At 63.5% G+C, this 107,454-nt stretch carries 72 protein-coding genes; 30 read left to right on the top strand and 42 right to left on the bottom strand.

Features of this window, described 5'->3' with window-relative positions; all coding sequences use genetic code 11:
• Positions 1–461 (top strand): alpha/beta hydrolase-fold protein (locus ACKAMS_RS25965; protein WP_408989773.1); only part of this gene is annotated, 461 nt, incomplete at its 5' end.
• Between the two features lie 30 nt (positions 462–491).
• Here ACKAMS_RS25965 and ACKAMS_RS25960 read toward each other — a convergent pair.
• Together ACKAMS_RS25960 and ACKAMS_RS25955 are read right to left on the bottom strand one after the other, a co-directional pair.
• Positions 492–1,622, bottom strand: a complete 1,131-nt coding sequence (locus ACKAMS_RS25960) for a lycopene cyclase family protein (protein WP_408989772.1) — start codon at positions 1,620–1,622, stop codon at positions 492–494.
• A 10-nt stretch (positions 1,623–1,632) separates the two neighbouring features.
• Complete coding sequence (locus ACKAMS_RS25955) at positions 1,633–2,418, bottom strand: SDR family oxidoreductase (protein WP_408989771.1); 786 nt, start codon at positions 2,416–2,418, stop codon at positions 1,633–1,635.
• 129 nt (positions 2,419–2,547) lie between these two features.
• Between ACKAMS_RS25955 and ACKAMS_RS25950 the strand changes: the two genes are divergently transcribed.
• Positions 2,548–4,179, top strand: a complete 1,632-nt coding sequence (locus ACKAMS_RS25950) for an ABC-F family ATP-binding cassette domain-containing protein (RefSeq protein ID WP_020907739.1) — start codon at positions 2,548–2,550, stop codon at positions 4,177–4,179.
• Between the two features lie 60 nt (positions 4,180–4,239).
• Here the strand turns inward: ACKAMS_RS25950 and ACKAMS_RS25945 are convergent, their stop codons facing one another.
• Both ACKAMS_RS25945 and acnA read right to left on the bottom strand, forming a co-directional pair.
• A complete protein-coding gene (locus tag ACKAMS_RS25945) occupies positions 4,240–4,806 on the bottom strand; it encodes a TetR/AcrR family transcriptional regulator (RefSeq protein ID WP_003944970.1) in 567 nt (188 codons plus the stop codon).
• A 101-nt stretch (positions 4,807–4,907) separates the two neighbouring features.
• Positions 4,908–7,709: an aconitate hydratase AcnA gene (acnA, locus tag ACKAMS_RS25940; protein WP_019748421.1), complete on the bottom strand. Its 2,802-nt coding sequence runs from the start codon at positions 7,707–7,709 to the stop codon at positions 4,908–4,910.
• 456 nt (positions 7,710–8,165) lie between these two features.
• Between acnA and ACKAMS_RS25935 the strand changes: the two genes are divergently transcribed.
• The 8 genes from ACKAMS_RS25935 (at position 8,166) to ACKAMS_RS25900 (ending at position 16,877) form a co-directional block, all read left to right on the top strand.
• Positions 8,166–8,756: a DUF6676 family protein gene (locus ACKAMS_RS25935; protein ID WP_020969605.1), complete on the top strand. Its 591-nt coding sequence runs from the start codon at positions 8,166–8,168 to the stop codon at positions 8,754–8,756.
• Between the two features lie 451 nt (positions 8,757–9,207).
• Positions 9,208–10,755, top strand: a complete 1,548-nt coding sequence (locus tag ACKAMS_RS25930; RefSeq protein ID WP_030245593.1) for an NlpC/P60 family protein — start codon at positions 9,208–9,210, stop codon at positions 10,753–10,755.
• 150 nt (positions 10,756–10,905) lie between these two features.
• Positions 10,906–12,102 (top strand): MoxR family ATPase, encoded by a 1,197-nt coding sequence (locus tag ACKAMS_RS25925; RefSeq protein WP_019748425.1) that lies wholly within the window; start codon positions 10,906–10,908, stop codon positions 12,100–12,102.
• Positions 12,099–13,091 (top strand): DUF58 domain-containing protein, encoded by a 993-nt coding sequence (locus ACKAMS_RS25920; RefSeq protein WP_003944991.1) that lies wholly within the window; start codon positions 12,099–12,101, stop codon positions 13,089–13,091. The genes ACKAMS_RS25925 and ACKAMS_RS25920 overlap by 4 nt, the downstream gene beginning before the upstream one ends.
• Entirely contained in the window at positions 13,088–14,068 is a 981-nt protein-coding gene (locus ACKAMS_RS25915) for a VWA domain-containing protein (RefSeq protein WP_003944878.1), read from the top strand. The genes ACKAMS_RS25920 and ACKAMS_RS25915 overlap by 4 nt, the downstream gene beginning before the upstream one ends.
• Before the next feature lie 70 nt (positions 14,069–14,138).
• Entirely contained in the window at positions 14,139–14,888 is a 750-nt protein-coding gene (gene fabG1 / locus ACKAMS_RS25910; protein WP_007727875.1) for a 3-oxoacyl-ACP reductase FabG1, read from the top strand.
• Between the two features lie 54 nt (positions 14,889–14,942).
• Positions 14,943–15,740 (top strand): NADH-dependent enoyl-ACP reductase InhA, encoded by a 798-nt coding sequence (gene inhA, locus ACKAMS_RS25905; RefSeq protein WP_003944803.1) that lies wholly within the window; start codon positions 14,943–14,945, stop codon positions 15,738–15,740.
• 84 nt (positions 15,741–15,824) lie between these two features.
• Positions 15,825–16,877 (top strand): ferrochelatase, encoded by a 1,053-nt coding sequence (locus ACKAMS_RS25900; RefSeq protein WP_021344248.1) that lies wholly within the window; start codon positions 15,825–15,827, stop codon positions 16,875–16,877.
• 17 nt (positions 16,878–16,894) lie between these two features.
• Here ACKAMS_RS25900 and ACKAMS_RS25895 read toward each other — a convergent pair whose 3' ends face one another.
• Both ACKAMS_RS25895 and ACKAMS_RS25890 read right to left on the bottom strand, forming a co-directional pair.
• Entirely contained in the window at positions 16,895–17,503 is a 609-nt protein-coding gene (locus ACKAMS_RS25895) for a hypothetical protein (protein ID WP_020907744.1), read from the bottom strand.
• A 106-nt stretch (positions 17,504–17,609) separates the two neighbouring features.
• Positions 17,610–17,951 (bottom strand): metallopeptidase family protein, encoded by a 342-nt coding sequence (locus tag ACKAMS_RS25890; RefSeq protein WP_003944783.1) that lies wholly within the window; start codon positions 17,949–17,951, stop codon positions 17,610–17,612.
• Positions 17,952–18,028: 77 nt separating this feature from the next.
• Between ACKAMS_RS25890 and ACKAMS_RS25885 the strand changes: the two genes are divergently transcribed.
• Together ACKAMS_RS25885 and ACKAMS_RS25880 are read left to right on the top strand one after the other, a co-directional pair.
• A complete protein-coding gene (locus ACKAMS_RS25885) occupies positions 18,029–18,520 on the top strand; it encodes a hypothetical protein (protein WP_020907745.1) in 492 nt (163 codons plus the stop codon).
• 181 nt (positions 18,521–18,701) lie between these two features.
• On the top strand, positions 18,702–20,468 hold the full coding sequence (locus tag ACKAMS_RS25880) for an enoyl-CoA hydratase-related protein (RefSeq protein WP_258955533.1): 1,767 nt from the start codon (positions 18,702–18,704) through the stop codon (positions 20,466–20,468).
• Here the strand turns inward: ACKAMS_RS25880 and ACKAMS_RS25875 are convergent.
• Positions 20,458–21,249: a hypothetical protein gene (locus tag ACKAMS_RS25875; protein ID WP_092764016.1), complete on the bottom strand. Its 792-nt coding sequence runs from the start codon at positions 21,247–21,249 to the stop codon at positions 20,458–20,460. The two genes, ACKAMS_RS25880 and ACKAMS_RS25875, sit on opposite strands and share 11 nt — an antisense overlap.
• Before the next feature lie 67 nt (positions 21,250–21,316).
• Here ACKAMS_RS25875 and ACKAMS_RS25870 point away from each other — a divergent pair, with 67 nt between their 5' ends.
• From ACKAMS_RS25870 to ACKAMS_RS25860, 3 genes are read left to right on the top strand one after another with little or no spacing between them, the layout of a single operon-like run.
• A complete protein-coding gene (locus tag ACKAMS_RS25870; RefSeq protein WP_003944813.1) occupies positions 21,317–22,144 on the top strand; it encodes a DUF3097 domain-containing protein in 828 nt (275 codons plus the stop codon).
• Between the two features lie 42 nt (positions 22,145–22,186).
• A complete protein-coding gene (locus ACKAMS_RS25865; RefSeq protein WP_003944877.1) occupies positions 22,187–22,618 on the top strand; it encodes an NfeD family protein in 432 nt (143 codons plus the stop codon).
• Complete coding sequence (locus ACKAMS_RS25860; protein WP_003944935.1) at positions 22,618–23,901, top strand: SPFH domain-containing protein; 1,284 nt, start codon at positions 22,618–22,620, stop codon at positions 23,899–23,901. The genes ACKAMS_RS25865 and ACKAMS_RS25860 overlap by 1 nt, the downstream gene beginning before the upstream one ends.
• Before the next feature lie 36 nt (positions 23,902–23,937).
• On the opposite strand, the gene ACKAMS_RS25855 is transcribed toward ACKAMS_RS25860, so the two are convergent.
• Genes ACKAMS_RS25855 through ACKAMS_RS25845 form a run of 3 tightly spaced genes read right to left on the bottom strand, consistent with a single transcriptional unit; the run spans position 23,938 to position 25,862 of the window.
• Positions 23,938–24,471 carry a hypothetical protein gene (locus tag ACKAMS_RS25855; RefSeq protein ID WP_408989770.1) on the bottom strand — a complete coding sequence of 178 codons (534 nt, stop codon included), beginning with the start codon at positions 24,469–24,471 and terminating at the stop codon, positions 23,938–23,940.
• A gap of 55 nt (positions 24,472–24,526) precedes the next feature.
• The gene (locus ACKAMS_RS25850) at positions 24,527–25,123 is read right to left on the bottom strand and encodes a hypothetical protein (RefSeq protein WP_003944858.1); all 597 of its coding nucleotides are present in this window, start codon (positions 25,121–25,123) and stop codon (positions 24,527–24,529) included.
• A 31-nt stretch (positions 25,124–25,154) separates the two neighbouring features.
• Entirely contained in the window at positions 25,155–25,862 is a 708-nt protein-coding gene (locus ACKAMS_RS25845) for a TVP38/TMEM64 family protein (RefSeq protein ID WP_007727829.1), read from the bottom strand.
• Between the two features lie 423 nt (positions 25,863–26,285).
• Between ACKAMS_RS25845 and mutA the strand changes: the two genes are divergently transcribed.
• The 3 genes from mutA to meaB are packed head-to-tail and all read left to right on the top strand — an operon-like array spanning position 26,286 to position 31,440.
• On the top strand, positions 26,286–28,181 hold the full coding sequence (mutA, locus tag ACKAMS_RS25840; RefSeq protein ID WP_020969616.1) for a methylmalonyl-CoA mutase small subunit: 1,896 nt from the start codon (positions 26,286–26,288) through the stop codon (positions 28,179–28,181).
• Positions 28,178–30,430, top strand: coding sequence for a methylmalonyl-CoA mutase (gene scpA, locus ACKAMS_RS25835; RefSeq protein WP_019748436.1), 2,253 nt, complete (start codon positions 28,178–28,180; stop codon positions 30,428–30,430). Before mutA ends, scpA begins: the two co-directional genes overlap by 4 nt.
• A gap of 17 nt (positions 30,431–30,447) precedes the next feature.
• The gene (gene meaB / locus ACKAMS_RS25830) at positions 30,448–31,440 is read left to right on the top strand and encodes a methylmalonyl Co-A mutase-associated GTPase MeaB (protein ID WP_003945003.1); all 993 of its coding nucleotides are present in this window, start codon (positions 30,448–30,450) and stop codon (positions 31,438–31,440) included.
• A 61-nt stretch (positions 31,441–31,501) separates the two neighbouring features.
• Here meaB and ACKAMS_RS25825 read toward each other — a convergent pair whose 3' ends face one another.
• The 14 genes from ACKAMS_RS25825 to ACKAMS_RS25760 all read right to left on the bottom strand — a co-directional run bounded on the left by ACKAMS_RS25825 (position 31,502) and on the right by ACKAMS_RS25760 (position 48,392).
• Positions 31,502–32,449 carry a sulfite exporter TauE/SafE family protein gene (locus ACKAMS_RS25825; RefSeq protein ID WP_019748438.1) on the bottom strand — a complete coding sequence of 316 codons (948 nt, stop codon included), beginning with the start codon at positions 32,447–32,449 and terminating at the stop codon, positions 31,502–31,504.
• Positions 32,450–32,679: 230 nt separating this feature from the next.
• A complete protein-coding gene (locus ACKAMS_RS25820; protein WP_020907752.1) occupies positions 32,680–33,714 on the bottom strand; it encodes a nucleoside hydrolase in 1,035 nt (344 codons plus the stop codon).
• Complete coding sequence (locus tag ACKAMS_RS25815) at positions 33,707–34,183, bottom strand: OsmC family protein (protein ID WP_019748441.1); 477 nt, start codon at positions 34,181–34,183, stop codon at positions 33,707–33,709. The genes ACKAMS_RS25820 and ACKAMS_RS25815 overlap by 8 nt, the downstream gene beginning before the upstream one ends.
• Before the next feature lie 31 nt (positions 34,184–34,214).
• Positions 34,215–35,528: a CoA transferase gene (locus ACKAMS_RS25810; protein WP_256064529.1), complete on the bottom strand. Its 1,314-nt coding sequence runs from the start codon at positions 35,526–35,528 to the stop codon at positions 34,215–34,217.
• Between the two features lie 18 nt (positions 35,529–35,546).
• Positions 35,547–36,425 (bottom strand): hypothetical protein, encoded by an 879-nt coding sequence (locus ACKAMS_RS25805; RefSeq protein ID WP_019748443.1) that lies wholly within the window; start codon positions 36,423–36,425, stop codon positions 35,547–35,549.
• A gap of 3 nt (positions 36,426–36,428) precedes the next feature.
• Positions 36,429–37,517 carry a hemolysin family protein gene (locus ACKAMS_RS25800; protein WP_003944826.1) on the bottom strand — a complete coding sequence of 363 codons (1,089 nt, stop codon included), beginning with the start codon at positions 37,515–37,517 and terminating at the stop codon, positions 36,429–36,431.
• Complete coding sequence (locus ACKAMS_RS25795) at positions 37,510–38,892, bottom strand: hemolysin family protein (protein WP_019748444.1); 1,383 nt, start codon at positions 38,890–38,892, stop codon at positions 37,510–37,512. Before ACKAMS_RS25795 ends, ACKAMS_RS25800 begins: the two co-directional genes overlap by 8 nt.
• A gap of 311 nt (positions 38,893–39,203) precedes the next feature.
• The gene (locus tag ACKAMS_RS25790) at positions 39,204–40,640 is read right to left on the bottom strand and encodes a GuaB1 family IMP dehydrogenase-related protein (protein ID WP_020907756.1); all 1,437 of its coding nucleotides are present in this window, start codon (positions 40,638–40,640) and stop codon (positions 39,204–39,206) included.
• Between the two features lie 3 nt (positions 40,641–40,643).
• Positions 40,644–41,525 (bottom strand): DMT family transporter, encoded by an 882-nt coding sequence (locus ACKAMS_RS25785; RefSeq protein ID WP_020907757.1) that lies wholly within the window; start codon positions 41,523–41,525, stop codon positions 40,644–40,646.
• Positions 41,526–41,529: 4 nt separating this feature from the next.
• Complete coding sequence (locus ACKAMS_RS25780) at positions 41,530–43,032, bottom strand: DEAD/DEAH box helicase (protein ID WP_020969621.1); 1,503 nt, start codon at positions 43,030–43,032, stop codon at positions 41,530–41,532.
• A gap of 62 nt (positions 43,033–43,094) precedes the next feature.
• Entirely contained in the window at positions 43,095–44,552 is a 1,458-nt protein-coding gene (gndA, locus tag ACKAMS_RS25775) for an NADP-dependent phosphogluconate dehydrogenase (RefSeq protein WP_007730904.1), read from the bottom strand.
• Between the two features lie 218 nt (positions 44,553–44,770).
• Positions 44,771–46,738 (bottom strand): DEAD/DEAH box helicase, encoded by a 1,968-nt coding sequence (locus tag ACKAMS_RS25770; RefSeq protein ID WP_408989769.1) that lies wholly within the window; start codon positions 46,736–46,738, stop codon positions 44,771–44,773.
• Positions 46,739–46,999: 261 nt separating this feature from the next.
• Positions 47,000–47,953, bottom strand: a complete 954-nt coding sequence (locus ACKAMS_RS25765) for a M56 family metallopeptidase (protein ID WP_003944922.1) — start codon at positions 47,951–47,953, stop codon at positions 47,000–47,002.
• Positions 47,954–47,978: 25 nt separating this feature from the next.
• The gene (locus tag ACKAMS_RS25760; protein ID WP_003944876.1) at positions 47,979–48,392 is read right to left on the bottom strand and encodes a BlaI/MecI/CopY family transcriptional regulator; all 414 of its coding nucleotides are present in this window, start codon (positions 48,390–48,392) and stop codon (positions 47,979–47,981) included.
• 191 nt (positions 48,393–48,583) lie between these two features.
• Between ACKAMS_RS25760 and ACKAMS_RS25755 the strand changes: the two genes are divergently transcribed.
• Entirely contained in the window at positions 48,584–51,157 is a 2,574-nt protein-coding gene (locus ACKAMS_RS25755; RefSeq protein WP_408989768.1) for a bifunctional lysylphosphatidylglycerol flippase/synthetase MprF, read from the top strand.
• A gap of 10 nt (positions 51,158–51,167) precedes the next feature.
• Here ACKAMS_RS25755 and ACKAMS_RS25750 read toward each other — a convergent pair whose 3' ends face one another.
• Genes ACKAMS_RS25750 through ACKAMS_RS25740 form a run of 3 tightly spaced genes read right to left on the bottom strand, consistent with a single transcriptional unit; the run spans position 51,168 to position 54,564 of the window.
• Complete coding sequence (locus ACKAMS_RS25750; protein ID WP_020907760.1) at positions 51,168–52,019, bottom strand: ABC transporter ATP-binding protein; 852 nt, start codon at positions 52,017–52,019, stop codon at positions 51,168–51,170.
• Positions 52,016–53,107: a FecCD family ABC transporter permease gene (locus ACKAMS_RS25745; RefSeq protein WP_408989767.1), complete on the bottom strand. Its 1,092-nt coding sequence runs from the start codon at positions 53,105–53,107 to the stop codon at positions 52,016–52,018. Before ACKAMS_RS25745 ends, ACKAMS_RS25750 begins: the two co-directional genes overlap by 4 nt.
• The gene (locus ACKAMS_RS25740; protein ID WP_019748453.1) at positions 53,104–54,564 is read right to left on the bottom strand and encodes an iron ABC transporter permease; all 1,461 of its coding nucleotides are present in this window, start codon (positions 54,562–54,564) and stop codon (positions 53,104–53,106) included. The genes ACKAMS_RS25745 and ACKAMS_RS25740 overlap by 4 nt, the downstream gene beginning before the upstream one ends.
• A 202-nt stretch (positions 54,565–54,766) precedes the next feature.
• On the opposite strand from ACKAMS_RS25740, the gene ACKAMS_RS25735 reads away from it, so the two are divergent.
• Both ACKAMS_RS25735 and ACKAMS_RS25730 read left to right on the top strand, forming a co-directional pair.
• The gene (locus tag ACKAMS_RS25735) at positions 54,767–55,549 is read left to right on the top strand and encodes a hypothetical protein (protein WP_020907762.1); all 783 of its coding nucleotides are present in this window, start codon (positions 54,767–54,769) and stop codon (positions 55,547–55,549) included.
• Between the two features lie 236 nt (positions 55,550–55,785).
• The gene (locus tag ACKAMS_RS25730) at positions 55,786–56,214 is read left to right on the top strand and encodes a PaaI family thioesterase (protein WP_020969625.1); all 429 of its coding nucleotides are present in this window, start codon (positions 55,786–55,788) and stop codon (positions 56,212–56,214) included.
• An 87-nt stretch (positions 56,215–56,301) separates the two neighbouring features.
• Here the strand turns inward: ACKAMS_RS25730 and ACKAMS_RS25725 are convergent, their stop codons facing one another.
• Positions 56,302–57,717 (bottom strand): NAD(P)/FAD-dependent oxidoreductase, encoded by a 1,416-nt coding sequence (locus ACKAMS_RS25725; protein WP_378666573.1) that lies wholly within the window; start codon positions 57,715–57,717, stop codon positions 56,302–56,304.
• Positions 57,718–58,318: 601 nt separating this feature from the next.
• Between ACKAMS_RS25725 and ACKAMS_RS25720 the strand changes: the two genes are divergently transcribed.
• Positions 58,319–59,083: a metalloregulator ArsR/SmtB family transcription factor gene (locus tag ACKAMS_RS25720; RefSeq protein ID WP_041815970.1), complete on the top strand. Its 765-nt coding sequence runs from the start codon at positions 58,319–58,321 to the stop codon at positions 59,081–59,083.
• Between the two features lie 421 nt (positions 59,084–59,504).
• Here ACKAMS_RS25720 and ACKAMS_RS25715 read toward each other — a convergent pair whose 3' ends face one another.
• Complete coding sequence (locus tag ACKAMS_RS25715) at positions 59,505–59,807, bottom strand: hypothetical protein (protein WP_029255360.1); 303 nt, start codon at positions 59,805–59,807, stop codon at positions 59,505–59,507.
• 58 nt (positions 59,808–59,865) lie between these two features.
• On the opposite strand from ACKAMS_RS25715, the gene ACKAMS_RS25710 reads away from it, so the two are divergent.
• The 5 genes from ACKAMS_RS25710 to galE all read left to right on the top strand — a co-directional run bounded on the left by ACKAMS_RS25710 (position 59,866) and on the right by galE (position 65,313).
• On the top strand, positions 59,866–61,953 hold the full coding sequence (locus ACKAMS_RS25710; RefSeq protein ID WP_408989766.1) for a glycosyltransferase: 2,088 nt from the start codon (positions 59,866–59,868) through the stop codon (positions 61,951–61,953).
• Positions 61,954–62,014: 61 nt separating this feature from the next.
• Positions 62,015–62,287: a PqqD family protein gene (locus ACKAMS_RS25705; protein ID WP_133728061.1), complete on the top strand. Its 273-nt coding sequence runs from the start codon at positions 62,015–62,017 to the stop codon at positions 62,285–62,287.
• Between the two features lie 64 nt (positions 62,288–62,351).
• Positions 62,352–63,173, top strand: a complete 822-nt coding sequence (locus tag ACKAMS_RS25700) for a hypothetical protein (protein WP_408989765.1) — start codon at positions 62,352–62,354, stop codon at positions 63,171–63,173.
• Complete coding sequence (locus tag ACKAMS_RS25695) at positions 63,152–64,282, top strand: nucleotidyltransferase family protein (protein WP_317832010.1); 1,131 nt, start codon at positions 63,152–63,154, stop codon at positions 64,280–64,282. Before ACKAMS_RS25700 ends, ACKAMS_RS25695 begins: the two co-directional genes overlap by 22 nt.
• Complete coding sequence (galE, locus tag ACKAMS_RS25690; protein WP_019748465.1) at positions 64,279–65,313, top strand: UDP-glucose 4-epimerase GalE; 1,035 nt, start codon at positions 64,279–64,281, stop codon at positions 65,311–65,313. The genes ACKAMS_RS25695 and galE overlap by 4 nt, the downstream gene beginning before the upstream one ends.
• Here galE and ACKAMS_RS25685 read toward each other — a convergent pair.
• Positions 65,285–66,268 carry a hypothetical protein gene (locus ACKAMS_RS25685; RefSeq protein WP_019748466.1) on the bottom strand — a complete coding sequence of 328 codons (984 nt, stop codon included), beginning with the start codon at positions 66,266–66,268 and terminating at the stop codon, positions 65,285–65,287. The two genes, galE and ACKAMS_RS25685, sit on opposite strands and share 29 nt — an antisense overlap.
• A gap of 487 nt (positions 66,269–66,755) precedes the next feature.
• On the opposite strand from ACKAMS_RS25685, the gene ACKAMS_RS25680 reads away from it, so the two are divergent.
• Positions 66,756–67,889 (top strand): diguanylate cyclase, encoded by a 1,134-nt coding sequence (locus ACKAMS_RS25680; RefSeq protein ID WP_269577204.1) that lies wholly within the window; start codon positions 66,756–66,758, stop codon positions 67,887–67,889.
• On the opposite strand, the gene ACKAMS_RS25675 is transcribed toward ACKAMS_RS25680, so the two are convergent.
• The 4 genes from ACKAMS_RS25675 to ACKAMS_RS25660 form a co-directional block, all read right to left on the bottom strand.
• Complete coding sequence (locus tag ACKAMS_RS25675) at positions 67,878–68,351, bottom strand: DUF5709 domain-containing protein (RefSeq protein WP_019748468.1); 474 nt, start codon at positions 68,349–68,351, stop codon at positions 67,878–67,880. The two genes, ACKAMS_RS25680 and ACKAMS_RS25675, sit on opposite strands and share 12 nt — an antisense overlap.
• Positions 68,352–68,424: 73 nt before the next feature.
• On the bottom strand, positions 68,425–69,600 hold the full coding sequence (locus ACKAMS_RS25670; RefSeq protein WP_021344275.1) for a lipase: 1,176 nt from the start codon (positions 69,598–69,600) through the stop codon (positions 68,425–68,427).
• A 110-nt stretch (positions 69,601–69,710) separates the two neighbouring features.
• A complete protein-coding gene (locus tag ACKAMS_RS25665) occupies positions 69,711–96,287 on the bottom strand; it encodes a non-ribosomal peptide synthase/polyketide synthase (protein WP_408989764.1) in 26,577 nt (8,858 codons plus the stop codon).
• Positions 96,288–96,566: 279 nt separating this feature from the next.
• Positions 96,567–96,923 (bottom strand): hypothetical protein, encoded by a 357-nt coding sequence (locus tag ACKAMS_RS25660; RefSeq protein ID WP_020907776.1) that lies wholly within the window; start codon positions 96,921–96,923, stop codon positions 96,567–96,569.
• Between the two features lie 189 nt (positions 96,924–97,112).
• Between ACKAMS_RS25660 and ACKAMS_RS25655 the strand changes: the two genes are divergently transcribed.
• Complete coding sequence (locus tag ACKAMS_RS25655) at positions 97,113–97,451, top strand: RNA polymerase-binding protein RbpA (protein ID WP_019748472.1); 339 nt, start codon at positions 97,113–97,115, stop codon at positions 97,449–97,451.
• A 427-nt stretch (positions 97,452–97,878) separates the two neighbouring features.
• Here the strand turns inward: ACKAMS_RS25655 and ACKAMS_RS25650 are convergent, their stop codons facing one another.
• The 6 genes from ACKAMS_RS25650 to ACKAMS_RS25625 form a co-directional block, all read right to left on the bottom strand.
• Positions 97,879–99,057 carry a PrsW family intramembrane metalloprotease gene (locus ACKAMS_RS25650; RefSeq protein ID WP_172932863.1) on the bottom strand — a complete coding sequence of 393 codons (1,179 nt, stop codon included), beginning with the start codon at positions 99,055–99,057 and terminating at the stop codon, positions 97,879–97,881.
• The gene (locus tag ACKAMS_RS25645; protein ID WP_228118220.1) at positions 99,054–99,707 is read right to left on the bottom strand and encodes a hypothetical protein; all 654 of its coding nucleotides are present in this window, start codon (positions 99,705–99,707) and stop codon (positions 99,054–99,056) included. Before ACKAMS_RS25645 ends, ACKAMS_RS25650 begins: the two co-directional genes overlap by 4 nt.
• A gap of 136 nt (positions 99,708–99,843) precedes the next feature.
• Entirely contained in the window at positions 99,844–100,674 is an 831-nt protein-coding gene (locus ACKAMS_RS25640) for a hypothetical protein (protein ID WP_408989763.1), read from the bottom strand.
• Between the two features lie 92 nt (positions 100,675–100,766).
• A complete protein-coding gene (lnt, locus tag ACKAMS_RS25635) occupies positions 100,767–102,335 on the bottom strand; it encodes an apolipoprotein N-acyltransferase (protein WP_408989774.1) in 1,569 nt (522 codons plus the stop codon).
• A gap of 37 nt (positions 102,336–102,372) precedes the next feature.
• Entirely contained in the window at positions 102,373–104,007 is a 1,635-nt protein-coding gene (locus ACKAMS_RS25630; protein ID WP_408989762.1) for an amidohydrolase, read from the bottom strand.
• Between the two features lie 12 nt (positions 104,008–104,019).
• Positions 104,020–104,580, bottom strand: coding sequence for an FxsA family protein (locus ACKAMS_RS25625; RefSeq protein WP_003944915.1), 561 nt, complete (start codon positions 104,578–104,580; stop codon positions 104,020–104,022).
• A 250-nt stretch (positions 104,581–104,830) separates the two neighbouring features.
• Here ACKAMS_RS25625 and ACKAMS_RS25620 point away from each other — a divergent pair, with 250 nt between their 5' ends.
• The gene (locus ACKAMS_RS25620) at positions 104,831–105,490 is read left to right on the top strand and encodes a hypothetical protein (RefSeq protein ID WP_020969642.1); all 660 of its coding nucleotides are present in this window, start codon (positions 104,831–104,833) and stop codon (positions 105,488–105,490) included.
• A gap of 37 nt (positions 105,491–105,527) precedes the next feature.
• Here the strand turns inward: ACKAMS_RS25620 and ACKAMS_RS25615 are convergent, their stop codons facing one another.
• Positions 105,528–106,187, bottom strand: coding sequence for a response regulator transcription factor (locus tag ACKAMS_RS25615; RefSeq protein WP_003945024.1), 660 nt, complete (start codon positions 106,185–106,187; stop codon positions 105,528–105,530).
• A gap of 57 nt (positions 106,188–106,244) precedes the next feature.
• Positions 106,245–107,408 carry a sensor histidine kinase gene (locus ACKAMS_RS25610; protein ID WP_408989761.1) on the bottom strand — a complete coding sequence of 388 codons (1,164 nt, stop codon included), beginning with the start codon at positions 107,406–107,408 and terminating at the stop codon, positions 106,245–106,247.
• Between the last annotated feature and the right edge of the window lie 46 nt (positions 107,409–107,454).

The raw sequence follows: 107,454 nt of genomic DNA, 5'->3' as shown, positions 1-107,454 counted from the left end.
GTGTCGGGGCCTACAGCGGGTGCGCGGAGACTTCCACCCAGCCGGGTCAGGACTACGTGCGACTGGTGGTCGGTGCGCGGGGTGGCGCTGATCCGACAAACATGTGGGGACCGTTCGACGGTCCGGGATGGCGCGAGAACGATCCCGTCGTGAACGCGGAGAAGTTGCGGGGGACCGAACTGTACGTCTCCACCGGATCCGGGCTGCCAGGTCCGCACGACAACCTTCAGGCGCCCGATGTGAACGGAAATCCCGGAGCACTCCTGAATCAGATCATCGTCGGCGGCATCATCGAATCCGCGGTCAACGGGTGCACACACGGATTGGCGGACCGACTGAACGCACTGGGCATCCCCGCGACCTTCGACTTCAAGCCAACCGGAACCCACTCGTGGGGTTACTGGCAGGACGACCTCCACAATTCGTGGCCGATGATCGCCAGCTCGATGGCAGCGCAGTAGTCGGTGCGGATCTAGTCGGTGCGGATCTAGTCACCGGAGAAACGGCGCGCGCATCAACGTCTTTCTCACGTGCCACGGTGACGATCGGAACAGTGTTGCCATCACCTTCGCCGTCGCGGCCGCGTCCCGCCGATCGGAAAGGTATGACCGCTGAGCCTCGACCGGTAGATCGAAGAACTTGTCGAAGAATGTGGTGACTTCGCCCGAGTCGAGGGTGAGAAGTGCGTTCAGACCAACGCGGCGGAGAGCGGATACCGCCTTGGCCGAGCGAGGCCAGAGTGCCACGTTCGGATCGTCACCGTCGGCGATTGCTTTCGCGACAGTGTCGGCCTCGGCGAGTGAGGAGGCAACGCTGTATCCGGTTCCCGGATGCATCAGACCGCCTCGCCCGCCGAACCGGAGGACAGCGTCCGGGGACGAGTCCCTCGGGCCTTCGACCGCAAAACGGACTCGCTCGACCGGCGCGTCGTCGGGGACTTCGCAGCCCCGATTGTGAAGTCGGGTGCGCAGACGTGTTTCGAGTTCGCGCAACCCCAACGCCGGCCGGCCGACGAGGCAGGTCTCCTCGAGGAGGACTCGCTCGTTGTCGAGCGGGACCGCGTAGAGAAACGACGGAGTGTCGGCGTCGGAGGTGCCGTTGTCTGTTCGCCAGTCCATGAACCAGGCCTCGCTGCCGCCCAGAATCGGATCGGCCAGAGCTCGGTCCACGATCATTCCGAAGGCCGTCTGCTGCGCGGTTGTCACTGCCAGATCGGTGCCTCGGGCGTCGACGACGACGGATCCCGTCAGCTGCGATCCGTCCACGCACACGACGGTGGTGGTGGACAGTGTTTGAGCGCGTAAGCCTCTGACCTTTGTGGATGTGTCGGAGAGAAATGATTGCAGTAAAGGTGTATTCAATACGCAATAGATGCGATCAAGCGTTTTCTGCCCGCTGGTCCACACGCTCGGGCGTTCGATTCGGCTCGCGATCACCTCGTCCGGCAGCCACGACGGCAGCTCGTCTGCCCACGCCGAGTACGTCGGCGTCCACACCCGATGAGGATTCGGATCGACAACGACAACGGTGAGTTGCCGGGCGATACAGCGCGTCGCGAGTGCCCGCCCCGCCGGCCCTCCGCCCACGATCACCACGTCGGCGGAGGAGTCGAGTGTGCTCATGATCGGCGCACTACATCGATCCCGTTGCGAGCAGACCGCCGTCGACCCGGACCGTTTCGCCGGTGATCCATGCCGCCGCGTCGGAGACGAGGAAGCCGACCAAGCCGGCAACGTCCTCGGGGGTGCCGAGCCGCTTCATCGGGTAGCCCGCCGACGCCTTGTCCTCGCCGGCAGCGACCAGGGCTGCCGCGAACTGCGTCTTGACGATCCCGGGTGCTACGGCATTCACACGAATCTTCGGTCCCAGTTGCCAGGCCAGTTCTTCCGTCAACCGGATGAGCGCAGCCTTCGACGCGCCGTACGCCGCGATGACGCCCGTCGACCGGATCCCGGCCACACTTGCCAGGTTGACGACGGCTCCACCGTGTTCGCCCATCCACGCCCGATGTGCTTGTTGGACGTAACCGAGGGCGGCAACCACGTTCACGTCGAAGATCTTGCGCACGGCGTCGAGGTCCGCCTCCATGAGCGAACCGAAGACGGGATTGATTCCGGTGTTGTTGACCAGAATGTCGAGCGAACCGAACTCGGCGACGGCGCGGTCGACGGCACCGGATCGGGCCTCGGCATCGGCTGCGTTGCCCGCGAATGCGACGACCTTGCCGCCGTGCCCCAGATTGGACAGTTCGGATGCAGCAGCCTCGAGGGGCTCCGGCTTGCGGGCTGTGATCAAGACGTCGGCGCCGCGAGCGAGGAGTTCGGCGGCGACAGCTTTGCCGATTCCGCGACTTGCGCCGGTGACGATGGCGGCGCGGCCTTCGAGGTCGCGAGGACGAGTGCTGTTTTCGCTAGTCATGTCCCGAACGTTAGCGGACTCACACGCTCCTGGTCGGAACGACCGTCAGGTCACGGTAAAATCGATAGTTCTTGTGTCTGTAGTCAGGCATTGTTTACCCGTATTCGTCGTTTTTCCTGAGGAGTTTGCTTGATTACCGCCACTGACCTCGAAGTTCGTGCCGGTGTCCGCACCCTTCTCACAGCTCCCGGGCCTTCGCTGCGCATCCAGCCGGGCGACCGGATCGGACTCGTCGGACGTAACGGTGCCGGAAAGACGACCACTCTGCGCATCCTCGCCGGTGAAGGTGAGGCATATGCGGGAAGCGTCGTACGCACCGGTGAACTCGGATACCTCCCGCAGGACCCCAAAGAGGGCGACCTGAGCATCCTCGCCAAGGACCGGGTTCTCTCTGCCCGCGGCCTCGACACGATGCTCCGCGAGATGGAGAAGCAGCAGATCCTGATGGGCGAGGTGCTCGATCAGGAATCTCAGGACCGCGCGGTCAAGAAGTACGGCCAGCTCGAGGATCGATTCTCGGCCCTCGGCGGCTACGAAGCCGAGAGCGAAGCTGCACGTATCACCAGCAGCCTCGGCCTCGAAGACCGCATTCTCGGGCAGCCGCTCAGCACGCTGTCCGGCGGTCAGCGTCGTCGTGTCGAATTGGCGCGAATCCTCTTTGCCGCCTCCGACGGCAGCGGTGCTCGCTCGGACACGACTCTGCTGCTCGACGAGCCCACCAACCACCTCGACGCCGACTCCATCACTTGGCTGCGTGGATTCCTCCAGAATCACGAGGGCGGACTGGTGGTCATCAGTCACGACGTCGACCTGCTCAACGACGTCGTCAACCGTGTGTGGTTCCTCGATGCCGTCCGCGGTGAGGCCGACGTCTACAACATGAACTGGAAGAAGTACCTCGACGCTCGTGCCACGGACGAGCAGCGTCGTCGCCGCGAGCGCGCGAACGCCGAGAAGAAGGCCGGTGCGCTGCGGATTCAGGCAGCGAAGATGGGTGCAAAGGCAACCAAGGCCGTCGCGGCTCAGAACATGGCCAAGCGAGCCGACAAGTTGATGGCGAACCTCGATGCCGAACGTGTCTCGGACAAGGTTGCGCGGATTCGTTTCCCCGAGCCCGCCGCTTGTGGCAAGACTCCGCTGATGGGCAAGAACCTCACCAAGGTGTACGGCTCGCTCGAGATCTTCACCGGTGTCGATCTCGCGATCGATCGTGGGTCTCGTGTGGTTATCCTCGGACTCAACGGTGCAGGTAAGACCACACTGCTCCGCATCCTCGCGGGCGCGGAGAAGGCGGACGCGGGTGAGCTGATCGCCGGTCACGGACTCAAGGTCGGCTACTTCGCTCAGGAGCACGACACCCTCGACGACGACGCGTCCGTGTGGGAGAACATCCGCCACGCTGCGCCGGATACAGGGGAGCAGGAGCTGCGTTCTCTGCTCGGTGCCTTCATGTTCACCGGCCCACAGCTCGAACAGCCGGCCGGAACGCTCTCGGGTGGTGAAAAGACGCGTCTGGCTCTGGCCGGTCTGGTGTCGTCCGCTGCCAATGTTCTGCTTCTCGACGAGCCCACCAACAACCTGGACCCGATCTCACGCGAGCAGGTGCTCGACGCGCTCCGCAGCTACACCGGTGCCGTCGTCCTGGTCACCCACGATCCGGGCGCTGCCGAGGCACTCAACCCCGAGCGGGTCATCCTCCTGCCCGACGGCAACGAGGACCACTGGTCGCAGGAATACCTCGAGCTGATCCAGCTCGCCTAGTCCCCTGTGCGCCTTTTTGGTAGTGGGAACTACCAAAAAGGCGCACAGGGGCGAAGCCCCTCAATCTCGCCGCCGCACCGATTCCTCGACCAGATCGAGAACCGCTGACAGGTTGTCGACGCCGTGGCCGGAGGCGATTCTCGCGACCAGGCCGTCCATCACCAGATCCAGATACCCGATCAGAATCTCGGTGGGAACGTCGTCACGGAGCCGCCCGGCCGATTTCTGTCTGGCGAGGCGCGCACTGGTCGCTTCCGTCAGTTCTACGGAGCGCTGTGACCACTTCTCGCGGAAGTCGGCGTCATTGCGCAGTCGACGCGCTATCTCCAGTCGCGTTCCCAGCCAATCGAATTGATCGGGCTGCGCGAGCATGTCCCGCATGACCTGGACGAGTCCCTCTTCGGCGACGACATCTGCCATCCGGCTCGCATCCTCGCTTGCGAGAGCGAGGAACAGGCCGTCCTTGTCCTTGAAGTGATGAAAGATCGCTCCTCGGGACAAACCGGTGACTTCTTCGAGACGGCGAACTGTGGCGCCGTCGTAGCCGTATTCCGCAAAGCAGCGGCGGGCGCCGTCAAGGATCTGACTGCGCCGTGCCGCGAGATGGTCTTCACTGACCTTGGGCACGTTGTTGTCCTCGTCTCGCGCTTTCTTTGTGCTCTGAACGCACGTGGCGGACTCAGCACCTCGCTGAGTCCGCCACGTGGGTTAGAGCAGGGCTCGGTTGACTAGCCCCGGATCATGTTGCGAAGCACGTACTGCAGGATGCCACCGTTGCGGTAGTAATCCGCTTCGCCGGGGGTATCGATGCGTACGACTGCGTCGAACACGACCTTCTCGCCGTTCTCGCGCGTCGCCGTGACCTTCATGGTCTTCGGGGTGACGCCCTCGTTGAGCTTCTCGACGCCTTCGATGTCGAAGGTCTCGGTGCCGTCGAGCTTGAGCGAACCTGCGGACTCGCCGACCGGGAACTGCAGCGGGACAACGCCCATGCCGATGAGGTTGGAGCGGTGGATGCGCTCGAACGACTCGGTGATGACGGCCTTGACGCCGAGCAGGCTGGTGCCCTTGGCTGCCCAGTCACGCGAGGATCCGGAGCCGTACTCCTTGCCGCCCAGGACGACCAGCGGGATGCCGGCTGCCTGGTAATTCTGCGACGCGTCGTAGATGAATGCCTGCGGTGCGCCTTCCTGCGTGAAGTCGCGGGTGTAACCACCGGAGACGTCGTCGAGGAGCTGGTTACGCAGACGGATGTTCGCGAACGTTCCGCGAATCATGACCTCGTGGTTACCGCGACGCGAGCCGAGGGAGTTGTAATCCGCACGCTCGACGCCGTGGGAGTCGAGGTACTGCGCAGCGGGGGTACCGACCTTGATCGGACCTGCCGGGCTGATGTGGTCGGTGGTGACCGAGTCGCCGAGCAGTGCGAGGACGCGAGCGCCCTTGATGTCCTTGACCGGAGCCGGATCCATCGTCATGCCGTCGAAGTAAGGTGGCTTCCGCACGTAGGTGGAGTTCACGTCCCACTCGAAGGTGTCACCCTTCGGGGTTTCGAGGTTCTGCCAGCGGCTGTCGCCCGCAAAGATGGTTGCGTACGACTTGCGGAACATGTCCTGGTCGATCGAGGACTTGATCGTCTCTTCGATTTCCTGCGTGGACGGCCAGATGTCCTTGAGGTAGACGGGGTTTCCGTCGGTGTCGTTACCGAGCGAATCGGTCTCGAAGTCGAAGTCCATGGTTCCGGCGAGGCCGTATGCAATCACGAGCGGCGGGGAAGCCAGGTAGTTCATCTTGACGTCGGGGGAGATACGTCCCTCGAAGTTACGGTTACCCGAGAGCACCGCGGTGACCGAGAGGTCGTTGTCGTTGATGGCCTTCGAGACTGCCTCGGGCAGGGGTCCGGTGTTACCGATGCACGTGGTGCAGCCGTAACCGCCGAGGTAGTAACCGAGCTTCTCGAGGTACGGCCACAGGCCGGCCTTCTCGTAGTAATCGGTGACGACCTGCGAACCGGGAGCCATGTTGGTCTTGACCCACGGCTTGGTGGCGAGGCCCTTTTCGACGGCGTTGCGTGCGAGCAGTGCAGCACCGAGCATGACCGACGGGTTGGACGTGTTGGTGCAGGAGGTGATACCTGCAACAACGACGGCGCCGTGGTCGAGAACGAACTCACCGGCGTCGGACTTGACGACGACCGGCTTGCTCGGACGGCCTTCTGCACCGTTGGCAGCAGAGAGAACGTCGACCGCTCCGTCGTCGGCAAACGACAGAACCGCGGGATCGGAAGCCGGGAAGGACTCCTCGACGGCCTCGTCGAGCTGGGTGTGCTCGGTCGGGTAGTTCTCTTCCACGTAGTTGTGGATGTCCTTGCGGAACGCAGTCTTGGACTCCGACAACAGGATTCGGTCCTGCGGGCGCTTCGGGCCGGCGATCGAGGGAACAACGGTTCCCAGATCCAGCTCGATGTACTCCGAGAAGACGGGTTCCTTGTCAGGGTTGTGCCACAGGCCCTGTTCCTTGGCGTACGCCTCGACGAGAGCGAGCTGCTCGTCGCTGCGGCCGGTGAGGCGCAGGTACTCGATGGTCTCGGCGTCGATCGGGAAGATCGCTGCGGTGGAACCGAATTCGGGGCTCATGTTGCCCAGCGTTGCGCGGTTCGCGAGCGGAACCTCGGCAACACCGTTGCCGTAGAACTCGACGAACTTGCCGACGACGCCGTGCTTACGGAGCATCTCGGTGGCGGTGAGCACGACGTCGGTTGCGGTGACGCCGGGCTTGATCTCACCGGAGAGCTTGAAGCCGACAACGCGGGGGATCAGCATGGAGACGGGCTGGCCGAGCATTGCTGCCTCGGCCTCGATGCCGCCGACGCCCCAGCCGAGCACGCCGAGGCCGTTGACCATCGTGGTGTGCGAGTCGGTGCCGACACAGGTGTCGGGGTATGCCTGTCCGTTACGGGACATGACGGTGGGCGCCAGGTATTCGATGTTGACCTGGTGAACGATGCCCATTCCCGGGGGGACGACCTTGAAGTCGTCGAATGCGCCCTGGCCCCAACGGAGGAACTGGTAACGCTCGCCGTTGCGCTCGTATTCGAGGTCGACGTTGCGCTCGAGTGCGTCGGCCTGGCCGAAGACGTCGAGGATGACCGAGTGGTCGATGACCATGTCGGCGGGGGAGAGCGGGTTGACCTTGTTCGGGTCGCCGCCGAGGGTGGTGACGGCCTCACGCATGGTGGCGAGGTCGACGATGCAAGGAACACCGGTGAAGTCCTGCATGATCACGCGGGCAGGCGTGAACTGGATTTCGATGCTCGGCTCGGCTGAGGGATCCCAGCTCGCGATTGCGCGGATGTGATCCGCGGTGATGTTGGCACCGTCTTCGGTGCGGAGAAGGTTCTCGGCGAGAACCTTCAAGGAATAGGGCAATTTCTCGGTGCCGGGGACGGCCGAGAGGCGGAAGATCTCGTAAGAGTTCTCACCGACCTCGAGGGTTCCCTTGGCTCCGAATGAATCGATACTGGTGCTCACGTCTGCTCCACTCGTCTATGAGGGTCGCTACCGACGGGGCTGTGTCGGCAGCTGAAGCGAGGTACTTCGGCCGGGAAGACCCTCCGTAGCTCACGCCAATCGCACAGTTCGCGTGAGAACTGTCCGAACATCGGAGCTGCAGTAGAACCTGTCCTGACCGGTGGTACCTCTTGGTCCAAGTCTAACAGTACGCTTGTCCTGTGAGAATTCAGGGCAAGTTGACCGAAACAATCTTCATGCAGACTGCGGGCCTGCGCAACGCAGGCTTGGCTGGGTGACCACACCCACAGTTACCGCTCGGGCGGCACGCGCGGCGGTTGCGTGTGACGCCTGGTGGCAGTCGACCTGAAGTAGGCTGCATGCAGGCCCGTCGCGGGTCGGCCGCCGAAAAACGACCTCGGAAGAACTCCCCGCATCTCAGCGGTGGACGGAATCCGAACAGCACCCGGATGAGAGATGTCTGCTCCTACCAATCACGCTTTTGCGCCTGTGCACGTGAAGTCCCCGTTGCACGTCGCTGTTCCGTCGGATGTCGATCTCGACGACGTGCTCGCGGACCTTTCGACGGACGGCGTCTCCGCCCCGGAGTCCGATGTTGTGGGGCTGACTGCGGTGGTGACCGACGCCCGTGAACGTGGTGTCGACTTGAGCGTCGTAGTGGTCGACGCAAATCCGGGCCGGCCGTCCGATCTTCGCGACCTGGCCACGACGGTCGGCAAAACCGAAGGCGGCACGGTTCTCGTTCTGAGCCCAGACTGGATGGGTAGCTACAGCGACTCGATCAGTCGCGTGCAGCTCGAAACCGCGCAGGACCGATCTTTCGGAGAAAGCGCGAGCGTGACCGCGGACCGCTTCTCGCACGAGATCGTGGCGCCGGGTCCGCCGTGGACGCTTTACACGGTCCTTGTCATCGCACTGGTTGCGGTTATTGCCGGAATTACCTTTGCCGTCAAGTGGCGGCGAGAGCCGGAAAACGCGCAAACCAGACATATCGCTTCGACTTCAGAAACGGCGACATCTTCCGACCACCGGGCCGATTCCGTCTGACCTTGGTCCTTTTGCGAGATTTTCAGTAACTCGTCGAAAACAGGTACTCACCGCTGTTTGCGGTGAGTACCTGCCCTTTTCGGTACCTGCATGCCATTCGACCAGCTCAAATACCGTTTGTGTTATTTGTGGCTAAAGTTTCCAAAGAACGCTTGAGTGTCGTACGGTACAACTGGCACTTTTTGGGGAAGAAGTGTCGCAGACAGGCTGATGTTGTTCGACGCGTACTTGTCGGTTGCCTTGTTCTCGAGGTGTCGACGGTGGCGTTCGTACGGCACGTCCAGGTCGACGAGCAGCTCTCGGGCTGTGGGCGACCGGTGCTTGGTCTGCGCATTCCCTCCCCGCACGGATCGGCGACCCAGCGGGCCGTGGCGTTACACGCGAGGGAGAGTTATTTGTGAGGCAAGTAACACGTGGCGGCGAGTCCCGTCGTGGTCCTTCCCGTAAGTCGATGCGCCTGGCGCAACTGGTCATCGGATTCGGCATTGTCGGGTCCCTGATCGTCGGTACGCCCGCCATGTCCTCGGCCGTACCACCGCCGCCGCCGAATCCGAGTGACTCGGACATCGCTGCGGCCGATTCGCAGGTCTCGTCGAGCGTCGGCACCGTCAGCGCGCTCATCAATCAAGTCGCATCGGCCAACGAACAGTTGTCGGCACTCGACAACGAAGTTGCGATCAAGCGTGAAGACGTCAACAAGACGCTCGTGGATCTGCAGAACGCTCGCGGCGCCGCAGACACCGCAGCGCAGGCCGTCGGCGTCACCAAACAAGCTCTTAAGGACGCGTCGGCGCAGATCGAGGTCGCTCAGACGGACTTCGACAAGTACGCACGCTCGAGCTACGTCAAGGGCACCAACACCGCGTCCATCTCGTCGTTCCTCGACGCCAAGGGCCCGGGCGACGTCCTCGACCGCGCGCAGGTCCTCAAACTGCTCGCCAATACGCAGAGCGCAGTGCTTGACGGTCTCCAACGAGCACGTACCGAGCAGGCGAACAAGGACTCCGCGACCCGCCAGGCAAAGCAGCAGGCCGACGCCGCCGCCGAGGTCGCGGCACAACTGAAGGATCTGGCCGAGCAGGCGATTCAGATCGCGCGCAACGCTCTCGATCAGCAGGTTGCCAAGAAGGCCGCGATCGAAGCCGAGCGGAACTCCGCTCAGGCTCAGCTCGACGCCGCCCGCAATGCAGTCGCAGGTTTGCAGGGCCAACGCCAGGCGTATGCGACGTGGGACGAGCAGCGTCGCGCCGAGGAAGCTCATCAGAAGGCTCTCGAAGCTGCCGCCAAGGAAGCTGCCGCACAGGCTGCTGCCCGCGCAGCTGCCGACCAGGCCGCCAAGGATCGAGCTGCAGCACTGGCAGCGGCTCAGCGTCCGCACACCGCTGTGGAAGACCCGACTCCGACCGTCATCCCGGACGACGACGACACCTGGACTGACGAGGAAACCGGGACCGACGAGGAAACAGGCACGGACGAAGAGACCGGTACCGAAGAGGAAACGGTCACGACGCCCAAGCCCACCACCCCCAAGCCGACGACGCCGAAGCCCAGCACGCCGAAGCCTTCCGTTACCGGAAGCGCTGCAATCGAATCCGTCATCGACCGCGGAATGTCTCAGCTCGGCGTGCAGTACGCCTGGGGCGGAGGCGACGAAAACGGTCCGACGCGAGGCATCCGTGACGGCGGCGTCGCCGACAGTTACGGCGACTTCAACAAAGTCGGGTTCGACTGCTCGGGCTTGATGATTTACGCCTTCGCCGGCATCGGAATCTCGCTGCCGCACTACACCGGCTATCAGTACACCGCGGGCACGCAGGTTCCGTCTTCGGAGATGAAACGCGGCGACATGATCTTCTACGGCCCCAACGCCAGCCAGCACGTGGCGCTCTACCTCGGTAACGGGCAGATGCTCGAGGCACCACAATCCGGTTCGAGTGTCATGGTCTCCCCGGTTCGCTGGGGCGGAATGACGCCGTACGCCGTCCGACTGGTGTCCTGACCGTCAGAGGAAATGCCGCTGACACCCGCATTGTCAGGGAACTATCAAGTTCCCGACGTGGTGTTACGGCATCGAGCGCAACTACCTGGAATAGTTGACGGGGAACACGTTACTGTCGGTACTTTTCTAGGTGAAAGCGATGGATTCTTGGTGACCTCACGTGAAGATTCGGTCGGAACGGTCGACGTAAGCAAGGCGAGCGGAAGTGCGGACGGAGCAGCACCTTCCCTGGCAGCCGACGTTCAGACCTTGGAACGAGCGATCTACGAGGTCAAGCGAGTCATCGTCGGGCAGGACCGGCTTGTCGAGCGCATTCTCGTCGGACTTCTCGCCAAGGGGCACGTCCTCCTCGAAGGCGTACCCGGTGTCGCCAAGACGCTGGCCGTCGAGACTTTCGCGAAGGTCGTCGGCGGTTCGTTCTCCCGCGTCCAGTTCACCCCCGACCTGGTGCCAACCGACCTCATCGGCACGCGCATCTACCGTCAGGGCCGCGAGGAGTTCGACACCGAACTCGGACCCGTCGTCGCCAACTTCGTGTTGGCCGACGAGATCAACCGTGCCCCGGCCAAGGTGCAGTCCGCGCTCCTCGAGGTGATGGCAGAACGCCACGTCTCGATCGGCGGCAAGCGGTACCACATGCCCGATCCGTTCCTGGTGATGGCGACGCAGAACCCCATCGAGAACGAGGGTGTCTATCCGCTCCCCGAGGCGCAGCGCGACCGCTTCCTGTTCAAGATCCTCGTCGACTACCCGACTGTCGAGGAAGAACGCGAAATCGTCTACCGGATGGGTGTGGCAGCCCCGGAGCCGCACCAGATCCTCGGTCCGGAGGAGTTGGTGCGGCTCCAACGCGTCGCCAGCAACGTCTTCGTCCACCACGCGCTCGTCGACTACGTGGTCAGGGTCATCGCCGCTACGCGTACGCCGCGTGAGGTCGGACTCGAGGACGTCGCGGGCTGGATCGCGTACGGCGCCTCACCCCGCGCGACGCTCGGCATCATCGCCGCGTCGCGGGCTCTCGCTCTCGTCCGCGGCCGCGACTACGTCGTGCCGCAAGACGTCATCGAGGTGATCCCGGACGTGTTGCGCCACCGCCTCGTTCTTTCCTACGACGCCATGGCCGACGAGGTGACTCCCGACGCCGTCATCGCCCGGGTGCTGCAGACCGTCGGACTGCCGCAGATCGCCGCGCGGCCGGTTCCCACCGTTCCCGGTCCGCCTCAGCAGGGCGCACCGCAGGCACCTCAGTTCAACGCACAGGGCACCGCGAATCCACAGGGCACAGTCAATCCACAGGGAAACGGCGCGCCGATCGCGACCGCTGAGACGATGAGTCGCCCGCAGTGACCGAAGGCCGCGACGGTGGCCAGGCGACACCCGCCGGATCCACCGGTTCTCCGCCGTCGTTCCGATCCGGCGAGCTCAGCGATCCCAAACTCACCGCTGCGCTGCGCACCCTCGAGCTGACGGTTCGTCGTCGCCTCGACGGTGTGCTGCACGGCGATCACCTCGGCCTGATTCCCGGCCCGGGTTCGGAACCGGGTGACGCCCGCGAGTATCAGCCGGGCGACGACGTGCGGCAGATGGATTGGTCCGTGACCGCGCGGACGACGCACCCACACGTGCGCCAGTCGGTCGCGGATCGTGAGCTCGAGACGTGGCTTGTCATCGACCTGTCTGCGAGTCTCGACTTCGGGACCGCCGGATGCGAGAAGCGCGACCTGGTTGTCGCCGCAGCCGCGGCGATCACTCACCTGACCAGCTCGGGCGGTAACCGCGTCGGCGCCATCATCTCGACGGGCGCCCAGACAACTCGAATTCCGGCCCGTGGTGGGCGCATTCACGCACAGGCGATGCTCCGCAAGATCGCGACGACTCCGCACGCTCCGGACGGGGTACGCGGTGATCTGGTCGGCGCGATCGAAGCGCTCAGACGCCCACAGCGTCGGCGCGGACTCGCGGTCGTCATCAGCGACTTCCTCGGGCCGATCGACTGGGAACGCTCGCTGCGCGCCATTTCGGGACGTCACGACGTGCTCGGCGTCGAGGTGGTAGATCCGCGCGACCTCGAACTTCCGGACGTCGGCGACGTGGTGCTCCACGATCCCGAGTCCGGCCGGACCAGAGAATTCACCACGACGCCGCAACTGCGCGCCGACTTCGCCAGAGTCGCCGCCGAGCACCGCGTCGAGGTCAGGCAAGCTCTACGTCGTTGCGGCGCACCGCTCATGTCCCTGCACACCGATCGGGACTGGATCGCCGACGTCGTGAGATTCATCTCGGCACGCCGACACAGTTATGGTGCCGGCGCCGGAACTGGGGGCGTTCGTTCGTGAGTCTTTCTCAATTCACCGCACCGTGGTGGCTGCTGTTCCTCGCTGTCATCGCCGCGTTGGTGGTCGGTTACGTACTCGTGCAGAAGCAGCGGGCCAAGCACACACTTCGGTTCACGAACTTCGCGCTACTGGAGAAGGTCGCGCCTTCGCGGCCCGGGCGGTGGCGTCATATTCCGGCGATTCTGATGGTCATCGCATTGGTGTTCTTCACCGTCGCCCTTGCCGGTCCGACGGCAGACAAGAAGGTCCCGCGAAACCGTGCCACGGTGATCCTCGTGATCGACGTGTCGCTGTCGATGCAGGCCACCGACGTCGAGCCGACGCGATTGGCAGCAGCGCAGGAAGCTGCGAAGTCGTTCGCCGACGGTCTGACTCCCGGCATCAACCTCGGGTTGGTCGCATTTGCCGGAACGGCTTCGGTTCTGGTGTCGCCCACCACGAATCGTGACGCGACGAAGGTCGCCATCGACAACCTCAAGCTCAGTGAGCGGACGGCGACGGGCGAAGCGATCTTCACCTCATTGCAGTCGATCGACACGCTGTCGGCTGTTCTCGGCGGCAGCGATCAGGCGCCACCGGCGCGCATCGTGTTGCTGTCAGACGGTAAGCAGACCGTTCCCGAGAACTCGGACGATCCGCGGGGCGGATTCACCGCTGCCCGTCAGGCCAAGGACAAGGGCGTTCCGATCTCGACCATTTCCTTCGGAACGACATACGGGCGAGTCGAGATCGAAGGAGACCGAATCCCCGTCCCGGTCGACGATGCGTCACTGAAGGAGATCGCCAACCTGTCCGGCGGAAGTTTCTTCACGGCATCGAGCCTCGAAGAACTGCGCCAGGTGTACGACACGCTCGAAGAGCAGATCGGTTTCGAGACGACACGAGGCGATGCGAGTCGACCGTGGTTGGTCCTCGGCGTCGTGTTCGCGACCGCTGGTCTGACGATTGCCCTGGTACGCAGGCAGCGTCTGCCCTGATCGAGAGCAGTTCCGAATTGTCCAAATACCGCTGGTACGCGGCCCGCAGAGAATTGATAGGTTGATCGCCATGTCTACCCCTCCCACGACAGTGGTTTCCGAACGGACCGTCACCACACCGCGCTCGGTGCTCGTCACCGGCGGTAACCGCGGAATCGGCTTGGCCGTCGCTCAGCGGCTCGCCGCAGACGGCCACAAGGTAGCCGTCACGCACCGCGGTTCCGGTGTCCCCGAAGGGTTGTTCGGCGTCGTTTGCGACGTCACCGACACCGAGTCGATCGACCGTGCATTCAAAGAGGTCGAAGCGCACCAGGGGCCGGTCGAGGTCATCGTCGCCAATGCCGGCGTCACCGACGACACACTGATCATGCGAATGAGCGAAGAGCAGTTCACGAGCGTCGTCGACGCGAACCTCACCGGTACGTTCCGCCTCTCGAAGCGTGCGACCCGGTCGATGCTGCGCGCGCGTTTCGGACGCTTCATCTTCCTCGGTTCGGTGGTGGGTCTGGCGGGACAAGCCGGCCAGGTCAACTACGCCGCGTCCAAGGCAGGCATCGTCGGTATCGCTCGTTCCCTGACAAGGGAACTCGGCTCGCGTTCGATCACCGCCAACGTCGTCGCACCGGGTTTCATCGAGACCGACATGACGGCAGCACTGGGCGACGACGTGAAGGACAAGGCCACCGAGTTCATCCCGTTGCAGCGGACCGGAAAGCCGGAAGATGTTGCAGCAGTTGTCAGTTTCCTCGCCTCCGACGATTCGGCATACGTCTCGGGTGCAGTCATCCCCGTCGACGGCGGACTCGGCATGGGGCACTGACCCGCTTTTCGCACACACACCTTTCTCGTACGTCTGAAATCAGGAGGACATCTCATGGGCGGTTTGCTCGAGGGTAAGACCATTCTTGTCACCGGCATCATCACCGATTCGTCGATCGCGTTCCACGTGGCCAAGGTCGCGCAGGAGCAGGGTGCGAAGGTGCTGATCACCGGATTCGATCGTCTGCGCCTCATCGATCGCATCGCCCAGCGACTGCCGCAGCCCGTGCCGCCGGCAATCTCGCTCAACGTCCAGAGCTCGGAGGATCTCGCATCTCTCGCCGAGCGTGTGCGCGAGCTGGCTCCCGAGGGTATCGACGGCGTGGTCCACTCGATCGGCTTCGCTCCCCGCTCCTGCCTGGGAAGCCCGTTCATGGACGCGCCGTGGGAAGACGTGGCGGTCGCACTCGAGGTGTCCGCATACTCGTACAGCGCACTGGCCAAGGCCTTGCTGCCGGTGCTCAACGACAACGCGTCCATCGTCGGAATGGACTTCGATCCGGCACGCGCAATGCCCTTCTACAACTGGATGGGTGTCTCCAAGGCAACCCTCGAGGCCGTCAACCGTTACGTGGCCAAAGAGGTGGGCGTCCGCGGCATCCGCTCGAACCTGGTGTCCTCCGGCCCGATCAAGACCCTGGCCGCCAAGGCCATTGCCGGCGACAGCACCGGTCCGGGCGCGGAGTTGGACAAGCTGAACACCGCATGGGACGGTGCTGCGCCCATCGGCTGGGACGTCGACGATCGCGAGCCGGTCGCCAAAACGGTCTGCACCGTTCTCTCGGATTGGTTGCCCGGCACGACCGCGTCGATCATCTACGTCGACGGCGGCTTCCACGCGATGGTCGGCTAGTAGCACCCCTTCTACTACACAGGTGAGTACCCGGGTGACCCCCGCCGAACGGCATCACGCAAGATTGAACTCATGACCGCAAGTATGGACATGCAGTTCGATGCTCTTCTCGTTTTGTCGTTCGGCGGTCCCGAAAAACCCGAAGACGTACGACCGTTCCTCGAAAACGTCACGCGCGGTAGGGGAGTGCCACCGGAGCGGCTCGACGCCGTTGTCGAGCACTACATGCATTTCGGTGGAGTTTCGCCCATCAACGCGCTCAACCGAGACCTGATCGAACGGGTCGAAGGTGAGTTGGCAGCAGCCGGCGTGGACCTGCCCGTGTACTTCGGCAACCGCAACTGGCACCCGATGGTCGAAGACACCGTCGCCAAGATGCGCGAGGACGGTGTCCGCAATGCCGCCGTGTTCGCCACGTCGGCGTGGGGCGGTTACTCGGGGTGTCGGCAGTACCACGAGGACATCGTCCGTGCCCGTGAAGCCGTCGGTGACGGCGCACCGACGCTGACAAAACTTCGCCAGTACTACGACCATCCGCTCGTCGTCGGCGCGTTCGCCGACGGTGTGCGCGCGGCCCGCGCAGAGTTGCCCGAAGCGACTCGCGATACCGCGCGCCTGGTGTTCACGGCGCATTCGGTCCCGAGTGCCGCAGACCGCAATGCAGGGCCGCCGGCAGAGGGCGGAAACCTCTACAGCCGACAGGTTGCCGAGGCTGCGAAGTTGGTTGCCGAGGCCGTCGGCGTCGAAGATTTTGATCTGGTGTGGCAGTCGCGATCAGGCCCGCCGCAGGTTCCGTGGCTCGACCCCGACATCTGTGATCACCTGGATACGCTGTCCGCCAAGGACGTTCGCGCCGTGATCGTGTGTCCTGTCGGTTTCGTCTCCGATCACCTCGAAGTGGTGTGGGACCTGGACACCGAGGCCAAGGACAAGGCGGCCGAACTCGGTATGGATTTCGTGCGCGCAGCGACACCCGGCCGCGATCAGCGTTTTGCGCAGCTGGTGCCCACGCTCGTTCGGGAGCTGGCCGACGCCGAGCAGCCACTGCGATTGGGGGTCGAGCCGCTGCTCGGCTCGACCACCAACGGTCTCTCGTGTGCGGTGAACTGCTGCGCGGCCGTTCAGCGCCCCCGCTGACGAAAGCTTTCCGACGCTCAGGAGTTCGGCTGCTTCAGCTTTCCGCAGGGTCCCGGAACGGTGGACGTGCTGCGTGAGGTGAGGAGCGTCTCGACGATCTGTCGATCCTCGGGGCTCAGTGACGGGTCGATGTAGTTGAGCTTGGGCGCCCCCAGTTCGCGGACTCGCCCGGCGAGGGTCGCTACAAATGACACTCGTTCTTCGTCATCGTCGTTGACGTCGTGGATCTGCAGCACCGACACCGGAAACTTGCGCAGCGTCACAGGCAGGAAGCGGGCGCCGAGCACATGGTCGACGTTGAATCCCGCCCACTGCCCCTGGTTGGCTTCCACGCATTCGGCGTCGGAGTGAATTGCGCTCTCGCCGATGTACTTACGGGCGGGGAGCATCTTCTTCGGTGCTAGTTCGGATGCACCTTGCTGCAGCACGGGAAAGTCGCCGTCCGAGTACAACCAGGGTTGGTTGGCCATCGAGATCAACCGGCCGGCGTCCAGATCCGGGAGATAGCGAGACTTGAGGAGAAACGCGACGCTGTCGACCGAGATGCCCAGCAGTTCGGCGGCCTTCTGTCGGCTCATCGCAAACGTCGGGGCATTCTTCGGGGCGATCTGGATCAAATTGACCATGCGAACTCCTGTAAGTGTTCAATTTTTGCGGGTTTGGTACAGCTGACATGACAATTCGCCGATTATCAACCTCTAGCTGATTTCCGACTTGTAGATGAGTCGGTTGTCACCATCCGAGTTCACGCAACCGGGGATCTCCGATCCCGAAGTGGTGGCCGATTTCGTGGATCACGGTTCGGCGAACTTGCTCGATCACCTCGTCTTCGGTGCTGCAGATCGCACAGATGGCCCTGCGGTAGATCGTGATGCGGTCGGGGAGGACGCCGGCGTACGTGGTGGTTCTCTTGGTCAGTGGGATGCCCTGATACAACCCGAGCAGCCCCGGTCGTCCACCTTCGAGTTGTACGGTCACCGCGACGTTGGCCATCTCCGCTCCCAACTTCGGGGGCAGACTGTCGAGCGCCCGCTTGACCATGTCCTCGAACTGACTGTCGTCCACGTCGATCATCTGCCCATTGTGCGTGCGAGGGCGGGATCCGGGTGTGTCCATGTGGAAACAGTGCAGCTTACGGCTATGTTCATTGCGTGGCCGAAGACCTCTATCACCGTTACGAATTCACATTCATCGTTCAGATGCTGACAGTCTCGCAAGAGCAGGCGATCGAAGAGAGCTTGGGCGGAAGGGTCGAGGACCGGCGTGGACTGCAGTTGCTGACGCTCACCTCGGAAGGTATGCGAGCGGCGACGACGGCTATCACCGTGGTCGACCAGTTGGTGGCTGCAGGCGTGCGTCCCCAGCGGACGCATCCCGATTTGGTGTCACGTCAGGACATTGCCGACCGTGCGGGGGTGACGAGGCAGGCTGTCGGACAATGGGTGCGAGGGGTCCGGCAGGCGGCCACTCCCTTCCCGATTCCGTACAACTCGGTCGCCGGGGGGATCTGGTTCTGGGGCGATGTTCTGGATTGGTTGCGCCGTCAGGGGTACAGCCAGGACACCGGTTTGCGCTACCCGACGCTGGACGAACATATTCGCATCGACCGCCATATTGCGATCAATCACAAGACTGCGGGTTGACCGATCAAACGGTTTGCCTGAAAATAGCTATTGAAACAAACCGACGGTAGGTATAAAGTCCCTAAATACCTCAATCAATCTATCGGTGCGTCGGCCCTGCTCTGGGGGGAGTTCGGTCTGCGCTGCAGATACCCGAGCATGCGAGCAGGAATCCATGGTTTCGACCCCCGAAGTTAGACCGATGCCCAAATCGGCCGCACTCACGACTTCTGTGGCTATTTCCAGCGCTGGAGCAACGACGAAGCTACGCGAAGATGCAACGGGCAGGGGCCGTCTGCGAGCGGCGACGGCGGCGCTGTTCCGGCGCTCACGCCCACGCGCGGCTTCCGCGCCACCGTTGAGCGTGCTTCTTCTCGTCACCTCCGACAATGGTCTCTCGCAGCGGGCTGGTCTTGTTCTTCGCGAGGCGGGGCACCAAGTCCGCACCGCCGTCGTCGCCGACGCGGACGCAGTGCTGGTCGCGACGTCTGCGGGAGATTTTGATCTCATCATCTGCCCGTTTCTGAAAGCCTATGTACCGGAATCTATTTGGCAGCGGTGGACAACGATCATCATCCATCCCGGCCCGCCCGGCGATCGCGGACCGTCGTCGCTGGACTGGGCGATAACGGATGGCGAACCGATCTGGGGAGTGACCGCGTTGCAGGCCGCCGAGGAACTCGATGCCGGAGCGGTGTGGGCGTGGCGGACATTCGAACTCCAGAGCGGTGTAACCAAATCTTCGGTATACAACGAGGCAGTCACCGACGCGGCGATGGAGTGCATTACGGAGGTCGTCGAACATTTCCGTACTCCTGACTTCCAGGCGATCCCATCGGACCGAGTTGCGCGGCCCGTGGCATCGGCCCGATCGAGGCCCAGCATGAAACAGGCCGATCGCGTTTTCAGCTGGGAGGAAGACGCGTCGAGCATCGTCCGCGCCGTCAACGCCGCCGACGGGTTTCCCGGCGTCGCCGTTCAGTTGGGGCTCGACCGGGTCTACGTCTACGACGCTCACCCCGATACCCACGTCGATGCAGCGCCCGGCACCATCGTCGAGTACTTCCACCAGGCGATACGTGTCGCCACCGGTGCGGGCTCCGTATGGATCGGACATGCGCGGCTCGTCGGCGCCGGCAATGTCAAACTTCCGTCGACCGCGGTCGTACGTCCGGACGTGTTCGTTCCACAGGTCTGGGAGAGTCGTTACCCCGAGACCGACTATCACCGCGACGGCGAAATCGGATATCTCTCGTTCCGCTTCTACAACGGTGCGATGAGTACGAAGCAATGCGCCCGACTGGCCGCCAGGCTCCGCTGGGCGATCGCGCAGGACACCAAGATCCTTGTCCTGACGGGTGACTACGACAGATTCAGCAACGGTATCCACCTCAACGTCATCGAGGCAGCGTCGGATCAAGCCGGAGAAGCGTGGGCCAACATCAAAGCCATCAACGAGATCGCGAAAGCGATCGTCACCTGTACGGAACAGGTTGTGGTGGCGGCATTCACAGGCAACGCCGGTGCCGGCGGGGTCATGCTCCCGCTTGGAGCCGACGTAGTCGTGGCCAGGGACGGTGTGGTTCTCAATCCTCATTACGCCACGATGGGCCTGTTCGGCTCGGAACTGCACACGTACACACTTCCGGCTCGGGTCGGCGAGGAGCAGGCCCGCAGCCTGCTGGCCGAGTGCAGTGCGATCGGTATCCGTCGAGCCTTGGACATCGGACTTGTCGACGCGATCGGCCCCAGGCGGCCGGATCTGTTCCAGGCGTGGTTGCACGAGGTCGCCACCGACTTGCTCGAAGGAGATCGGATGGAATCGATGCTGGAGCGCAAACGTCTTCGACTGGAACGTGATCCGGTGGAGCCCTACGAGGAGCGTGAGCTCGAAGAGATGAAGATCGACATGTTCGGTGACCGCAACGGGTTTGCCGAGAAACGCCGGAACTTCGTGCTCAAGCTCTGATCGACACGCTGTTCGCCGACGCGACACGGGCAGTGCGAACGACGTCCCACAGTCGTCGCAGCAGGTCGTCACGCCTCTGCGCAGTGGACACGCTCGGGGCCTGATTGGTCGAGACCGACGCAGCGACGGTAAGAATGGCTGCCACGTTGTCGGCGGTGTCGATCACCTGTAGGTGCCGAGGTGACAGTGTCGACGGCCAGCGGTACCCGGACTGGGCCTGCAGCGCTTCGGCGACCAGCGTACGAGCGTCGCCCCCAGGCATTCCGGTGGCTACGGTCGGAAGCCCGCCGAGCACCTCCGCTGCGTCCCGAACAGCTTGGCGCAGTTCGTATTCGGCTTCACGGAGTCCGATCGATTCGGCGCTGCCCGCCACAGTGGGAATGGAGAAAACCGTCCACCGCAAGACGTCCGGACCTTCCTTCGACGGCACGAGGCCGACTCCCGGCTTGCCGACGGCGCCGATCTGTATCCCTTCACCCGTTGCGATCGCAGCGCGTGCGAACTCGGTGCCAGTGGGCAGGCCACGTACATCGCCGGCCGTAGGAAGGACGAGGCGGACTTCAGCGGCCTCCGAGCGTGCGATTCTCAACAGGGTGGACACACCCGAAGCCGTGACTCCCGGCCACTCGAGATCGTGGCGGACCGCGGTTTCCGCATCGGCGGCGCCGATCAGGTGCATCGGCGCCCACGCGGCAAGGGCGTCGATGACGTCGTCCGGCGCTGCGTCGCCGGCGAGCCATGACGCTGCCCACACGGTGAGGGTTGCGCTGGGAGAACTCATGACCGTGAAGTTTAGTTCGGCGTGGCGACATGCGCGGCCCCGGCGTTGTGACCTAGCGTGATCCGGCGTGAGCGGTGGCAACGGATACGGTGACATTTTTGCGGGTCATACCCGCAAACAGAAGCGCGTGACGCCTGAAGTGGCGGCCGAACGTGATCTTGTCGTCGAGGATGCGGCGACAGGATTCTGCGGTGCGGTAGTCGGTTTCGAGCGCACGTACGACGGCGATTTCGTGCGACTCGAGGACGGGCGTTCCCGGACGCGGTTGTTCGCGATGCGCGAGGCGGCCTTCCTCATCGACGGCTCACCGGTCACCCTCGTTCGCCCGGCCCCCAAGCCCGCGTCCACCAAACCCGCACGATCGGCTTCGGGTTCGACCCGAGTCGAAGGCTTACGTGCACGCACGGCACTGCCCAGCCGGATCTGGGTGGAGGGAGTACACGATGCTGCCCTCGTCGAGCGGGTGTGGGGCCATGACCTTCGCGTCGAAGGTGTTGTCGTCGAACATCTCGAAGGGCTCGACAATCTGGGGGAGCGGCTTGCCGAATTCGGGCCGGGCCCCGGCCGCCGTGTCGGTGTCCTCGTCGACCACCTGGTCACCGGTTCCAAGGAAACCCAACTGACTCAGGGCCTCGGCCCGAACGTGTTGGTGACCGGACATCCGTACATCGACGTGTGGGAGGCCGTTCGTCCCAAATCTGTCGGAATCGCCTCCTGGCCGAAGATTCCACGCGGCGAGGATTGGAAGACGGGAATCTGCCGCGAACTGGGCTGGGGGACACCTCAGGAGGGCTGGCGGCGGGTCTACAACTCGGTCGAGAGCTTCCGCGATCTGGAAGCTCCCTTGATCGGTGCCGTCGAACAACTTGTCGATTTCGTTACCGAGCCGAACTGACGTAGCGGCGGCCTGGGTCACACATTCTGGTTAGATGGTGTTGTGGCTGCACTTATTTGGCTGATCGGAGCACTGGTGCTCGCCGGGGCCGAAGCGCTGGTGGGGGATTTCTTCCTGCTGATGCTCGCCGGTGGGGCGCTCGCTACTGCCGGTGTCAGTGCTGTCACCGACTTCCCGGTGTGGGTCGACGCCGTCATGTTCGGAGTGTTCTCCGCCGCCCTCGTCCTGGGTGTGCGACCGATCATGTTGCGTCGCTTCGGTAGTCCGCCACCGACCCCGACCGGAATTCAGGCACTCGAAGGTAAGCACGCTCTGGTTCTGGAAGAAGTGGGCGAGCATTCCGGGCAGGTCAAGTTGGACGGCGAGGTGTGGACTGCCAGGCCGTACGACACCACCGAGGTGTACCCGCCGGGCACCAAGGTGACGGTGATGGAAATCAACGGCGCAACAGCAGTCGTCTGGAGGGGACCTTAATGGCAGCACTCATAGTGCTCGGTGTGTTGGTGCTATTCGTGATCTTGGTGGTCGCGAAGTCGGTAGCACTGGTACCGCAGGCAGAAGCCGCGGTGATCGAGCGGCTCGGTAGGTATTCGAAGACGGTGTCCGGTCAGCTCACATTCTTGATCCCGTTCGCCGATCGTGTGCGCGCCAAGGTGGATCTTCGTGAGCGGGTGGTCTCCTTCCCACCGCAACCGGTGATCACCCAGGACAACCTGACACTGTCCATCGACACGGTGGTGTACTTCCAGGTCACCAATCCGCAAGCTGCGGTGTACGAGATCAGCAACTACATCGCTGCCGTCGAGCAGTTGACAACCACGACGCTGCGAAACGTCGTCGGCGGAATGACCCTCGAAGAGACTCTGACCTCGCGTGATTCCATCAATGGTCAGCTTCGTGGTGTCCTCGACGAGGCGACCGGCCGCTGGGGCCTGCGAGTGGCCCGCGTCGAGCTCAAGAGCATCGATCCTCCGCCCTCCATCCAGGAGTCGATGGAAAAGCAGATGAAGGCGGACCGCGAGAAGCGCGCGATGATTCTGACGGCTGAAGGCCACCGCGAATCCGCTATCAAGACAGCCGAGGGTGCCAAGCAGAGCCAGATTCTTTCCGCCGAGGGCAACAAGCAGGCCTCGATCCTCAACGCCGAGGGTGAGCGTCAGTCCCAGATTCTTCGGGCCCAAGGTGACCGCGCGGCCAAGTACTTGCAGGCCCAAGGCGAGGCCAAGGCCATCGAGAAGGTCTTTGCTGCTATCAAGTCCGGTAAGCCGACTCCGGAATTGCTTGCATACCAGTATCTTCAGACGTTGCCGCAGATGGCGCAAGGCGATGCGAACAAGGTGTGGCTCGTGCCGAGCGACTTCGGTGACGCACTGAAGGGATTTGCGAAAACGCTTGGCGCGCAGGGGCAGGACGGTGTCTTCCGTTACGAGCCGCCGGCCGCCGAAGAGAATCTTCCCAACCCTGAGGACGATTCAGCTGAGGTGGCGGAGTGGTTCGAAACGAAATCCGATCCGGCTATCGCAGAAGCAGTCCGTGCTGCTGAAGTTGCTGCACGTACTCCCGTCGAAGATCCGGCAGCTGCGGTCAGGCACCTCCGTGAAAGTGCGCCCGAGCAGCCCGGATTCGTAGATCCCGCGCTGCCGCAGCAGAGTGAAAATCCTTGGCCCGGTCAGCTACCGCTGCCGTCCGAACGCGAAGAATTCCAGCAGAAGTACCCCTACCAGGATCAGCCGCCGGAGGGCGGCCAGCGCCGGTAGGCTCCTCTCGTAGTAATCGGGACGGGCGCTCGTCACCTACGTGATGAGTGCCCGTCCCGTTCCGCATACTGCGATCGCCCAGAGGACGCTGACGAAGGTTCCCATGATGAACTGCTCGGACGCGTGAGGTTCGCGAAGTTCCGGGTACCGTGCGAGCCCCTTGACTGCCAAGACGATCGCGATCCCCTCCGGCCAGGTTGCGAGAATCGACGCCGCCACCGCGAGCCGTTCGAGGATGCCGATCACACGTCCGCCACGAAGAGGTCCGGCGTCCGGTGCCGGGCTCCCGTCCGGTTGGCGACGAGCGATCTTGAAGGTGGCAAGTACCAACGGTGCACCGGCCGTGGCGGCGGCAAGTACGCACAGGACAAGCGTCGCCCCGAGAGCGAAACCGGTGACCGGGGTCGTTCGGGTCGATGCCAGTGCGGCAACACCCAGTGCCGGAAGAGCCACCACGGACGACGCCCATTCGGGGACTTCCAGTCGACCACGACTGAGCGGTCCCAGTGCCGCTGCAACTGCTGGTGCCGCGGCGGTGACGGCGAGCGCGATCAACGCCAGAACGACCATGTATTCGAGCCCCCTGCTGTGTCGACGAGTTTGTACCGGTGCGAGCGTGAGCAGTCTAGGGCTGGAGTCTGACCAAAAGTCGTTCTGCGAGTCTGCGCCCCGCGAGTTCTGCGTGCCACCCGGCTGTCAGGAGTCGCTTGGACATGGCCTGTTTGGTGATTCCGAGGTGGGCCGCCGCGCTGACCTGAGTGAGTCCGCTGTCCATCAGAGCGATGGCTTCGCGTCCGTCCTTCGTCTGTCTCGTGACAATCGTTCCGAGCAAGGTGAACGCGGCATCGACATCGGCGGCGAGTTCGTCGCGTGAGCTGTCGGCCGGCGCCTGTTCGACGGCAATTCTGGCCGGAGCTCGCTTGGCTCGCTCGACGGCGATCCGAGCAGCTTCGAATGCCGGTCCGCGTCCGGCCCGGGTCTGCCGTGGGAGAGGCTGCTCGACGGGACCGATCCCGATCCCGACACTCCAGTGCTCGCGCCGAATCAGCTCGAGTGCGACGAGGACGAGTAGCGCCGGATCGTCGGTCACCGCTTGAATCTCGTCGCCCGCCGTGCGCTCGAACGGCCGCAGGAGCCTGCGATCGGCCATGTCGTCGATGATGTCCCCGACGCGGTCGACATCGCGTCGGCTACCTCGCTGATCCACTGTCAGTACGAACATTAGTCAATGCTAGATAGTTGACTGTCAATAGTCAATCGTTTTGGGTTGACTCAATCAAATCAACCTCTTGAGGTTGACCGTTGTCAACGATGGTTTCGCCCGGTGAAGGCTGACGGCGAGCGTCGAACACCAGACCGGCGATGCCGATCGCAATGCAGATCCCGGACAGAATCAGGAGACGAGGATCGGCTTCGCCGGAGAGCGCATCGCCCAGAACGACAATCCCAACAGTGCCGGGCAAGATGCCGACGACGGTGGCAAGGATGTAGGGCACGATCCGGATCGACGAAATGCCGCAGCAGTAGTTCACCACCGAGAAGGGGACAAACGCGATCAAGCGCAGAGAGCCGACGGCCAGCCACCCCCGCTTTTCGATCCGCTCGTCCACCCGCCGGATCGTCGGACTCGAAATCCGTTGCCACACGACGTCACGGCCGATGGCGCGGACCAGGTAGAGGGCCAGAACGGCGCTCACGGTCGTTGCCGCCACGGTAAGGGCGATGCCGGTCACCGAGCCGAAAAGAACCCCCGCACTGAGGGTGAAGACGGTGCGCGGGAACGGCGCGACGGTGACTATCGAATGAACCAGGAAGAACACGAGGGGAAACGCCGGGCCAACCGAGTCCGCCCACTCTCGCACCTGGGACACCGTGGGATGTGGGGCGAGGAGGGCTGCGAGGAACAAAGCGAGCACTACCAGGACTATTGCGATCAATCTTCGGTCCAGCAGGCGTCCCATCACAGGTCACAAGGCTACCTGTGAACGGTGAACCGGGCCGACTGCCGACCCGCAATCGTGAGTCGAACATCGCCACGGGGGCGGGAAAGCGACGTGCTCCAGGCGACAATGAAACGGTGCTGTGACGAAAACCACTAGGCTTTCGGAGTGGCCTTCACCTGTAGTCCCGGCCAGTGAAACGAACTCGCGGGTAACCCGTAAACATGCTGAACAATCGCTAGGTAAGGGCCGGTCACACGTGCATGAACGACCGAATCTGCACGTCGTCTGACCGGTCGGAAAGTGGCCGCGAACAGCCCTGTGAAGAACATGACGTGATCCTCACGATATCTGGGCTCAACCGCGGGTTAGCATCACAGAACTAACGAACAAATCCGATTATCGGTAAAGCGCTCACGCAAAAAATGAGAGGGAGCGGACACAGTGTCATTAGCTTCAGAAGCCGAGGCTGTCGAGCAGGCGTACGCGGAGTGGCAGCGCTCCGTAGCCGGTGTGCTCGCCAAGTCCCGCAGAGTCGATGCGGCAGAGCTGGGCCCCGAGCCACAGAAACTGCTCGAAACCGTCACCTACGACGGTGTCACTGTCGCACCGCTCTACAGCCCACGCGACGAGCGTCCCGAGCAGAGCTTGCCGGGCACGTTTCCGTACGTGCGTGGCGTCGACGCTCACCGTGATGTCAATGCCGGTTGGTTGGTTTCCGCTGCATTCGGAACCGCTTCGGCGGCCGAGACTAATCGCGCCATCCTGGACGCCCTCGAAAACGGAGTCAGCGCACTCTGGTTGAAGGTGGGCGCCGACGGCGTTCCGGTCACCGACCTCGCCGCTGCGCTCGAGGGCGTTCTTCTCGACCTCGCACCGCTCACGCTCGACGCAGGCGCCGAGGTAAACGATGCAGCCCGCGCACTCTTCTCTCTCCTCGATGCTCGCGGTGAAGCCGGCGACGGCGTCAGTGATCGCAGCAGTATCCGAGTTCACCTCGGTGCAGCGCCGCTGACCAGTTCGTTCTCCGGCGCAGCCGACGTCGAATTTGCAGGCGCCGTCGAGTTGGCCGCTCTCGCTGCAGCTCGCGCGGAAACCGTGCACGCGATCACCGTCGACGGCACGGCCTTCCACAACGCGGGTGCCGGCGACGCCGAGGAACTCGGAGCCGCGATTGCCGCCGGACTCGAATACCTCCGCGCACTCACCGCAGAGAGCGGTCTGACCATCGGTGCGGCGTTGTCGCAGTTGGCTTTCCGCTACTCGGCAACCGACGATCAGTTCCAGACCATCGCGAAGTTCCGCGCCGCACGTCTCGTGTGGGCCCGCATCGCTCAGGTCTGTGGAGCTTCCGACTTCGGTGGAGCGCCGCAGCACGCAGTCACTTCCGCCGCGATGATGGCTCAGCGTGATCCCTGGGTGAACATGCTGCGCACGACCCTCGCCGCATTCGGCGCCGGCGTCGGCGGAGCAGATGCAGTGACAGTTCTTCCGTTCGACGTCGCCCTGGCCGACGGCACCCTTGGTGTCAGCAAGTCCTTCTCCTCGCGCATCGCGCGCAACACGCAGTTGCTTCTCCTCGAGGAGTCGCACCTGGGCCGCGTGCTCGATCCGTCGGCGGGCTCCTGGTACGTCGAGGACCTGACGCAGCAGATCGCCGCCACCGCGTGGGAGTTCTTCCAGGAAATCGAAGCAGCCGGCGGATATCTGGCGGCACTCGAAGCGGGAATCGTCTCCGGTCGTATCGCTGCCACGAAGGCCAAGCGCGACTCCGACATCGCACACCGTAAGACCACGGTCACCGGTGTCAACGAGTTCCCGAACCTCGGCGAAACGCCGCTGTCCGCCGAAGCCGTCGAGCCCGGCCAGTCCGTCGCCCGCTACGCAGCTGCATTCGAAGCGCTTCGTGACCGTTCGGACGCGTTCCTCGCCGCCGGCGGCGCCCGTCCCACTGCGCTTCTCGCGCCGCTGGGCTCGGTTGCAGAACACAACGTGCGCACCACGTTTGCGTCCAACCTGCTCGCTTCGGGTGGTATCGACGCAGTCAACCCCGGCCCCCTCGAGGTAGGCGCAGAAGCCATCTCCGCAGCCGTCAAGGCTTCCGGTGCCACCGTCGCGGTGCTGTGCGGCACGGACAAGCGCTACGGCGAGAGCGCCGCAGCGGCCGTCGCCGAACTTCGCGCTGCCGGCATCACCAAGGTGCTGCTCGCAGGACCGGAAAAGGCAGTCGCCGACGCGACCGGCGATTCTCGCCCGGACGGATTCCTCACAGCCCGCATCGACGCAGTGTCGGCTCTGACCGAACTGCTCGACTTCATCGAGACGGGAAGCTCCAAGTGACGACACGAGAGGTCAAGCACGTGATCGGCAGTTTCGCCGAGGTCCCACTCGAGGACCCGCAGTCTCCGGCACCCACACCGCCGTCGGTCGAGCAGGCACAGGCGCTCATCGAAGAGGGCGCAAACGCCAACAACTACGCCGCCGAGCAGGTTGTCTGGTCCACCCCGGAAGGCATCGACGTCAAGCCGGTGTACACCGGTGCGGACCGCACGGCCGCCGCCGAGTCCGGTTACCCGCTCGACAGCTTCCCGGGCGCAGCGCCGTTCCTGCGTGGTCCGTACCCGACCATGTACGTGAACCAGCCGTGGACCATTCGCCAGTACGCCGGATTCTCCACTGCCGCGGAGTCGAATGCGTTCTACCGTCGTAACCTCGCGGCCGGTCAGAAGGGCCTCTCGGTTGCCTTCGACCTCGCCACACACCGCGGCTACGACTCCGATCATCCTCGCGTTGCGGGTGACGTCGGAATGGCCGGTGTCGCAATCGATTCCATCCTCGACATGCGTCAGCTCTTCGACGGAATCGACCTCTCGCAGGTGTCGGTCTCGATGACGATGAACGGCGCTGTGCTCCCGATTCTCGCGCTGTACGTCGCCGCGGCAGGCGAGCAAGGCGTCACCCCGGACAAGCTGGCCGGAACGATCCAGAACGACATCCTCAAAGAGTTCATGGTTCGTAACACCTACATCTATCCGCCCAAGCCCTCGATGCGGATCATCTCGGACATCTTCGCGTACTCCAGCGCGGAAATGCCGAAGTACAACTCCATCTCCATCTCGGGCTACCACATCCAGGAAGCCGGAGCGACGGCCGATCTGGAACTGGCGTACACCCTTGCGGACGGCGTCGAGTACATCCGCGCCGGCCTCGACGCCGGTATGGACATCGACAAGTTCGCACCGCGCCTGTCCTTCTTCTGGGCCATCGGCATGAACTTCTTCATGGAGGTCGCCAAGCTCCGCGCCGGACGCCTCCTGTGGGCCGAGCTTGTTGCGAAGTTCGATCCCAAGAGCGCGAAGTCGCTCTCGCTGCGTACCCACTCGCAGACCTCGGGCTGGTCTCTGACCGCGCAGGACGTCTTCAACAACGTTCCGCGTACCTGCGTCGAAGCCATGGCTGCCACCCAGGGCCACACTCAGTCGCTGCACACCAACGCACTCGACGAGGCCATCGCACTGCCGACGGACTTCTCCGCCCGCATCGCCCGTAACACCCAGTTGCTGCTGCAGCAGGAATCCGGCACCGTACGTCCCATCGACCCGTGGGGCGGCTCGTACTACGTCGAGTGGCTCACCAACGAACTCGCCAACCGGGCTCGGAAGCACATCGAAGAGGTCGAGGAAGCCGGCGGAATGGCTCAGGCCATCAACGAAGGCATCCCGAAGCTGCGCATCGAGGAAGCTGCCGCCCGCACCCAGGCACGCATCGACTCCGGTCGGCAGCCGCTCGTCGGCGTCAACAAGTACGTTCCCGACGAGGTCGACACCATCGAAGTTCTCAAGGTCGAGAACTCCAAGGTCCGCAAGGAACAGCTCGAGAAGCTGGTTCGCCTTCGCGCAGAACGTGATCCGGAAGCCGTCGAGGCCGCACTCGCGAACCTCACCCGCGCTGCCGCATCCACCGAAGGCGGCATGGAGAACAACCTCCTCGCCCTCGCTGTTGTCGCCGCCCGTGCGATGGCTACCGTCGGCGAGATTTCCGACGCCCTCGAAAAGGTGTACGGACGCCACCAGGCCGAGATCCGCACCATTAGTGGTGTGTACCGCGACGAGGCAGGAACGGTGAGCAACATCAGCAAGGCGATGGAACTGGTCGAGAAGTTCGCAGAGGACGAGGGACGTCGTCCCCGCATCCTCGTCGCGAAGATGGGCCAGGACGGTCACGACCGTGGCCAGAAGGTCATCTCCACGGCCTTCGCGGACATCGGATTCGACGTCGACGTCGGACCGCTGTTCCAGACCCCCGAAGAGGTCGCCAATCAGGCGGCCGACAACGACGTCCACGTAGTCGGTGTGTCGTCGTTGGCAGCCGGTCACCTCACCTTGGTGCCGGCGCTGCGGGAGGCTCTGGCTGCGGCCGGTCGTCCCGACATCATGATCGTCGTCGGCGGCGTCATTCCGCCCGGTGACTTCGACGAACTCTACGAGGCCGGCGCTGCTGCCATCTTCCCGCCCGGAACCGTCATCGCCGACGCTGCCAGCGGATTGTTGGAGAAGCTCTCCGCCCAACTGGGTCACGACCACAGCTGAGAAGGGGGTCACTGAAGATGGCACGTCAGCCCATCGACATTGATTCCCTCGCCGAGGCGGTGCGCGGAAATCAGCGTGCCGGCCTCGCTCGGGCGATCACCCTCGTCGAGTCCACTCGCGACGACCACCGGGCACTTGCGCAGCAGCTTCTGCTGAAGTTGCTGCCCGAGGCCGGGGGAGCGCACCGGATCGGCATCACCGGCGTTCCCGGCGTCGGCAAGTCGACCTTCATCGACGCGCTCGGAATGTACTTGCTGGGCAAGGGACATCGGGTTGCGGTGTTGGCGGTCGATCCGTCGTCCACCCGCACCGGCGGCTCGATTCTCGGCGACAAGACACGCATGGCTCGGCTCACCGTCGAACCGAATGCGTACATCCGGCCGTCACCGACGTCCGGCACGCTCGGTGGTGTTGCCAAGGCAACCCGCGAGACCATCGTGCTTCTCGAAGCTGCCGGTTTCGACGTCATCCTGGTGGAGACGGTGGGTGTCGGCCAGTCCGAAGTCACTGTTGCCAACATGGTGGACTGCTTTACGTTCCTGACCCTCGCTCGTACCGGTGATCAGCTCCAGGGCATCAAGAAGGGTGTCCTCGAGCTCGCAGATCTGGTGGCGGTCAACAAGGCCGATGGCAAGCATGAGCGCGAGGCAAAGGGTGCTGCCCGCGAATTGGCGGGAGCGCTTCGCCTGATCTACCCGCACGACGCCATCTGGAAGCCGCCCGTCATCACGATGAGCGGCCTCGAGGGTGTCGGGCTGGACGAGTTCTGGGGAACTGTCACCAAACACCGTGAGGTGCTCACCGAAGCAGGACAGTTCGAGGAGAAGCGTCGCAAGCAACAGGTCGATTGGACCTGGACGATGGTCAACGATCAGCTGCTACGCAGGCTCTCGAGCAACGATCGGGTGCGTGCGATCCGGGCCGACGTCGAGCAGAGCGTGCGTGACGGTTCGCTGACAGCAGCGTTGGCGGCGGGGCGAATTCTCGACGCGTTCGACGGAAGCAACTAGGGCGAAAAAACAAAATCCCGGGTATCCGAGCGCGGATACCCGGGATTTCTTCTGTGACGAGCTATCGTTCGCGTTTGACCGCAGGCTCGGTGAGTTCGTTCTCGACAGCGAGTTCGACTCCCGTGAAATCGCCTTCTGCCTCGGCTGGGGTGAGCGTGGACCGCTTCCACGCGTAGAACAGCAGCGCTGCCCACGCGCCGAGAATGGCCAGGTAGCCGGCCACTGTGACCGCCCCGGTGATGTCGAAGGATTTGAACAGCTTCTGTGCGTTGGTCAACACGATGACGCCGCCCACCGCCGTTCCGAGCAAGGTGGCAGGTACGCGGCTGACCAGCCACGCCGCGAACGGGGCAGCGATGACACCGCCGAGCGCGAGACCGGCGACAACGAGGAGGTTTCCAGCTGACTCACGACCCAATCCGACAAGAAATCCCAGCGACGCGGCTGAGGCGACCAGAAACTCCGAGGCGCTGACCGAGCCGATCACGGTGCGCGGCGCGGTCTTGCCCCGCGAGAGCAGCGTGCTGGTGGTGATCGGACCCCAACCACCACCGCCGGATGCATCGATGAAACCACCGAACAGGCCGAGTGGGGACAGGAAACGTGCAGTGTGCGGGGTGGTGCGAGCGTCCGCGACGGCCGGTGGGCGGACCGAAAAGCGAAGTGCCACATAGATACCGATGGCCAGCAGGATCGTCGCCGTGATGGGGACTGCCGCTTCGGTGGACAGACCCGATAGCACGGTTGCGCCGATGAATGCACCGACTGCGCCGGGCACACCGAGCTTGGCGACGAGCTTCCAGTCGATGTTCTTGAACTTCCAATGCGACACACCCGAAGCGAGGGTGGTGCCGACCTCGGCCAGGTGAACAGCGGCGCTGGCCTGAGCCGGACCGAGGCCACCGATCATCAACAGAGTGGTTGCGGTGACACCGAAGGCCATACCGAGGGCGCCGTCGACGAGCTGGGCGCCGACGCCGACAAGGGTGAACAAAAGAAGGTTGAACATGAGAAGACAGACTCCGAGCGAAGAAGCGACAAAGTCAGGGGTGCAGGCAGCGAGAATCGCCGCTCAGCAACACGCCTGATCGAAGCATGCGCTACGACGAGTGGGCCAGAACGCCATCAATCCGAGCGCAAATGCCGGGGAGGCATCGTGGCTGGAAATCTGCACGTCAGGTCCTTTGTTCTCGTTCGTTGGTGTTCTGTCCATGCGAGCATAGCCGGTGCCCGGCTCGGTCAACCCACGACGCGGGCGTAATTTCCCACTCGGTGGACAAGTCGATCGAAGAATTCCGCCGGATCGGTGCTGACCGCGATATCCGCGTTGGGCTCACGCTTCCAGTGCCCGACCCAGTCCGCGACCGTCGTTCCGATCAGCAGTGGACTCTCGGTTTCGACATCTACCGTTGCCGGCTTCAGCGTCGCCAAGCTCGGATCGAGCGCGACGGCAGCAGCAAAGGGATCATGCATGTGAGCAAGAAAGCCCTGGTCGTATTCACGATGGAATTCCATGTAGAACCGGATCGCGTCGGACATATGCCTGATCACGCTGTTGGACGCGGAACTGCGGACGTCGGGACCGTCGTCAGGCGAGATGATCTCTTCCGGCGTGCTCCCGGCAGCTTCGGCGAGCCGACGCACATGTTCGGGGAACATCTCGATGGATTCGGTGACGTTGAGGCCGCAGATGATCGGGCGCCGGTGCGCGGGTACGACGGAGAACGCGTCGAACACCTCCTTGGCGGCGTGCGGATCCACCGAGACGTTCCACTCCGCGGTCGGCGTCGTGTTGCCCGGATAGTTGAACGACCCACCCATCACGACCAGTCGCTTCAGCAGAGACGGCAGATCGGGTTCACGTCTGATCGCCAGCGCAAGGTTGGTGAGCGGCCCCGTCACCAATCCGGTGAGTTGTCCGGGGTACTCCCGGACGAGATCCACCCAGAGGTCGGTGGCCGTTCGGACCGAGCGCTTGCGACCCGAATCGGGGAGGACGGCATGGCCGATCCCTTGCGGACCGTGAGTCTCCTCGGTGGTGCGCAACGGGATGACCAGTGGCTCGCGGGCGCCGAGTGCAACCTCGATGTCCGGGGCGCCGCAGAGCGCAAGCCAGTTCAAGTTGTTGGCCGCGACCTGTTCCACCGGAACGTTGCCGGCGGTGCTCGCAATCCCCAGAATCTCGGCTTCGGGGCTGGCAAGGAGATAGAGAAGCGCCAACGAGTCGTCGATGCCGGTGTCGACGTCGACGATGAGCTTGTGCGTATCACTCATCGGTGGCCACCAGGATCGTCGGTGAATGCAGGACAGGGAAGTTGACCGACCGAGCGATGAAGCACTTCGTGTGTGCGGGGCCGTGAAGCTCCTCGGCCTTCTCGACCATCGACGCCTCCGCGACCAATACCGTCGGATTCAACGTCACTTCGATGAACTGGCCGCCGCCATCGGATTCCTCGATCATGCTGCCGACCGGCTGATCGCTGTAGTCGAGAACGACGACCCCAGCGGCAGCTGCCAGACCGAGGTACCAGAGCATGTGGCATTGGGCGAGGGAGGCAACGAGCAGTTCCTCGGGGTTCCATCGCTGCGCGTCACCGCGGAACGAGGGATCGGAGCTGCCGAGAAGTTCCGGCTTTCCGACCGCGGATATTGCATGATTGCGCGAATATCCCTGCGTGCTGGACGTTCCGGTTCCCAGATCGCCCGTCCACTGAAGGTCGAGTGTGTAGGTATGTGACTTCACAGGTCCATCTTGCCCTGAATGTGCCGGTCCCTCAGTGTGCCCACTCCGCCCGATCCGATCCCCACGGATGGGCTGGTTCGGGGTAGTCCTCGAACTCTGCCAGCGCGGGTCGTGCGGTGGTCACGTCGGCATGGTTGACAACAGCATTCAGGCCGGGAGCGGTCGGTAGACCGGGATGGACGGTTCGGCCGGGTGCGTCGAGAAGACGGGCGCCGGTGCTGGCCAATGACACGTCGACATCGCGGCCACGGCCGTCGTGCGAGCGCAGCGTCAACGCGTCGAGGATCCCAGCTGCCAAGAAGTATCCGGTCGAGTGGTCGAGGGCCTGCGCTGGAAGTGCGCCCGGTTTCTCGCCGCCCTCGAGGAACGAGATACCGGATGCGGCCTGCACGATGCTGTCGAAGCCGCGGCGATTCGCCCACGGACCTTCCCATCCCCATGCGCTGACGCGCCCGTGAATCAGGTGGGCGGGAAGATCCTGCCCGATGAGTGCTTCGAGTGCGCCCGGACGGTAGCCGGTGACCAGTACGTCTGCGGTGTCGAGGAGTTCGCGGAATGCTGCCGCTTCCGCCGAGGACTTCAGGTCGAGAAGCGCCGACCGCTTGCCCTGGCCACTGTCGAGGTGCTGCCATCCGATCTCGGGGATCGCCGGAGGGTCGATCCGCAGAACGTCAGCGCCGACCAGCGCGAGGGCACGGGTCGCGACCGGGCCGGCGATGACGCGGGTCAGGTCGAGAACACGTGGGCGCGTCGGATGCGTGCGGGGTTTTCCCTCGTCGCGTACTCGGATGGATACCAGAGGCTCAGACCTCGCAGCTGCGCACTGCTCACTCAGGCGCCACTCGGTCTCGGTACGAACACGGACCGCGATGGCGCCGATCTCGGCGGCCTGCTGCTCGATCTCGATGGCGCTGAGTTCGGATATCCGTTGCGCCACTGCATCTTTAGGTGATCCATGGTCGAGCTCGAGGATGGCGAGCAGGCGGTCGCGATGGTGTGGATAGTTGCCGTGCGTGCGGACCCAACCGTCGCGGGCGGCAAAGAACCCCGAGTATTCGGAGAATCCGTTGATCGGTTCGCCGCCGATCCGGAACAGTCGATCGCTCGAGAAGGACGCGGCGATGCGCTCGGGATCGAGGGTCCAGTGTCCGTCGCCCGGGCTGGTTGACCGATGAATTGCCGAGGCGAAGGCCGCGACTGAGCCTGCAGCGAGGTCGAACACCGGCAAGTGCGCCGCAAGGAAGCCCGCCGAGTCCGGGCATTCGATGTGGCCGCGTCGGTCGTCGGTGTGCACCCCGACGTCACGTTGGTATTCGTCGAGATAGAACCCGTACCCGTGATCCATGTGGCGCCTTTCGGCAGTTCAGTGGCCGAGAAGCTCCCGGCACTTCTCTGCCAGCGTATCGCGGAGCGGCGCAGCACGATCCGCCAACTGTTGTTGCTGACGCACGTATTCGGCGCGGCCCGCGGGAGTTTCGATACGAATGGGGGAGTACCCGTACTCGGCGAGGTCGTACGGGCTCGCGCGCATGTCGAGTTCACGGGCCAGGAGCGCGTGTTCGAAGCACCGCATCACCAGATCGGAATCCACGAGTGGCAACAACTTGAAGCTCCACTTGTACAGATCCATACCGGCGTGCAGGCAGCCCGGCTGTTCGTGATCGATCTGAGTTTCGCGTGCAAGCGGGAGCGAGTTCTTGGGGGCCGCGTCCGGTGTGAAGAACCGGAACGCGTCGTAGTGCGTGCATTTGAGTGGCAGGGATTCGACTACCGCGTCGGTACCGGCGAACCCGAGCCGCAGCGGCACTGACTGGTGACGGATCGCGTCCTCGCCGCCGCGATAGACCATCGCCCATTCGTGGAGGCCGAAACAGCCCAGCACAGCGGGCCGCGCCGACGTCTGATTCAACAGATTCCACACGAATTCGACTGTGTGACGCCGACGCTCCAGCACGGCGGCCTCGACCGTCGCGGTACCCGATTCGTCGACGCGGTAGCCGGAGAAGGCTGCGTATTCGCCGGCGTTCTCGAGTGCGACTCCGTACCCGGGGTGCCAGCGGCGCAGTTGGGCGGGCTTGAAGTTGTAGTACGTGAAGAGGAAGTCGTGCACCGGGTGAGAGATACCGGCGCTACGACGCGCTCGGTGCGGCTCGACGAGCTTCTCCACCTCCTCGAGGTGAAGTGCCCGCCGAGCCGTCCACTCGCTCTGTGCGAGTGCGAGTGAATGCACCGAACGTGTCATCGATCAGCTGTTTCTTTGTCCGGGAACAGCATCTGTGCCGCGGTGCGTGCCGTCGCGAACCGTTCCGACGTACTCCTCGAGCAGATCCTCGAGCGCGACGATACCGATCACGACTCCGTCGGCGTCCGTGACTGCGCCGAGGTGCGAGCTGGCCCGACGAAGGCCGGCCAACGCTTCGGCCAGCGGCGTGCTGAGCGGAACGATGGGCAACGGGCGGATATCCGATGTCGGAACGACGGTGTCCGGCCCGGCAGCTTCGTCGAGCACCTCGTCGAGCACATCCTTGAGGTGCACGTACCCGGCCAGCGATCCATCGCTCGCTCGGACCGGGTAACGCGAGTATCCGGTCTCGATGACCGCACGCTCGATCTCACCCAGTGTTGTTCCCGACGGCGTGAGGGGAATGGTCCGCACCTTGTCGAGGGTGATCAGGACCTCGGAGACGGTGCGATCTGTCGATTCGAGTGCCTGCTTCAAGCGCCGGTGTTCTTCGGCGTCGATCAGACCCTCGGACCGCGATTCACCGATCATCGCGGACAACTCCACCGCCGAGACAGTGACGTCGAGTTCGTCCTTGGGCTCGACGCGCAGGAGCTTGAGCACTCCGTTGGCGCAGAGGTTGTAGAACGCGATGATCGGGCGAGCGATCTTGATGAACGCCAGATGCACGGGAACGAGCAGCATGGCCGTCTTCTCGGGGCCCGCCAACGCGATGTTCTTGGGCACCATTTCCCCGAGGAGGATATGCAGCACGACGACCAGCGAGAGCGCGATCGCAAACGAAATCGGGTGTAGCAATCCGTCGGGAAGGCCGACGGCTTCCATCGGCACCTCGAGGAGGTGCGCGATGGCGGGCTCGGCGACCTTACCGAGCAGGATCGAGCAGATCGTGATGCCCAGCTGAGCTGCCGCAAGCATCAGCGAGAGGTTCTCACCGGCCTTGATGACCGTGAGTGCCCGCTTCTTACCCTGCGCGACAAGTGCCTCGAGGCGGTCGCGTCGTGCGGAGATCAGCGCGAACTCCGCACCGACGAAGAATGCGTTACCGGCGAGCAGCACGACGGTGAGGAGTACACCGAAGAGGTTATTCATCGTCGGACTCCTTCGTGTCGTCGTCTGCGGATTCGGGTTCGACATGTGCCGGGACCGGCGTGATGGTCACTCGGTCGATACGACGGCCGTCCATACTGGTCACTCGGGCGATCCACTTTCCGCGGGAATCACCGGACGAGTCGACGTCGGGCAATTCCACTTCGTCACCCTCGTCGGGGATTCGGCCCAGTTCGGTGAGTACCAAACCGCCGAGCGTGTCGTAGTCGCCTTCGGGTGCGGTGTACCCGGTTGCCGACGTGACCTCGTCGATGCGCAACAGGCCGGAGCACGACCATCCGTCGCCGACGCGCTGTACGTCGAGTTCGGGTTCGTCGTGTTCGTCGCGCACATCACCGACGATTTCCTCGATGAGGTCTTCCATCGTGACGATGCCGGCTGTTCCGCCGTATTCGTCGACGACAAGAGCGACCTGCATGCCGTCGGAGCGGATCCGCTCCATGACGGTGTCTCCGTCCAGGCTCGACGGCACGACGGGAACACGTTGAGCCAGACTGTCGACGCGCGTCGTGCGCCTGCGCTCGGCCGGAACGGTGAACGCGTGCTTGATGTGTACGACGCCGACCGTGTCGTCGAGATCGCCGCGAACGACGGGGAAGCGCGAGTAGCCAGTTCGCGACGCCGTCACGATCAGGTCTGCGACGGTGTCCGAGAGTTCCAGCGATTCGATCTTCACTCGCGGAGTCATCAGCTCTTCTGCGGTGCGGTCACCGAACTGCAGCGAACGGTCGACGAGCATCGCCGTGCCCTTGTCGATGGACCCGCGCTGCGCGGACGTCCGCACGAGGGACCCGAGTTCCTGCGGTGATCGCGCCGAGCGCAATTCTTCCGCGGGTTCGATGCCCAGGCGTCGCACGATCCAGTTGGCGGTTCCGTTGAGGCCGTTGATGGCCCACCGGAAGATCAGCGAGAAGCCCGCTTGCAGGCCCGCAGTCGCGCGGGCGGTGGGCATCGGTTTGGAGATTGCGAGGTTCTTCGGTACGAGCTCGCCGAAGATCATGGAGAACGAGGTCGCAATCACGAGCGCCAGGATCAAAGACGTTGTCGAGGCAGCGGATTCGCTGAGCCCGACGGCCTTCGTGACCGGTGTGATGAACCGTGCCAGAACGGGCTCGGCCAGGTAACCGGTGATCAGGGTTGTGATCGTGATGCCCAGCTGAGCACCGGAGAGCTGGAACGAGAGAGTCTTGTGCGCGTGTTGAACCTGCCGCGAGCGTCGGTCGCCGCCACGAGCAGCTTCGTCGACGGTGCTGCGTTCGAGCGCGGTCAGTGAGAATTCGGCCGCCACGAAGAGGGCGGTGCCTGCAGTCAGCGCGATGAAGCCGACCAGGCTGAGAATGGTGAAAACGATGTCCATGTGTCATCGCCACCTGAGGTGTGCACGGGGGCCGCCGGGTTTGTCTCCCGGCTCGCTAGAGGAGCCCTCCGAACCAGCGGAATCAGACGATTCCTCGGATAAAACGACGGGTGTAGCGCCGGGTAAGTGTGTGGGTGCCTCGGGCACCGGGTTCCTCTCGTCGGAGCCGAGTATTTCTCGGCTGTAGCGGGCTCGGTCGGGTCGCCGATGGGCACCCGACCGAGTTTTGTTTCCTGTTTACGGATCCAATGATACCGGCGGGTGCCCGGGAGTAGGGACCCGAGCACCCGCCGACTGTCATAAAACGTGGTTCACCAACCAGACGGAAGCGGCCGTCCTTCGGCGAATCCGGCGGCGGACTGCACTCCCAGAACTGCCTTCTCGTGCAGCTCCTCGAGTGAGCGCGCACCCGCGTACGTGCAGGTACTGCGTACGCCGGAACAGATCTGATCGATCAGGTCCTCGACTCCGGGACGCTCGGGATCGAGACGCATCCGCGAACTGGAGATGCCTTCCTCGAACAATCCCTTACGGGCGCGATCGAAAGCCGTTTCGGTGGCGGTGCGAGCGGCAACAGCGCGCTTGGAGGCCATACCGAAGCTCTCCTTGTACGCGTTGCCCGCCTGATCGACTTTGAGATCGCCGGGGGACTCGTACGTGCCGGCGAACCACGAGCCGATCATGACGTTCGACGCGCCCGCCGCGAGGGCGAGTGCAACGTCGCGAGGGTGGCGAACGCCGCCGTCGGCCCAGACGTGCTTGCCGAGCTCACGTGCTGCTGCAGCACATTCCGCGACGGCCGAGAACTGCGGGCGTCCGACGCCGGTCATCATGCGAGTCGTGCACATGGCTCCGGGCCCGACGCCGACCTTGACGATGTCCGCGCCTGCGGCGATCAGATCACGGGTTCCCTGTGCGGACACCACGTTGCCTGCAACCAACGGGACGCCGAGGTCGAGCGCCTTGAGGGTGGTGAGCGCATCGATCATTCTCTGCTGGTGACCGTGAGCCGTGTCCACGACGATCACGTCGGCACCGGCGTCGACGAGTGCCTTGGCCTTGGCGCCCACGTCACCGTTCACACCGACCGCAGCAGCGACTCGGAGTGCGCCGCGATCGTCGACTGCGGGGTCGTAGATGCCGGCACGAATCGCGCCGGTGCGGGTGAGGACGCCGGCGAGGGTTCCGTCCTCGTTGACGATGACGGCCAACGGATCGTGCTTGGTTTCGAGCAGTTCGAAGACCTCACGCGGTGTGGCGGTGACCGGGGCGGTGACGAAGTCGGTGATCGCGACGGTACGTAGGCGTGTGAACCGATCGACATCCGCGCAGGCAGCCTCGGTGACGACACCGAGAGGCTTGCCGTCCTCGACCACCACGACTGCGCCGTGTGCACGCTTGGGTAGCAGCGCCAGCGCATCGGAGACGGCGTCGTCCGGACTCAGCGTGACCGGCGTATCAGCGACGAGGTGGCGGCTCTTGACGAACGCCACGGTCTCGGCGACAGCGTCAGTGGGGACGTCCTGCGGAATGATGACCAGTCCGCCGCGGCGGGCGACAGTCTCGGCCATGCGGCGGCCGGCGACTGCGGTCATATTGGCGACGACGACGGGAATGGTCGTTCCGGATCCGTCGGAAGAATTGAGATCGACGTCGAACCGAGAGGTGACCTCGGTCCGGTTAGGGACGAGGAAGACGTCGTCGTAGGTCAGGTCGTATGGGGGGCGTTGCCCTTCGAGGAACTGCACGTTTCACGAGCCTACCGTCGATTCCGCCGTAGCGCCCTCGGTATCGCGCGCTTGTGAGCGGGAGAGGGCGATCGTGGTCATGATCATGACGGCGACGGCGCACCCGATGAGAGCAATTCCGGGACCGTCGACGCGGAGGCGTTCGTCGAGAACCGTCATCCCCAGGAAGATGGCCGCGATCGGCTCGCCGATCGTCAGGGCGGGTAGCGACGCCGACAGGGGCCCGACCTGGAACGCGCGCTGTTGGAGGTAGACCCCGATTGCGCCCGAGGCGATCAGCGCCCACGTCTGCCATGCCGAAATCACCCCGACGACACCGTGCCCGAGTAGGTCGGTGACGTACTTGGTGAATGCGACGGCCACGCCGTAGAAGATTCCGGCCGCGGAGCCGAGAAGCAGAGCGCGCCAGCCACCGTCGAGTTTGGACAAGCCGCCGATAGTTGCGACCACGGCCACTGCGACCGTGATCGTCAGGGGCACAGCCCAATCCGACCACGGAGCGTTGCTGTCTCCCTCGGTGGGATCGCCGACTACGAGGAAAATCGCCAAGGAAATCGCGAGCATGATCGCCAATGACCACGCAGAACGGGTGATGCGAATTCCAGAGAACCTGGCCGAAAGTGGCAGCGCGAACAGCAGCGAGGTCACGATCAGCGGCTGCACCACCAACACCGAACCCAACGACAGTGCAACGGCCTGCATGACGTAACCGCCGCCGTCACCGATCAGCCCGGCCCACCACCGAGGACTGCGAATCAACGACGCCACCAACGCCTCGCCCTCCGGAACCGCAGACGCGGCGCGCTGCTGAGCGACGGAGGCACACGCGAAGAGAAGCGCGGCGACGAGTGCGCAGAGAACCGAGATCAGTGGAAGATCACCCATTCCCTCAGTGTGCGCGCTTGCCCGCCCGATTTCCGGCAGACGGCTTTCCTGCGCCGGGTGCGCCGCGACGCGGGGTCAAGCCCTTGGACGCCAGTCGCTCCGAACGGGTCGGGACGGGAGTGCCGTCCGCACGGATCTTCTTCACACTCTTCGGATCGGTGACGCGCCGCGAGGAAGCCGCGCGCTTGTCGCCGTCCTTCTTCATCCGTCCTCCGGCAGCGGTCCGGCCTGCAGTGTCGTGTTCCTGACGGCCACGCTTTGCGGTGTGCTTGACGGCGACCGTCGTATCGGGAGCTTCGACCGGTATTCCCGTCGGCTCCATCGCGCCGGTGATGCGCGTGAGCTCCAGATCGTCAGGACGAACCCGCACGCCGTGAACCTTGATACCTGCCTGCTTGGTCAACTTCTCGACCGAATCACGTTCTTCGTCGGTGACGATGGTGACGACGACGCCTGATTCCCCGGCGCGTGCCGTCCGGCCGGCCCGGTGCAGGTAGTCCTTCGCCTCCGCCGGGGGATCGACGTGAACGACGAGCGTCACGTCGTCGACATGGATTCCGCGCGCGGCGACATCGGTGGCGACCAGGACCGGTGTCGTCCCGTCGGAGAACGACGCGAGGGTCTTGGTCCGGTTGTTCTGCGTCTTGCCGCCGTGCAGGGCGCCGGCCGAGACACCGATCAAATGTAGTTGCTGCGCAAGACGATCCACTCCGTGCTTGGTCTTGACGAACATGATGGTCCGCCCCGCCCGTGAACCGATATGTGCGACAACGGATCTCTTGTCGTCGCGGTCGACGAAGAGCAGGTGATGCTCCATGGTCGAGACGGTGGCAACCGGGGGAGCAGTCGAGTGCGACGCCGGATTGCGCAGGTAACCCGCGACCAGATCGTCGACCTTGCCGTCGAGTGTTGCCGAGAAGAGAAGGCGCTGACCGTCTTTCGGTGTCGTGTCGAGAATCTTCGCAACCTCGTCGATGAAACCCATGTCTGCCATGTGGTCGGCTTCGTCGATGGTCGTGATCACGACGTCGTCGAGAATCACCGACTTCTGCTCGAGTAGGTCGAGTAGGCGCCCTGGGGTCGCGATCAGGAGATCGACGCCGCGGGCAAGGATGTCGGCCTGACGCTTGATCGGAACGCCACCGACCGCATTTGCCACACGCAAACCGATCTCGGTAGCAGCGTCGTCGAGTGCCTTGTGGATCTGGATCGCCAGCTCACGGGTGGGAGCGAGCACCAAACCGCGCGGACGATTCCGCTTGCTCGCCCCGCCCTTGAGGCGCACCAGCATCGGAAGCCCGAAGGCCAGAGTCTTTCCGGAACCCGTCGCGCCGCGCCCGAGGACATCGCGGCCGGCAAGGACATCGGGGATGGTTGCCGACTGAATGGGGAAGGGGGCATCGATGCCGCTTCGGCGCAACGCGTGCACCATCACGGCGGGGATTCCGAGGTCGACGAACGAACGCCCTTCGGTCGAGGTGGGCGAGTCGATCGTCGATTCCTGCATTTGTCCAGGCTACCGGGTATCGGTAGACGCAGATGACCGCATCTACCGATACCCGCTGTGAATCAGGCCTCGATTTCGCTGCGGTCACCGCTCCACAGTGTGTGGAACTTGCCCGGCTTGTCGATGCGCTCGTAGGTGTGCGCGCCGAAGAAGTCGCGCTGCCCCTGAGTCAGGGCGGCCGGCAGACGCTCCGCGCGGAGACCGTCGTAGTACGAGAGCGAAGACGCGAACGCCGGTACCGGAATGCCGAGCATCGTCGCGGTGGCGACCACACGGCGCCAGCTGTCGATGCCTGCCTCGATGGCCTCGCGGAAGTACGGCGCCAGAATCAAGCTCGGCAGGCTCGGATCCGCGTCGAACGCGTCCTTGATGCGGTTGAGGAACTGCGCACGGATGATGCAGCCACCGCGCCAGATCGTCGCCAGGTCGGCAGGCTTGAGGTTCCAGTCGTACTCGGCGCTGCCGGCAGCGATCTGATCGAAGCCCTGCGCGTACGCCACGATCTTCGACGCGTACAGCGCGGCCTGGATGTCGGCGGCGAACTGCTCGGCGTCAGCAGGCTTGTCGCCGAGAGAGCCGGCGGCCAGACCCTGCGCCTGAGCTGCGGCGCGCTGATTGCGGCTACCGGACAGTGCGCGAGCGAAAACGGCCTCGGCGATACCGGTGACCGGCACGCCCAGATCCAGAGCGGACTTGACCGTCCAGCGGCCCGTGCCCTTCTGCTCGGCAGCGTCGACGATGACGTCGACCAACGGCTTGCCCGTCTCGGCGTCGACCTGGCGGAGCACCTCGGCGGTGATCTCGATCAGGTAGGACTCGAGCGTGCCCTTGTTCCACTCGGTGAAGACGTCTGCGACCTGACCGGCGTCGTAACCGAGTGCGTCGCGGAAGAGGTTGTACGCCTCGCCGATGAGCTGCATGTCGGCGTACTCGATGCCGTTGTGCACCATCTTGACGAAGTGACCGCTGCCGTCGGGGCCGATGTGCGTGCAGCACGGGGTGCCGTCGACGTGAGCGGAGATGGACTCGAGAAGCGGGCCGAGAGCCTCGTAGGACTCCTTCGGGCCGCCGGGCATGATCGACGGACCGTTGAGTGCGCCTTCTTCGCCACCGGAGATTCCAGCGCCGACGAAGTGCAGACCGCGGGCGCGGATCGCTGCTTCACGACGGATCGTGTCGGTGTAGAGCGAGTTGCCACCGTCGATGATGATGTCGCCGGGCTCCATGGCGTTCGCGAGCTCTTCGATCACGGCGTCGGTCGGGGCGCCGGCCTTGACCATGATCAGGACGCGTCGCGGCTTCTGCAGTGCGGCAACAAACTCCTCGACGGTCTCGGTGCGCACGAAATCGCCCTCGGAACCATGCTCGGCGATCAGGGCATCGGTCTTCGCGATGCTGCGGTTGTGCAGGGCAACGGTGTGACCGTGGCGGGCGAAATTGCGGGCAATATTCGAACCCATGACGGCCAGGCCGGTGACGCCGATCTGAGCTCGGGGTGATTCGGTGCTAGTGGTTGACATACTTACAGCTTTCCCTCTCGGTCCGCGGCTGTGAAATCCTGCGCTGTGCGCAGCCGAAAACGGTGCGGCCGCGACGCGCGTGAACATTCAGACCGTGCATACAAAACACGGATGCAGATCACTTTAATTGCAGTGACCTGCATCCGTCTCGATACAGCTTCCGGCACAGCCGGAAGGTTCTCAGTGTTCAGTTGTCGAGCCGCAGCTCAGCGCAGGTATTACCGCTGTTCGCGCTTCGGGCCGTCGAATCCGTCATAGCTACGACGGTCGGTGCGGCTGCGGAAGCCGCCACCGCTGGTCGAGGCTGCACGGTTGTCGCCGCCGTCGCGGTTGCCCTGGTAGCCACCGGAAGAGCGGTTGCCCTGGTAACCGGTCGAGGGGCGGCTGTCGCGATCGCCGTACGAGCGGTTGTTGTCGCGGTTGCCCTGGTATCCACCACCGGACGAACGGTTGCCCTGGTATCCGCCGCGGCTCTCGCCGTCACGGCTTCCCTGGTATCCGCCCGAAGAGCGGTTGCCCTGGTAACCCGTCGACGGGCGGCTGTCGCGGTCTCCGTAGGACGGACGGCTGTCACGGTTGCCCTGGTAACCACCGCTGGAGCGATCACCCTGGTATCCACCGGAAGAGCGGTTGCCCTGGTAACCGCCGCGGCTCTCGCCGTCGCGGCTTCCCTGGTAGCCACCGGAAGAGCGGTTGCCCTGGTATCCGGTCGAGGGGCGGCTGTCGCGGTTGCCCTGGTAACCACCGCTGGAGCGATCACCCTGGTATCCGCCGCGGCTCTCGCCGTCACGGTTGCCCTGGTATCCACCCGAAGAGCGGTTGCCCTGGTAGCCGCCGGAAGAGCGGTTGCCCTGGTAGCCGCCACGGCTTCCGCCACGATCACCGAAGGAACGCTCGCCACGAGAAGAGCTCTCGCGCAAGGGTTCTCCGGTCGGCTTCTTGGCGCCGGTGATGCGAGCAAGTTCAGCAGAACCCGGGGTGACGGCAACGGCTGCGGCATTGACGCCGGCCATTCCGGTCAGACGCTTGAACTGACGCTTCTGGTTGGGCAGCACGATGGCGACAACGGTGCCCTTCTCGCCGGCGCGAGCGGTACGACCAGCGCGGTGCAGGTAGTCCTTGTGGTCGGCCGGGGGATCGACGTGAACGACGAGGTCGATGCCGTCGACGTGGATACCGCGCGCTGCAACGTCCGTTGCGACGAGGACCGGGGTGCGGCCGTTCTTGAAACGCTCGAGGACGCGGGTGCGCTGGTTCTGTGCCTTGCCGCCGTGAAGCGACTCGGCAGCGATGCCGACTGCGCGGAGGCGATCGGTGATTCCCTCGCAACCGAGCTTGGTGCGGGCGAACATGATGGTGCGTCCGTCACGGGCACCGATCTCGGCGAGGACGGAATCCTTCTGCCCACGATCGACGAGGAGGACGTAGTGCTCCATCGTGTCGACGCTTGCGCGGCCGTCTTCGGTGGAGTGGGTGACGTGGTTGGCCAGGAACTGACGAACCAGCGACTGGACCTCACGGTCGAGGGTTGCCGAGAACAGCAGACGCTGTCCGTCTGCGGGGGTCTCGCCGAGGATCGAGCGAACCTCGGGCAGGAAGCCCATGTCCGCCATCTGATCGGCTTCGTCGAGTGCGGTGATTTCCACCGAGTCGAGGATGCAGGTGCCCTGACGCAGGTGATCGCCCAGGCGACCCGGCGTTGCGACGAGGACGTCTACGCCGCGGCGAAGCTGATCGACCTGCTTGGCGAACGGCGTTCCACCGACAGCGGGACGAACCGTGAGTCCGAGTGCGCCGGCGTAGGAGTTGAGGGAGTCGACCACCTGGAAAGCAAGCTCACGGGTGGGGACGAGCACGAGTGCGCGGGGACGCTTGGCGGCCGGGCGATCTTCGTGGCGTGAGAGGCGGGTCAGCATCGGCAGGCCGAAGGCGAGGGTCTTACCCGATCCGGTCTGTGCGCGGCCGAGAACGTTGGTTCCGGCGAGCGCGTCCGGGATGGACTGCGCCTGGATGGGGGACGGGACGGTGATGGAGTTGCGCGCCAATGCGGCAACAAGCTGCTCGGGCAGGCCGATCTCGGCGAAGGTGATACCCGACTCGGTGGCGACTGCTTCTTCGGCAGCGGGGGTGTTGACGGTGGGGTCTTCGATGTTCTCGGAAGACGACATTTGGACAGCGTTGGTCACGCGGAAACCTCTCCGGACTACGGGCACGTCGCGGAGCGGAAGAAGCCATGCTGAAATACACGACACAGTTCGCAAAGGGACGAGCCAGGGCACATGTCACCTGGCAATCCGAACGCATACTGCGGGGAATTGGGCTGTGTGCCGTTATATGTTGACGGACCACGATGGTGGCCGTGGTCCACTCTACGCCACCGGGGACACCGAAGTCAGGTAGCCCCGCCTGTGACCTGCACTACTACACGGGGTTGCGCAGGTCAAGACTCAGTATGCGTTGAAAAGCAGTCGAAGTTCGGTGAGCCAGGGCACAGCCACCGCAACCGTGGGAACCACGAGAATCGCGACCGCCCCGAGATACGCAAAAACGGCGATGCGGGGATCTGCATCGTCGGCCGAGAGGCGCTGCACTCGGATGAGCGTCGACGGGCCGCCCGCTGCCATCGCTCCGCGGGGTGCCGTCGATCCGGCACACGCGACAAGTGCCCGCGCGAGGGGAGTGGGACCGGTAGCCCGCACAGCTGAATCGTCGGCGAGCAACTCCACCAGGAGTTGTACCGATCCCAGAGCCGACTTGCTACGAACGAAACGGGGGAACGCGTGGTTGACGGCCGTGAAAGCCTCGAGGACCAGATCGTGACGAGCTCGCAGGTGTGAACGCTCGTGCGTCAGAATTGCCTTGACCTCGGCATGATCGAGGTTCTGCAGAGTGCCTTGACTGAGAACCACGCGTTGGCGCAGACCTGGCAGGCAGTATGCGATCGGTTCGTCCACGTCCAGCACCCGCAGATCGGGTGTGCGTTCCACCGACGCGGGCATGGCGCAGTCGTCGAGAAGGTCCACCAACACGCGGTGACGTGCACGGCGACGTCGGGTTCTCACAGCGACCTGGATTATCGAGAAGATCAGCTTCGCGCCGATCAGAAGCGTCAGGGCAAAAACAACCACGTACAGAATCCACAGCGGGAGCCCGAGTGCATCGATTTCGGCGGTCGGGGCCGTCGTCGGCCTACCGTCAGCGCCGGGAACGAGCAGCTGGCTGGCAATGGCCAGGCCCGAGCTGAATGCCGACAGCACCGCAGCAATCGCGACGGCTTGCCACAGAACCAACGCCGCGCGTGGAGCGCGGTAAGGCCACGTGGAGCGGCTCAGGAGTGCGGGAACCGGACCGGCCAGCAACAAGGCAAGCAGTCCGAAAACCAGTGCAGTAGTGGCGTTCATGTCCTACACATCATGCACGACGAAATCAGTTCGGCCTAGAAATTCCGGGCTGCGCAGCCTTTTTCGCGGACTCGCGCACCTCAAGGGCAGCGAGCGCTTCGCGGAGAGCATCGGCTTCGTCAGCATTGACCTGTCCCACGAAGTGGACGAGTGCCGCAGCGCGACCGCCGGACTCCGGGGCCTGGGCCAGTGCGTCGACCATCAGGCTCGCGACCAGTTCTTCGCGCTTGTTGACGGGAAGATAGCGATGGGCGCGATCGTCACGCTGCTGAATCACCAGATGCTTCTTCGCCAGGCGCTGCAGAACGGTCATTACCGTCGTGTACGCCAATTCGCGATGTGTCGCGAGTGCTTCATGCACCTGTCGCACAGTTTGCGGTTCCGATGTGGACCACAAATGATCCATCACCGCGCGTTCGAGTTCACCTAGACCTGCCATTCTTCGATTCTACGGACTTCCACGACGAAATACGTACTACTGGTAGTAGTAACCGCCTCGGTGGGGGTGTGGTATTGGCCATAGTGATCTGCGTGACGGTTACGGTGGTGTGAGACGACCAAAGTCCCGACAATGACGATGCCCGATAATTGCAAGCCAACAGTCGATCCGCAGAAAGTAGCCGCACGTAGATGACGATCGACAGTTCGCCGGGCACCGAAGAATCGACATCACGGGCGCGGGTAGTCACGCAGAAAGCTGCCGGCATCATCCGTTTCGGCATTCGCGACGCACCCTTGACGGTCGTCCTACTTCTCACCATGTGGATACTGGGCGCCGTAACCGGCAGCATCGTTCACGGACCGTCCCGCGATCTCGAGCACACGATCGGTGCGGGAATGGGCTCGATCCAGCACGGACATGTCTGGATTCCACTGAGCTCCGCGCTGTGGGCAGGAAACCTGCTCGGGTACATCGGCGCGAGCGTGCTCCTGATTGCGGTCGCTGCACCTCTCGAACGGCGGATGGGAACGATCAAGCTGGCGATCGCCGGCGCAAGCACTCAAATCTTGGGAGTTCTGCTCGGGCTCGGCTGGGCATCCTTCGTGAAAGTGTTCGACTCCAATTGGGGGTTCCGCCTCCATGTCGGCTCCGCTGTCGGCGCGAGCGCGTGGATCGTCGGCGCCGCGATGGCCGCCAGCTCGAACATGGGGACATTGTGGCGTCGCCGCATCCGCGTCGGAACCCTGGCTTTGACCATCACCTTGGCCTTGTTCAGTGGTCAGCTGCAAGATGTCATCCGATTTTTTGCCGCTGTGGTGGGTTTGGTGATCGGACAGTGGATCGTCGGACGATCGGCTCGCGGTGAACGCATCGCCGGGACACAGCGAGAGGGCCGTGTCCTGGTCGCCATCGTCGTCGCGGCAAGTGCGATCGGCCCGATTATCGCCGCGCTGTCCCCACAGGCGGTTGGCCCACTCGCCGTACTCCGCGATCTCTTCCGTGGTGTTCCCTGGACCGTCGCAGAAGTACGTGAGCTGTGCGCCGAATCCGCGTCGGATCCGGACTGCCGACGCGGCCTCCTCGAGCTGAGACTCTCGGGGATCGGGCCGACTCTGCTCTCGTTGATGCCGTCGATTTTTGTGCTGGTGTTGAGCGATGGGCTCCGTCGTGGCCGCAGATTCGCCTGGATTGCGACTGTCTGTGCTCAGGTCGTCTTACTCGTCCTCTCGATCGGGAACTTCGTCATCAGGTTCGTCGACGCAGTCGACAGCGACAGCTTGTTCTACGGAATCAGCGATCCGAACGTGTATCGAACTCTGGTGCCGTTCCTGACACCGCTCTTCGTGCTGATCCTGCTGATCGCCACACGTCGATACTTCGACGTCGCGGCCCCGGCCAAGACGTATCGACGTCTCGGTGCTGCGATCGTGACCTTGCTCGCGGTCCTCGCCGTGATCTACGTCGGCGGCGGAATGCTCGCCAGGCACGGGTTCGACCGCGAGCCCACGGTCGCGTTGCTGCTCGCGGACTTCCCACAGCGCCTTGTACCGCCGGTGTACCTGCAGTTGATCGACCCGCGCCTGCTTCCCGTGGACATCGAGTCGACGTTGCTCTTCGAGTGGACCGGCGTCGTGTTCTGGGGCGTTGCCGCCGTGTTGGTATTCGTGAGTTTCCTCAAGCCGGTCAAGACCGCCGATCCCAAAGCCGCCGAACGAGCGCGATCCATGTTGATCGCCGGTACCGGCAGCCCGCTGTCGTGGATGACGACGTGGAAGGGGAACACGTACTGGTTCAGCGCGGACGGTTCGAGTTACGTCGCGTATCGCGTCATCGCCGGCGTTGCTCTCACCACAGGTGATCCGGTCGGTCCTCCAGATCGCATGCGCGCGGCGATCGAGGGGTTCGCCGAGTTCGCGTCGTCGAACGGTTGGATTCCCTGCTTCTATTCCGTGACCGACGACGCCCGAACCATCACCGATTCGATGGGCTGGAGCGGTCTACAGGTCGCCGAGGAAACCGTGCTCGACCTGGGACAAGTCGCGTTCACAGGAAAGCGGTTCCAGGACGTGCGCACAGCACTGAACCGGGCGAAGAAGTCCGGTATCACCGCCGAGTGGATTTCCTTCCCTCATGCACCTCTCGCGATCAAGGATCAGATAGTCGCGATCTCGGAGGAGTGGGTAGCGGACAAGGGGATGCCCGAGATGGGATTCACCCTCGGCGGACTCGACGAGGTCGACGACGAACAAGTGCGATGCCTGATCGCGGTCGACGAGGATCGCACCGTGCACGGTGTCACGTCGTGGCTACCGGTGTACCGCGACGGCAAAGTCGTCGGGTGGACACTCGACTTCATGAGGCGACGCTCCGAAGGGTTCCGTCCCGCGATGGAGTTCCTGATCGCTTCCGCTGCACTGAAATTGGAGGAGGAGGGCGTCGAGTTCCTCAGTCTGTCCGGTGCACCGCTGGCAACAATCGCCGGTGACTCCGAGAGGAATGCGAACGAACCGGAGGCCACGACTTTCTCGGCGATGATGGACAGCGTGCTCGACCTACTCGGTCGCACCCTTGAACCGGTGTACGGATTTCGATCGCTGCTGGCCTTCAAATCGAAGTTCCAGCCGCGGTACGTTCCGATGCACATGACATTCGCCGATCCAGCCGCGTTGCCGAGCATCGGCAACGCGGTCGGACGGGCATACCTGCCGACCGTGACGATCGGTCAGGGATTCAAACTCGTTCGGACGATTCTGGGTCGCTGATTCGCGATCGTCACGCAGGCTTTGCCGGCCCGCCGACGGCGCCGAACACGTGCCGGGTTCCGATCGGAACGATCAGCGGCCGATCCGAGACGGGATCGTCGATGACTGCGGCTTCGAGACCGAACACCTCGAGCAGAAGTTCCGCGGAAATGATGTCCTTGGGGACACCAGAAGCGACGACGGCGCCGTCGCGCATCACGATCAGATGATCGCTGTATCTGACCGCGAGATTGAGGTCGTGCAGAACCATCACCACGGTGCGCCCCATTTCCTCGTGGAGTTGATCCACCAGGTCGAGGACTTCCATCGAGTGCGCGAGGTCCAGATAGGTAGTCGGTTCGTCGAGAAGCAGGATGTCGGTTCCCTGGGCGAGAGCCATCGAGATCCAGGCTCGCTGACGCTGACCGCCGGACAATTGATCGACGGGCCGATCGGCGAGATCCGAGACACCGGTCAGCTCTAGCGCTTCGGCGACCTCGCCCTCGTCGTCCGCGGACCACTGCCTGATCCACGACTGGTGCGGGTGGCGCCCACGTGAGACCAAATCGGCGACGGTGAGCCCTTCGGGCGCAACCGGAGTCTGGGGGAGCATTCCGAGCACCCGCGCGACTTCCTTGGTCTTCATCGAACTGATCGCCTTGCCGTCGAGGATGACCGATCCACCCTTTGGCTTGAGCAGACGACCGAGCGCGCGCAAGAGCGTCGACTTGCCGCAACCGTTGGGTCCGATGACCGTCGTGATCACGCCGGTGGGGATCTCGAGATCGAGTCCGTCGACGATGATGCGATCCCCGTACCCGAGCGTCAGATTCTGCGCGACGAGACGCGAAGGAGCATCGGTGGACTGGGCGATGGTGGTCATGCTGTGACCTTCCGATTGTTACGAACCAACAGGTAGAGCAGGAACGGGCCGCCCAGTGCGGAAGTCACGATTCCGACGGGGAGTTCCACAGGCAGAATTGTTCGAGCGATGACGTCGCTGCCTACCACCAGTACAGCACCGGTCAGCGCGGAAGCCACGATGGGCGGGCCGGCGGAGCGCACCAGACGCATGGCGACCTGTGGCGCAGCCAGGGCGACAAAGCCGACCGGACCTGCTGCTGCGGTCGCGATGGCGGCCAATGCCACGGCGGAAAGCAGCAGCTTGGCCTGTGATGATTGCAAGCGAACACCGAGTGAGGTTGCGTTGTCGTCGCCCAACCGCAGTGCTCCCATGGTGAACGATGCGATCACCGCGTAGCCGCCGACTACTGCGACGGCGATTGCGACCGGCCACATCTGATTCCAGGTGGCACCGTTGAGTGAACCGTTGAGCCACACCTGTGCGCGAGAAGCGTCGTTGATGTCCGCCGAGATGAGGAGCCATCCCGTCGCTGCCACCAGCATGGCGTTGATGCCGATACCGATCAGGATGAGGCGGAACCCCTCGACGCCCTTGCGCCACGCCAAGGCGTAGATCACCACTGCTGTCAGTAGGCCGCCGCAGAGTGCAGCCAACGGAATCCCCAGTGTGGCAAGCAGTCCCACGAAGGAGCCACCCCCGCCGAGTACGATGAGTGCCACTGCGGCGGCACTCGATCCAGCCGTGATTCCGAGGATGTCGGGGCTGGCGAGGGCATTGCGCGCAATCGTCTGGGTGACCGCACCGGCAATGCCGAGTGCCATACCGATGGAGAGCGCGGTGAGCGACCGAGGAAGTCGAAGGTCGAAGACGATCAGGTTCTGTGTCTTGCTGCCATTGCCGAGCAGGACCGAAATGACATCGGGGATCGAGATCGGATAGTCGCCCCGCCCGATGTTGATGCAAAGCAGAAGGAACAGCGCAACTGCGAGGGCAATGCTCACCGACACCGCGAGTGGGCGGTAGACGAGCGAGAATCCACCGAGGCGGATCGACTTACGCGAGGGGACGGTCCGGGGGAGTACCCGGAGTTCCTGCTTGAGCGTCACAGACTTGCCAACTTCCTGCGGCGTACGAGAGCGATGAAGAACGGAGCGCCGAACAGGGCCAAGATGATGCCGACCTGCAACTCACCAGGGCGCACGACCACGCGGCCGATGATGTCCGCGGTGATCAACATGACCGCGCCGAGTAAGCCTGCGTACGGGACCAGCCAGCGGTAGTCGGGTCCGGTGATGGCCCGGGCCACGTGAGGGACCACCAAACCGATGAACGCGATCGGACCACATGCCGCGGTGGCGGCGCCGGTCAGCAGGGTGATCGCGACGATGCCGAGTGTGCGACTGAAGGCGATGTTCGTTCCCAAGGCTTTTGCGACGTCTTCACCCAGGCTGAGGACGTTGAGCCCCGGCGTACTTGCCAAGGCGATGACCAATCCGAGTATCAGGAACGGCAGGACCTGCCAGAGGACGTCGAACCCGCGACCGGACACCGACCCGACAACCCAGAAACGGTAGGCGTCCAGGCTGGTCTGGTCGAGGATTATCACGGCGTTGGTCATGGCTTGCAGGAAGAACGCGACGGCCGCGCCCGCCAGAGCCAGACTCAGAGGACTTGCGCCGCCGTTTCCGATGGAGGACAAGCCGAAAACGACGATGCTGGCGACGAAGGATCCTGCGAACGCGAACCAGAGGTACTGACTCGGTGCCGTAAAGCCGAAGAGGTAGATCGCCATGACCACGAAGAACGCCGCGCCCGCGTTGAGGCCGAGTAGACCGGCATCCGCCAACGGGTTGCGTGTGTGTCCCTGAATCAAGGCACCGGCGATACCGAGTGCAATTCCGACAACAAGACCCAAAATCGTTCGTGGGGCGCGCAACGTCCGCACGATGATGTCCGTCTGAGTTCCGTCCGAATTGAAGAGCGCGTGGAAGATCTCGGCGAAGGTCAATGGACGAGCGCCCACCGCGATACTCGCGAGCATCACAAGCGCGAGCAGCACGGTGAGGACCGCGAGTCCGATCAGGCGGCGCCGGCGAGTTGCACCGACGCTGTTGTCGCGTGCGAGTTCTTCGAAGCCCTCGTCGCGGGCCGTGCTTTCTCGGACCACCTCGATGCCGCTTCGGTCGAACGGTCTGCGCAGAGCCCGGCGGACACCGATGGGCTGTTTGGTGGTCGCGTCACGCGTGACCAGGCCAACCCATCCCTTTCCCGAGGTCCGACCGGTGGCCCCCTCACGGAATCCGAGGTTCCACACAAGGAGACCGACGGCGATCGCTATTGCTGTCCCGCCGAAGACTGCTCGATCAGCCTCGCCGCCACCGTTGTCGTCACGGAGCGACTGGACGATGTACCAGCCGACGATCAACGGAAGTAGGAACACCGCCGCGTCGAAAAGTCCAGCCAGGACACGCATTCGGACAGGAGCGGGGCCGCGCGGCACGATGCGCCGTCCGTACGTCTCGCTGGGTCCTCGGGGATGTCCGTTCCCGAGAGATTTGATCATCGTCACTGGCGGTTCGAGCTCCTGGTCTTGGTGCGCAGGGAATTCGCATCTTAGGTTACGGAACCCTATGCGGGTGCGCTTCCTGCGGGGGACGTTCCTGTGAATATGCGGTGCCCAGCGTCACAGTTCTTTACTCTTGAATTATGGTGAGGCTAACCTACATTAAGAACCACAAGACAACTTCGGCCGATTGGAGTGCACGGTGACCATCACCTTGACCACCCAGCATGCGGATGTTCGTGAATTCGAACTCCGGTCGAACGCATTGAGCCGCACCAGCGTTCGCCTACGAGCACTCAACCCTGACTATCCGCGCGTCTACGCGGTTGCCGCCATGGCGGGCGAAGGTAAACGGCGTTGGTGGCAACTGAGCGAGGGCCTGTGCGGGGATCGGGTGCATCAGATGTTCGCCCGTTCACTTCAAGATCTCGACAGCGCCGAAGCTGCGGCGATCCAGGTTGCAACGTCACTTATTCATGCCGTGGTCGGCAGGGTGGCCGCGTCGATCGTCTCCGAGGGGTCCGCATGGGACCCGGGGCTCGAGAACCTGTTCATCCACATGGACAGCGACGGCGGAATCGACTGGGCCGGCGTGGTCGACGAAACGCTGCGCGTTGCGCCCAACGGACGGGAGTCCGGCAGTGACGGTGTCGTCGACATGCCATGTGAAGAAGCGCTCCTTGTCTGGACCGCGCACCGTTGCCTGACTTCACTCCGAGCGATCTATGACGCCGTCGCCAGGTGTGCGCCCGTCGACCAGTTCAGATTCTGGGGCCTGGTAGGGGAGTCGATCCTGGGTGCAGCGGCCTACGTCCCCATCTTGGCCGGTGAGGGCGAATCGGCCGCTCAGCGTCGAGGGCAGGGACTGCTGGACGCCTTTGTCGCCGCCGGGCTGCCGGTTCGTGCGCGCCGCAAGGTCTCGCTACGCCCTCGTTGGAACCAGTTCGACGAAGGGCTTGCTAAATTAGGTCAGCCTTGCCTATGATTGTGGAACACCTCGCAGAGAGCTACACGACGCGAGAGTGACGAAACTGCCGGACCGCGCCGGAGTCCTGAGGGCTGCAGAGACTCCCGGTCCTTCCCACGGCGGGTTTCCCATCGAATGATGGGAAACCCGCCGGTTCTTTTTCCAGACCTGATTCCAAGCTCGAGTTACCTCTCGTGTAATCAGGTAGGGAGTGGCAGCCACACCGGCGCCAGAGAATCACAGATGGAGATGGCATGGTCGACACTGCTGAGACCGCAGAGATGATGAAACGGCTCGGGACGGGCTTCGACGCCACCATCGGCCTGGAATACACCGAACTGAGCCCAGACCGTGTGAGGGCGCAATGGACGGTCAAGCCCACGCTGCACCAGCCCGCCGGGATACAGCACGGGGGTGTGTACTGCTCGGTGGTGGAGTCTCTCGCCAGCGTCGGCGGCACCGTGTGGCTGGGCGAGCGAGGACACGTAGTCGGAGTCAACAACAACACCGACTTCCTGCGCGCAACGCGGGAGGGCACTCTCACCGCTGAAGCCACCCCGATTCATCGCGGACGCACCCAGCAACTCTGGGAAGTTCGCATCACCGACGAGAACGGCCGACTCGTTTCCAAGGGACAGGTTCGCCTCGCGAACATCACCGAGGTGGCGAAGATCGGAAACTGACCACGCGGCAGTCGATCAAATAACGAAGGGCGGCTGTGGAGTTGAACTCCACAGCCGCCCTTCATTATTCGCCCAGGTACTGATCGATCAGCCGGCGGCCTTCTGCTGCTTGCCGGCAGCCTTCTTGGCTTCGCCATTCGAAGTGCTGCCGGACTCCGTCGCTTCCTTGTTCTTCTTCTCCAACTCGCCCATCGCGTTTCGCGCGAAGACCTGCTGCTCGGTGGACGCCATCTGAGCACGGCCGCGCCCGAAGAACGTCACTGCCCACGACAAGAGCGTCGAGGCGCGTGAACGGAATCCGACGAGGTACAGGAGGTGAATTGCCAACCAGGCAACCCACCCGATGAACCCGCTGATCTCGAGCTTGCCCACCTTGGCTACCGCGCTGAAGCGCGAGATCGTCGCCATACTGCCCTTGTCGAAGTACTTGAACGGAACTCGTTCCGACGGGGACTTTCCATCCAGTGACGCTTTGATCTGCTTGGCCGCGTACTTGCCGCCCTGCATGGCAACCTGAGCCAGTCCGGGAAGCTTGTCGAGCGACATCATGTCGCCGATGACGAAGACGTTGGGGTGCCCGGGAAGCGACAGGTCAGGATTGACCATCACTCGGCCGGCGCGGTCGGTTTCTCCGCCGCTTTGCTCTGCAAGCTGCTTGCCGAGGGGGCTGGCCTGCACGCCGGCGGACCAGACCTTGCACTGTGACTCGATGCGGCGAAGCGTGCCGTCCTTTTCCTTGATGATCAGACCGTCGTTGTCGACGTCGGTGACCATTGCGTCGAGCTGGATCTCGACGCCGAGCTTCTCGAGCGTCTCGGCAGCTTTGCGGCTGAGCTTCCCGCCGTACACGGGCAACACGGCAGGGGCGCCGTCGAGGAGCACGACGCGCGCTTCACGAGGATCGATCTTGCGGAAGGCGCCGTCCAGCGTTCGACGGGAAAGCTCGGCGATCTGCCCGGCCAACTCCACCCCGGTGGGGCCGGCGCCGACCACGACGAAGGTGAGCAAGCGCGCGCGCTCGGCGGGATCGTCCGACAGTTCGGCCTGTTCGAAGGCCCCGAGGATTCGTCCGCGCAGTTCGAGGGCGTCGTCGATCGTTTTCATTCCGGGGGCGAACTCCGCGAACTGATCGTTGCCGAAGTACGACTGACCGGCACCTGCTGCCACGATCAGACTGTCGAACGGCGTAACCGTGACGCGTTCGAGCAGACGCGAGGTCACGGTCTGACTCTCGAGATCAATGGTCTCGACCTCACCGAGCAGCACCTGGGCGTTCTTCTGCTTGCGCAGCACCAGTCTCGTGGCGGGAGCGATGTCACCGACCGAGAGGATGCCGGTCGCAACCTGATAGAGGAGCGGCTGAAACAGATGGTGGGTTGTACGCGCGATCATCGTGATGTCGGCATCGGCTTTTTTGAGAGCCTGAGTGCCGAACAATCCTCCGAAGCCGGAACCGATCACCACTACGCGGTGGCGGTGCGGTTCAACCGACTGGATGCTCATTCCGTACTCCTCGAGTTCTAGGGGACAGTCCTACGGTAGTCCCACCGCGGCCGAGCTTCTCTGCGAGCAGTCCGACGCGCGCCGGTGTGTCCGAATCGATCAAGCAGCCTCCGGCGGCGATCACCCCGAGACGCGTGTCTTCCTCGCGCCGGGGGTGTTCACCACTTTGTCGAGGTGTCAGCTACTGGCGGACCGACAAAATGAACAGTGCGATGCACCCGCCGACGAAAACCAGGATCGACAGAGCCACCGAGGCATACCCGACACCCACTCCAATTGCTGCCCAGTCCATGTGCCCAACCTCTCTTACGGTGCGATCCGGGATTCAGATCACATCTGCTACTGGCGGACCGACAAAATGAACAGTGCGATGCACCCGCCGACGAAAACCAGGATCGACAGAGCCACCGAGGCATACCCGACACCCACTCCAATTGCTGCCCAGTCCATGTGCCCAACCTCTCTTACGGTGCGATCCGGGATTCAGATCACATCTGCCTGAAGACATCACACCCTATTTATCGCTACTTCCGAAACCCGGCACGCCCAACCATTGACATGCAAGCAAATACTTGCATATCGTGAAGTTGTGAACGACCGGATGAATGCAGCCTTCAAAGCACTTGCCGATCCCACGCGAAGACTTCTGCTGGACCGCTTGTTCGTAGCCAACGGGCAGTCGCTCGGTGAGCTGTGCGAGAGCCTCGACATGAGTCGCCAAGCTGTCACGCAACACCTCACGGCGCTCGAGGATGCAAATCTGATCAGCACGGTGCGGCAGGGGAGAACGAAACTTCACTATCTCAATCCCGTTGCGCTCGAGGAGATTCGAGAGCGATGGATCAACAAGTTCGAGGTACCGCGCCTGCATGCGCTCAGTGCCGTCAAAAAACTCGCGGAGGAAGCCATGACCGACAAGCCCAGTTTTGTATATGTCACCTACATCGCCAGTACGGCCGAGAACGTCTGGAAAGCACTCACGGACGCGGGGGCCACTGCAGAGTATTGGGGACACAGCAACGTCTCCGACTGGCAGCCGGGATCGACGTGGGAGCACCGCCGGATCGACGGTTCGAACATCGCGGATGTAGTCGGCACCGTAGTCGAAAGCAGCCCACCGTCCAGGTTGGTCACCACCTGGGCTGATCCGAACGGTGAACCGGGCGTCGATATCTCGCGGGTGAGTTTCGACATCGAAGCCTTCGGCGCGATCGTGCGATTGACCGTCAAGCACACCGATTTGGCGGACGAATCGGCTCGCATGGAGGTAGCGGGCGGATGGTCGGCGGTGCTGTCGAATCTGAAGTCCTACCTCGAGACCGGAAATACTCTTCCGGTGGCGCCGTGGGAGATGCCGGTCGGTTGACGGTTGTCGACCGGGACAAACGAGTCCCCTGAACAGGAGGAGATCGCCGTACTTCTGTCCGAACAGTCGGCGCAGTCCGGACTCAAATTCGCATACCCGTCAAATATCGGCGCGTTCAGTCTGTAAAGTTGCCGGAAGGATGCTAGCGTTTTGCCCGACATCGAGTGAGGACGACCTCGTCTCGGACGCATGGGAGAAACGCTATGGGCGGCGACGCTTTTCAGAATGTTCCGGTTGATCGACGCAAGTTCGTCAAGACAGTTCTAGCGGCCTCGGCGGTAACTGTTCCGGTCGTGACGTCGATCAGCCTCGGTGGTGCGGCACCGGCCTTCGCAGCCGGTGATACGCCGAACCTCTCCGGAGCTCCTACTCGTGGCCAGCAGAATCCGAATCAACCAGGCGGCGAGCAACCAGGCGGGAATCAGCCCGGTGGTAATACTCCGGGAGGGAACCAGCCGGGCGGAAACGAGCCGGGCAACCCCGGATCGTCGGGAAGTTCGGGATCGTCGGGAAGTTCGGGTAGTTCCGGGAGTTCGGGATCGTCTGGAAGTTCCACAGGTTCCGGATCAACCGGTAGCTCGTCAGGCTCGGGTGGAACGACGACCGCCAAGCCCACCGGGCCGACGGAGCCGACAGAGCCGACCGTCCCAACTGTCCCAACTGTGCCGACCACTCGCACCGAGCCGACGTTCCCAACCAGCCCGACCAAGCCGACAGATCCCACGGAACCTGCGTAACCGACGTAATCGATACAACGCCACGGGTTCCCAGGGAGCACACCGATGCCCGAGTTCGACGACGCCCTGCACCGCGCTCTGAAGAGGCTTCAGAGCGCGGTGCCAGTACAGGTGAAAGAAACTCCGCCGCACGGAGAATCTGCCGACCTCACCATTGCAATCGCGACCTACGACGATTTCGACGGCGCATACTTCACGATCCACTCGATCCTGGTCCATCATCGCGAGATTCTGGACAGAGTCGAATTCGTCTTGTTGGACAACAACCCCGAGGGGTTGCCGGCGCCGATGCTCGAATCGTTTGCCGGTTACATCGATCGGTTCCGCTACATCCCGTTCACCGACGTTCGATCGACTGCGGTGCGGGACGTCCTGTTCCGCAAGGCCACCGGAAAGTATGTCCTGGTCCTCGACTCCCACGTGATCCTGGCACCGGGATCGTTGTCGGCGTTGCTGGCGTATTTCGATGCAAATCCGGAAACTGACGATCTGATCCAGGGACCGATGCTCTCCCAGGATTCCTCGCACATCGCGGCCACCCACATGGACCCCAAGTGGCGCAACGGAATGTTCGGCTCCTGGGGAGTTGATCCGCGAGCGAAGCAACACCCGGACGTGCCTTTCGAGATCATCATGCAGGGCCTCGGCTCATTTGCCTGCAGGCGTGAGGCATGGCCGGGATTGAACTCGCACTTCACCGGATTCGGCGGTGAGGAGGGATACATCCACGAGAAGTTCCGGATCAACGGCGGAAAGGTCGTCTGCCTTCCGACATTTGGTTGGCACCATCGATTCGAGCGCCCGGCGGGTGTCCCGTATCGAATAAATTGGGAAGATCGCGTTCACAATTACCTGCTCGGTTGGAATGAGGTCGGATGGGATCTCGACTCACTCCATCGTCAGTTCTCCAGGTACCTCGGTGATTCGTATCCCGAGATTCGTCGCCGTGCCGAACTGAGCGTCCAGCGACCCGAGTTGGTCTTCGGCGGGGTGATCGTTCTCAGCGACGACGGCCGAGTAGCTCCGTGGCGTTCATGCCTGGCGGAGGCCGAGTCGATCGAACTGACCGTTCACCGTGCCATTCCGGCGGAGGACGACGGTCCGGATGGGTGGAGGACGGCCTCAGCGTTCGTCGCCGGACTCGACAAGGCGATTCTGCTGGGCTGGAAGTCGGTGGTCTTCCTGGACGAGGCTCGCGTGATCGAACCCGCGGTTATGTACAAGCTGCGGAACATAACAGACGACCTCCCCGCCGAAGCCGATGCGGCCGTCATCCACGCACACGGCGAAGACCTGGTCGGGGCTGCACTGATTGTTCGCGCCGCGGCATACCGAACCTTGCGAGACGAACTCTCTCGGAGCATGGACGGACCCGTGCGGTCCGACTTTTCACTGGCGACCTATCTGCTCGAGCGGGGCGCAGTCGACGTTGTGCTCGATCGCCCACTGTCGCCTGCCCGAGTAGGGGGAGAACCCACCCCGGCTGTCGAGGATTCGAAGTCGGACCTCGGTGTTGTCGTCGTGAATCTTGACCTCGATATCGACAGATGGAAGGCGTCCTGGCATCGATTCATTCGCTTACCGCGCGTAACAGCGGTGGAGAGAGAATCAGCTTTCGAGGACGTGATGAATCAGGAAGCGGCCTTTGCCGTCTCGTGGCGTCGCGCGGTTTCTCGGGCGACCGAGAAGAGCTGGGATTCGGTCCTCATTGCAGCTGACGACGTGAGTTTGCTGGATGCGGCTGCGTCGATCCTGGACCACGCACGTGAAGACCTCGATCACCGCGATTGGGATGTCGTCCAACTCGGACACGACGCGAAATCGGCCGACGGAGCGCTGATCGACGGTTCGGCGCTCTTGCGCACCAGTCCGGAGAACCGTGGAGTTCACGCCGTCCTCGTTCATTCGCGCGCCTTCGAACGAATTCTGGACGCGATTGCGGATCCGGAGGTAGACCCCGAAGCATTCGAAAAATGGGCGGGCCACTACCAAACTTTGGGCAACTACCTGGTGGATGCGAACGCCGGGGGAGCGCTCACGTGTCTGACGCTCGCACCCGGCATCGCCTCCACACGCAGCCTGATTTGTTCGGGCGCAATCGAATCCGAATACTCACGACGCTTCTCGCTCTGACACCACCCCAAACGCAAATAGCTCAACACGAATATCGGACTGGTTGGAACAAGGAGATATCTTGACGGAACTACTCGAAGACGCGAGGCCTCAGCGCTCACAGACGGTGGAGAGCAATGATCTCACCGACGGTGTCGTGCTGTACGACAGTTCCAGCGAGGTTGCCCATCACCTCAACCCCATCGCGACTTTGGTGTGGGAACTGTGTGACGGCCGGACCGTCAGTGACATCGTCCAGGCGGTGTCGGAGGTACTCGAGATCCCTGACCATGACGCGGAGTCGGTGGTCAGCGAGACCTATGGACAGCTGAGCGCCTCGCGTCTGCTGGTGTGAGAATCCCGTGACAGGCAGCCACGTACCACAATTCCGAACGCACTACCTATGGGTTGATGCGATCGTGCGCGGCCCTGCCATACCCGAACTCGGTGTCATCGAGCATCGAATTGCCAGCCCCTGGCCTGCGGACCACAACATCGAAGTTCGGATTCAGCGGAATCGATCGACGTTCGGTCGCTGGGACGCCACCATCGACTCGACCATCGGAGGCAGAAAGGAACCGCTGATCGGTCTCGACGGACTCCACCTCGCGGAGAACGTTTACCGCACTGTGCACCGGGATGTCATGACGGCCGCAGATACCGAACTGTGGACACGCCTGCATGCCGCTCTGGTCGACTGCAACGGTGTGAGAGTGGCGATCGCCGGGCACTCCGGGGCGGGTAAAACCACCTTGGCGCTTGCCCTTGCCTTACGGGGTGCACAACTGCGAGCTGACGAAGGGGTCTTCATTCGCGGTACCGAAGCTGTGGGCTTGCCGCGCCGGGTTCACCTGAAAGCCGGTATGTTCGACGTTCTCCCGGACATCAAGGCGCACGATTCGCTGTATCTCCCGTATACCCCTTCGGTGTGGGCACTGGACCCGTCGACATTGCCCGCTACTCCCAACGTCGATTCGGCGGTTCGCGGAATCGATCTGGTGCTGATTCTCGATAAATGGGACGGGGGTCCTACTCGTGTCGCGCCGATGCCCGCACCCCAGGCGATACAGTCGCTGGCCGAGCAATCCGCTCTGTGGTCCGACAATCACGGACTGACCCTGAGAAACATCGCTGCCCTGCTCTCGAATGCCCCGTGCTACAGAATGATCCGGCACCACGGCGACACCGGCGCCGACACCGTGGAGGAACTGGTGGCGTCATGCGTGACACCCGGTACCTGATTTCGATGTTGGAAGCCGAGCACGGGGCCGACGTCATCCGTTCGTGTTCGCAGCAAGATTGGCCGCGAGTCATCGACGCCGCTGCCAGGCACAAGGTGCTGCCGCTGCTGGCCGCCCGCGCAGTCGATGCCGGCTTCGCATCGGTCCTGCCGGCGAGTTTCGCCGATATGCTGTCGGATTCCGCAGCTAGCGCGTCGAGTCCGGAATTGACGCTGAGCCTTGTCCATCACCGAAACGCACTTCGTATCGCGGACCTCGATGCGCAGCGCGTAGAACTGCAAGAGTTGTTACACAGCAGCGGATTTCCGACTGTCGCACTGAAAGGTGCTGCCCTTCTCGAGCGAAGAATCTGGCCGAACCCGGCGGCACGACGGATGACGGACATCGACCTCTTGGTCGTAGATCCCGCACACGCCGTTCCAGCCAACGACGCGATCATCGACTTCGGCTATCGAATGGTTCGCCCGGACGAGGTGGCAGGGGATTCCATCGATCACGACGATCATCAGGAACCAGCGCTCCTTCGCGACGACCGTCACGGCTCCGTCGAAATCCATTCACACTTGCTTCCGCGGTTCGCCCGTCACGCGTTGACCCGCGAGTCCGCGGTCCGAGGACTCAGCGCGGAGACCGAAGGATCCAGACTTGCCCTTGCCGATGTCACGCTTCATGTCATCGCTCACGCGCGGCTTGCCGATCGCGCCTTGATTCGCGCTGATCTGGCGTTGAACAGCGTCTTCGACGTGGGGTACCTGTTCGACTCCGAGCCGTCACTCCCGGCGATGCTCGCGCGACGCCGATTGCCGCGCGATGTCCGTCGCGCGGTGAACGTCCACTGGGCTGCGGTGGAATCGATCTTCGGAGTGAATACCGGGGTGACGACTACGTCGGCGCGTTGGTGGTGGCAATGCACGCTGTGGTTGGCCGATCGCCCACGTCTGCACTCGCTCTACCGCGATCTGGTCATGGTGCCGCTCTTTCTCGACCGTGATCGGCTTTCCATCCGGGACGGGCGCGACCTACGTGGATGGGACTTGGCACGCTCACGCGTATCCCACTTCGTCCGTCGTGCGAGGGCTGCCGTCGAAGATGCCGGGGGAGCAGCGTGAAAGTACTGATCACCGGCGGAGCGGGATTCATCGGAAGCACCGTGGCGTCGAAGTGCGTCGACGCCGGGATCGATGTCGTGATTCTCGACAACCTGCTGACCGGCCGTGCCGAATTTGCGCACAGATTCCCGTTCTACTGCGGCGACATCGCGGACGAGAAACTGCTCGACAGGATATTCGCAGATCATCCCGATATCGTTGCCACAGTTCACTGTGCGGCCTTGATCGTGGTGGGAGATTCCGTGAGTAGCCCGGCGCGGTACTACGAGAACAACGTATCCAAGTCACTGACACTGGTATCGAGTGTCCTTCGGAACGGCTGTGAGCGCTTCTTGTTCAGTTCCTCTGCTGCGGTGTACGCGCCGAGCGACGGTGGGTGTGTCGACGAACATTGGCGGATCGCACCGCAGAGTCCCTACGCGCACAGCAAGGCTCAGTTCGAAACGATGCTTGACGACATCGTGGCGGCCACAGGATTATCGGCAATATCTCTACGCTACTTCAACCCTGTCGGGGCAGATCCGGAATTGCGAAGCGGACCAGCGTCGGCGCGCCCGACCCACGCACTCGGAAAGCTGTTCGAATCATATTCGACAGGAACGCCTTTCAGGGTTACGGGGACGGATTGGCCGACGCGCGACGGATCGGGAGTGCGTGACTACGTTCACGTCTGGGACCTTGCAGACGCTCATGTTCGAGCACTCGAAAGGTTCGACCGGGTCACCGCTGATTCATCACGCATGACTGTGGTCAACTTGGGCAGCGGGCGGGGGACGACGGTGTGGGAATTGGTACACACATTCGAGAACGTGCTCGGCGAAGACGTCGACGTGGTCGCTGCCGACCGACGCACCGGTGACACTGCCGGTGCCTATGCGTCGAACGATCGTGCGTTACGACTACTCGGGTGGGTTCCGACGTTCACCCTGGAACAGGGGATCGAGGACACTGCACGGTGGCTGGCCGTACGGGCGCACCGGCTGAATTCTGCGCCGCTGAGCGTCAGCTTGGTGGCTCGCCCTCGACGGTGATGTTGTTGCTTCGTAGCCAGAATGTGGCGTCCGGATCCCACCCGGCGAGCACGGTGGCCCCCGAGTTGGCCGACAACGGGATCGCGATGCCTGGCGTGGTCAGATAGGCCATCAAGGTCAAGTGGATGGCGTCGTAATCTGCGGCGACCGAAACCCAGTCCGGAATGAACCAGTCACGGTATTCACCGGTCGTGTCGTACCAAACGAAGCGACGTGAAGCGGGCACTGGCAGGGGATAGGTATCGACCAGATTCGCCCAGTCCTGCGGACCGGTGATCTCGTAGATGCGGGGCGCGCCGTAGATCCTTACCGGCTGCACCCGCGCCTCGTTCGAGGAGCTGTCTTCTTCGAGAAACACCCCGAGGGCCCCGATACCGTCGCGGGCCCTGGTTGTTTCGGTTGTGCCGTTGGCAAAAGGGGTAGACCACCATTCGCCTCCGATGTTACGGTCCGGATCTTCGATCTGGTATTCCAGAAACCGGCGTTCGGTATCGAGTGCCTCATCGCGCCACTGTTCGAGGCCGTCCTTCGTGGGGTAAATCCGCAGGGGTAGGCCCGACCAGCCGTAAATGGGGTTTCGCTTTTCAACCAGATTCTGGTTCAGGCGGTCGATCGGCTCGGTCCACCAGGCGGCGTGTGGCGAGTCGAGTAGTGCTCCGGCAATCGGTCGCAGCGCCGCTGCGACATCCGGCCGGACGAAGATCAGGTCTTCTTCGTCCGGCGGCTCCCAGTAGCGTGCGCAATCTACGGCATACGCAAGACAGTGCAGAATCTCGAGTTCGGACATCTCGGCGATTGCCCGGATATCAACAGCGCCGAGAACTTCGAGCGCATGTTCCGGCGATTGAGGCCAGTGTCCACCGGAGTTGCTTGCGCTGGCGCGGCACGCGTGCCCGACGTTCGCACAGAAGCGACGGCCACGTGGTGAACCGAGGACGAGTGCAACGGAATCCATGTGGGTAAAGCTAGCGGACAGGCTGACGGGGGACGTTCGAATAACCATTACTTGACATAATGTAGATTATCGGCAAATTGTCGACCTGGCGATATCGGCTCATGATCCGTTTCCTGCGTCGTCGATCCGTAGATGTATCTGTCGACCATTCGCGTGCTTCCGCCCTGAATCGCTGGACGCATTGTGTGAGCTGATCATCTTGGCGTGCCCGTCGTCGGACAACCAATCGTCGATCGCCGTCCGACCCCGGCCGGCCACCGAGCAACCCTGCCGCTCAGGTGTCCAGGCCGCGCGGCAGGCCGCCTGACGCGGGTTGATGTTGATGGATGAGTCTCGCCCACTCCCAGCCACCCCGCCCCAATTCGTCACTGTGACGTATTGGGGGCGACAGGCTGCGAGCGGGTGCAGTTCCATTGTCATCGCCACGGACTACTATCGCCGCATGTGTTTTATTTCGACCGGCCGCTTCGAATGATCAGTGGCCGCGATGAGTGACACACCTAAGGTCGTACACCGCTGGCTTGCAGTGCCAGACCAGTTCGACCGATTCACGCGATTCTTGCGCGACAACGGAATTCTGATGCCGACTCGGATAGGCATCGGCATATTGGTTTTCCTCCTGGGAGTCACGATTCTGCTGAAGCGACTGGGCACCCATTCGGTACAGACCATCGGATTTCCGTTGGACGTCGTCATCGCAGTGCTCGTGATGATCGGCGGAACAGCGCTGCCGTTCACTGCGACGACCCGGGAACGGTCGTACCTTTTTGTCATCGCGGGCGACCTCGCTGTTGCGGTGATCGTGCTGGCGGAGGCCAATCCGGATCAAAGGCTGCTGGGGTGCCTCGTCTTCGGACTCGTCGGCTCGTACATAGCGTTCTTTCACAATCTTCGAGCGCAGCTGTGGCACCTGCTGTTTTCCGGGGCGGTCATCGTTATCGCCAGCATTGGCGTGTTCACCGATGTACCTTCCGGCCTCTCAGACGTCCTGGGACGCATTGCCTTTGCCATCCCTGTCATCACCGTCATACCGGTGGTCACGCAGATTGCTCTGGCGCTCCTGAGCAACGACGCTCAAAGTTCCGAACTCGATCCGTTGACGGACCTGCTGAATCGGCGCGGACTCTCACGGCGGACTTCCGAACTCCTGCAAGCGAAATCCAGCCTCGACCAGTCCTTGCTGGTGGTGGTGATCGACATCGACAATTTCAAACACTTCAACGACACCTACGGTCACGACGTCGGCGACCGCGTCATCCTGCGCACGGCGTATCGACTCCACGACTGGGCCAGATCGGACGCAGCGATCGCTCGTATCGGCGGTGACGAGTTCGTCGTCGTTCAGATCATGCCGTTGCCGTACGTCGGCGACTTGCTCGCACGGATCGCCCACATCATGAACTCCCCTACGGGCGAACCACTCTCGACGACAAGCATCGGCATAGCCATACACAACGGCGGCTGGCCAGACGTGCAAGCAGCAGAAAGTGGCGTTCACGATCTACATCGCCTAGCCGATTCGGCGATGTACGAAAGCAAGAGGATGGGTGGAAATCACGTCCACTCCATCGTTCTCACCGATCAACAGCCACAACAGTCAGGCGGTCGGTCAGTCGTCTGATTCTTCGATCAGATGCATCGCGGCTTCCTCCGCCGACGCTGCGCCGCCGTCGATTCCGACGTCTCCGGCAATGAGTTCGCTTTCCTCGTCCTCGTATCGGCCCTCGTCTTCGGCAACGAGACGCCCGACGCGGCGATTTCCGACTTCGTCACCGTTCGGGAATTCTTCTTCCCGTTCGAATTCGTCGGCATCTGCCGGATCCTTCAGGGGATCTCCCAGTGACGCGTACGGATCAGGTTCTTCCTCGGCCAGGCGCTCGTCGAGGGTCTCCCCCGCCGATTCTTCACTGCCGGTCAACCCGTGAGCGTCCAGGCCCAATGGGCGTTCCGGTGGTGAGATTCCCTCGTCGAGAATGTCGTCCACGCCTCGATCGATCAGGGTGTCTTCGGGTTGAAGCTGGTCGTCGGGATCGAGACTGTAATCGCCATTGCCGGCCGCGCCGGTGTCATCCGTGTCGCTCATACGATCAACGATGCCACGGGCACACCGAGTTGGCCATGTGCCGCGCCTGCTCGATACATCACTCCGGAGACATTCAGCACGAACGCGGGGCCGGCACTCCGTCGAACCGGTCCTGCAGGTACTCGAACGCGGTGGGCAGGCCGAGGACCGCAGTGGTGAGGTGGTCCGGGCTGGGGAACAGCTGAGATTGAACCGTGGCTCCGGCGGCGCAGTACCGAGAAATCGTGTTGACCACCGAATCGATGGGGATAAGGACGTCGTCGGGGGTGTGCCATTCGAATACCGGGGCAGTCGGCACACCCGGATAGAGTTCGACGCTGTTGTCGTCCATAACCTTTCGTACTTCGGGGCTGGACAACAGGGAAGTCGACGTCGACACCTGGGAAGCGCTGCGTCCTGCGCCAACTCTCAGGATGTCGTTGGTGCACGCGTTGGTGAGTTCGGTCCGCATCGACCGACCGAGGTCGTTGAGTTGATTACTCAGCGGAAGAAGATCGGGGTACTCGCGTTCGAGGCCCATTGCTGCGGCGAACGCGAGGCCGAATGCCGGGTGCGGATCCTGTCCGAGGCCGTTGGCCATCTTGGACAGATTCATCGGAACGCCGCCCTCGGCTACACCGACGAGGTTGACCTCGGGTGCGTAGCTCGGGGCCAGTGCGGCCGCCCACGCGGTAGCCATGCCACCGCCGGAGTAACCGGCAATACCGACTGGGCTGGCGCCACTACGCAATTCGGGAATTTTCTGAACGGCGCGGATACCGTCGAGCGTGATCTGCCCGCCCAGGCGCGCGGCGCCGTAGGCGCTGTTGGGTCCGAGATGGTCAGGAAGGGCAATGGTCCATCCACGTTGAAGCGCGACGTTGAGGATGGGCGCTTCACGGATGACGATGTTGGGATCCGATGCGTAAAGCGCGCGAGATGGCGCACATCCCGTTCCGAGTGCGTTGACGATGTGCTGATAGGAGAGCAACGGGCCGTCTTGTGCTTGATTCGGCGGGACCAGGATCGTGCTGACCGCGGCGATCGGCTTGTTCTCGGAGTTCGTGGACCGATAACTGACCTGCCAGATCGCGACGCCGGGAAAGGTCATCAGGTCAGGGGCCCGGCGCACGGAGATCGGCGTGCCGGCGGTCCCCTCGGCCGCTGCTTGCGAATAGAACGGGTCCGGGTCCGGCGCCGGATATGCGGGATCTGCTTGTGCAGTCCACCCGGAGAGAAGTGCGGCAGTCAGTGCAGCAGCAGTCAGCATCGATCCGGTAAACACGCGTCTGGTTCGCAGTTTCAACGTTTTCCCCTCGTCCGGACCCACCCGGGGTCCATCACCCTGTGTGTTTCACTCATACCCATGTCGAACCTGGTTCAGACACCCCACTGAGCGATAACTTCCCGCAATCGTACAGCTATGGTTGCCGCCGGACCCGGTTCGATCATCTGGTTGTGTTCACAGTCGACTTCGGTGACTCGGATGTCGCCTTGTACAAACCTTCGCCATTCGGCCACGTCGTGTCCGTTCTCCGTAGATCTTCCGGCTACGAAGAACTCGATGGCCCCAAGATGGACAGGCGGTTGGTGCCGATTCGTCAATTCGACGGAGTGGGAGTAACCGCGACTGATCCGCGCTAGATGCTCCGCTTCGATTCCGATTCCGGCGCCCAGGGTCTGCTCCAGCAATTCCGCCGCTTCTTCGAAGGTTTCGACGGTCTCGGATCCCGCCGGCATCGCCAGCCCGGCCAGTAGTTCGGAGACCGAGAGTTCCGCGGGCTGATCGGAATCCGACGACGGATAGCTGTCGAGGATCGACAACGTCACGTCACGTCCGCTCCGAGTGAGACTGTGCGCCACGGCGTGTGCGATGACGCCGCCGAGCGACCAGCCGGCCAGATGGATCGGGCCGGTCGATGCCACGGCTGCAATGCGATTCGCGTAGTCGTCGGCGAGTTCGGTCAGCGAGTCGAAGCTGGGTCCGCCGCTCAGGGACGGTAGCTGAAGACCGTAGACGGGTTGATCCAGCTCGAGGTGCTTGACGAATTCTGCATAACCCCAGGACAATCCGATACCCGGATGGACGAAGAACAGTGGTGCTCGATCGGATCCGGCGCGCAGCGTGATCATCGGGGCGAGCAGATCCGAAGAATCGTCCGGCGAGTGTGCGTCCATTCCGTCGGCCGCACGGGCGACACCGGCCGGTGTCGGATCCAGGAAAAGCGACTGCAACGGCACTCGCATCCCGAGGCGCTTCTCGAGTTCGATGGTTATTCGAGTGGCGACGATCGACGTTCCTCCCAGTTCGAAGAAGTCGTCGTCGACACCGATGTGCTCGTGACCGAGCACTGCCTCGAAGATGTCGACGACCGTTCGTTCGGTGTCATTGGTCGGCGGCGCGTACGGGACTGTACGACGCTCGAAGCTCGGCGTCGGCAGTGCTTTACGGTCCAGCTTGCCGACCGGTGTCACCGGAATTCGGTCGACGACGACAATCGCGCCGGGAACCATGTGCGCAGGCAGGCGAGAAGACAGGTGGCGGCGAAGCTCCCAGTCGTCGACGGTCTGTCCTTCTACAGGCTGGATGTAGGAGGCGATCATCGTCTCCCCCGACGGTGCTTCGTGCCCAAGTGTTGCGGCGAAGTAGACGGATGGGTGTGCCATCAGGACTGAGTCGATTTCGCCCAGCTCGATGCGGAATCCGCGGACCTTGATCTGGAAGTCGCTGCGACCGAGGTATTCGAGTGTGCTGTCGGAGCGCCAGCGCACCAGGTCGCCTGTGCGGTACATCCGCTGGCCGGGTTCGCCGAACGGATCGGCGACAAATCGGTCGGCGGTGAGGTCGGGACGATTGTGGTACCCGCGGGCGAGTCCGGGGCCGGTCACGTACAGCTCCCCGATGACTCCCACTGGCACGGGCTTGAGGTGCCCGTCGAGGACCAGGCCGGCAAAGCCGATGGCCGGTCGGCCGATGTTGATGTCCTTGCCCGGCCGCATGGGTTCACTGACGCTGGCCTGGATGGTGGATTCGGTAGGTCCGTATCCGTTGAACATGCGGCGGTCTCGGCCCCAGATGTCCACGAGTTCGGGTGGGCAGGCTTCGCCACCGACTGCGAGCACGCGGAGTTCTGGCAGCGCGGAGCTTTCGATGGAGCTGAGCGCGGTCGGCGTGATGAACGCGTGTGAGACGTGTTCGTCGGCAAAGATTTCGGCCAGTTCGGATCCGCCGAAGACCGTGGGTGGGATGACGACCAGGCAGGCTCCGCTGCCGAACGCCATCATGAGTTCGAAGACCGAGGCGTCGAAGCTCGGTGATGCCAAGTGAGAGATACGCGAATAGGGCTGGACGTTGAATCTCTGATGTTCCTCGGCGTTGAGGTTGGACAAACCGAGGTGGGTGACGATGACGCCCTTCGGCTTCCCGGTTGAACCCGAGGTGTAGATCAGGTACGCGGGATGCCCGTGATGCAAGGGGATCGTGCGGTCGAGGTCGGTGATCGCGGCGGCGCTCTGGCCGTCGATCTCGTCGACGGTCTGCGCTTCATCGAGGACCATCCACTCGACCGTGTCGGGAAGTTGACTGCGGTGAGCGTCGTCGGTGATGCCGAGTACGGCCCGCGAATCGTCGAGCATGTGGTTGATGCGATCGTCTGGATAGTTCGGGTCGACCGGCAAGAATGCTGCTCCGGTTTTCGTAACCGCCCAGATGGCGACGATCTCCGCCGTGGACCGCGGCAGACCCAGCGCCACAAAATCTTCGGGTCCGACACCGCGCCGGCACAACGCTCGAGCCAGCTTCGTCGATTCCTCGTCGAGTTCGCGGTAGGTCATCGACCCCTCGCGACTCGAGAGAGCTGGAGCATCCGGGTTCGAGGCGACTGCCTCGGCGAGGATCTCCGGCCACACCTGCACGCGAGTCGCTGCTGCACCGGATGCCGGCACCAGGGCTGCTGTTTCGTCGGCGGCGAGGATGCCGATGTCGGCGATACGTGTTGCGGGTTCGCGTCCGACAGTGTCGAGGATCAGACGCAGGCGGTCGGCAAAGCGCCGAATGGTGGCGGGTTCGAAGAGATCGGTTGCGAAGTCGAAGGCAGCGGACATCCCGGCCGGGGCGCCGGACTCGTCGAACTTCTCGTCGACGATCAGTTCGAGATCTTCCTTCGCGTATTCGGTTTCCACGGTGAGGCCTTCGATATCGAGGCCGGGCAAGTGGAAATGCGCTGGTTCGTTGTTCTGAAGTTCGAGGGCGACCTGGAACAACGGTGAGTACGACGTGGATCTGGTCGGATTGATGACGTCGACGAGCCGTTCGAATGGCAGATCCGAGTTCTGGAATGCGGCCAGATCGATTTCCCGGATGTGTTCCACCAGTGCGGCAAACGTGATGTCGGGGTCGACGCCTGTGCGCAGGACCAGCGTGTTGACGAACATTCCGACGAGATGGTCGAGCGCTGCCTGACCGCGGCCGGCGATCGGTGTGCCGATGGTGACCTCTTCGGCGCCGGACAGTTTCGACATCAGCACGGCCAGTGCGCCGTGCAGAGCCATGAACATCGTGACACCGTTTGCCCTGGTGAGGTCCGCGAGGGCGCGGTGGGTGTTGGCGTCGATGTCGAAGGTGAATCGGTCACCGTGGAAGGTCTGTTGTACGGGCCGCGGGTGGTCGGTGGGCAGTGCGATGACGTCGTCGAGGCCGGCGAGTTGCTCACTCCAGTAGCGCAATTGGCGACTGATGACGGATTCCGGATCGTCTTCCGATCCGAGGACGCGGTGCTGCCACAACGTGAAGTCCGCGTACTGCACTTCGAGTGGCGCCCAAGTGGGTTCGGTTCCTGCCGTGCGCGCCAGGTAGGCCGTCATCACGTCGCGTGCGAGCGGCGCCATCGACGAACCGTCGGCGCAGATGTGATGGACCACGACAAACAGAATGTGAACGGGTTCATCGGTGTCGAGCCGGAAGAGCGCGACGCGCAGCGGCAGGTCCACCGACACGTCGAAGCCGGTCGTGGCGAGTCGTTGCATGCGCTCTGCCAGTTCGTGCTCCCCCAACGTCATTTCACGAACCGGCGGTACGGCCTCGTCGGCGGTGAGCACTTTCTGAATCGGATCGCCGCCGACGGCGGGGAACACCGTCCGCAGGGTTTCGTGCCGCTCGACGACGTCGGCGATCGCCTGTTGCATGGCGGTGACGTCGAGGTCACCGGTGAGGCGAACAGCTAGTGGGATGTTGTACGCGGCTGAGCGTGTGTCGAACTGGTTCAGGAACCACATGCGCTTCTGCGCCAACGAGAGCGGCACGTTACCGTCGCGCTCCATGGGAGTGAGCGGCACAGTGCCGACGGCAGTGACAGCGTCGGAAAGCCGTTCGGCGAGCTGAGCTGTCGTCGGTGCCTCGAAGAGCACGCGCACCCCGACGTCGATGTTCAGTGCGGAATTGAGCCGCGAGACCACGCGAGTGGCGATCAGCGAGTTGCCGCCGAGTTCGAAGAAGTTGTCGTCGACGCCTACCTGCTCGACGCCGAGTACATCGATGAAGGCGTCGGCGATCCGACGCTCGAGGCTGGTGCCGGGAGCCCGGAATTCCACGCCGGTTCCGGTGAACTCCGGGGTCGGCAACGCTTTTCGATCGAGCTTGCCGACCGCGGTGCGCGGTAGCTCGTCGACGATCATGATGCTGGCCGGAACCATGTGCGAGGGAACACGTCCGGCGAGGTGCGCGGTGATCTCTGCCCCGGTCAGCGTCGACCCTTCCTCGACGGTGAGGTAAGACGCGAGAACGGTTGCGCCGGCCGGTCCGTCGACGCCGAGTGTCACGCAGTTCGTGACACTTGCCATTGCAGTGATCTGGGCGTCCACCTCACCGAGTTCGATACGGAATCCGCGAATCTTGACCTGGAAGTCGCTGCGGCCTACGTACTCGATGGTGTGATCGCTTCGCCAGGAGGCGATGTCACCGGTGCGGTACATCCGGTCGCCTGGCTTGCCGAAGGGGTCGGCGACAAATCGCTCGCTGGTCAAGCCGGGACGCCGGTGGTATCCGCGAGCCAGGCCGATGCCGGCGATGTACAGCTCGCCGGGAGCTCCGACGGGCACCGGTTGCAGGCGCGAATCGAGGATCATCTCGTGCACACCGCGGATCGGGCCACCGATCGTGATGGGTGCACCCACTGTCATGGGTTCGCTGATGTCTGCCATGACGGTTGTCTCGGTGGGGCCGTAGGCGTTGACGAATTCCCGCCCGGGTGCCCACAGACCGACGAGGTGCGGTGGCAGAGCCTCTCCCCCGACGACGACGTGCCGGAATTCGTCCAGGCCGGCCGGATCGACGGTGGCGAGTGCCGCCGTGGTGACGAACGCGTGAGTGACGTGTTCGCGGCGGATCAGACTTGCCAGTTCGGCGCCGCCGTAGATGTCGGTCGGGACGATCACCATGGTTGCTCCGACACCGAATGCCTGCAGGTACTCGAAGATGGCTCCGTCGAAGCTGGGGGTGGCGAAGTGCAGGGTCCGAGAGTGGTGATCGGCGTGGAATCGACGTTGCTGATCGAGCGCGAAGCTGTCGAGTCCGGTGTGGGTGACGACAACTCCCTTGGGTCGGCCGGTGGATCCCGAGGTGTAGACCACGTAGGCGGCGTTGTCCATGACCACCGGTGCAAGCCGTTCGTCCTGGGCGATCGGCAGCGTGCAGCTTGTGGCGACGTCGTCGTCGAATGCTTCCTCTCCGAGCACCAACCAGGACACGATGGGTGGCAATGTGTCGATGGCGTCGACGACGGTCAACCCGAACAACACCTCGGAGTCGCTGAGCATGTGTTCGATTCGGTCGGCCGGATAGGTGGGGTCGACGGGGACGAACGCTGCGCCGGTCTTGGCCACTGCCCACACCGCGAGTACTGATTCGACGGACCTTTCGATGCCGATGGCCACCGACGTCTCGGGCCCGGCGCCGCGGCGGATCATGGCTCTGGCCAACTGGTTCGAGCGTCGGTCCAGTTCGATGTAGGTCATGGAACGGCTGCCGGCCGAGAGCGCGATGCGGTCGGGATATGTGGCGGAGACGTCGGCGAGTATTTCCGGGAGCGTACGAGCGGAGCGACCCGGGGATCCGAAGACCGGCGCAAGATCACGGCTCTCGAACTCCGTGAGAACCTGCAGGCGGGCCAGCGGCTGATCCGGTGCCGACGCCAGCTGCTCGAGGACGATGCCCACGCGCTCGGTGATCTTCGCGACTTCGCGGGCGGAGAAGTGCGTCGGCAAGTACTCCATCTTCAGGTTCAGCGTGTCACTTTCCGACGCGACAACGGCAATCGGATAGTGCGCCGAGTCGCGTCCGTCGATGCCGAGGACGTGCATTCCCGCGATGTCGGTTTCGGCGGTCAGGGCTGCCTCGTCGACGGGATACGACTCGAATACCGTCAGGGTGTCGAATGAACCGGCGGCTCCCACTGCTCCCGCGATGTCCGACAGTCCGATGTGGTGGTGGTCGAGTAGTGACGCTTGCTCGGATTGGACGCGAATGGCCAGTTCCGCGAGGGTTTCTCGGGCGTCGAGGCGGATTCGGACGGGCACTGTGTTGATGAACAGGCCGACAATCGATTCCACACCGGACACCTGTGGTGGGCGTCCGGAAACGGTTCCACCGAATACGACGTCGTCGCGGCCGAGGAGTTCGGCGAGCACGATTCCCCAGGCCACTTGGACCAGGGTTGCCATGGTCAATCCGCGGCTTCGCGCGAACGCCCGAAGGGTCTCGGCTCGTTCGGTCGGCAGCGAGTACGAGTGAATGTCACTGGCAACGGTTTCGGCGGCGGTGCTCGCTTGCGAGAGTTGGGTGGATGAGTCCACTCCTCGTAGCGCTTCCTGCCAGGCTCGCAGAGAAGAGTCGGGGTGCTGCTTCGAGATCCAGGTGAGGTAGTCGCGATACGACTGAACTCTGGGCAGAATCTCGGGGTCGCCGTCGGTTGCGTAGAGAGTGAGCAGGTCTCGAAGTAACAGAGGGGTTGACCAGCCGTCGAGCAGGATGTGGTGGTTCGTCACGACGAAGCGTGCTGTGTCCGGTCCGAATCGTACGAGCATGAACCGGATCAGGGGTGCTGTTTCCATGTCGAAACGCTGAGCGCGATCACGCTCGAGCAGCTGAGCGAACGCGACTTCACTGTCCTCGGTCCCGGACAGGTCGATCTCGGCCCAGCCGATCTCGACACCGGAACGGATTACCTGCAGCGCCCGCCCTCCCGGCGCGGAGACAAATCCCGCGCGCAAGCTCGGATGACGATCAACCAAGGCCTGCGCGGCGCGACGCAGGCGCGGTGCCTCCACTCGACCCCCGAGCTCGAGGGTCAGTTGCACCATGTATGGATCGATTTCCGTTTCGTCGAACTGGGCGTGGAAGAGCATGCCCGACTGCAGCGGTGACAGTGACCAGATATCGGTCAGGTCGGGGAACCTACGCTCGAGCTGTTCGATGCTCTGCTGATCCGCGGTGACGAGATCGAGATCGGTGGGCGTGAGCTCGCGCTCGGAGTGTTCGTCCACGTATTCACTCAACGAGCCGAGTGCTCGGGACCAGAGTTCCGCCAGTTCCGTGACTTCGTCCTCGCTGAGGATGCCGCGGGGGAAGGACCACGTAGCGCGCAGAATCGGACCGTGCGCGGTGTCGGTGGTGACGGCATTGATGTCGAGCACCGACGCGGCGGCAAGATCTCCGCTGTGCGCTTCGTCGAGCGTCACTTCCGAGATCGGCAGCCACGGCACCTCGCCGTGCTCGGGGTCCGAGCCGGCAAAACGTCCGAGGTAGTTGAACGAGATCTCAGGTGTGGGCAACTCCTGTAGTTCTTCGTTTCGGTCGAGGTACTTGAGCATCCCGAACCCGATGCCGTTGTCCGGCAGACCGAGCAGCGTTTCCTTGACGACTTTCACAGCGGAGGCCGCGGTTGATCCCCCGGACAGTGCATCGACGACATTGAGTCCGGTGAGATCGATCCGGACGGGGAACAAGGTGGTGAACCAACCGACTGTGCGCGAGAGGTCGGCGCCAGGCGCTGCGTTCTCCTCGCGCCCGTGTCCCTCGAGATTGACGAGCACTTCCCCGCTGCGCTGTCCGCGCGATCGACGCCAGGCGGTGACTGCAATCGCGAGAGCAGCAAGCAGCCCGTCGTTCACCGAGCCTCCGAAATGTCGTGGCACCGCCGAGATGATGTTCTCGGTCACCGAGGTCGGTACGTCGACGCTGACGCGGTCGACGGTGGCTCCGACGTCGACCGCGGGGTCTAGCCCGCGCGTTCCGAGCATTGGTTCGTCGGTCCGCATCCTCGACCACAGGTCGATCTCGTCGCGTCGATCTGCGGCGGTCTCGGCGAGCGCTGTCGCCCAGCGACGTATCGACGTTCCGCCGGGGGGAAGAATCGGTGTTTCGCCGTCGAACGCCGACGCATATGCCGTGACCAGGCCGGGGACCAGCATTCGCCAGGACACACCGTCGACCGCGAGGTGATGAAGTACCAGGAGCAACCGTCCCGCCTCAGGCCGGTTGCCGTTCGCGCTGACCGGATCCAACCAGACTGCGCTGATCATCTTGCCGTGCTCGGGATCGAGTCGGCTGGATGCGTCCTGCATCGCGGCTTCTGCCGCGCGTAGGAATTCTTCGCCGCCGGTGGACACGATGGGGGTTCGGTGCAAGATGTCGGAGGCTGCGACGGTGCCGGGTTCGCTGATCTCGAGTTGGTGAGTCACGGCCTCCAGACGTGCCCGCAGTACGTCGTGGCGGTCGAGGATCGTTTGTAGTGCGCGCTCCAGTGCGGGGCCGGACACATCCGCGGGCAGTGCGATCAGCGCGCTCTGGCTGTAACTGCGGATCGTGCTCAGGTCACCGCGACTGCGTTCGACGAGCCACTCCATGATCGGTGTGAGCGGTAGCGGGCCGGCTCCCCCGCCGGGTAGCTCGGTGAGAACCGGTGCGGTTTCCGATGATTCGATGAGGAGGACCTTGGTGAGGCCGGCCACGGTTTTCGCTTCGAAGACGTCCCGCGGAGTGAAGATGAGGCCTGCGGACTTCGCCCGTGAGACGAGTTGGATCGACATGATCGAATCGCCGCCGAGGCCGAAGAAGGAATCGTCCACTCCGATACCGCCCCGCCCCAGAACCTCTCCGAAGAGGTCCGCGAGGACCGCTTCGGTGGCGGTGGCTGGTGCCCGCGTCGCCTCGGTTGTTCCCGTCACGGTGAAGTCCGGAGCCGGGAGGCTGCGTCGGTCGAGCTTTCCGTTGACCGTCAGCGGAAGTGATTCGAGGACGACGATCGCGGTGGGCACCATGTACTCCGCGAGTTCGGCGGCGACGAAGTCGGTCACCGTCGCTGAATCGACGGTATTGCCTGTTTCGGCGACCACGTACCCGACGATCCGCGGTGACGCTCCCTCTGTGCGAACAAGTGCTACCGAGGCAGCGACGCCGGGGCAGCGGAGCATTGCGGCTTCGATCTCTCCGAGTTCGATGCGGAAACCACGCACCTTCACCTGGAAATCACTGCGGCCCACGTACTCCAACTGCCCCGCGTCGTTCCACCTCGCCAGGTCCCCGCTCCGATACATTCGATCCCCCGAACTACCGAATGGATCGGGAAGGAACCGCACCGAAGTCAATGCGGGTTTCCCGAGGTATCCCCGAGTCACCTGGTCACCGGCGACGTACATTTCGCCGACAACACCTGGTGGCACCAGGTTCAGTCGCCGATCGAGTACGTAGACGGACAATCCTGGTACTGCTCGCCCGATGATGCTCGCCGACGCGTGCTCGCTGTCGTTGCGGTCGAGCGCGATTCGACTGACGTGCACTGTCGTCTCGGTGATCCCGTACATGTTGACCAGCGTCGGCGCCGTGTCGGCCCGCCGGTCGTACCACTTGCGCAATTGCCCGAGATCGAGCGCTTCTCCACCGAAGACGACGTAGCGCAGTGCAAGGTCGGGACCGGTGCCGTTCGGTGAGTACGCACGGTCGGCTTCGGCGAGTTGGTAGAAGGCGGTGGGTGTTTGGTTCAGCACCGTCACTCGCTCACGGCGGAGCAGTTCGTGGAACATGTCCGGCGATCTGGTCGTGTAGTAGTCGACGACGACCAACCGGCCACCGTGCAGCAGTGGCCCCCACAGCTCCCAGACGGAGAAGTCGAATGCGTACGAGTGGAACATCGTCCACACGTCCGTGTTGTCGAACCCGAATGTCGGGGAGGTGTTGTCCATCAGAGTCAGGACGTTTCGGTGGCTGACCTGGACACCTTTGGGGCGCCCTGTGGATCCGGAGGTGTAGATGATGTACGCGATCGCGTCGGGCAGAAGTGGTGTCGTCCGGTCCGCGTCGGTGATGCGGTGTGGCGCGGAGTGATCGAGGCGTACCGCGATCTCCGGCGATCCGAGTTCGACGATGTCGATGCCGGATTCGATGATCTCCGAAGGTAGGTCGCTTCGGAAGTCTCCGGTCGTGACCAGGCATACCGGCCGCGCGTCGTCGAAGAGGAATCGCATGCGCTCGGCCGGGTAGGTGATGTCGACCGGCAGGTATGCCGCCCCGGTTTTGATGACGGCGACGAGGGCGAGCACGAGATCGGTGGTTCTGGGCATCGCAACGGCCACCACGGATTCCGGACCGATACCGCGGCCGATCAGGAGCCGCGCCAGGCGGTTCGCGCGCCCGTCCAGTTCGGCGTACGTCATGGCGCCGTCGCTGTCGTTGACCGCGGTCGACGACGGATGTGCTGCAACAGCTTCGAAGAATCGGTCCGCGATGTTGTCGGCCGGAGCCGGTTCGGCGTGAGTGTTCCACTCGGTCAGCATCTGTCGACGCTCGCCGGCGCCCACGACGTCGATGTCACCGGTAGGAGTCGACGGCTCTCGGGAGACCGCCTCGAGGAGGGTGAGCAGTCTGTGCGAGAACGACTCGATCAATCCATCGTCGAACAGGTCTGTGGCGTAGATGAATTCGGCGTCGATTCCATCCGTTCCGCCATCCGCGTCGTAACGCTCGGTGACCGAGAGTTGCAGATCGAACTTGGCGACGGGTAGGTCGAACTCGACTCCCGAGACCGACAGCCCTGGCAGTTCGAGTTGCGGTAGCGCGTTGTTACGGAACTCGATGAGGATCTGAAACAACGGAGTGTGCGACGTCGAGCGTTCCGGGGCGAGTGCGTCGACCAACCTTTCGAAGGGCAAGTCGGTGTGTTGGAACGCGCCGAGGTCGCCTTCGCGAACCTGGGCGAGTACGTCCTCGAACGACGCGTCGGGCGTGATCTGTGTTCGCAGCACAAGAGTGTTGACGAACATTCCGACCAGGTGATCGAGTTCGGCCTCGCCGCGTCCGGCGACAGGTGTACCGATGGCGATGTCCTCGGTACCCGCCAGGCGTGCCGCAAGTACCGCCAGTGCTGCGTGCATGACCATGAACATGGTGCTGCCGTGCTCGCGGGCCAGATCGGTCAGCGCCCGATGGGTCTGCGGCGATACCGCGAACCGGTGAACAGAGCCGACCATGGACGGCTTTGCCGGACGTGGGAACGACGTCGGCAGGGCGATCGGCTCGCCCAGTCCCGCGAGTCGGTCCTTCCAGTAATCGAGCTGACGGGTCAGAGCCGAGTCCGGATCTTCCTCGGAGCCGAGCACTTCGTGCTGCCACACAGCGAAGTCGCCGTACTGCACGGCCAGTTCCGACCAGCTCGGCGCACTGCCGGCGCTGCGGGCCGCATAGGCCGCTGCCACGTCCGCTGCCAGGGGGTTCATCGAGAACCCGTCGGCGACGATGTGGTGGACGACGATCACGAGTACGTGCCTGCGCTCGTCCCCGTCGACGCGCAGGACCGCGCAGCGGATCGGAACTTCGGCCGAGGCGTCGAAGCCTGCCGAGGCCAGCTCGAGGATTCGATCGGACACTCTGGCAGCAGTGACGATTTCCGGCTCCAGGATCGGCATGACCTCGTCGCTGGACATCACCTGCTGCACCGGCTGTCCGTCGATCGAGGGGAACTTCGTCCGCAAGCTCTCATGGCGACCCAATACGTCCGCTACCGCGGCCTGCAATGCGGCGAAGTCCAGATCGCCGTCGAGGCGCACTGCCAGGGGAACGTTGTAGGCCGGCGAGGTCACGTCGAACTGGTTGAGGAACCACATCCGCTTCTGTGCCAATGACACGGGCAGTGGATCCGGGCGAGATCGCCGAGTCAACGGTGGTCGGGGGTTCTCGCCGCGGCCGACACTCTCCGCCAGACGAGACAGCTGCCGAACTGTCGGAGACTCGAACAATCCTCGAACGCCGATGTCGGTGCCGAGAAGTGCGTTGACGCGGGCGATGACGCGGGTCGCGGTCAGTGAGTTTCCGCCGATGTCGAAGAAGTGAGTGTCGACACCGATCGGGGACACTCCGAGCACGTCCTCGAAAACGCCCACCACCAGCCGTTCGAGCTCGGTCGCCGGTGCAGCGAGTGTTTCGGGATCGGTGTCGAAGCGAGGCGCAGGAAGAGCAGCTCGATCGACCTTGCCGACGCCGGTCAGTGGTAGCTCGTCGAGCACGACGACGCTCGCGGGCACCATGTGTGCCGGCAGTAGCTCCCGTGCCGCCGCCCGGATGTCCTCGGCGCTCACCGGGCGTTCGTCGTCGCAGACGACATATGCCGCCAAGGCCTGCTCGTCGGAGGGTCCGCGCACCGCCAATGTGACCGCGTACTCCACACCGGGCAGCTGACCCAACGCCGTGTCGACCTCGCCTAGTTCGATACGGAACCCGCGGATCTTGACCTGGAAGTCGCTGCGTCCGAGGTACTCGATGGTGCGGTCACTGCGCCAGCGCACCACGTCTCCGGTGCGGTACATCCGCTCCCCCGGCTCGCCGTACGGGTTGGCGACAAATCGTTCGCTCGTCAGCGATGAACGCCCGTGATAGCCGCGCGCGAGTCCAACTCCGGCGACATACAGTTCGCCGGGAACTCCGACGGACACCGGTTGAAGTCTGCGATCGAGGACGACCTCGCTGAAGCCGCGGTTCGGCGGCCCGAGATAGACCTTCTCACCGGCTGGGATGGGGTCACTGAGGTTGCAGGAGATGGTGGTTTCGGTGGGTCCGTAGACGTTGACGAACGATCTTCCCGGCGCCCAGGTGCGCACCAGGTCCGCCGAGGGCGCCTCGCCACCGACCGTGATGGTGGTCAGTTCGTCGAGTCCCTCGGGATCCACCGACGTCAGCGCTGCGGGCGTGATGAACGCGTGCGTGACATGTCCCTCTCGGAGAACGTCGGCCAGTTCGGCCCCTCCGTAGACGGTGGTGGGAGCTACGACCAGTTCGCCGCCGACGGCGAAGGCGAGCAGATACTCGAGAACGGAGGCGTCGAAACTCGGCGAGGCGAAATGCAGTGCGCGTGAATTCTCCGTGAGACCGTAGCGATGACGCTGTTCGTCGGCGAAGTTCTCGAGACCGGTGTGCGTGACGACGACACCCTTGGGCCGGCCGGTCGAGCCCGAGGTGTAGATGAGGTAGGCAGTGTTCTCCAGCCGCGGGGTTCCCCGGCGCTCGTCTTCGCGTAGCGGTGACGTGGACACTCCGGAGAGCCGAGTGGCGTTCTCCGGGTCGTCGAGTTCGAGCCACTTCGTTGCGCCACCGCCGGCCGGTGCGTGTGCAGCCGTGGTCATTCCGAGCGATGATGCCGAGTCCTCGAGCATGAACGAGATCCGGTCACTCGGGTAGCGAGGATCGATCGGCACGAAGGCGGCGCCGGTCTTGGTGATCGCCCAGACCGCTGCGACGGATTCGAAGGACCGTTCCACACAGATCGCCACCCGTGAGTCCGGGCCCGCGCCTTCCGAGATGAGCACGCGCGCCCACTGATTCGACGCCTCGTCCAGCTCTCGATAGGTCATCTTTCTGTCACCACAGGACAGTGCGACCCGTTCGGGGAATCTGCTCGCGGTGTCCGAAAAGATGCGATCGAGTGTCCTTACCGAGCGGCCTTGCCGGCCGCGCGCGGGAACCAATTGCTGCACTTGCGAATCCGGCATCAAACGCAGTTTCGCCAGCGGAAGATCCGGTTGTGCGGTGATCAGTTCGAGGGTGCGGAGCAGCCGGTCCGCGATCGCGTCGATGTCGTGATCGCCCAGGACTCCCGGGAAATACTCGAATTTGAGCCGTAGTCGCCCGTCTGCCGCAGAGGCAACGATCGCGAGTGGATAGTGCGCGGCATCCTCGGCGTCGTGGACGTCGAGAACGTGCATTCCGGCGATGTCGGTGCCCGAGGAGAGTCCACCGCGGTCGACGGGATACGACTCGAACACAGTCAGCGTGTCGAACGATGCAGCGGCCCCCACTGCCGAAGTGATGTGCGAAAGCCCCACATGATGGTGATCGGACAACCGCGCCTGTTCCGCTTGGACACGAACGCACAGCGCTGCCAGTGACTCTCGCGGGTCGAGGCGAACTCGGACGGGGACAGTGTTGATGAACAAACCCACCATCGACTCGACGCCGGACACCTGGGGTGGTCGGCCGGAGACGGTTCCACCGAAGACGACGTCGTCGCGGCCGAGGAGTTCGGCGAGCACGATTCCCCAAGCCACCTGGATCAAGGAGGCTGTCGTCAGGCCACGGGAGCGGACGAATCCACGCAGAAGTTCCGTCTCACGTTCTCCGAGGGCTGTGGTGGTCGAGCGTGAGGTCGCGCCGTCCTCGTCGACGGCGTGAGTTCCGGTCAGCAGCGTCGGGTCGTCGAGTCCGCGGAGTGCTTCGCCCCAGGCTTCGATCGACACGCTGTCGTCGCGAGTGCTGATCCAGCTCAGATAGTCCCGGTAGGGGTGCACGCGTGGGATGGCACTGTGATCACTGTCGGTGGCGTAGAGCGTCAGTAGGTCACGGACCAGCAGCGGCATCGACCATCCGTCGAGGAGGATGTGGTGGTTGGTCAGGATCAACCGATACGCGTCGTCTCCGGTTCGCAGAAGCAGGAACCGCAGCAGGGGAGGCGTGGCCATGTCGAAGCCTCGCACCCGATCCGCATGGAGGAGCTCGCGTATCTCGGTTGCCTGTTCGGTGGGGGCCAACGGAGAGATGTCGATCTCGGTCCACGGCACGTCAACGTCGGCGCTGATCACCTGCACCGATCGCCCACCGGTGTCGGTCGTGAACGCAGCGCGCAGGTTCTCATGACGGTCGAGCAACGCCTGTGCGGCGCGGTGCAACCGGGACGCGTCGACGCCGTCGAGTTCGAGTGCGAGTTGGACGGTGTACGCGTCGACTGTGTGTTCGGCGTAGCGGGCGTGGAAGAGCAGTCCGGATTGCAGCGGTGAAAGGGACCAGACGTCGGTCAGTGTCGGGAACTCGCGCTCGAGGTGGTCGATGGACTCCTGGTCCAGTTCGATCAGGTCGATGTCCGACGGTGTGAGTCCCCCGCGTTCGCTGTGTTCGGCGTAGGTGGCCAGAGCGCGCAACGACTGCACCCAGAGTTCGGCGATGGCGCGAGCATCGCGCTCTGCCAGCACGCCGGTGGGATAGGCGATAGTGGCACCGATGTGCGGTGCACCCGAGATTTCGGTGGTGACGACATTGACGTCCAGGACCGAACCCACGGGCATCTCGGACCGAGCTGCCGCTTCCAGATCGACGTCGCGGGCCAGCGCCCAGTCCCCCAGCGACTCTCCTGCCTCGGTGCCGGAAAAACGACCGAGATAGTTGAACGAGATCTGCGGTTGACGGAGATCTTCCAGTTCCGCTCGGCCCACCTCGTCGAGATAACGCAGAACTCCGTACCCGATGCCACTGTCCGGAACTCCCAACAGTTCTTCCTTGACCCGCTTGAGAACCACCGCTGCCTCGGGGCCGCTGCTCATCACGTTCGCGATGTCGATGTCGGCGAGGTCGATTCGCATCGGGAAGACACTGGTGAACCAGCCGACGGTGTGCAGGACGTCCGCACCGGGCACCACGTGAGCCTCGCGTCCGTGACCTTCCATCGAGACGAGCACGTTGTCGGTTCGTATGCCCTGTGCCTGCCTCCACTGCGTCAGTGCCAGCGCGAGAGCAGCAACGAGACCGTCGTTGACGGATCCACCGAAGAGCGCGGGAAGCGTGGTCAGGACTGTGTCGGACAGTTCGACGGGCACGTCGGCGACAACTCGGCCGACCGAATCGAACGTGTCGAGCCGCGGGCCCAGCGGCCGGGTTCCGATCAGGGGGTCGTCACCTTCGAGGATCGAACGCCACCGGGGCAATTCGACTCTTCGATCGGGCGCGATGTCACGGAGCGCATGCGACCAACGACGAACCGACGTGCCCGAATACGACGGCTCCGGCTCCTCGCCGGCGTCGATCCGGTGGAAAGCGGACGCAAGTTCCGGTACGAGCACGCGCCAGGACACGCCGTCCACCGCGAGGTGGTGGATCACCAGGAGCAACCGGCCGGTGTTGCGTACGCCGGACAACCAGACGACCCGCACCATCTCGCCCCGGACGGGGTCGAGTTCTCGACGTGCATCACCCAGGGCGGCGACGATCGCCGCGTCGAACACGGCGGAGCCCGGCTCGGCCTCGACCTCGACTACCCGGCAGATGTCCTCGGCTGCAACAGATCCCGGATCGCCGACAACGAGCCCGCGCTCGCCGTCGAGTTCGAGGCGCGCGCGAAGGATGTCGTGACGATCGAGAACGACTTGAAGCGCTGCGGTCAACTGCTCCACACTGCGAAGCCCGTGCGGCGCATTGAGAAGGGTCGCTTGGGAGAACGAATCGAGCCCCTGGAGATCGGAGCCGAGCCGGTCGAGCCACCACTGTGCCACCGGCAACAACGGCACGTGGCCGACGCCGCCTCCGGGAAGTTCCTCGAGCACCTCGGGTTCGTCGTCCTTGGTCGATGCCAGCAAAACCGCAAGACCGGCGACCGATTTCACCTCGAAGACGTCACGCGGGGTGAACACGAGCCCGGCGTCGCGGGCACGGGCGACGAGCTGAATCGACATGATCGAATCGCCGCCCATCGAGAAGAACGAGTCGTCGACGCCCACCGATTCGACACCGAGGACATCGACGAACAAGGCGGCCAGCGTGCGCTCGGTATCGGACTCGGCAGCCCGCGAGCGTGCCTGGGTTGCTCGCAGGTCGGGAACCGGCAGGGCTCGGCGGTCGAGCTTTCCGTTGGCAGTCATCGGCAGTTCGTCGAGCACGACCACCGCCGCAGGAACCATGTACGGGGCCAGAGCCGAACCCGCGAACGCGATGACGGCCTCGGGATCCACAGTCTGAGCATCGTTGGCGGGCACGACGTATCCGACGATTCGCGCGGCGCCTCCGTCACGTTCGAGCGTGGTCACCACGGAATGCGCGACCCCGGGATAGCGAGCCAGAACTGCTTCGATCTCGCCGAGTTCGATGCGGAACCCACGAATCTTGACCTGGAAATCACCTCGGCCCTGGTACTCGAGTTCGCCGTTCTTGTTCCACCTGGCGAGGTCGCCGGTGCGGTACATCCGTGTGCCCGCACTGCCCGCGGGATTGGGCACGAAACGTTCGGCGGTGGTGCCGGCGCGGTTGCGGTAACCGCGGGCGAGTCCGTCGCCACTGACGTACAGCTCCCCCGTCACTCCGACCGGGACGCGGTGCAGGCGATTGTCGAGGACCCACGCAGTGATGCCTGTCGACGGGCGGCCGATCGTCACTCGATCGGCCGGGGCCATCGGCTCGGTGATGCTGGCGACGACCGTCGATTCGGTCGGTCCGTAGGCATTGATCATGATCCGGTGATCACTGACCCAGGCGGCGACGAGATCGGGCGGGCAGACGTCGCCACCGGTTCCGATGCAAACCAGCTCGTTCAGTTCGCTCGGATCGACCGTGGCCAGAGCGGCCGGGGTGATGAAGGCGTGCGTGACGTGCTGATCGGCGATCAGGCTCGTCAGTTCGGTTCCGCCGATGATGCTCGGTGGAGCGATGACCATCGTGGCCCCGGCACCAACGGCCATCAGGAGTTCGAGAATCGAGGCGTCGAAGCTCGGTGAGCTGAAATGCAGCGTGCGCGACGTCGATTCCACCCCGAATCGACTACGTTCCTGTTCGGCGAGTGCCGAAAGCCCACGGTGAGTGACCATGACACCTTTGGGGACGCCGGTGGAACCGGAGGTGTAGATGACATAGGCGGGATTGTCCAGAGACACCGTCCCCGACAGTTCCGAGGCCTCCAGCCGCTGATCTCCGAACTGTGCGAGGGTTGCCAGTGTCTCGGCCTGATCGAGCAGAACTGCGTCTGCCTCGTCGGGGACGACACCCACATGCTCGGCGGTGGTGAGGACGACGCCCGCTCCCGAGTCGTTGATCATGTGATGTACGCGGTCGACGGGGTACGCCGGGTCGACGGGTACGAATGCGGCGCCGGTCCGAGCAACCGCCCAGATCGCGACCACGGATTCCAGCGAGCGTGGCAATGCCAGGGCGACAACGGATTCCGGACCTGCCCCGCGTCCGATCAACAGTCGTGCAAGCCGATTGGCGCGGCGGTCCAGATCGGAGTACGTCAGATGTCGGTCGCCGAAAATCAGTGCAGTTCTCTGCGGTTCGTCGACGTACTTCCGCTTGAGCAACGTCGAGAAGTGAACCTGGCCGGGAAGTTCCGGTGCAGACACGACGCTCATCGTGTCGGTGTCGACCACGAGATCGATGTCGCCGACCGGAGTGTGCGGTGATTCGGTCACCGCACCGAGGATCCGAACAAGATATCGAGCGAAGCCTTCGACCGTCGACTCGTCGAACAGGGCGCTCGCGTAGGTGAACCCGGCCTCGATTCCCGCCGGCCGGCCGTCGTCGTCGAATGTCTCGGCAAGCGTGAGTTGCAGATCGAAATTCGAAACGGCGGATTCGAGTTCGAGGACCTCGACCTCGAGGTCCGTCAGACGAACTGCTGGTCGACTGGTGTTCTTGAACTCCAGCATCACCTGGAACAACGGGGAATGCGAAGTCGACCGCTCCGGAGCCAGTGCATCGACGACGCGCTCGAAGGGGACGTCTGCGTGAGCGAAGGCGTCGAGGTCGGTGCTGCGAACTCTGGCCAACAGATCGGTGAACGAGGCTGCGGGGTCGACGTCGGCGCGCAGCACCAACGTTCCGACGAACATACCGACCATCGGATCCAGGAGGGCATTTCCGCGTCCGGCGATCGGCGAGCCGATCGTGATGTCTTCCATGCCGGACAATCTGGCCACGAGCACCGCGTACGCGGCGTGTATCGCCATGAACATACTGCTTCGGTGTTCGATCGCGGTTTCGCTCAGACGACGATGGATGCCGGCATCGATGTCGAATCGAACGACGCCGCCCGAGAGATCCTGTACACGCGGCCGCGGGCGATCTGCGGGGAGCGCGAGAAGCTCGGGCACACTTGCCAGCTGACGTGTCCAGTACTCGAGCTGGCCGGCGAGGGTGCTCTCCGCTTCGTCGATCCGTCCGAGTGCCCTTTCCTGCCAGATCGCGAAGTCCGCGTACTGGACCGGGAGAGGAGACCAGTCGGGGACCTCACCTCGATGCCGTGCCGAGTACGCGCTCATCACGTCGAACGCCAACGGTGCCATCGAGAATCCGTCGGCGCAGATGTGATGGACGACCACAGCCAGGACGTGATCTTCTGCGTCGACCTCGATCAGTTCGGCCCTGATCGGTGGAGCCTGCGTCACGTCGAAGCCCCTCGCGGTGACGCGTTCGATCTCCCCGAGTACCGCTTCGGTGCTCGCGCCGACAATCGGTAGCGACCCCAACGCTTCAACGGGTTCCACGATCACCTGCGCCGGCACTCCCTCGATCATGGGAAACAGCGTGCGCAGCGATTCGTGGCGATCGAGCACATCGATGATCGCGCCTTCCAAGGCCGCAACGTCCAACCGGCCTCTCAGCCTGATCGCTATGGCCACGTTGTACGCCGCGGAGGTGACGTCGAATTGATTGACGAACCACATGCGCTTCTGCGCCAGCGACAGCGGAATCGACTGTGGCCGCGGCAACGCCTCGAGCGGAAGAACGGTTGCTCCCCCTCGCGCCGTTGCGCACTCGACCGCCAACTGCGCAACGGTCGGCGCGTCGAACAACTCTCTGATCGACAGGTTCAACGACAGTGAATCGTTCACGCGCGCCACGGCGCGGGCAGCGACGAGACTGTTTCCGCCGATCTCGAAGAAGTTGTCGTGAACACCGACGGCCCCGGATTCCAGCAGCTCCTCGAAGATCGCCGCCAACTGTGCTTCGAGCGGTGTTCTCGGCGCCAGATACGTCTGCGAACTGTCGAAGCTGGGAGCGGGCAGAGCTTTCCGATCGAGCTTGCCGGTCGAGCCGAGCGGAAACACGTCGAGGGCGATGACCACTGCGGGAACCATGTAGGCGGGAAGGAGACCTCTCAACTCGGCGTGCATGCCGTCCGTGTCGATCGAGGTGCCTGTCTCGGCGATGACGTAGCCGACCAAGCTGTCACCGACCACGTCGTCGTGATGGACGAGAGCAGCAGCTTGCGTGACACCGGGCAGCCTGAGCAACGCTGCTTCGACCTCGGCGAGCTCGATGCGCTGGCCGCGGATCTTGACCTGGAAATCGCGTCGACCGACGTAGTCGAGCAGCCCGTCGGCGCGCCACCGGACGACATCACCGGTTCGGTACATCCGGGTGCCAGCCGGGCCGTACGGATCGGCCACGAATCTGTCGGCGGTGAGATCGCTGCGCCCGAGGTATCCACGCGCCAGTTGCACTCCCGCCAGGTACAGCTCGCCGTGAACGCCGACCGGAACGGGATGCAGCCGCCCGTCGAGGACATAGAGCTGGGTGTTCCACACAGGAGCACCGATGGGAACGGTGACGGTCATGTCTGGGGTGAATTCGGCGGCGCTCACGTCGACGGCAGCCTCCGTGGGTCCGTACAGGTTGAACAATCCTGCAGAACTCAGACGGGTGAACGCCTCCGCGGTGGTGGGAGCGAGAGCTTCACCGCTGCAGAACACCTGACGCAGGCTTGCGCACTGCCCGGCAGTCGCGACCGCGACGAATTCCGCGAGCATCGACGGAACGAAGTGCGCCGTCGTGACGCCTTTTTCGGCCATCAACGCCGACAGGTACCCGGGATCACGGTGCCCCTCCGGTTCCGCGATCACCAACTGCGCACCAGTCTGCAGGGGCCAGAACAGTTCCCACACCGAGACGTCGAATGTCACCGGAGTCTTGTGCAGCACCACGTCCGACGCGTGAAGTGGGTACGCGTCTTGCATCCACAGAAGGCGATTGACGATCGAACGGTGTGATACTGCAACGCCTTTCGGCCGACCGGTCGATCCGGACGTGAAGATCACGTATGCACCATTGTCCGGGAGGAGGGGTCGGATCCGATCAGCGTCGGTGATCGGCACCGTCGTGGACACGGGACGATCGAGATCGACGTCGACGATCGGGACTCGCGCGGGAAGTGCGCCGTGGTCCTGGGGCCGGCTCAGCACACAGATCGGTGCGGCGATGTCGAAGACGTACGCGATACGTTCGGCCGGATGGTCGGGGTCCACCGGGACATACGCCGCACCGGCACGGATCACGGCGTGGACCGCGACGAGTAGTTCGGGTGACCGGCGAATCGACACCGCGACGCGCATGTCCGGGCCGACACCGTGGGCGATGAGGGTTCTGGCAAGTTCACTGACCCTCGCGTCGAACTCCGCATACGTCAGTGTCCGCTCGCCGTAGATGAGCGCGGCCCCCTCGGGCGTCCGGGCTGCCTGCTCCGCCACCAGGTCGGAGAGGGTGGTGATCGGTACGGCGTGTTCGGTGGCATTCCAGCGCTCGAGGACCAGTTCCGCCTCGCCCACAGCTGTGAGATCGACGTCGCCGACGATTGATTCGGGGTCGGCCGCTACCGCGTCGAGGAGCATCGTGAAGCGATCAGCGAGGCCCGACATGGTGTCCGAGTCGAAAAGTTGGCTGGCATAGTTCAACTGGCCGTCGAGATGGTCGCCGCGGTCGGTGAGAATGACCTGAAGATCGAACTTCGCTGCACCCGTGGACAGTTCGTCAACAGTGACGTCGAGCTCGGGCAAGGTGACCTCGGCGGGAGCAGCGCCTTGCATCACCAACATGACCTGGAACAGCGGTGCCTGGCGCTCTGCGAGGGATTCGACGAGTACGTCGTACGGCACTTCGGTGTGCTGCAAGGCCGCCACGTCGACGTCCCGGACGCGGGTGAGAACTTCACCGAAGGTGAGTCCCCCGTCGAGAACCGTCCTCAGCACCACCGTGTTGACGAACATTCCGACGACGTCGTCGAGGGCGCGCTCGCTACGCCCGGCCACCGGGGTGCCGATCGTGATGTCGTTCGCTCCACATTCTCGACTGAGCAGGACGGCCAGCGCTGCGTGGATCACCATGAACACGCTGACGTCGCATCGCGCCGCGATCTCGCCGACCCGGCGGTACGTCGCGGAGTCGATCCGGAAATCGAGATCGCCACCGCGCAGCGAGACACCTGCAGGCCGCGGGTGATCCATCGGCAGTTCCGCGAGCTCACCGCGTTCGGCGAGCGTGTGCGACCAGAACCGCAACTGCTCGGCGAGAATCGAATCCGGGTCGGACGCTTCGCCGAGCGCTCCTCGTTGCCATTCGCTGAAATCGCCGTACTGCACTTCGAGCGGCAACCACGCCGGTACACGCCCGCTCGCCCTCGACGCGTAAGCGACCATCACGTCACGAGCCAGCGGCGCCATCGACAGGCCGTCCGCTGCAATGTGGTGAACGACGAGGACCAGCGTGTGCTCGCGTTCGTTCACCTCGAGCAGAGTGGCGCGGATCGGCACCGATTCGCTGACGTCGAATCCCGTTCGTGCCAGTTCGCTCGCCCGCGCTGCGGCCGCTGCGGCAGGCACCGTTTCCACCTCGAGATGATCGAACATCTCGTCCACACCGAGAACGTGCTGGACCGGACCACGGGCGCTCTCGGGGAAAACGGTCCGCAAGACCTCGTGCCGAACGATCACGTCCCGCAGTGCGGTGAACAGTGCGTCGACGTCGAGATCGCCGGTCATCGAAACCGCGATCGGAATGTTGTACGCCGGCGAACTCGGATCGAGTTGATTGGTCAGCCACATACGTTGCTGAGCCAGAGATACCGGTATCCGGTCAGGGCGATCGATACGCGTCAGTGCTGGGGCGCGCGTGTTCCGCGAGTCCGCGAGGTCTGCGCGAGCAGCCAGAGCGGAGACGGTCGGCGCCTCGAAGAGGTCGAGAACGCTCAGCGTCGTCCCGAGTGCTCCGTTGACCCTCGACACGACTCGGGTCGCGATCAGCGAGTCACCGCCGAGGTCGAAGAAACTGTCGTCTGCTCCCGCCCTGGTGATGCCGAGCAGATCGCAGAACACCGCAGAAATTCGCTTCTCGGTCGAGGTCTCGGGGGCACGGTATTCGGCCGTGCCGCCAGCCGAATCGATGTCCGGTAATGCTTTCCTGTCGATCTTTCCGGCGGGAGTCAGTGGAATGGAATCGAGTACGACGATCCGCGACGGAACCATGTGCGCCGCCAACGAGGATCCGGCGTGGGCGATCAATTCGGAGTTGTCGATGTGCGTGCCCTCAGCCGCCGTGACGTACGCCGCCAACAGTGTTTCCCCACTCGGGCCCGAAACTCCGGCGGTGACAGCCTGCGCGACGCTCGGATGGCGGCGCAGTACGTCGTCGATCTCGCCGAGTTCGACGCGGAAACCGCGGATCTTGATCTGGAAGTCGCTCCGTCCGAGGTACTCCAGCTCACCCGCGCCGTTCCACCGCGCGAGGTCACCCGTGCGGTACATGCGCTCTCCCGCAACGCCGTTGGGGTCGGCGACGAATCGTTCGGCCGTGATCGTGGCTCGCGCGTGGTATCCACGCGCCAAACCGATACCGCTCACATAGAGTTCGCCGGCGACACCGATCGGCACCGGTTGAAGCCGCGAATCCAGGAGGACGGCCGCGGCGCCGCGCATCGGCTTTCCGATCGTGACGGGAACATCGCTGCTCAGCGGTCCGGTCAGGGTGGCGACGACGGTGGTTTCGGTCGGTCCGTACGCGTTGAACATCGAGCGTCCGTGTGACCACTGATCTACCAGCGCGGGCGAGCAGGCGTCGCCGCCGGTCACGACCACTCGTAGATCCGGTAGGCCGGCGGGATCAACAGTTGCCAGCGCGGCCGGGGTGACGAAAGCGTGTGTCACCCGGCCGACGCGCATCACCTGGGCCAGTTCGTCGCCGCCGTACACGGTGGGCGGCGCTATCACCATCGTCGCCGCGCCGCCGAAGGCAAGGAGAAGTTCGAGTACCGAAGCGTCGAAGCTCGGCGACGAGAAATGCAGGGTGCGGTCGCCTGGTTCGACTCCGAACCTGATTCGTTCTTCGTCGGCGAAGCTGCTCAGCCCGCGGTGACTGACCACGACGCCTTTGGGGACGCCGGTAGATCCCGAGGTGTAGATCAGGTAAGCCGGGTCGTCGTAGCGAACGCGTGAGCGACGTTCGCCATCGTCGAGCGGTGCGTCCGAGCGGTACGCGTTCGGTTCGTCGGTGCTGAATTCGTCCAGAAGCAGCCAGTCCACCGAATCGGCGAGCCCGGCATGGTGCTCCCCCACGCTGATTCCGACAACAGCTCCCGAATCGGTGAGCATGTGCCGAATACGATCCTCGGGGTAGTGCGGATCGATCGGAAGGAAGGCGCCGCCGGTCTTGGCCACTGCCCACGTCGCGGTCACCGATTCGATCGACCTCGACAGTGCAAGGGCGACGTAGGTGCCTGGGCCGACTCCCCTGTTGATCAGTTCGCGGGCGAGTGTGTTCGACTCGGCGTCGAGTTCCCGGTAGCTCACCTCACGATCACCGAAAACGAGCGCCGGGGCATCGGGGTTCACAGCCGCGGCCCGGCGGAGGATATCGGGCAGGGTCAACGGCGCGGACGCGGTCGCTCCCCGTGCCGGCATAAGGAACTCACGCTCGAACTCGTCGAGAAGATCGAGATCTCCGACCGACGTTCGCGGGGCTGCCGCTGCGCCCGCAAGGATCCGCACCAGTCGCGAGAGGAAGGCTTGGACCGTGGATTCGGCGTAGTGCTGCGTGGAGTACGCCACCTCGAGGGCGCCGGTATCCGCGTGGACGTCGATCGCCACATCGAGGCCGGCAATCGTGGTCTCCTGCGAGCCGTCGTTGAGATGGACGTGCAACTCGGGCAGCTCGGGGATACCTGCCGCCGATCGAACCAACAACGTGTCGCGTTCTCGAGCAAGAAAACTCACGAACTCGTCGAACGGCGCCGCCGGATCGACCTCGCAGCGCAGCGGCGAAGTCCCCCACTCGGTCCTCGTTCCGATCAACACGTCACGGCGCTCGGTCGATCTCGACAACAATGCCGCAAATGCCGCGTGGACAACGGCAAAGAGTGAGACATCTTCCGTACGTGCAAGTTCGGCGACCGCGGGATCGAGCGGGAAGCTGAGCCGATTCGTAGTGGTCGGCTCCGATTCTGCGTCGATTCGCTCGAGCCCCAGCGCCGAACCCTCGTCGGAGTCCCCCAGATATCCAGCCCAGAACCTTTCGGTTTCCCTCCGCTGCGCACTGCGTGCCCCGGCCTCGGCGCTTGCCGGATGAATCCGGTTCATCGGCGTACCGGCCGGTGCTGCTGTCAGTTCTGCGACCAACTCGGTGAACGCCCGGTGGTGTTCAACCAGTTCGTCGTGACCGTAGCGATTGGGGTTGCCACGAAAGTCGATCAACGTCTGAGCTGGGTCGCCACTCTGGTACACGTTGACCAGGAGATCCTCGACGGGCCCCGACGTGACGATGTGAAACTCGCCGGTCAGTGATCCCAGTGTTATCTCCTGCCGGAATAGCATCACATTCATCATCGGACCGGACAGTCGTGCATCGCCGACCGCCAAGCCCGCATCGCGCCTGATGTCTTCGAGACTGCATCGCTGATGACGAAGCGCGCCGAGGAGTTCGAGTTGGACCCGCCCGACCAGATCGTCCACGCTTTCGTCGGGGTCGACGTGGATGTGAAGGGGCGCGACGTTGACCAGCATTCCGCCGGAGCGTTGCAGCGGTGCCGTGGTCCTCGCCGAGACCGGCAGATTTATCAGAACGTCGTCGTAGCCGGTGTTGCGAGACAAATAGCACGCCAGTGCAGAAATCAGCACCGCCGCCGCAGTGGCACCGGAACGCGAATTCCACTCGTCCAAGGCAGCAAGGCTGTTCGCCGACATCGCGGCACTGACGAGTTCGCTACGCGCAGTCGGAGGTCCCTCACGCGTTGCCAACGTAGAACCGTGCTCGACGCCGGACACTCGCTGGGCCCAGTATTCGCGGTCGGCCTCGAACCGACTCGATTCGCGGTACTTCTGATCGAGTTCGGACAGCGTCGTGACGTCGAGCGCCTTGTTTACCGCAGGCTCCCGGCCCTCGACTGCTGCGGTGTAGATCGCGGCAATGCGATTCACTATCGTCATTCCGCTGTATCCGTCGAGAGCAACGTGGTGAATCCTGGTGTACCACAAGTAGTCTCGATCGCCAGTTTGGAGAATTGTCATCTCGACGAGACGATCACGCGTCAAGTCGAGCGTCGTCGCGTAATCGTTGTCCATCCACTCCGACGCAGCCTGCCGAGGGTTCTCACGCTCGCGGAAGTCGAAGTAGTCGATACCCGGATCGATCGTGAAGTCCACGATCTGGCACGGCTCACCATCGGGGTACATCAACCGCAGAAATGGCGACTCGAACTCGTGGGCGGCCTCCACTGCAGCGCGGCTGAGCAGTTGCATGTCCAGGTCGCCGTGGAACTCGATGTACTGCGCAATGAAATACGGCACCGTCGGGTGAAGTTGCTGCGCAAACCACATACTGCGCTGCACCGCTGACAGGGGAAACGCCCCTGCCGGCAGGCTTCGCGATCCGGTCAGCGGATCGATCCTCTTGCCGGTATCCATCACGACCACCCCCACACAGCGTTGTGACGATCAGCGCCGGGAACTGTGGCTCGGGGATTGAAGAGAAACATCGCACCGCCTCGATATCGAGTGGAAACCATGTGGCGATCCTGCGAGAGCGCAGCCGAAGGTCATCGACCTCGACGAAGGGTCGCTTCGAAGTCCGAACCTCCCCGAAGGTCCGAACTCAGGATCAGAATTTGTCGTCGTCAGGCGTCAGGCGCACCGCAGTGCTGCGGTGCTCAACGCAAGGCTAGAAACCGGTTGCCCACACCTGCTTCACCGGAAACGTTCGGCTTCACGGGCAAGTTCGGTCAACCGTTCACACAACTGTGCGAGTTCCGAACTTTCGGCTCCCTCGGCAACAGCAGTCGCCACATCTTCGGCGGCGCAGCGAACCTCGAACATCCGATCCACCAGTTCGACGGCCTCGACGGCGGTCAAGATGACGGCGTCAGCCGGGATCGTCGTGCCCTTGACGGCATTGCGCTGCTCGTACGCGCGCTGGCGACAAGACTGGCTGCAGTACCGGCGACGACGACCCACTCCCGTCACCGCGACCTCGCGGCCGCACCACACACACGGGTTTCCGGAACGCGCAGTCTGCGGTGATCCGACGCGTGTGCTCTCAGCCATGAGTCGACACTGTACTCGAGATTCGGACGCCTTCGATGAACGCGCGCGGTACCCGGTAAGATGGAGAGGTTGCGTCTTCTCGCCACACGGGAACCAATCGGGTGCTCGTGGCGTTGTAGATGAGTGTGAGCGTCTACTCCCCAAGTCAGGGCGCCCACCAGCGGTGACGAACGAAGAGAGGACACCACCATGGCAGATCGCGTACTTCGAGGTAGCCGTCTCGGAGCTGTGAGCTACGAGACCGACCGTGACCATGACCTCGCGCCCCGTCGTATGGCCAAGTACAAGTGCGAGAACGGCGAGATCTTCGACATCCCGTTCGCGGACGAAGCCGAGATCCCCGGCACCTGGTTGTGCCGCAACGGCCTCGAAGGCGCCCTCATGGAGGGAACTGCCCCCGAAGCCAAGAAGGTCAAGCCTCCCCGCACCCACTGGGACATGCTGCTCGAGCGTCGCTCGGTCGAGGAACTCGAAGAGCTCCTCAAAGAGCGTCTCGATTTGCTGAAGGCCAAGCGTCGCGGCGCATGAACTAGCACTTCGATCAAGACCGTCCGGTTCTACACCGGGCGGTCTTTCTCGTTCTACGGGGAGTGATCGTTCACAAGTCGACGTCATACTTCGGCCCTTCTTCGACGTGGCAACTTCAGGATGCTTCGCGGTCCTCAAAGGCACTTCAGGACAACGTCATTCAGCATCCAGGCGCACTCGCGAGCCGACAGTGCGCGGATTCGCGATTCGCGCTGGAGAACCATCGGCACTGCTTCGTGCACCAGTGTGAGCTGTATCCCCCACCCCGCGACACACCAAACTTCGGTACCCCACTCACGCCGATCGTGAACTGGTAGCCCAGTCACTCGGCCGGGTTGCTTGCCAAGTGACGTTGGCAAACAACCCGGCCGACTGGGGTGTGGGTAAATGACTTACGGTGCTGAACGGTACTTCCGCTACTTCGCGGTCACTGAGCGATGCTCTGTGCCGCGGTTCCTTGGCGGAGGCGGGTGATTTCGTTGCGTGATTCGACGACCTGGGAGCTGTCGTCGCCCTTGCTGACAGCAAGGTCGCTGCACAGATCCAGCGCGGCACGAACGATATGTCGTCGTTGGCGACGTTCGGTGCGAGTGGGTGCGGCTTTCGCGTAAGTGCGTTGTTGTCGCCATCCGCCGGCGGCTGTCACCTCGGCGTCGGTCAGGACGCCGGACTCGATTTCCGGGGCGAGAATGTCACGGACGAAGTGGGACTCACGTGGGTGCGCCCAGACGAACGCGATCCACAAGGCAGTGAAAGCGAAGACGATGTCGCCGATCATGATGACGAACACGAGCGAACTGCTGCCGCCGGCGATCGCGAGCATCGAATCCCACACGCCGTGGATCAGGATGGGTGCCACGATCAACGCCAATCCGCGTCCGATCCGCCGGGGCTGGGCCGGGGTGCCGATCAGATAGATCACGCCGGCGCAGAAAAGGGCTGTAAAGAGGGGATGAGAGACGATGTCGGAGTAGGTGCGGGTGGCGATGGAACCGATCAGTCCGTCGGTTTGGTGGGCGCCGAAGCCCTGCGTCGCGCCGGCAATCGAGTACAGAAAGTCTTCGCTGGTCTGAAATCCCAAGCCGATGAAAGCGCCGAGGAGCAGGCCGTCGGTTGCGGTGCGCACCAGTCGCGGTGCAAGCGCGAGGAGGACGACGATGCCGATGCCTTTGGCGGTTTCCTCCACGAACGGTGCAGAGAGGCCCGCATGCCAGTCCTGAGCCCATACCTGCCCGAAAATCTTCGTGTAGAGCGAGCCGACTGCTCCGTTCGCGGGTACTGCGATAGTGAACGTTGCTGCGGTGGCGCCCCAGATGAAGCCGGTTACCACTAGTCCTACGGGTTGGCGTTCGTAGCGGTCGATGTGCCGGAACCACCATGTCCAGACCGCGGCGCTGATGATGCCGACGATGCCGGCAACGAGGAGTGCGCGCCCGAAGTATCCGGCGAAGGGGGCGAACATCTGCCAGCCTTTGACGAGGCCGAATCCGCACATCCACAGGTATATCCAGAACACGACGTTGCGTGGTTGGAAGAAGTGAAATTTCTCGCCCCAGGCCGTCGTATCGAATGCGCGGGAGCGGGTTTCGAGGAGATCGCTGCTCACTTGGTGTCTCCCTCATGTGTGCCGATGGAGGCGATCATGTCGGTGATTTCTCGACTGCGGGCGGCGATCTGATCGGGTGGGCCGACTACCTGTACCCGAATTCCCTCGCCGTCGGCGACGAATGTGGTCACCGATCCGGCGGACCGCGGAGTGTCAAAGCTGACCTGGACGCCGCTCAGACCCCCGTCGGTGCTGATCGGCTGGCGTGTACCGGAGACCGCAAGCACGGAACTGCCGTTCGTCGCAAGACTCACGGCATCTGTTTGGGAGAGGAGCTCGTCGGCAGTTCCACTGAATGTGTCGGCGTCGACGCTCACGGTGACGGTGCCGCCGGTCAACGTCACACGTGGGAGCGAATCGGACGCGCCATGTTGGTCGGTTCGGAAACCACTCTCGACATTCCAGCCCGCAGGTGCGGCGAAGGAGACAGTTTCGGTCACGGCCATTCGGTCTCCGGCGCCGGTTGGATCTTCGGAGGAGACAGCGGAATCGATGGCGGGCACGATCACGGTCCAGAGCATCCACACCCCCAAGATCGCGAGGGCGTGTGGGAAGACGCGTGTGTCGAGTCCGAGGAAGCGGTGATCCGCTGGTGGACGTCGTCCGTGTATGGGCTCGTGCTTGTGTGCAGTACTCGAAATAACGCTCAATTTCCCTCGTTTCCATTGCACGGCAGGTGCACTGACTATCGCAGAAACGGACAAATTCCGTGCATCAGCCGGCACCTGCCGGTCATCGAGACGATCGTGCACCAAGTTCCCGTCGGCGCGAGATCACCGAGAGCTCCTAGTCGACGGTGAACCGTCGCATCGCCAGATGTCCGAACACGCCGACCAGAATCAACGTGACGCCTGCGGTCACGGAAACGGAGTCGGTCACCAACCCCGCGATGCCGGTCACGGCTACGAACACCGGCAAAAAGTCGAACAGCCTGAAAATCGACTGCGGTGGTTCGGTTTCGAGGCCCTGAGCCTGAGCGGCCTTGTTCGGCGCATACTCGGGGTACCACTCGGTGAAGGAGATCGCGAAGAAGGTTCCGAGCAACTGCAGAATCCATCCGGTCCAGAAGTTGTCTCCGTCGTGCAGCAGTGCGTCTCCGAACAGGCCCACTGCGGCCGACCATGTGAAGGCGAGCGCCCACACTGCGGTGATGACGTAGTTGATGCGCAGAAACAGTGGCGTCGTCCAATACTCTTCAGGCGTCGACTCTTTCGCGTACTGCAAAGTGAAAGGATTGCGGAGCAGGATCGATCCGAAGGCAAAGACCACCAGCGCGATGTTGGTCAGTTCGCCTCCCCAGAGTTCGAACCACCGAATCGTGTTCGCCGACGCGAGGAGGCCGATGGCCGCCAGAACGCCGAAGAACACGACGTCGAAGACCTCCAACAGCTTCACCGTGCCGCCGCGCCGGTGACTGGCCGCCAAGATCAGCAGTGACAACCCGAGCGCGGCGGCCGCGGATTCCTCGAACCTTCCCGGCCCGGAGAGCAAGGACAGCAGGATCCACGGTGACAGCCCCGCGAGCGGTGACTGCAGCACCGCGTCGACGACACTGGTCTTGCGAACTGCAGTCTGGGGCCCGGCCTTCTCAGGCTGGGTCTTGTCTGGCTCGGTCACAGGAGGCCGCCTTTACGCAGGAACGGGTGGCACAGCGAGTACCCGCGTAGGCGCCCCTCGGAACATCGGCAGCCCGATATCCGTTGCTCGGGTCAGATTGCCGCAGTCTCCTCAGGTGATTGCTCGGCCCGATCTCGGCGCCGGGCTACCAGCGCCATGGAAATCGCACCGACCGCGATGATGCTGAGCACGATCTCCGGCGCCGGACCTACTCGGGTAGCGAGGGTGGAGCTGGTCGAGAGCGGCACCTTGGCCACAAGTGCCGCCGGCACGAACAGGTCGGTCTGCGAAGTCACTGCCCCGTCGGGAGCGATGATGGCGCTGACACCACTGGTTGCGGCCACAACGACGGCACGGCCGTGCTCGACTGCCCGCACACGGGACATTGCCAGCTGCTGATACGTCATCTCGGTGTCCCCGAAGGTGGCGTTGTTGGTCGGTACTGCCAGCAGCTGCGCACCATTGCGCACCGATTCCTGGAACGCCCGGTCGAACGCAACCTCGTAACAAGTCGCGACGCCGATCGGTACACCCGCTGCGTGGACAACGCCGTTGCCATCGCCGGGCACGAAATTGCCCGCACGATCGGCGTACGAGGAGAAGTTCCGGAAGAAGCTTCGGTATGGCAGGTATTCACCGAACGGCTGGATGATCTTCTTGTCGTGCTGTTCCTGAGGACCATTGGCGCCGTCCCACACGATCACTGAATTGGTGGTCGTACGATCGGCATTCACGAGTACGGTGCCGACAAGAATCGGGGCTCCGATCGCTTCGGAGGCTCGGGTGATGTCGGCCGCGGCATCGGCGTTTCGCAGTGGGTCGATGTCCGAGGCATTTTCCGGCCAGATCACGACGTCAGGCTGATCGACGCGGCCCGCGTCCACCTCGGCTGCCAGTTTCACGGTTTCGGCGACGTGGTTGTCGAGGACCTGCTTGCGTTGCGAGTTGAAGTCCAAGCCCAACCGCGGAACGCTGCCCTGGATCGCGGCGACGGTGATCGTTCGGTCGCCGGAATCCATGGTGGCAAGAAACGGCGACACCACGAGAGCAACGATCACGGGCACGATGGCGGCGGCAACGGCTCCGAAGAATCCTCGGTCCCATCGTTTTGCCGCGACAGTGACGACGACTGCTGCCAAGCCGGTACCGGTCAGGGCCACCGCGAAGCTGAGCAGCGGCGCACCGCCGATACTCGCGAGTGGGAGGAGCCACCCTTCGGATTGACCGAATGCGAGCCTGCCCCAAGGAAATCCGCCGAAAGGAACGCTGGAACGGAGCCACTCGGTAAGCGTCCAGGTCGCGGCAATCCACAAAGGTGCCCAAGGCAACCTCGCCACCAGTACCGCCAGCAACCCGAACAGTCCGATGAACAACGACTCCACCGCGGCCAACGCGATCCACGGGACCGCGCCCACGAACACACCGATCCACGGAAGCAACGGCACCAGGAATCCGAGACCGGCCAGGTACCCGTAACCGAAGCCGGCACGAAGACGCAATCCGCCTCGACCGAAGTTCGTCAACACGCACGTCAGAAGAGCGATCCCGACTGGCGCCAGAAACCACAGCGGACGAGGTGGGAACCCGGCGAAGATCAAGAATCCGCCTGCGGCTGCGTACAGCGAACGTAGCCATGCCGAACCGGTGAGCACAGCGTTCACGCGGGAGCGATCGCTGCTGGGCGCCTCTGCGCCGGCCTCACTCACTCGTCGAGCCGCGCTGGTAGACGACGCGTCCGCGATGCACCGACTTGATGCAGACCGGAATCGGCGCATCTTCCGCCAGCATGGGCAGAGCGGGTACTCGCGAGCGCGGATCGGTAGACCATCGCTGGACCGAATCGGCCGGTGCACTGACTTCGAGTTCGCCTGCCTCCCACAACACGTAGGAGGCGGGTGCACCCGGATTGAGCGTTCCCGCGGCGCCGTCCCGCACTCCGCCCGCGCGCCAGGCGCCGCGCGTTGCGGCGGAGAAGGCCGCACGCGGTGAGATTCCACTTCCGTCGGTGCGGTGCTGGACAGCGGCGCGCAGCATCGCCCACGGCTCGATGGGGGTGACCGGGGCATCGGAGCTGAATGCGAGCGAGACACCCTTACCGGCAGCAGGTGCAAACGGATTCAACGCTGCTGCGCGGTCGACTCCCAGGCGCGTGGCGTACAGACCGTCGGTACCGCCCCACAGTGCGTCGAACACCGGTTGGACGCTCGCGATGACACCCAAGGCCGCGAAGGTTTCCGCGTCAGCCATCGACATCATTTCCGCGTGCTCGAGGCGGTGACCCAACGCGGCGACCTTGGGGCCACCCAGTTCGTCGGCGACCTTGCGGAACGCGGCCGCTGCCGACGAGACGGCACCGTCACCGATCGCATGGAAGCCGGCCTGGACACCCGCGAGGGTGCAGGCCCGGATGTGTGCGGCGATCGCGTCGACGTCGAGATAGGCGTTGCCCGTCGAATCAGGTTGGTCTGCATAGGGTTCGAGCAGCCACGCGGTATGCGAACCGAGCGAACCGTCGATGAATAGATCCCCGCCGAGTCCGTCTGCTCCGGTTTTGTCGAGGAGTGCACGAGCATCCTCTTCGGTGTCGACGCGCTCACCCCAGTAGCCCCGAACCTCCACTCCGTGGTCGTGGGCCAGTAGTTCCTGGAAATCGGTCAGTCCCGAGATGTCCGGTCCGCCGCACTCGTGCACTGCGACGATCCCGCGGGAGGCGCACAGATCGAGCGCCGCGGTACGAGCAGACGCGCGCTGAGATTCGGTCAGCAGGTTCCGAGCCGCATTGCGCGCCAGGTGGTGTGAATCGAAGGTCAGCGGGCCGTCGGCCGAGTATCCGGCAGTGTCGGCGAGGCCGGAGATCCCGTCGCGCAATGCGCTCGAGCACGCGGCCGAGTGAACGTCGATCCGCGAGAGATACACCTTGCGGCCAGGGGCAGCCGCGTCGAGATCCGCGGTCGAAGGCGGCGTCTGATCTGCCCACTCGGTGTCACCCCAACCATGTCCCCAGATGACTGCGTCGGGATGGGCAGTTTCGGGGTTTGCCGCTGCGAATGTTCGTACTCGCGAGAGGCATTCGTCCAGTGAGTTCGCGCCCACGAGATCCAGACCGACGAGATTGAGTCCCAATGCAGTGATGTGGACGTGGGTGTCGACGAACCCGGGAGTGACAAACGCACCGCCCAGGTCTTCGATCTCCGCGGCGGGGTGCAACGCCCGTCCGGCGCGCTCGTCGCCGACCCACACGACGGTGCCGTCGGTGATGGCGATCGAGGTCGCGTCAGGTGCAAATGAACTGTAGATCCGGCCGTTGACCAGCAGACGAGTAGTCACGAGCACCCAGTCTGCCTGTTAGTACTGCGGCCCCCGCGAACGGGTGGGTGTATCCGTGTCCAGAATCTCACCCTCGAGGACCAGTTCCTTGCCGTTGCTTGCTACGTACTCGGTGGTTTCGGGTGTCTCGACGATGATCTCGCCGTCGATCACCTCGCCGTTTCCGCGCATGCGCGCCGCGTAGCCGACGGTTCCGGCGAAGGCGTCACCACCGGCGGCAAATGCTGCTGCGCGCTTGCCTGCCAGGAGCACCGCAAGCGGGCGGAGCGCCCACCGGGTCGGCGGAATCAGAAGCAGAAGGCCCAGAACGGAAGTCACGAGTCCGGGTACGAACATCAACGCGGAGCCCGCCGCGACCAAGGCGCCGTCGGCGACCGCCAGTGACGGCGATCCCTCACCCCTCGTTGCCTTGCGGAATCCGTCCATGACTCGTCGCCACTGCGAACGCATGAGGATCAATCCGACAAGCGAACCGGCGAGAAACAGCAGCACTGTCCAGGCGACACCGATGGCGTTGCCCACGATGACCAATGCGGCGATCTCGACGATCACGTAGAGGAGGAATACGGCGGCGATCATGACGTCCCCTTTCAGACGGTCTATCCGTTCAACGCTCGAGGGGCCGGATTTTCTCCCGACAACGACGCAGAGGTGCAAAACAGGCGAGTGCCGTGAGTCACACGGGCCTTCTCTCGCGCACGTGCGACTTGCCTGGCGTTAACTAACGCTCCGCTAACGATTCTAAACCTCAAGTTGACGTTGAGACTATGCGCATGGTCAAGTCACTTCGGGCCGCCTTTCCCGGCCTCATGAAATGAAGGAGCCCGACATGAGCCGACTCCCCGGCAAGACACTCGCCCGACGCATTCCCGCTGCCATCGCCGGCACTGCCGCCGTCGTGGCACTCACGGCCGGCAGCACGATGATCAGCGCGGGAACCGCGGCCGCAGAACCGGTAGTACCCGAAGGAATTGCCGCGCTGATCGCGCAGGCCGCAGCCATCTCCCCCGAAGCCTCTGCTGCTGTTCAGCAGTTGATCGGCACGGCAGGCGCTGATCAGATCACGACCGCCCTCGATCTCCCGGACATCGGCGTCACCAAGCCGCAGTCGTTCATGTACCCCGCACCGACGGTCGGGTGTGGCGTGGCCGGTGAACCTGTCACCGTCACCCTCAGCTCCGCACAGGCCGGTCCGAACTTCCCGTTGCCGCCGTGGGTCGAGGCCGACCATCTCCGGTTCCAGGCAATCCCGGGTTACGTCGGCATACCCAAGACCTCAGGGTTGAGTGTTGCCTGGATCAACGTCGGCACCTTCAAGGGTGGCATCGTCCCGTTGGACGAGAAGTTGCCCGTACTCGATACGCCGTTGCTCTCGAAGGTCGTCGACACCGGCGACGGCAAGGTGTTTGCCGCTCTCTTCGGCAATGTCGATTACGCAGACGGGAAGACCTGCATCGTGCTGCCAACAGTGGGCGCTTTTGATGCCTGAGCAGAGCGAAACGCTCGCTGCCTGACAGGCGGCTGGCCTACGCGCCCGGAGTCACCAGTCCGGTCTCGTAGGCCAGCACCACCGCCTGCACACGATCACGCAGATCGAGTTTGGTCAGAATGCGTCCGACGTGCGACTTGATCGTCGATTCGGACAGGTACAGCTGCTGTGCGATCTCGATGTTCGACAGTCCCGTGGCCACGTGCCCGAGGACTTCGCGTTCGCGTTCGGTCAGGACGTCGAGAACCACCGGATCGCGTCGCGGCGCCGGACCGTCCACGATGAACCTCGACAGCAGACGACGTGTCACCTTCGGGGAAACAACCGCATCACCGGCCGCCACGCTGCGGATAGCCGACACGAGGTCCTCGGGCGGGGTGTCTTTGAGAAGAAACCCACTCGCTCCGGCACGCAGGGCGCCGAGCGCGTGTTCGTCCAGGTCGAACGTCGTCATGACCAGGACCCTGGATTCGATCCCGGAGGCAAGAATCTGCTCCGTCGCTTTCACACCGTCGACAATCGGCATCCGCACATCCATCAACACGACGTCAGGCTTCAGCGCCACCGCCGCTGCGACCGCCGCGGCTCCGTCACCGGCCTCACCGATCACCGAGATGTCCTCATGTGCTTCGAGCACCATGTTCAGGCCCATCCGCATGAGTTCCTGGTCGTCGACTAGCAGCACGGTGATGGGCACGGCGTAAACCTATCGGGCCTGAGACGTCGGTGCCAATGCGATTGCGGCGAGCCGGTATCAATCGTGGATCTCGAGCGGCAACTCTGCGTACACACGCCAACTGCCGTCGGGGCGTCGTCCCGTCTCGAGCGTCCCGTGCAGTACCGCCACCCGCTCACGCATGCCGACCAGTCCGTTGCCCGAACCGTGAGCGAAGGTCGAGCTCGACGTTCCGTTGTCGACGACCTCGAGCAGTACCGCGGTCTCGGTGCGGCGCACGGTGACTCGGGCCTTCGGGTTCGCGCCGGCGTGGCGGAGGACATTGGTCAGTGATTCCTGAACGAGGCGATGAATGCCAAGGCTGACCGATGGACTGACGTCGTCGAGCTCGCCGGTCAGCTCGAGGCGCACGCCGAGACCGGCGGCACGCATCATCTCGACGACCTTGGCAATGCCGGCCGTTCCGTGTTGCGGCATCAAATCGCTACTGACCTCGGTGCGCAGAAGCGAGACGGTCCGGCGAAGCTCGGCAAGCGCATCACGTCCGGTGCTGGAGATGTTGCCGAGCGCCTTCTTCGCCAACGCCGGATTGGAATCGACGGCATACGAGGCGCCGTCCGCTTGAACGATCATCACGCTGACCGCGTGGGCAACGACGTCGTGGAGTTCGCGGGCGATCCGGGTTCTTTCCGTCGCCACCGCATCCTCGGCGCGGCGGTCTCGTTCGTATTCGGCCACTTCGAGTCTGGCGGCCACTTCCTCGTCGTAGGCACGTCGCGCGCTCAAGAACTCGGCGGTGATCCAGGCCAGCGCATAGAGCAGCGTCGCGATGATGATCGTCAGGATCACGTCTTGGCGGATGACGAGCAACGAGAAAGTCATGTCCAGGGCAAGGAAGCACGCGAATATCGCCCCGGTACGCCGATCGACGTACGCAACGAGTGTGTAGAGCGAAACTCCGAGCGCCAGCAGGCCTGGATGTTCCGCAGCCGGATCCCCGGTCGCCCACATCATCAGGGTCGCGAAGTACGACATCGACAATATGGACGCAGCGGACACACGCGGATATTTGCGACGCCACACGACGGGAAGGCAGATCAGAAATCCGACGACGAGCTGAGGCCACCGCTCCTCACGCGGCGAACTGACGAACGTGACTACCTCGAGCGCGAAGAACACGAGCGCCAGCGCGCTGTCCGCGATCATCGGCTTTCCTCGCAGCCACAGGCTGACCCTCCGCATGTGATCAAGAGTGTCACAGCTGTGAAAGAGTCACCGCCGTGGATAT

This window comes from Rhodococcus sp. 5A-K4 (assembly GCF_046097995.1).
In the GTDB taxonomy this organism is placed as follows: domain Bacteria; phylum Actinomycetota; class Actinomycetes; order Mycobacteriales; family Mycobacteriaceae; genus Rhodococcus_F; species Rhodococcus_F erythropolis.
This window is presented reverse-complemented; position numbering and strand designations above follow the sequence as displayed.

What these genes read in the sequence shown, in the direction of transcription:
- ACKAMS_RS25960 (WP_408989772.1), bottom strand. Translation starts at nt 1,622, where the DNA reads ATGAGCACACTCGACTCCTCCGCCGACGTGGTGATCGTGGGCGGAGGG.
- ACKAMS_RS25955 (WP_408989771.1), bottom strand. Translation starts at nt 2,418, where the DNA reads ATGACTAGCGAAAACAGCACTCGTCCTCGCGACCTCGAAGGCCGCGCC.
- ACKAMS_RS25935 (WP_020969605.1), top strand. Translation starts at nt 8,166, where the DNA reads ATGTCTGCTCCTACCAATCACGCTTTTGCGCCTGTGCACGTGAAGTCC.
- ACKAMS_RS25930 (WP_030245593.1), top strand. Translation starts at nt 9,208, where the DNA reads ATGCGCCTGGCGCAACTGGTCATCGGATTCGGCATTGTCGGGTCCCTG.
- fabG1 (WP_007727875.1), top strand. Translation starts at nt 14,139, where the DNA reads ATGTCTACCCCTCCCACGACAGTGGTTTCCGAACGGACCGTCACCACA.
- inhA (WP_003944803.1), top strand. Translation starts at nt 14,943, where the DNA reads ATGGGCGGTTTGCTCGAGGGTAAGACCATTCTTGTCACCGGCATCATC.
- ACKAMS_RS25900 (WP_021344248.1), top strand. Translation starts at nt 15,825, where the DNA reads ATGGACATGCAGTTCGATGCTCTTCTCGTTTTGTCGTTCGGCGGTCCC.
- ACKAMS_RS25895 (WP_020907744.1), bottom strand. Translation starts at nt 17,503, where the DNA reads ATGGTCAATTTGATCCAGATCGCCCCGAAGAATGCCCCGACGTTTGCG.
- ACKAMS_RS25890 (WP_003944783.1), bottom strand. Translation starts at nt 17,951, where the DNA reads ATGATCGACGTGGACGACAGTCAGTTCGAGGACATGGTCAAGCGGGCG.
- ACKAMS_RS25880 (WP_258955533.1), top strand. Translation starts at nt 18,702, where the DNA reads ATGCCCAAATCGGCCGCACTCACGACTTCTGTGGCTATTTCCAGCGCT.
- ACKAMS_RS25875 (WP_092764016.1), bottom strand. Translation starts at nt 21,249, where the DNA reads ATGAGTTCTCCCAGCGCAACCCTCACCGTGTGGGCAGCGTCATGGCTC.
- ACKAMS_RS25860 (WP_003944935.1), top strand. Translation starts at nt 22,618, where the DNA reads ATGGCAGCACTCATAGTGCTCGGTGTGTTGGTGCTATTCGTGATCTTG.
- ACKAMS_RS25855 (WP_408989770.1), bottom strand. Translation starts at nt 24,471, where the DNA reads ATGGTCGTTCTGGCGTTGATCGCGCTCGCCGTCACCGCCGCGGCACCA.
- ACKAMS_RS25850 (WP_003944858.1), bottom strand. Translation starts at nt 25,123, where the DNA reads ATGTTCGTACTGACAGTGGATCAGCGAGGTAGCCGACGCGATGTCGAC.
- ACKAMS_RS25845 (WP_007727829.1), bottom strand. Translation starts at nt 25,862, where the DNA reads ATGGGACGCCTGCTGGACCGAAGATTGATCGCAATAGTCCTGGTAGTG.
- meaB (WP_003945003.1), top strand. Translation starts at nt 30,448, where the DNA reads ATGGCACGTCAGCCCATCGACATTGATTCCCTCGCCGAGGCGGTGCGC.
- ACKAMS_RS25825 (WP_019748438.1), bottom strand. Translation starts at nt 32,449, where the DNA reads ATGTTCAACCTTCTTTTGTTCACCCTTGTCGGCGTCGGCGCCCAGCTC.
- ACKAMS_RS25820 (WP_020907752.1), bottom strand. Translation starts at nt 33,714, where the DNA reads ATGAGTGATACGCACAAGCTCATCGTCGACGTCGACACCGGCATCGAC.
- ACKAMS_RS25810 (WP_256064529.1), bottom strand. Translation starts at nt 35,528, where the DNA reads ATGGATCACGGGTACGGGTTCTATCTCGACGAATACCAACGTGACGTC.
- ACKAMS_RS25805 (WP_019748443.1), bottom strand. Translation starts at nt 36,425, where the DNA reads ATGACACGTTCGGTGCATTCACTCGCACTCGCACAGAGCGAGTGGACG.
- ACKAMS_RS25800 (WP_003944826.1), bottom strand. Translation starts at nt 37,517, where the DNA reads ATGAATAACCTCTTCGGTGTACTCCTCACCGTCGTGCTGCTCGCCGGT.
- ACKAMS_RS25795 (WP_019748444.1), bottom strand. Translation starts at nt 38,892, where the DNA reads ATGGACATCGTTTTCACCATTCTCAGCCTGGTCGGCTTCATCGCGCTG.
- ACKAMS_RS25785 (WP_020907757.1), bottom strand. Translation starts at nt 41,525, where the DNA reads ATGGGTGATCTTCCACTGATCTCGGTTCTCTGCGCACTCGTCGCCGCG.
- ACKAMS_RS25780 (WP_020969621.1), bottom strand. Translation starts at nt 43,032, where the DNA reads ATGCAGGAATCGACGATCGACTCGCCCACCTCGACCGAAGGGCGTTCG.
- gndA (WP_007730904.1), bottom strand. Translation starts at nt 44,552, where the DNA reads ATGTCAACCACTAGCACCGAATCACCCCGAGCTCAGATCGGCGTCACC.
- ACKAMS_RS25765 (WP_003944922.1), bottom strand. Translation starts at nt 47,953, where the DNA reads ATGAACGCCACTACTGCACTGGTTTTCGGACTGCTTGCCTTGTTGCTG.
- ACKAMS_RS25760 (WP_003944876.1), bottom strand. Translation starts at nt 48,392, where the DNA reads ATGGCAGGTCTAGGTGAACTCGAACGCGCGGTGATGGATCATTTGTGG.
- ACKAMS_RS25755 (WP_408989768.1), top strand. Translation starts at nt 48,584, where the DNA reads ATGACGATCGACAGTTCGCCGGGCACCGAAGAATCGACATCACGGGCG.
- ACKAMS_RS25750 (WP_020907760.1), bottom strand. Translation starts at nt 52,019, where the DNA reads ATGACCACCATCGCCCAGTCCACCGATGCTCCTTCGCGTCTCGTCGCG.
- ACKAMS_RS25740 (WP_019748453.1), bottom strand. Translation starts at nt 54,564, where the DNA reads ATGATCAAATCTCTCGGGAACGGACATCCCCGAGGACCCAGCGAGACG.
- ACKAMS_RS25730 (WP_020969625.1), top strand. Translation starts at nt 55,786, where the DNA reads ATGGTCGACACTGCTGAGACCGCAGAGATGATGAAACGGCTCGGGACG.
- ACKAMS_RS25725 (WP_378666573.1), bottom strand. Translation starts at nt 57,717, where the DNA reads ATGAGCATCCAGTCGGTTGAACCGCACCGCCACCGCGTAGTGGTGATC.
- ACKAMS_RS25720 (WP_041815970.1), top strand. Translation starts at nt 58,319, where the DNA reads ATGAATGCAGCCTTCAAAGCACTTGCCGATCCCACGCGAAGACTTCTG.
- ACKAMS_RS25710 (WP_408989766.1), top strand. Translation starts at nt 59,866, where the DNA reads ATGCCCGAGTTCGACGACGCCCTGCACCGCGCTCTGAAGAGGCTTCAG.
- ACKAMS_RS25695 (WP_317832010.1), top strand. Translation starts at nt 63,152, where the DNA reads ATGCGTGACACCCGGTACCTGATTTCGATGTTGGAAGCCGAGCACGGG.
- ACKAMS_RS25685 (WP_019748466.1), bottom strand. Translation starts at nt 66,268, where the DNA reads ATGGATTCCGTTGCACTCGTCCTCGGTTCACCACGTGGCCGTCGCTTC.
- ACKAMS_RS25680 (WP_269577204.1), top strand. Translation starts at nt 66,756, where the DNA reads ATGAGTGACACACCTAAGGTCGTACACCGCTGGCTTGCAGTGCCAGAC.
- ACKAMS_RS25675 (WP_019748468.1), bottom strand. Translation starts at nt 68,351, where the DNA reads ATGAGCGACACGGATGACACCGGCGCGGCCGGCAATGGCGATTACAGT.
- ACKAMS_RS25670 (WP_021344275.1), bottom strand. Translation starts at nt 69,600, where the DNA reads ATGCTGACTGCTGCTGCACTGACTGCCGCACTTCTCTCCGGGTGGACT.
- ACKAMS_RS25665 (WP_408989764.1), bottom strand. Translation starts at nt 96,287, where the DNA reads ATGGATACCGGCAAGAGGATCGATCCGCTGACCGGATCGCGAAGCCTG.
- ACKAMS_RS25660 (WP_020907776.1), bottom strand. Translation starts at nt 96,923, where the DNA reads ATGGCTGAGAGCACACGCGTCGGATCACCGCAGACTGCGCGTTCCGGA.
- ACKAMS_RS25655 (WP_019748472.1), top strand. Translation starts at nt 97,113, where the DNA reads ATGGCAGATCGCGTACTTCGAGGTAGCCGTCTCGGAGCTGTGAGCTAC.
- ACKAMS_RS25625 (WP_003944915.1), bottom strand. Translation starts at nt 104,580, where the DNA reads ATGATCGCCGCCGTATTCCTCCTCTACGTGATCGTCGAGATCGCCGCA.
- ACKAMS_RS25620 (WP_020969642.1), top strand. Translation starts at nt 104,831, where the DNA reads ATGAGCCGACTCCCCGGCAAGACACTCGCCCGACGCATTCCCGCTGCC.
- ACKAMS_RS25610 (WP_408989761.1), bottom strand. Translation starts at nt 107,408, where the DNA reads ATGCGGAGGGTCAGCCTGTGGCTGCGAGGAAAGCCGATGATCGCGGAC.